94 protein-coding genes, 1 pseudogene and 1 riboswitch are annotated in these 113,707 nt (G+C 66.7%); of the genes and pseudogenes, 49 read left to right on the top strand and 46 right to left on the bottom strand.

Translation table 11 applies throughout. The features are described 5' to 3' along the window. Positions 1 to 55 precede the first annotated feature (55 nt). The gene (dinB, locus tag QPK32_RS10800) at positions 56 to 1,132 is read left to right on the top strand and encodes a DNA polymerase IV (RefSeq protein ID WP_290412816.1); all 1,077 of its coding nucleotides are present in this window, start codon (positions 56 to 58) and stop codon (positions 1,130 to 1,132) included. An 89-nt stretch (positions 1,133 to 1,221) separates the two neighbouring features. Next, on the top strand, positions 1,222 to 2,118 hold the full coding sequence (locus QPK32_RS10795) for a recombination-associated protein RdgC (protein ID WP_290412815.1): 897 nt from the start codon (positions 1,222 to 1,224) through the stop codon (positions 2,116 to 2,118). A gap of 198 nt (positions 2,119 to 2,316) precedes the next feature. Here QPK32_RS10795 and QPK32_RS10790 read toward each other — a convergent pair whose 3' ends face one another. Beyond that, positions 2,317 to 3,945, bottom strand: coding sequence for a catalase (locus QPK32_RS10790; RefSeq protein ID WP_290412814.1), 1,629 nt, complete (start codon positions 3,943 to 3,945; stop codon positions 2,317 to 2,319). Between the two features lie 90 nt (positions 3,946 to 4,035). Continuing rightward, a complete protein-coding gene (locus QPK32_RS10785) occupies positions 4,036 to 4,521 on the bottom strand; it encodes an asparaginase domain-containing protein (RefSeq protein ID WP_290412813.1) in 486 nt (161 codons plus the stop codon). A gap of 149 nt (positions 4,522 to 4,670) precedes the next feature. Here QPK32_RS10785 and QPK32_RS10780 point away from each other — a divergent pair, with 149 nt between their 5' ends. Continuing rightward, positions 4,671 to 5,429: an L-asparaginase gene (locus QPK32_RS10780; RefSeq protein ID WP_290412812.1), complete on the top strand. Its 759-nt coding sequence runs from the start codon at positions 4,671 to 4,673 to the stop codon at positions 5,427 to 5,429. Between the two features lie 114 nt (positions 5,430 to 5,543). Here QPK32_RS10780 and QPK32_RS10775 read toward each other — a convergent pair whose 3' ends face one another. Continuing rightward, the gene (locus QPK32_RS10775) at positions 5,544 to 6,533 is read right to left on the bottom strand and encodes a D-2-hydroxyacid dehydrogenase family protein (protein ID WP_290412811.1); all 990 of its coding nucleotides are present in this window, start codon (positions 6,531 to 6,533) and stop codon (positions 5,544 to 5,546) included. Positions 6,534 to 6,877: 344 nt separating this feature from the next. On the opposite strand from QPK32_RS10775, the gene QPK32_RS10770 reads away from it, so the two are divergent. From QPK32_RS10770 to QPK32_RS10760, 3 genes are all read left to right on the top strand, one after another. Beyond that, on the top strand, positions 6,878 to 8,743 hold the full coding sequence (locus tag QPK32_RS10770) for a phosphoenolpyruvate carboxykinase (GTP) (protein WP_290412810.1): 1,866 nt from the start codon (positions 6,878 to 6,880) through the stop codon (positions 8,741 to 8,743). A gap of 181 nt (positions 8,744 to 8,924) precedes the next feature. Continuing rightward, positions 8,925 to 10,877: a phosphatase PAP2 family protein gene (locus QPK32_RS10765; RefSeq protein WP_290412809.1), complete on the top strand. Its 1,953-nt coding sequence runs from the start codon at positions 8,925 to 8,927 to the stop codon at positions 10,875 to 10,877. A 186-nt stretch (positions 10,878 to 11,063) separates the two neighbouring features. After that, positions 11,064 to 12,650: a beta-xylosidase gene (locus QPK32_RS10760; RefSeq protein ID WP_290412808.1), complete on the top strand. Its 1,587-nt coding sequence runs from the start codon at positions 11,064 to 11,066 to the stop codon at positions 12,648 to 12,650. Positions 12,651 to 12,819: 169 nt separating this feature from the next. Here the strand turns inward: QPK32_RS10760 and uvrA are convergent, their stop codons facing one another. After that, positions 12,820 to 15,669, bottom strand: a complete 2,850-nt coding sequence (gene uvrA, locus QPK32_RS10755; RefSeq protein ID WP_290412807.1) for an excinuclease ABC subunit UvrA — start codon at positions 15,667 to 15,669, stop codon at positions 12,820 to 12,822. Positions 15,670 to 15,982: 313 nt separating this feature from the next. Between uvrA and QPK32_RS10750 the strand changes: the two genes are divergently transcribed. Beyond that, on the top strand, positions 15,983 to 16,726 hold the full coding sequence (locus QPK32_RS10750) for an acetyltransferase (protein WP_290412806.1): 744 nt from the start codon (positions 15,983 to 15,985) through the stop codon (positions 16,724 to 16,726). Positions 16,727 to 16,929: 203 nt separating this feature from the next. After that, the gene (gene ssb / locus QPK32_RS10745; RefSeq protein ID WP_290412805.1) at positions 16,930 to 17,427 is read left to right on the top strand and encodes a single-stranded DNA-binding protein; all 498 of its coding nucleotides are present in this window, start codon (positions 16,930 to 16,932) and stop codon (positions 17,425 to 17,427) included. Positions 17,428 to 17,491: 64 nt separating this feature from the next. Here ssb and QPK32_RS10740 read toward each other — a convergent pair whose 3' ends face one another. Together QPK32_RS10740 and QPK32_RS10735 are read right to left on the bottom strand one after the other, a co-directional pair. Further along, entirely contained in the window at positions 17,492 to 18,022 is a 531-nt protein-coding gene (locus QPK32_RS10740; protein ID WP_290412804.1) for a DUF1993 domain-containing protein, read from the bottom strand. 120 nt (positions 18,023 to 18,142) lie between these two features. Continuing rightward, positions 18,143 to 18,718: a Dps family protein gene (locus QPK32_RS10735; RefSeq protein ID WP_290412803.1), complete on the bottom strand. Its 576-nt coding sequence runs from the start codon at positions 18,716 to 18,718 to the stop codon at positions 18,143 to 18,145. A gap of 228 nt (positions 18,719 to 18,946) precedes the next feature. Next, a riboswitch (cobalamin riboswitch) is annotated at positions 18,947 to 19,157 on the top strand. 121 nt (positions 19,158 to 19,278) lie between these two features. Here QPK32_RS10735 and QPK32_RS10730 point away from each other — a divergent pair. The 15 genes from QPK32_RS10730 to QPK32_RS10660 all read left to right on the top strand — a co-directional run bounded on the left by QPK32_RS10730 (position 19,279) and on the right by QPK32_RS10660 (position 34,517). After that, positions 19,279 to 19,959, top strand: a complete 681-nt coding sequence (locus QPK32_RS10730; RefSeq protein ID WP_290412802.1) for an energy-coupling factor ABC transporter permease — start codon at positions 19,279 to 19,281, stop codon at positions 19,957 to 19,959. Further along, positions 19,956 to 20,309 carry an energy-coupling factor ABC transporter substrate-binding protein gene (locus tag QPK32_RS10725; protein ID WP_290412801.1) on the top strand — a complete coding sequence of 118 codons (354 nt, stop codon included), beginning with the start codon at positions 19,956 to 19,958 and terminating at the stop codon, positions 20,307 to 20,309. The genes QPK32_RS10730 and QPK32_RS10725 overlap by 4 nt, the downstream gene beginning before the upstream one ends. After that, positions 20,299 to 21,033 (top strand): cobalt ECF transporter T component CbiQ, encoded by a 735-nt coding sequence (gene cbiQ / locus QPK32_RS10720; protein ID WP_290412800.1) that lies wholly within the window; start codon positions 20,299 to 20,301, stop codon positions 21,031 to 21,033. Before QPK32_RS10725 ends, cbiQ begins: the two co-directional genes overlap by 11 nt. Then, the gene (locus tag QPK32_RS10715; protein ID WP_290412799.1) at positions 21,030 to 21,869 is read left to right on the top strand and encodes an ABC transporter ATP-binding protein; all 840 of its coding nucleotides are present in this window, start codon (positions 21,030 to 21,032) and stop codon (positions 21,867 to 21,869) included. The genes cbiQ and QPK32_RS10715 overlap by 4 nt, the downstream gene beginning before the upstream one ends. Then, complete coding sequence (gene cobM, locus QPK32_RS10710; protein ID WP_290412798.1) at positions 21,866 to 22,657, top strand: precorrin-4 C(11)-methyltransferase; 792 nt, start codon at positions 21,866 to 21,868, stop codon at positions 22,655 to 22,657. Before QPK32_RS10715 ends, cobM begins: the two co-directional genes overlap by 4 nt. Continuing rightward, complete coding sequence (locus QPK32_RS10705) at positions 22,654 to 23,682, top strand: sirohydrochlorin chelatase (protein ID WP_290412797.1); 1,029 nt, start codon at positions 22,654 to 22,656, stop codon at positions 23,680 to 23,682. The genes cobM and QPK32_RS10705 overlap by 4 nt, the downstream gene beginning before the upstream one ends. Continuing rightward, positions 23,679 to 24,362 carry a precorrin-8X methylmutase gene (locus QPK32_RS10700; RefSeq protein ID WP_290412796.1) on the top strand — a complete coding sequence of 228 codons (684 nt, stop codon included), beginning with the start codon at positions 23,679 to 23,681 and terminating at the stop codon, positions 24,360 to 24,362. Before QPK32_RS10705 ends, QPK32_RS10700 begins: the two co-directional genes overlap by 4 nt. Continuing rightward, complete coding sequence (locus QPK32_RS10695) at positions 24,359 to 25,564, top strand: cobalt-precorrin-5B (C(1))-methyltransferase (RefSeq protein ID WP_290412795.1); 1,206 nt, start codon at positions 24,359 to 24,361, stop codon at positions 25,562 to 25,564. Before QPK32_RS10700 ends, QPK32_RS10695 begins: the two co-directional genes overlap by 4 nt. Positions 25,565 to 25,566: 2 nt before the next feature. Beyond that, on the top strand, positions 25,567 to 26,883 hold the full coding sequence (gene cbiE, locus QPK32_RS10690) for a precorrin-6y C5,15-methyltransferase (decarboxylating) subunit CbiE (protein ID WP_290412794.1): 1,317 nt from the start codon (positions 25,567 to 25,569) through the stop codon (positions 26,881 to 26,883). Then, positions 26,880 to 27,671, top strand: coding sequence for a precorrin-2 C(20)-methyltransferase (cobI, locus tag QPK32_RS10685; RefSeq protein ID WP_290412793.1), 792 nt, complete (start codon positions 26,880 to 26,882; stop codon positions 27,669 to 27,671). Before cbiE ends, cobI begins: the two co-directional genes overlap by 4 nt. Position 27,672: 1 nt before the next feature. Beyond that, positions 27,673 to 28,431 (top strand): cobalamin biosynthesis central domain-containing protein, encoded by a 759-nt coding sequence (locus QPK32_RS10680; protein WP_290412792.1) that lies wholly within the window; start codon positions 27,673 to 27,675, stop codon positions 28,429 to 28,431. Beyond that, positions 28,428 to 28,832 carry a cobalamin biosynthesis protein gene (locus tag QPK32_RS10675; protein ID WP_290412791.1) on the top strand — a complete coding sequence of 135 codons (405 nt, stop codon included), beginning with the start codon at positions 28,428 to 28,430 and terminating at the stop codon, positions 28,830 to 28,832. Before QPK32_RS10680 ends, QPK32_RS10675 begins: the two co-directional genes overlap by 4 nt. Beyond that, entirely contained in the window at positions 28,829 to 29,830 is a 1,002-nt protein-coding gene (gene cobJ, locus QPK32_RS10670) for a precorrin-3B C(17)-methyltransferase (RefSeq protein ID WP_290412790.1), read from the top strand. The genes QPK32_RS10675 and cobJ overlap by 4 nt, the downstream gene beginning before the upstream one ends. After that, a complete protein-coding gene (locus QPK32_RS10665) occupies positions 29,827 to 30,189 on the top strand; it encodes a ferredoxin (RefSeq protein ID WP_290412789.1) in 363 nt (120 codons plus the stop codon). Before cobJ ends, QPK32_RS10665 begins: the two co-directional genes overlap by 4 nt. Positions 30,190 to 30,320: 131 nt before the next feature. Further along, positions 30,321 to 34,517, top strand: a complete 4,197-nt coding sequence (locus QPK32_RS10660; protein WP_290412788.1) for an ATP-binding protein — start codon at positions 30,321 to 30,323, stop codon at positions 34,515 to 34,517. Between the two features lie 130 nt (positions 34,518 to 34,647). On the opposite strand, the gene QPK32_RS10655 is transcribed toward QPK32_RS10660, so the two are convergent. The 6 genes from QPK32_RS10655 to QPK32_RS10630 form a co-directional block, all read right to left on the bottom strand. Next, complete coding sequence (locus QPK32_RS10655) at positions 34,648 to 35,460, bottom strand: ThuA domain-containing protein (RefSeq protein WP_290412787.1); 813 nt, start codon at positions 35,458 to 35,460, stop codon at positions 34,648 to 34,650. A 29-nt stretch (positions 35,461 to 35,489) separates the two neighbouring features. Continuing rightward, complete coding sequence (locus tag QPK32_RS10650; protein WP_290412786.1) at positions 35,490 to 36,374, bottom strand: alpha/beta hydrolase; 885 nt, start codon at positions 36,372 to 36,374, stop codon at positions 35,490 to 35,492. 2 nt (positions 36,375 to 36,376) lie between these two features. Next, a complete protein-coding gene (locus tag QPK32_RS10645; RefSeq protein ID WP_290412785.1) occupies positions 36,377 to 39,394 on the bottom strand; it encodes a glycosyl hydrolase family 28-related protein in 3,018 nt (1,005 codons plus the stop codon). A gap of 21 nt (positions 39,395 to 39,415) precedes the next feature. Next, positions 39,416 to 40,726, bottom strand: a complete 1,311-nt coding sequence (locus QPK32_RS10640) for a gluconate:H+ symporter (protein ID WP_290412784.1) — start codon at positions 40,724 to 40,726, stop codon at positions 39,416 to 39,418. Between the two features lie 13 nt (positions 40,727 to 40,739). Next, positions 40,740 to 43,817: a TonB-dependent receptor domain-containing protein gene (locus QPK32_RS10635; protein WP_290412783.1), complete on the bottom strand. Its 3,078-nt coding sequence runs from the start codon at positions 43,815 to 43,817 to the stop codon at positions 40,740 to 40,742. Between the two features lie 78 nt (positions 43,818 to 43,895). Continuing rightward, positions 43,896 to 44,438 (bottom strand): gluconokinase, encoded by a 543-nt coding sequence (locus QPK32_RS10630; protein WP_290412782.1) that lies wholly within the window; start codon positions 44,436 to 44,438, stop codon positions 43,896 to 43,898. Positions 44,439 to 45,161: 723 nt separating this feature from the next. On the opposite strand from QPK32_RS10630, the gene QPK32_RS10625 reads away from it, so the two are divergent. From QPK32_RS10625 to QPK32_RS10610, 4 genes are all read left to right on the top strand, one after another. After that, on the top strand, positions 45,162 to 46,328 hold the full coding sequence (locus QPK32_RS10625) for an MFS transporter (RefSeq protein ID WP_290412781.1): 1,167 nt from the start codon (positions 45,162 to 45,164) through the stop codon (positions 46,326 to 46,328). Positions 46,329 to 46,576: 248 nt separating this feature from the next. Continuing rightward, a complete protein-coding gene (locus tag QPK32_RS10620; protein WP_290412780.1) occupies positions 46,577 to 47,281 on the top strand; it encodes a DUF4254 domain-containing protein in 705 nt (234 codons plus the stop codon). Continuing rightward, on the top strand, positions 47,278 to 48,120 hold the full coding sequence (locus QPK32_RS10615; RefSeq protein WP_290412779.1) for a glycosyltransferase family A protein: 843 nt from the start codon (positions 47,278 to 47,280) through the stop codon (positions 48,118 to 48,120). The genes QPK32_RS10620 and QPK32_RS10615 overlap by 4 nt, the downstream gene beginning before the upstream one ends. Positions 48,121 to 48,124: 4 nt before the next feature. Then, positions 48,125 to 49,243 carry a glycosyltransferase family 9 protein gene (locus tag QPK32_RS10610; protein ID WP_290412778.1) on the top strand — a complete coding sequence of 373 codons (1,119 nt, stop codon included), beginning with the start codon at positions 48,125 to 48,127 and terminating at the stop codon, positions 49,241 to 49,243. A 5-nt stretch (positions 49,244 to 49,248) separates the two neighbouring features. Here QPK32_RS10610 and QPK32_RS10605 read toward each other — a convergent pair whose 3' ends face one another. Next, positions 49,249 to 50,301, bottom strand: a complete 1,053-nt coding sequence (locus QPK32_RS10605; RefSeq protein WP_290412777.1) for a glycosyltransferase family 9 protein — start codon at positions 50,299 to 50,301, stop codon at positions 49,249 to 49,251. Positions 50,302 to 50,532: 231 nt separating this feature from the next. Between QPK32_RS10605 and nudC the strand changes: the two genes are divergently transcribed. After that, positions 50,533 to 51,354 carry an NAD(+) diphosphatase gene (gene nudC, locus QPK32_RS10600; RefSeq protein WP_290412776.1) on the top strand — a complete coding sequence of 274 codons (822 nt, stop codon included), beginning with the start codon at positions 50,533 to 50,535 and terminating at the stop codon, positions 51,352 to 51,354. Between the two features lie 32 nt (positions 51,355 to 51,386). Here nudC and QPK32_RS10595 read toward each other — a convergent pair whose 3' ends face one another. Then, the gene (locus QPK32_RS10595) at positions 51,387 to 52,268 is read right to left on the bottom strand and encodes a hypothetical protein (protein ID WP_290412775.1); all 882 of its coding nucleotides are present in this window, start codon (positions 52,266 to 52,268) and stop codon (positions 51,387 to 51,389) included. A 143-nt stretch (positions 52,269 to 52,411) separates the two neighbouring features. Here QPK32_RS10595 and folE point away from each other — a divergent pair, with 143 nt between their 5' ends. Together folE and QPK32_RS10585 are read left to right on the top strand one after the other, a co-directional pair. Beyond that, the gene (gene folE, locus QPK32_RS10590; protein ID WP_290412774.1) at positions 52,412 to 52,996 is read left to right on the top strand and encodes a GTP cyclohydrolase I FolE; all 585 of its coding nucleotides are present in this window, start codon (positions 52,412 to 52,414) and stop codon (positions 52,994 to 52,996) included. Positions 52,997 to 53,164: 168 nt separating this feature from the next. Further along, positions 53,165 to 53,440, top strand: a pseudogene (locus tag QPK32_RS10585) (transposase); the annotation flags it as partial. Positions 53,441 to 53,503: 63 nt separating this feature from the next. On the opposite strand, the gene QPK32_RS10580 reads toward QPK32_RS10585, so the two are convergent. Continuing rightward, positions 53,504 to 53,926: a hypothetical protein gene (locus QPK32_RS10580; RefSeq protein WP_290412773.1), complete on the bottom strand. Its 423-nt coding sequence runs from the start codon at positions 53,924 to 53,926 to the stop codon at positions 53,504 to 53,506. Between the two features lie 152 nt (positions 53,927 to 54,078). Between QPK32_RS10580 and QPK32_RS10575 the strand changes: the two genes are divergently transcribed. Genes QPK32_RS10575 through QPK32_RS10565 form a run of 3 tightly spaced genes read left to right on the top strand, consistent with a single transcriptional unit; the run spans position 54,079 to position 57,938 of the window. Beyond that, a complete protein-coding gene (locus QPK32_RS10575; protein WP_374046729.1) occupies positions 54,079 to 54,693 on the top strand; it encodes a (2Fe-2S)-binding protein in 615 nt (204 codons plus the stop codon). Between the two features lie 9 nt (positions 54,694 to 54,702). Continuing rightward, entirely contained in the window at positions 54,703 to 55,722 is a 1,020-nt protein-coding gene (locus QPK32_RS10570) for a xanthine dehydrogenase family protein subunit M (RefSeq protein ID WP_290412771.1), read from the top strand. Further along, a complete protein-coding gene (locus tag QPK32_RS10565; protein WP_290412770.1) occupies positions 55,719 to 57,938 on the top strand; it encodes a xanthine dehydrogenase family protein molybdopterin-binding subunit in 2,220 nt (739 codons plus the stop codon). Before QPK32_RS10570 ends, QPK32_RS10565 begins: the two co-directional genes overlap by 4 nt. A 181-nt stretch (positions 57,939 to 58,119) precedes the next feature. On the opposite strand, the gene QPK32_RS10560 is transcribed toward QPK32_RS10565, so the two are convergent. From QPK32_RS10560 to QPK32_RS10520, 9 genes are all read right to left on the bottom strand, one after another. Beyond that, the gene (locus QPK32_RS10560; RefSeq protein WP_290412769.1) at positions 58,120 to 59,649 is read right to left on the bottom strand and encodes an efflux transporter outer membrane subunit; all 1,530 of its coding nucleotides are present in this window, start codon (positions 59,647 to 59,649) and stop codon (positions 58,120 to 58,122) included. Positions 59,650 to 59,728: 79 nt separating this feature from the next. Then, positions 59,729 to 60,718 carry an HlyD family secretion protein gene (locus QPK32_RS10555; protein WP_290412768.1) on the bottom strand — a complete coding sequence of 330 codons (990 nt, stop codon included), beginning with the start codon at positions 60,716 to 60,718 and terminating at the stop codon, positions 59,729 to 59,731. 1 nt (position 60,719) lies between these two features. Next, positions 60,720 to 60,926, bottom strand: a complete 207-nt coding sequence (locus QPK32_RS10550; protein WP_290412767.1) for a DUF1656 domain-containing protein — start codon at positions 60,924 to 60,926, stop codon at positions 60,720 to 60,722. A gap of 14 nt (positions 60,927 to 60,940) precedes the next feature. Beyond that, positions 60,941 to 62,995, bottom strand: a complete 2,055-nt coding sequence (locus QPK32_RS10545; protein ID WP_374046728.1) for an FUSC family protein — start codon at positions 62,993 to 62,995, stop codon at positions 60,941 to 60,943. Further along, positions 62,992 to 63,477: a MarR family winged helix-turn-helix transcriptional regulator gene (locus tag QPK32_RS10540; protein WP_290412765.1), complete on the bottom strand. Its 486-nt coding sequence runs from the start codon at positions 63,475 to 63,477 to the stop codon at positions 62,992 to 62,994. The genes QPK32_RS10545 and QPK32_RS10540 overlap by 4 nt, the downstream gene beginning before the upstream one ends. A 107-nt stretch (positions 63,478 to 63,584) precedes the next feature. Further along, on the bottom strand, positions 63,585 to 64,211 hold the full coding sequence (locus tag QPK32_RS10535) for an HAD hydrolase-like protein (RefSeq protein WP_290412764.1): 627 nt from the start codon (positions 64,209 to 64,211) through the stop codon (positions 63,585 to 63,587). Positions 64,212 to 64,345: 134 nt separating this feature from the next. Continuing rightward, positions 64,346 to 65,491 (bottom strand): glycerophosphodiester phosphodiesterase family protein, encoded by a 1,146-nt coding sequence (locus tag QPK32_RS10530; RefSeq protein WP_290412763.1) that lies wholly within the window; start codon positions 65,489 to 65,491, stop codon positions 64,346 to 64,348. Next, a complete protein-coding gene (locus QPK32_RS10525) occupies positions 65,491 to 67,914 on the bottom strand; it encodes a TonB-dependent receptor (RefSeq protein WP_290412762.1) in 2,424 nt (807 codons plus the stop codon). The genes QPK32_RS10530 and QPK32_RS10525 overlap by 1 nt, the downstream gene beginning before the upstream one ends. Before the next feature lie 117 nt (positions 67,915 to 68,031). Beyond that, entirely contained in the window at positions 68,032 to 69,477 is a 1,446-nt protein-coding gene (locus tag QPK32_RS10520; RefSeq protein WP_290412761.1) for a dihydrolipoyl dehydrogenase, read from the bottom strand. A gap of 335 nt (positions 69,478 to 69,812) precedes the next feature. On the opposite strand from QPK32_RS10520, the gene QPK32_RS10515 reads away from it, so the two are divergent. The 4 genes from QPK32_RS10515 to QPK32_RS10500 all read left to right on the top strand — a co-directional run bounded on the left by QPK32_RS10515 (position 69,813) and on the right by QPK32_RS10500 (position 73,907). Beyond that, a complete protein-coding gene (locus QPK32_RS10515) occupies positions 69,813 to 70,562 on the top strand; it encodes a PEP-CTERM sorting domain-containing protein (protein ID WP_290412760.1) in 750 nt (249 codons plus the stop codon). 172 nt (positions 70,563 to 70,734) lie between these two features. Continuing rightward, positions 70,735 to 71,952, top strand: coding sequence for a PHA-depolymerase-like protein (locus QPK32_RS10510; protein ID WP_290412759.1), 1,218 nt, complete (start codon positions 70,735 to 70,737; stop codon positions 71,950 to 71,952). Positions 71,953 to 72,172: 220 nt separating this feature from the next. Continuing rightward, on the top strand, positions 72,173 to 72,559 hold the full coding sequence (locus tag QPK32_RS10505; RefSeq protein WP_290412758.1) for a hypothetical protein: 387 nt from the start codon (positions 72,173 to 72,175) through the stop codon (positions 72,557 to 72,559). A gap of 214 nt (positions 72,560 to 72,773) precedes the next feature. Continuing rightward, positions 72,774 to 73,907: an acyltransferase gene (locus QPK32_RS10500; protein WP_290412757.1), complete on the top strand. Its 1,134-nt coding sequence runs from the start codon at positions 72,774 to 72,776 to the stop codon at positions 73,905 to 73,907. Between the two features lie 430 nt (positions 73,908 to 74,337). On the opposite strand, the gene QPK32_RS10495 is transcribed toward QPK32_RS10500, so the two are convergent. Genes QPK32_RS10495 through QPK32_RS10480 form a run of 4 tightly spaced genes read right to left on the bottom strand, consistent with a single transcriptional unit; the run spans position 74,338 to position 81,020 of the window. Continuing rightward, complete coding sequence (locus QPK32_RS10495) at positions 74,338 to 75,525, bottom strand: DUF3322 domain-containing protein (RefSeq protein ID WP_290412756.1); 1,188 nt, start codon at positions 75,523 to 75,525, stop codon at positions 74,338 to 74,340. Further along, the gene (locus QPK32_RS10490; protein WP_290412755.1) at positions 75,509 to 78,871 is read right to left on the bottom strand and encodes an SbcC/MukB-like Walker B domain-containing protein; all 3,363 of its coding nucleotides are present in this window, start codon (positions 78,869 to 78,871) and stop codon (positions 75,509 to 75,511) included. The genes QPK32_RS10495 and QPK32_RS10490 overlap by 17 nt, the downstream gene beginning before the upstream one ends. Beyond that, the gene (locus QPK32_RS10485; protein ID WP_374046727.1) at positions 78,868 to 79,572 is read right to left on the bottom strand and encodes a DUF4194 domain-containing protein; all 705 of its coding nucleotides are present in this window, start codon (positions 79,570 to 79,572) and stop codon (positions 78,868 to 78,870) included. The genes QPK32_RS10490 and QPK32_RS10485 overlap by 4 nt, the downstream gene beginning before the upstream one ends. Further along, entirely contained in the window at positions 79,569 to 81,020 is a 1,452-nt protein-coding gene (locus QPK32_RS10480) for a DUF3375 domain-containing protein (RefSeq protein WP_290412754.1), read from the bottom strand. The genes QPK32_RS10485 and QPK32_RS10480 overlap by 4 nt, the downstream gene beginning before the upstream one ends. A gap of 105 nt (positions 81,021 to 81,125) precedes the next feature. Between QPK32_RS10480 and QPK32_RS10475 the strand changes: the two genes are divergently transcribed. Continuing rightward, the gene (locus QPK32_RS10475) at positions 81,126 to 84,332 is read left to right on the top strand and encodes a DUF3427 domain-containing protein (protein ID WP_290412753.1); all 3,207 of its coding nucleotides are present in this window, start codon (positions 81,126 to 81,128) and stop codon (positions 84,330 to 84,332) included. Between the two features lie 85 nt (positions 84,333 to 84,417). Here QPK32_RS10475 and gyrB read toward each other — a convergent pair whose 3' ends face one another. The 3 genes from gyrB to dnaA all read right to left on the bottom strand — a co-directional run bounded on the left by gyrB (position 84,418) and on the right by dnaA (position 89,950). Continuing rightward, a complete protein-coding gene (gyrB, locus tag QPK32_RS10470) occupies positions 84,418 to 86,922 on the bottom strand; it encodes a DNA topoisomerase (ATP-hydrolyzing) subunit B (protein ID WP_290412752.1) in 2,505 nt (834 codons plus the stop codon). 246 nt (positions 86,923 to 87,168) lie between these two features. Further along, positions 87,169 to 88,275: a DNA polymerase III subunit beta gene (dnaN, locus tag QPK32_RS10465; RefSeq protein WP_290412751.1), complete on the bottom strand. Its 1,107-nt coding sequence runs from the start codon at positions 88,273 to 88,275 to the stop codon at positions 87,169 to 87,171. Between the two features lie 238 nt (positions 88,276 to 88,513). Further along, the gene (gene dnaA, locus QPK32_RS10460; RefSeq protein WP_290412750.1) at positions 88,514 to 89,950 is read right to left on the bottom strand and encodes a chromosomal replication initiator protein DnaA; all 1,437 of its coding nucleotides are present in this window, start codon (positions 89,948 to 89,950) and stop codon (positions 88,514 to 88,516) included. A gap of 332 nt (positions 89,951 to 90,282) precedes the next feature. Here dnaA and rpmH point away from each other — a divergent pair, with 332 nt between their 5' ends. The 5 genes from rpmH (at position 90,283) to mnmE (ending at position 94,370) form a co-directional block, all read left to right on the top strand. Continuing rightward, a complete protein-coding gene (gene rpmH / locus QPK32_RS10455; RefSeq protein ID WP_040378179.1) occupies positions 90,283 to 90,417 on the top strand; it encodes a 50S ribosomal protein L34 in 135 nt (44 codons plus the stop codon). A gap of 34 nt (positions 90,418 to 90,451) precedes the next feature. Further along, positions 90,452 to 90,883: a ribonuclease P protein component gene (gene rnpA / locus QPK32_RS10450; protein WP_290412749.1), complete on the top strand. Its 432-nt coding sequence runs from the start codon at positions 90,452 to 90,454 to the stop codon at positions 90,881 to 90,883. Continuing rightward, positions 90,880 to 91,137, top strand: a complete 258-nt coding sequence (gene yidD, locus QPK32_RS10445; RefSeq protein ID WP_290412748.1) for a membrane protein insertion efficiency factor YidD — start codon at positions 90,880 to 90,882, stop codon at positions 91,135 to 91,137. Before rnpA ends, yidD begins: the two co-directional genes overlap by 4 nt. A 9-nt stretch (positions 91,138 to 91,146) precedes the next feature. After that, complete coding sequence (yidC, locus tag QPK32_RS10440; protein WP_290412747.1) at positions 91,147 to 92,805, top strand: membrane protein insertase YidC; 1,659 nt, start codon at positions 91,147 to 91,149, stop codon at positions 92,803 to 92,805. 185 nt (positions 92,806 to 92,990) lie between these two features. Further along, on the top strand, positions 92,991 to 94,370 hold the full coding sequence (gene mnmE / locus QPK32_RS10435; protein ID WP_290412746.1) for a tRNA uridine-5-carboxymethylaminomethyl(34) synthesis GTPase MnmE: 1,380 nt from the start codon (positions 92,991 to 92,993) through the stop codon (positions 94,368 to 94,370). A gap of 33 nt (positions 94,371 to 94,403) precedes the next feature. Here mnmE and QPK32_RS10430 read toward each other — a convergent pair whose 3' ends face one another. After that, positions 94,404 to 94,850, bottom strand: coding sequence for a hypothetical protein (locus tag QPK32_RS10430; protein WP_290412745.1), 447 nt, complete (start codon positions 94,848 to 94,850; stop codon positions 94,404 to 94,406). 90 nt (positions 94,851 to 94,940) lie between these two features. Between QPK32_RS10430 and QPK32_RS10425 the strand changes: the two genes are divergently transcribed. Both QPK32_RS10425 and QPK32_RS10420 read left to right on the top strand, forming a co-directional pair. After that, a complete protein-coding gene (locus tag QPK32_RS10425) occupies positions 94,941 to 95,633 on the top strand; it encodes a hypothetical protein (RefSeq protein ID WP_290412744.1) in 693 nt (230 codons plus the stop codon). Then, entirely contained in the window at positions 95,630 to 97,834 is a 2,205-nt protein-coding gene (locus QPK32_RS10420) for a hypothetical protein (RefSeq protein ID WP_290412743.1), read from the top strand. The genes QPK32_RS10425 and QPK32_RS10420 overlap by 4 nt, the downstream gene beginning before the upstream one ends. A gap of 9 nt (positions 97,835 to 97,843) precedes the next feature. Here QPK32_RS10420 and QPK32_RS10415 read toward each other — a convergent pair whose 3' ends face one another. Then, the gene (locus QPK32_RS10415; protein WP_290412742.1) at positions 97,844 to 98,758 is read right to left on the bottom strand and encodes a LysR family transcriptional regulator; all 915 of its coding nucleotides are present in this window, start codon (positions 98,756 to 98,758) and stop codon (positions 97,844 to 97,846) included. A 102-nt stretch (positions 98,759 to 98,860) separates the two neighbouring features. On the opposite strand from QPK32_RS10415, the gene QPK32_RS10410 reads away from it, so the two are divergent. The 3 genes from QPK32_RS10410 to QPK32_RS10400 all read left to right on the top strand — a co-directional run bounded on the left by QPK32_RS10410 (position 98,861) and on the right by QPK32_RS10400 (position 100,734). Further along, positions 98,861 to 99,616, top strand: a complete 756-nt coding sequence (locus QPK32_RS10410; protein ID WP_290412741.1) for an SDR family NAD(P)-dependent oxidoreductase — start codon at positions 98,861 to 98,863, stop codon at positions 99,614 to 99,616. A 47-nt stretch (positions 99,617 to 99,663) separates the two neighbouring features. Next, complete coding sequence (locus QPK32_RS10405) at positions 99,664 to 100,242, top strand: DUF1439 domain-containing protein (protein ID WP_290412740.1); 579 nt, start codon at positions 99,664 to 99,666, stop codon at positions 100,240 to 100,242. A gap of 306 nt (positions 100,243 to 100,548) precedes the next feature. After that, complete coding sequence (locus tag QPK32_RS10400) at positions 100,549 to 100,734, top strand: hypothetical protein (RefSeq protein ID WP_290412739.1); 186 nt, start codon at positions 100,549 to 100,551, stop codon at positions 100,732 to 100,734. 46 nt (positions 100,735 to 100,780) lie between these two features. Here QPK32_RS10400 and QPK32_RS10395 read toward each other — a convergent pair whose 3' ends face one another. Both QPK32_RS10395 and QPK32_RS10390 read right to left on the bottom strand, forming a co-directional pair. Then, positions 100,781 to 101,437 carry an Hpt domain-containing protein gene (locus QPK32_RS10395; protein ID WP_290412738.1) on the bottom strand — a complete coding sequence of 219 codons (657 nt, stop codon included), beginning with the start codon at positions 101,435 to 101,437 and terminating at the stop codon, positions 100,781 to 100,783. A gap of 9 nt (positions 101,438 to 101,446) precedes the next feature. Next, complete coding sequence (locus QPK32_RS10390) at positions 101,447 to 102,427, bottom strand: CAP domain-containing protein (RefSeq protein WP_290412737.1); 981 nt, start codon at positions 102,425 to 102,427, stop codon at positions 101,447 to 101,449. A 138-nt stretch (positions 102,428 to 102,565) separates the two neighbouring features. Between QPK32_RS10390 and pssA the strand changes: the two genes are divergently transcribed. Next, a complete protein-coding gene (pssA, locus tag QPK32_RS10385; RefSeq protein ID WP_290412736.1) occupies positions 102,566 to 103,357 on the top strand; it encodes a CDP-diacylglycerol--serine O-phosphatidyltransferase in 792 nt (263 codons plus the stop codon). 122 nt (positions 103,358 to 103,479) lie between these two features. On the opposite strand, the gene QPK32_RS10380 is transcribed toward pssA, so the two are convergent. From QPK32_RS10380 to QPK32_RS10330, 11 genes are all read right to left on the bottom strand, one after another. Beyond that, positions 103,480 to 103,788, bottom strand: coding sequence for a metal-sensitive transcriptional regulator (locus QPK32_RS10380; protein ID WP_290412735.1), 309 nt, complete (start codon positions 103,786 to 103,788; stop codon positions 103,480 to 103,482). 13 nt (positions 103,789 to 103,801) lie between these two features. Continuing rightward, positions 103,802 to 104,731 (bottom strand): aldo/keto reductase family oxidoreductase, encoded by a 930-nt coding sequence (locus tag QPK32_RS10375; protein ID WP_290412734.1) that lies wholly within the window; start codon positions 104,729 to 104,731, stop codon positions 103,802 to 103,804. Positions 104,732 to 104,892: 161 nt separating this feature from the next. Then, positions 104,893 to 106,041, bottom strand: a complete 1,149-nt coding sequence (locus tag QPK32_RS10370) for a D-alanyl-D-alanine carboxypeptidase family protein (protein WP_290412733.1) — start codon at positions 106,039 to 106,041, stop codon at positions 104,893 to 104,895. A gap of 101 nt (positions 106,042 to 106,142) precedes the next feature. Further along, complete coding sequence (locus QPK32_RS10365) at positions 106,143 to 106,775, bottom strand: alpha/beta hydrolase (RefSeq protein WP_290412732.1); 633 nt, start codon at positions 106,773 to 106,775, stop codon at positions 106,143 to 106,145. A gap of 1 nt (position 106,776) precedes the next feature. Then, the gene (locus QPK32_RS10360; protein ID WP_290412731.1) at positions 106,777 to 107,103 is read right to left on the bottom strand and encodes a ferredoxin; all 327 of its coding nucleotides are present in this window, start codon (positions 107,101 to 107,103) and stop codon (positions 106,777 to 106,779) included. Positions 107,104 to 107,199: 96 nt separating this feature from the next. Continuing rightward, positions 107,200 to 108,330 carry a VanZ family protein gene (locus tag QPK32_RS10355; protein WP_290412730.1) on the bottom strand — a complete coding sequence of 377 codons (1,131 nt, stop codon included), beginning with the start codon at positions 108,328 to 108,330 and terminating at the stop codon, positions 107,200 to 107,202. Next, entirely contained in the window at positions 108,327 to 108,971 is a 645-nt protein-coding gene (locus QPK32_RS10350) for an ABC-type transport auxiliary lipoprotein family protein (RefSeq protein WP_290412729.1), read from the bottom strand. The genes QPK32_RS10355 and QPK32_RS10350 overlap by 4 nt, the downstream gene beginning before the upstream one ends. Positions 108,972 to 108,979: 8 nt before the next feature. Continuing rightward, a complete protein-coding gene (locus QPK32_RS10345; RefSeq protein ID WP_290412728.1) occupies positions 108,980 to 109,927 on the bottom strand; it encodes an MlaD family protein in 948 nt (315 codons plus the stop codon). Position 109,928: 1 nt separating this feature from the next. Continuing rightward, entirely contained in the window at positions 109,929 to 110,786 is an 858-nt protein-coding gene (locus QPK32_RS10340; protein ID WP_290412727.1) for an ABC transporter ATP-binding protein, read from the bottom strand. Then, positions 110,786 to 111,916 (bottom strand): ABC transporter permease, encoded by a 1,131-nt coding sequence (locus QPK32_RS10335; RefSeq protein WP_290412726.1) that lies wholly within the window; start codon positions 111,914 to 111,916, stop codon positions 110,786 to 110,788. Before QPK32_RS10335 ends, QPK32_RS10340 begins: the two co-directional genes overlap by 1 nt. 77 nt (positions 111,917 to 111,993) lie before the next feature. Then, positions 111,994 to 113,484: a B12-binding domain-containing radical SAM protein gene (locus QPK32_RS10330; RefSeq protein WP_290412725.1), complete on the bottom strand. Its 1,491-nt coding sequence runs from the start codon at positions 113,482 to 113,484 to the stop codon at positions 111,994 to 111,996. Positions 113,485 to 113,707: the final 223 nt, after the last annotated feature.

The raw sequence follows: 113,707 nt of genomic DNA, 5'->3' as shown, positions 1-113,707 counted from the left end.
GGGAGATACTGTATGCAATAACAGTAGTCGTCCCGGCGCCGGGGCGAGCGCCAGAGTGAACGCCCCTGTCCGCAAGATCATCCACTGCGATTGCGATTGTTTCTACGCATCCGTCGAGATGCGCGACGACCCGTCGTTGCGCGGCCGGCCGCTGGCCGTCGGCGGCCGGCCGGACCAGCGCGGCGTCATCGCCACCTGCAACTACGAGGCGCGCCGCTTCGGCATCCATTCGGCGATGGCCACCGCCACCGCCGTCAAGCTGTGCCCGGACCTCCTGCTGATCCCGCCGAACATGGAGAAGTACCGGACCGCCTCGCGCCAGATCATGGAGATCTACCGCGACTACACGGAACTCGTCGAGCCGCTGTCGCTGGACGAGGCCTACCTCGACGTCACCAACTCTCCCCACTGCAAGGGCAGCGCGACGCTGATCGCCCAGGAAATCCGCCGCCGCATCCACGAGACCGTCGGCATCACGGCCTCGGCCGGGGTGGCGCCGAACAAGTTCGTGGCCAAGATCGCCAGCGACTGGAACAAGCCGGACGGGCTGTTCCTCGTGCGGCCCGACGAGGTGGATGCCTTCGTGGCCGCGCTGCCCGTGAAGAAGCTGTTCGGCGTGGGCAAGGTCACGGCGGCCAAGCTGAACCGCCTGGGCGCCCAGACCTGCGGCGACCTGCGCGACTGGAGCATGGACAAGCTGCAGCAGCATTTCGGGTCGTTCGGTGCGCGCCTGTACAGCCTGTGCCGCGGCATCGACGAACGCGACGTGAATCCGGTGCGCGAACGCAAATCGATCAGCACCGAGGAAACCTATACGCCGGACGTGCCGGACCTGCCGGCCTGCCTGGCGCTGCTGCCCGAATTGATGGAGCACCTGGCGGGACGCATCAAGCGCAACGGTGCCGAAAAATTCATCAACAAGCTGTTCGTCAAGATCAAGTTTTCCGACTTCCAGCAGACCACGGTCGAATGCGTCGGCCATGCGCCGAACCTGGAGACCTACCGCCACCTGATGGAGACGGGGTGGCAGCGCGCCAGCCGTCCCGTGCGCCTGCTGGGCGTGGGCGTGCGCCTGGCGGACAGCGAACAGGTCGAACAATTGCGCCTGTTTGACGAACTCGCAACACACTGAAAAACCCTTCCCGGCGATATGAAAATTGCTGCTAAGCAGCGTGTAGAATGTCGTTCCTTTGAAATACCGAGATAACTGAGAGCAACCTTATGTGGTTCAAGAACCTGCAGATTTACCGTCTCCCCCAGAACTGGGCGTACACCCCCGAACAGATGGAAGAAGCGCTGCAATCGCAGGCGTTCACGCCGGCCAGCAGCAATGAATTGCTGCGCCAGGGCTGGGATTCGCCGCGCGGCAACGGCAAGCTGGTCCACGTGGTCAACAAGCAGATGCTGATGATGCTGGGCACGGAAAAGAAGCTGCTGCCGAGCTCGGTGATCAACCAGGTCGCCAAGGCCAAGGCCGCCGAACTGGAAGAACAGCAAGGTTTCCCGCCGGGTAAGAAGGCGATGAAGGAATTGAAGGAACGCGTGGCCGACGAACTGCTGCCGCGCGCCTTCTCGATCCGCAGCAACGTCTGGACCTGGATCGACCCGGTCAACGGCTGGCTGATCGTCGATGCCGCCAGCCCGAACAAGGCCGACGACGTCATCAAGCTGCTGCTGAAGGCCGTCGACAAGCTGCCGCTGGAATCGCTGCGCGTGCAGAGCTCGCCGGTGGCCGTCATGACGGGCTGGCTGGAATCGGACGAGGCGCCGTACAACTTCACCATCGACCAGGACACCGAGCTGCGCGCCACCGGCGAGAGCAAGGCCGCCGTGCGCTACGTAAAGCACTCGCTGGATCCGGAAGACATCCGCCGCCACATCGCCGCCGGCAAGCAGTGCACGCGCTTGGCGCTGACCTGGAACAGCCGTATCTCGCTGGTGCTGACCGAGCAACTGGCCGTCAAGGGCATCAAGCCGCTCGACGTGATCAAGGAAAACGAGACTATCACCTACAGCGACGACGAGCGCTTCGACAACGACATCATGCTGATGACGGGCGAGCTGGCCAAGATGCTTGCGGACCTGGTGGAGGCGCTGGGCGGCGAAGCCAAGGCGTAATCAGGCGTAGGGTGGACGGCTGCGCCGTCCACGCGTTCAAACCGCGTTTGCGTTGACGCGCATGTCAGCCACGCTTGCGCCGGGGCTGATGTGCGTTGAACGCGTGGGCGGGAGACCCGTCCACCCTACGTGGCGACGACGGTGTTACGAAAACGGCCCGGATGATTGTCCGGGCCGTTTTCATTTCACGCTACGCCATCACTTCGCCGCGACTTCCTCGGTCGTCGACGGCTCCTTCACGCCGCCCGCGCCATCTCCCGCTTCCGCCTGGCCGCTCGTGTAGGTCGATCCCTGGCGGTTCTCGTGCGGGGCCGGCTTGCCCGGCAGCGGGGGCAGGGCCTTCGCCTTGTCCAGGTCGATGCCGGCAACTTCGGCCACGCGGCGGCCGTAGTCCTCGTCGCAGTGCCACAGGTGCCAGACCATGCGCAGCTGGATCACTTCCGGGCATTTCTTGAGGTCGCCGCCGACGTTGGCGACGAGGTCGTCGCGCTCCCAGTCGGCGAAGCTGCGGTAGCGGTCGCCGGCCTGCTTGTAGTCGGCCGCCGTGCTCGTCGTCTGGTAGCGGCCCAGGTGGCCCTGCACGTACTGGTGGTAATCCTTCTTCGGCTGCGGTGCTTCCTGCAGGCCGCCGATCAGGCTCGGTTCGTAGTTCAGGTGCTTGTTTTCGCCGCCATCGTCGACGTAATAGGCCATCTGGGCGTCGCGCTGGTTGGTGCGGGCGCGGGCCTGCTCCTGCGGCGCATTGATCGGCAATTGCAGGTAGTTGGGACCGACGCGGTAGCGCTGCGTGTCCGAGTAGGACAGCGTGCGGCCCTGCAGCATCTTGTCGTCCGAGAAGTCGATGCCGTCGACCAGCACGCCGGTGCCGAAGGCCGACTGCTCGGTCTCGGCGAACACATTGTCCGGGTTCTTGTTCAGCACCATGCGGCCCAGGGGCAGCAGCGGGAACCGGTCTTCCGGCCAGCGCTTGGTATCGTCCAGCGGGTCGAAGTCGAGTTCCGGATGCTCGCCGTCGGCCATGATCTGCACGCAGAATTCCCACTCCGGGAAGTCGCCGCGCTCGATGGCGTCGTACAGGTCGCGCGTGGCGTGGCTGGTGTCCCGGCCCTGGATCTCGGCGGCCTGGCCGGCCGTGAGGTTGCGCACGCCCTGCCTGGGCTGCCAGTGGAATTTCACCAGGTGGGCGACGCCCTGGTCGTTCACCAGTTTATAGGTGTTGACGCCCGAGCCTTCCATCTCGCGGTAGTTGGCCGGGATGCCCCACGGGCTCTTGACCCAGGTGACCATGTGCAGCGATTCCGGGTGGTTCGCGATGAAATCGTAGAAGCGCCACGGTTCCTGCTGGTTGGTGACGGGGTCCGGCTTGAAGGCGTGGATCATGTCCGGGAACTTGATGGCGTCGCGGATGAAGAACACCTTCAGGTTGTTGCCGACGAGGTCCCAGTTGCCCTCCACGGTCTTCAGCTTGACGGCGAAGCCGCGCGGGTCGCGTGCCGTCTCGGGAGACTCCTTGGCGCCGATCACGGTCGAGAAACGGACGAACACGGGCGTCTGCACGCCGGTCTCGTTCAGGACGCGGGCGCGCGTGTACTTGCTGGCCGGTTCGTTGCCGATCTTGCCGTAGGCCTCGAAATAGCCGTGGGCGCCGGTGCCGCGCGCATGCACCACGCGTTCGGGGATGCGTTCGCGGTCGAAGTGGGTGATCTTTTCGATGAACTGGTAGTTCTCGAGGGTTGCCGGGCCGCGTTCGCCGACCGAGCGCAAGGACTGGTTGTCGCGCACGGGGTGGCCCTGGCGGGTGGTCAACGTGGGTCGCTGCTCATCCATCGTTCTTCCTCCTGCAAATGTGGGGGGAGAACCATTATAGGAAGCGGCTGGAACGCGCAGCGCCCGCCAGCCCTCAGGCAACTTGCATTGTCAGAGCGCCTGGAACACGCCCGCCGCCCGGTTCTTGGTGACGTTGTCCCAGCTGAACACCTTGCCGTTCATCGCCACGTAGACGCCGGCCGGCAGCGTCTGGGCCACGCCGCAGGCGAAGCCGAAGTTGAACAGCGCGTCCGAGTTGGCGATCTCGTAGGGGATCATGGCGCCCGTGAACACGATGGTCTTGTCGGTGGCGACCGTGCCCAGCACCTCGGCCGTTTCGCGCATGGTGTCGGTGCCGTGCACGATCACGATGGCCTTCTCGCTGGCGGCCTGGCAGGCGGCCAGCACCTTCTGGCGGTCGGCGTCCTGCATGTCGAGCGAGTCGAGCAGGGACACCACTTCCAGCGCGACGGGAATGGTCATGCGCGTACGCGCGATGACTTCCGGCAGGTGGCTGTCGGCAAAGCCCAGAACGCCGTTCAGTTCGTTGTAGTGTTTGTCGAAAGTGCCGCCGGTGGCGATGATCCGCAGAGTCATGATGTTTTGAAAACTCGGTAAAAAAAGGTGGGTAATGATAGCTGCAAACGGTAGTGTATCCACATGTGACTGCGCTAGAATCTTCAGGATCGGATGAGTACACTGATCCCTTTGTTTGATCTCTTTCCGGGCCCGAGCCCGCTTCCTCAATGAAACCCGTCGCACCTGGAACCGTGATCTTCCACCGCCATCGCGGCTATGGCGTCATCACCCACGTCAACCTCCTGACCGGGTGGATTTCCGCGCGCTTCGGCAACGAGTCGCGCACGCTCGACCTCAACCTGTCGACCGATGAAGTCCAGCATGCGGACGGCGAGCCCATCCTGTTCCGCCGCTCGCCGCCGGACCGCATGCCGCACGCGCGCCTGATGGCCATGGTGCGCGCGCTGCACCAGGCCGGCTACGAAAAGCTGTATCTGCACGCATGGCCCAAGCCCTCGGGCCTGCACTGGCGCTGGCACCTGTTCGCCGGCCAGCGCGACTGGATGCAGCGGCCCTGGCGCGAAGGCTGGTACGGCTCGGGCGCCGACTACAACAACAATCCCGTGATGGGCTGGGGCGATGCGCCCGGCGCCACCACCGACGAACTCGTGCACGCGCTGGCCAAGTTCGACCCCGAGGGCCTGGCCCGCGCGCTCGGCCGCGACGAAGACCACACGGCGTGGTTCGCCGGCGTGTGCGATGCGCTGCTGCCGGGCTATATGTATTCCTTCGACATGGCACCCGCTCCCCAGGGCGGCGGCCTGGTCGAGATGCCGCCGGTGCCGGTGGTGCCCGTGCGCGCCGGCCTGCCCGCCTATGCCGGACCTGTCATCGAATGGCCGCCGGGCTGGCCGGGGCTGTGGCTGCGCAAGCACGCGATGCCGGCGCAGAAACCGAATTTCACGGGCGAGCCGGAGTTGCGTTAGGGGTCAGAGCCCGGTGTTGCTTTTCAAGGGGCTCTGACCCCGGTGTTGACCCGGCGTTGAACGGAGCCGTAGGGTGGACGGGTCTCCCGTCCACGCGTCCAACCGGCATGCGCATCACCCCTTCAACGCTTCCGGATTCAGGATATTGCTCGGATTCCCATTCGCGAAATCCACGATGTTCTCGAACGCCTTGCCGAAGTACATCTCGTAGCTGTCCTTCTCCACATACCCCAGGTGCGGCGTCGCCAGCACCGTCGGAATCTTCAACAGCGGCGCATCCTCCGCCAGCGGTTCGCTGGTGAACACGTCCAGCGCCGCGTATCCCGGGCGGCCCTTGCGCAGCGCCGCTTCCAGCGCCCCGTCTTCCACCAGTTCCGCGCGGCTGGTGTTCACCAACAGCGCGTCGCGCTTCATCCGTCCCAGGTCCTCGCCCGTGACGATGCCGCGCGTGGCATCGTTCAGGCGCAGGTGCAGGCTCAGCACGTCGGCCTGTTCGAAGAACGCCTCGCGCGAAGGTGCCGCCTGGTTGCCGTCGGCCACGGCCGCCGCGCGGCTGGCGTCGCTGCCCCACACCATCACCTGCATGCCGAAGGCGCGGCCGTAGCCGGCCACCATGCGGCCGATCTTGCCGTAGCCCCAGATGCCCAGCGCGCGCCCCTTCAGCGTACGGCCCAGGCCGTTGAGCTCCGGATTGATGGAGGCCGTCTGCCACAGGCCGTCCTTGAGGTTGTTGGCGTAGGGGACGATCTTGCGGCTGGCCGCCATGACCAGCGCCCAGGCCAGCTCGGCGGGCGCGACCGGCGAGCCGGTGCCTTCCGCGATGGCGATGCCGTGTTCGGTCGCGGCCGCCACGTCCACGTGGCCGGAGACCTTGCCCGTCTGCGAGATCAGCTTCAGGTTCGGCAGTTTCGCCAGCAGCGCGCGCGGGAAGGCGGTGCGCTCGCGGATCAGCACGAGGGCGTCGAACGGGGCCAGCCGGATCGCCAGCTGGCCCAGCCCGCGGGTGGAGTGGTGGAAGATCTTGACCTCGTGGCCGTCCAGCAGATGGAAGCAATCGAGGCCGCGGACGGCGTCCTGGTAATCGTCGAGGATGGCAATTTTCATGAAAATAGAGTGTTTTGCGGGTAAGAACGTAATGAAATGACAGGATTTAAACTCAAGAAATTAACCTACTACATTACTCAACCAAAATTCCTACATTTTTGTTGTTGAAGCATTTGAAACGCATTTGTGCGGGTGTAGAATCGACCAGACATAAAAACCCGCGATGTCTGAATGACATCATTCAAGGGCATTCATGCGTTCCCTCAGCCCCATCGATTGCACCGCAACGCAGGTGCCCGGGCTGGCGACAAGACCGCCGTAGCGCCAGACCACCAGGCCATCATGACGACGATCCTGCCGAGACGGGACAAGACAGAGATTTCTATTGGCATGGAGGTAGACCTATGAACCAGCCCGTGATGGGCGGCGCCGCCGCACTGAACGTCCCAGCTTACATCAAGCACGATCGGCTCATCCATTGGGTGGCGGAAATCGCCGCCCTGACCAAGCCCGACGCCATTTACTGGTGCGACGGCTCGCAGGAAGAATACGACCGCCTGTGCGCGCAGATGGTCGAGGCCGGCACGATGAAGCGGCTCAATCCCGAAAAGCGCCCGAACTCCTACCTGGCCTGCTCCGATCCGAGCGACGTGGCGCGCGTCGAGGACCGCACCTTCATCTGCTCGAGCACGAAGGAACAGGCCGGCCCCACCAACAACTGGGTGGACCCGGCCGAGATGCGCCAGACCCTGCACGGCCTGTTCGACGGCTGCATGGCCGGCCGCACCCTGTACGTGGTGCCGTTCTCGATGGGCCCGCTGGGCTCGCCGATCGCCCACATCGGCGTCGAGCTGTCCGACTCTCCCTACGTGGCCGTCAACATGCGCATCATGACGCGCATGGGCCGCGCCGTGTACGACGTGCTGGGCACGGACGGCGAATTCGTGCCCTGCGTGCACAGCGTCGGCATGCCCCTGCAGGCCGGCCAGCAGGACGTGCGCTGGCCCTGCAACGCCACCAAGTACATCGTGCACTACCCGGAAACCCGCGAGATCTGGTCGTTCGGCTCGGGCTACGGCGGCAATGCGCTGCTGGGCAAGAAGTGCTTCGCGCTGCGCATCGCCTCGAACATGGGCTACCAGGACGCGCAGCAGGGCGGCACGGGCTGGCTGGCCGAGCACATGCTGATCCTGGGCGTGGAGTCGCCCCGGGGCGACAAGCAATACGTGGCGGCCGCGTTCCCGTCGGCCTGCGGCAAGACCAATTTCGCCATGCTGATCCCGCCCGCCGGCTTCGAAGGCTGGAAGGTCACGACCATCGGCGACGACATCGCCTGGATCAAGCCGGGCCCGGACGGCCGCCTGGTCGCCATCAACCCGGAAGCGGGCTATTTCGGCGTCGCCCCGGGCACCAACGACAAGACCAACCCCAACTGCATGGCCTCGCTGCGCGAGAACGTCATCTTCACCAACGTCGCGCTGACGGACGACGGCGACGTCTGGTGGGAAGGCATGACGAAGGAGCCGCCGGCCCACCTGATCGACTGGCAGGGCAAGGACTGGACGCCGGCCTCCGGCACCAAGGCCGCGCACCCGAATGCGCGCTTCACCGTCGCCGCCACCCAGAACCCCGTGATCGACCCGGCCTGGGACGATCCGGTCGGCGTGCCGATCTCCGCCTTCATCTTCGGCGGCCGCCGCTCGACCACCGTGCCGCTCGTGACCGAGGCGCGCGACTGGACCGAAGGCGTCTACATGGCCGCCACGATGGGCTCGGAAACGACGGCTGCCGCCGCCGGCCAGATGGGCGTCGTGCGCCGCGATCCGTACGCGATGCTGCCCTTCATCGGCTACAACATGAGCGACTACTTCCAGCACTGGCTGGACCTGGGCCGCAAGGTGGCGGCCAACAACCCGCAGGCGCTGCCGAAGATCTTCTGCGTCAACTGGTTCCGCACCGACGACGCCGGCAACTTCGTCTGGCCGGGCTACGGCGACAATATGCGCGTGCTGAAATGGATCCTGGACCGCACCCAGGGCCAGGGCGGCGGCGTCGAGCACATGTTCGGCACCACCCCGTCGTACGGCGACCTGAACTGGACCGGTGCCGACTTCAGCAGCGAGCAGTTCGCCACGATCACCTCGATCGACAAGGACGCCTGGCGCGAAGAGCTCAAATTGCACGCCGAGCTGTTCGACAAGCTGGCCTACCGCCTGCCGCAGGAACTGGTGGCCACCAGGCAGAAGCTGGAACAGCGCCTGGGCGTGTAAGAAAGCAAGAAAGGACCAGGGGAGAACCGTGGGGAGACGACGGCTGCGGCATGGACCGCAGCCGCATTGATGAAGAGGGACAGGCGCATGCCTGTCCCTTTTTTCATGGCGCCATGTCATCGGCTCGTCATGTGGCGAAAGAATAATGCGCGGCTTTACCATCCATTCTTCGGAGCCCGCAATGCCGCGTACGTCCCCTCATGCCCGCACCCTCGTCTCGATCGCCGTCCTGGCCATGCTGGCCGCCTGCGGCGGCAGCGACGATGTCACGGACATCTCGCCCGTCACCACCGCGCCGGCGGCGCCGGCCGATCCGGGCTTCGTCGAGAACGTGCCGGTACCGAGCGTCGCAGCCTTCGTCGACACGGTGGCCACCAACCAGCGCGGCGACGCCCGCTATGCCACCCTGGCCACCAATGCCGGCGTGCGCGTGCTGGGCGGCATGCTCTCCATCTGGAAACCGCTGACCGAGATCGTCGACGCCGGCGTCACGGCGCCCGCCGTCGACGGCTTCCCGGCCGTGGTCGCATCGAGCTGGACCGGCGTGCCGAACGACGGCACCAATGGCGGCACGGTCGTCAACGCCGCCGTGCACAACGCGAACATCGACTACGTCGTCAAGGCCACCGCCAACCGCACGCCGGAGCAGGCCCGCCTGGCCTACCTGGACGACCGCCGCAACAAGGGCTACAGCGTGACCGAAGGCATGGGCCCGCTGACGGGCGCCTGGCGCACCGCCTCGCGCGCGACCACCACGATCAACGACGTGCCGGCCGACGCCACCACCGTCAAGTATGACGACGGCGGCAACAACAACGGCGTCGGCGGCGATGCCAACGCCGAGTTCGGCAAGGTCGTCGACCTGATCAACTCGATGGGCAACAACGGCTCGACGGAGCCGGCCAAGCGCTTCTACAAGTACGCGCGCCCGTACCGCTGGAGCACGGCCGTGAAGGTGGTGCCGCAACTGGAACCGGCCAAGAGCACCACGCCGACGACCGACGGCGGCTTCACCAGCGGCCACTCGGCCGAAGCGGTCCGCAATGGCGTCGCCATGGCCTACGTGCTGCCGGAGCGCTACCAGCAACTGGTCGGCCGCGGCCTGGAGCTGGGCGAGAGCCGCATCCTGGCCGGCATGCACTCGCCGCTGGACGTGATCAGCGGCCGCGTGCAGGCGCAGGCCGTGGCCGCCGCCAACCTGCTCGCCGCGAGCAGCGCGACCCGCGCCGCCGCGGTGACCCAGGCGCATGACACACTCATGAAGCTGACCAACACCACGGCCGCTACCTTCCCGGCCTACGCCGTGTCCGGCACCGCCGCCAACGACCGCTTCGCCGACTACGCGACCAGCAAGGCCAACTATATCCGCCGCATGACCTTCGGCCTGCCGCAGATCGGCGCCACCAACGTGCCGGCGGCCGTGCCGAAGGGGGCCGAAGTGCTGCTCGAGACGCGCCTGCCGTACCTGAGCGACGCCCAGCGCCGCGCGGTGCTCAAGAGCACGGCGATCGCGTCCGGCTATCCGGTGCTGGACGATCCGGAAGGCTGGGGCCGCCTGAACCTGTTCGCCGCGGCCGATGGCTACGGCGCCTTCAACGGCAACGTCGTCGTGACGATGGATGCGGCGCGCGGCGGCTTCTATGCGATGGACGCCTGGCGCAACGACATCTCCGGCAGCGGCAAGCTGACGCTCAAGGGCAGCGGCCGCCTGGCCCTGTACGGCAAGAACAGCTTCACGGGCGGCACGCAGATCGACGGCGGCACGCTGGAAGCGGATGCCGAGGGCGCGCTGGGTAGCGGCGACGTCTACGTCGGCAGCGCCGGCACGCTGGCCAGCAAGGCCAAGGGCCAACTGGCCATCGGCGGCAACTATGCCCAGCTCGACAAGGGCACGCTGGACATCACGCTCGGTTCGGCCAGCGCCGGCCCCGTGACGGTGAAGGGCACGGCCACCATCGTGGGCGGCACGCTGCGCCTGCGCTTCGCCGACGGCTTCAAGCCGGCCGCAGGCACCACCTACCGCGTGCTGACGGCCGGCGCGCGCAAGGGCGTGTTCACGAGCGTCGTGGCCGACGGCTACAAGGCGACCGCGGTCTACGCCAACGACGGCGTGAGCGTGCGCATCGACGGCTGATCCGCTCCGGCTTCGCCTCACGCAAGGACAGCGCAAGCTGTCCTTTTTTCATTGGCGATCGATGCCGCCGGAGGAGGCGGCCTTTCGTTTTACTAAAGTCTCGTTATCCATTATCCTTTGCAACTGGATGAGTGTTAGCGCAAACATTCCATCCGCCGTCATCGACGCCTACAAAGGACAATAATCATGAGACACCGTCGTACACTGCTCGGCAGCGCCGTGGCACTGGTTTTTGCCGCCTCCTTTTCCCTGCCCGCCGCAGCCGCATCCGCATCGTCCAGCACACGCCACATCGCCGTCGACCTGAACGCGCCGACCACGCCGCGCGACCGCTTCGCCGACCTGTCCGTCGGGTCCGACTATCCGGGCACCCTGATCCGCGACGACAGCCTGGCGCAACTGAAGATCGCCCGCGACGAGCTGGGCTTCCGCTACATCCGCTTCCACGCGATCTTCCACGACGTGCTGGGCACCTATAAGGTCGTGGACGGCAAGCCGGTCTACGACTGGACGAAGATCGACTACCTGTACGACAAGCTGCTGGGCATGGGCATCAAGCCCTTCGTCGAGCTGGGCTTCACGCCGGACGCGATGAAGACCTCGGACCAGACCATTTTCTACTGGAAGGGCAATAGCTCGCATCCCAAGCATGCGCAGTGGGGGCCGCTGGTCGATGCGTTCGTGCGCCACCTGCAGCAGCGCTACGGCAAGGAAGAAGTGCGCAGCTGGTTCTTCGAAGTCTGGAACGAGCCGAACTTGGACGGCTTCTGGGAAAAAGCCGACCAGAAGGCTTACTTCGACCTGTACGACTTGACCGCCAGGACCATCAAGGCGATCGACCCGCAACTGCGCGTGGGCGGCCCGGCCACCGCGGGCGCGGCCTGGGTGCCGGAATTCCTGGCGCACACGCAGCAGAGCGGCGCGGCCGTCGACTTCATCGCCACGCACACCTACGGCGTGGACGGCGGCTTCCTCGACGAGAGCGGCAAGGAAGACACCAAGCTGTCGCCGAACCCGGACGCCATCGTCGCCGACGTGCGCAAGGTCCGCAAGGAGATCGAGGCCTCCTACCTGCCCAAGCTGCCGCTGTACTTCACGGAGTGGAGCACCAGCTACAACCCGCGCGACGTCGTGCACGACTCCTACATCAGCGCCGCCTACATCCTGAGCAAGCTGAAGGCGACCGAGGGCATCGTGCAGGGCATGAGCTACTGGACCTATACGGACCTGTTCGAGGAGCCGGGCCCGCCGACGGCGCCGTTCGAAGGCGGCTTCGGCCTGATGAACCCGCAGGGCATCCGCAAACCCGCCTGGTTCGCCTACAAGTACCTGAACCAGCTGGGCGACCAGGAAATCCGGACGGCGGACAAGCAGGCCTGGGCCGCGCGCGACAAGGACGGCAACGTGCAGCTGCTGGCCTGGGACTTCCAGACCCCGGACCAGAGCAGGACGACCAACCGCAATTTCTACACGGTCGTCCAGCCGACCCGCGCTGCGGCACCCTTGAAAATCGACCTGAAGGGACTGAAGCCGGGCAGCTACACGATGCAGGTCTACCGCACGGGCTTCAAGGCCAACGATGCGCCGACGGCGTATATCGAGATGGGGCGGCCGAAGGCATTGGATGCGTCGCAACTGGCGAAGCTGCAGGGGCTTACACAGGACAAGCCGGAGACGCGCCAGGTCAAGGTGGGCAAGGATGGCACGGCCAGCGTGGACGTGAAGATGCGGGTGAACGATGCGGTGCTGGTGAAGATCGGCCCGGCACGTTGATTCACCGTCGTCCCTGCGAAGGCAGGGACCCAAGCACTGTATGCAGGCCTGCGGCGCCGAATCTGCACTGCGCACGTTCAGCTTGGGTCCCTGCCTTCGCAGGGACGACGTGGTGTGTGTTGACGCATAAAAAAGGGCCGCTGATTCAGCGGCCCTTTGCCTTGCTACCTTACTGCTTGAGCAGCGGCTTCAGATACTTGCCCGTCACGCTCGCCTTGTTGTCCGCCACTTCCTCCGGCGTGCCGTGCGCGACGATCGTGCCGCCGCCCGCGCCGCCTTCCGGACCCAGGTCGACGATCCAGTCCGCCGTCTTGATGACGTCCAGGTTGTGTTCGATGATGACGAGCGTGTTGCCCTGGTCGCGCAGGCGGTGGATCACCTTCAGCAGCAGGTCGATGTCGGCGAAGTGCAGGCCGGTGGTCGGCTCGTCGAGGATGTACAGCGTGCGGCCCGTGTCGCGCTTGGACAGTTCCAGCGACAGCTTGACGCGCTGCGCCTCGCCGCCCGACAGCGTTGTCGCGCTCTGGCCCAGCTTGATGTAGCCCAGGCCCACGTCCAGCAGCGTGTGCAGCTTGCGTGCGATGACCGGCACGGGCTTGAAGAACTCGTGCGCATCCTCGACCGTCATGTCCAGCACTTCGGTGATGTTCTTGCCCTTGTACTGCACTTCCAGCGTCTCGCGGTTGTAGCGCTTGCCGTGGCAGACGTCGCACGGCACGTACACGTCCGGCAGGAAGTGCATCTCGACCTTGACCACGCCGTCGCCCTGGCAGGCCTCGCAGCGGCCGCCCTTGACGTTGAACGAGAACCGTCCCGCGCTGTAGCCGCGTTCCTTCGCCGTCGGCACCGTCGCGAACAGGTCGCGGATCGGGGTGAACACGCCCGTGTACGTCGCCGGGTTCGAGCGCGGGGTGCGGCCGATCGGCGCCTGGTCGACGGAGATCACCTTGTCGAAGTGCTCCAGGCCGTGGATGGCGTCGTGCGGCGCCGGGTCGGTCTGCGAGCCGTACAGGTGGCGCGACAGGGCCGGGTACAGCGTGTCGTTCACCAGCGTCGATTTGCCGGAGCCGGACACGCCGGTCACGCAGGTGAGCAAGCCCACCGGCAGTTCCAGCGACACGTTCTTGAGGTTGTTCCCGGTGGCGCCCGTGATCACCAGCTGGCGATCCGGGTCGGCCTGGGTACGCTTCTTCGGCACCTCGATCTTCTTGCGGCCGCTCAGGTACTGCGCGGTCAGCGAGTTCTTGTTCTTCAGGATGTCCTTCAGCGAACCCTCGGCAATGACGGCGCCGCCGTGCACGCCTGCGCCCGGACCCATGTCGACGATGTAGTCGGCGGTGCGGATCGCGTCCTCGTCGTGCTCGACCACCAGCACGCTGTTGCCGATGTCGCGCAGGTGCTTCAGCGTGGCGATCAGGCGGTCGTTGTCGCGCTGGTGCAGGCCGATCGACGGCTCGTCCAGAACGTACATCACGCCCGTGAGGCCGGAACCGATCTGCGAGGCCAGGCGGATGCGCTGCGCCTCGCCGCCCGACAGGGTGTCGGCGCTGCGGTCCAGCGACAGGTAGTCCAGGCCCACGTCGTTCAGGAATTTCAGGCGCGCGACGATTTCCTTGATCACGCGGTCGGCGATGTCCTTCTTCGCGCCCGTCAGCTCCAGCTTGTCGAAGTAGCTCAGGCAGTCGCGCAGCGGCGTCTTTGCCACTTCATAGATGGCGCGCTGCTGCTCGCCATTGCCGATCTTGACGTAGCGCGCTTCGGTGCGCAGGCGCGCGCCGCCGCAGGTCGGGCATTCCTTCTCGTTGATGAACTTCGCCAGCTCTTCCTTGACCGCCATCGAGTCGGTCTCGCGGTAGCGGCGCTGCAGGTTGTTCACCACGCCTTCGAAGGTGTGCTCGCGGATCACGGTGCGGCCACGCTCGTTGACGTAGGCGAACGGCACGGCGGTCTTGCCTGAACCGAACAGCACGACGTCCTGGGCCTGCTTGTTCAGCTGCTCGAACGGCTTGTCCAGGTCGAAACCGTAGTGATCGGCCAGGCTGGTGAGCATCTGGTAGTAGAACTGGTTGCGGCGGTCCCAGCCCTTCACGGCGCCGGATGCCAGCGACAGGTTCGGGAACGCGACGATGCGCTTCGGATCGAAGAACTCGATGTGGCCCAGGCCATCGCATTCCTGGCAGGCGCCCATCGGATTGTTGAAGGAGAACAGGCGCGGCTCCAGCTCCTGCAGCGAATAGCCGCAGACGTTGCAGGCGAACTTGTTCGAGAAGATATGCTCCTTTTCCGTATCCATCTCGTAGGCGACGGCGCGGCCGTCGGCCAGGCGCAGCGCGGTCTCGAAGCTCTCGGCCAGGCGCTGCTTGATCTCGTCGTTGACCTTGACGCGGTCGATCACGACGTCGATCGTGTGCTTTTCCGTCTTCTTCAGCTTCGGCAGCTCGTCGACGTCGTAGATCTTGGCCGCGCCGGTGCCGCTCTGGATGCGGAAGCGCACGAAGCCCTGCGCCTGCATGCCGGCGAACAAATCGCTGTGCTCGCCCTTGCGGTTGGCGACGACGGGCGCCAGGATCATCAGCTTGGTCCCTTCCGGCATGGCCAGCACGGCATCGACCATCTGCGACACGGTCTGCGCGGCCAGCGGCTCGTGCGAGTGGTCCGGGCAGTACGGCGTGCCCACGCGGGCATACAGCAGGCGCAGGTAGTCGTGGATCTCGGTGACGGTGCCGACGGTCGAGCGCGGGTTGTGCGAGGTCGCCTTCTGTTCGATGGAAATGGCGGGCGACAGGCCCTCGATCATGTCGACGTCCGGCTTCTCCATCAACTGCAGGAACTGGCGCGCATAGGCCGACAGCGACTCGACGTAGCGGCGCTGGCCTTCGGCATACAGGGTATCGAAGGCAAGCGAAGACTTGCCGGAACCCGACAAGCCGGTGATCACGATCAGCTTGTTGCGGGGCAGGTCGAGACTGATGTTCTTGAGGTTGTGCGTGCGGGCGCCGCGGATACGGATTTCTTCCATTAGTTTTCTTTGCTGGCTTTCGAATCGAATGGTTGCGGGCCGGCGCACGATGTCGACGGTGGGCGGCCGGACGGGGAACTCGCTAGTGTACCTGTTTTTATTTACAGTGGTATGGCGCCGGCGAAGAAAGCATGCGGACGTTAATACCTTGAAATGACGACTTGAAAACGGCTGTCGCGCCAGGAACACGCGCGTGTTCCGTATGTGTGCCGGGCGGGCGCCAATTCAATGACAAACCCATCAGAAATACGAAATAAATTTCGTCCCCCACCGTATAATTCCACAAAGAAACTCCTAAACTCCTGGCGCCATCATGCAGATCCATACCGAAGACGATTTCTCGGGCGTCGTCCCCGATCACCCCTGGGCCGAACAATTCACCGTGCTGGGCTATCGCGAAGGCGGCATCAGCTGCATTCCGCACGGACTGTTTCGCGACTGGCTCGACCGGGAGCCGGAATTCGGCCACTTCTACATGGGACGCTGCTCGGGATTCGGCGTGGGCTCCCAGGTCAAATACGATTCCAATCAGCAGGGCCTGAGTATCGGCCGCTTCGTCGCCGGCGGTTCGCGCCTGCGTTTCGTGCTCAACGGCCAGCACGAGACCAGGACGATCTCGACCTATATGTTCTCGGTAGCGGGCATGGGCTTGCACAATCCACCGCCGCCGCAGTATGGGGACACGGTAGTGAAGAACGACGTATGGATCGGTGACGAGGCGATGATGCTGGGCGGCAGCGTCGTCGAGAACGGTTGCGTGATCGGCGCGCGCACCGTCGTGCCGCCGAACTTCCGCACCGAAGCCTATGGCATCTACGTCGGTTCCCCCGCACGCCTGGTGCGCTTCCGCTTCAGCGAGAAGGTGCGTGCCGCGTTGCTCGACCTGGCGTGGTGGGAAATGCCGCTGGACTGGATCCAGGCCAACAACGTGGCCTTCCTGCAAGACATGACGACCGACGAGGCGCAGGCGCTGGACATCATCGCAGGCCTGGCGGCCAGCCGCAAAGCCTACGAGGCCTTGCCGCTCGCTACAAGCGGTACGGCCCCGAAAACTTGATATGGATCTCTTCCAATCCAGGCACTTCGACCCCATTTTCGTAGTCTGAACGGATGTCGATATCCCGGATGTCCGCCAGATTTTTGCAACACCAAAATTTTGCCTGTGGCACGAACGAGCAGGCATAATAGCGGACGCACATCAACAGTTTCCCTGGCGCTTAGTCAGTGTGCAGAGCCAGGGATCTACATAGGAGTTTCACCATGGCATCAGTCAACAAGGTCATCATCGTCGGCAACCTCGGCCGCGATCCGGAAATCCGCTACATGCCGAGCGGCGACGCCATCGCCAACATCGCCGTGGCCACGTCCTACCGCTCGAAGGACCGCAACACCGGCGAACAGAAAGAGCTGACCGAGTGGCACCGTATTTCCTTCTTCGGCCGCCTGGCCGAGATCGTCGGCCAGTACCTCAAGAAGGGTTCCTCGGTCTACGTGGAAGGCCGCCTGCAGACCCGCAAGTACACGGACAAGGACGGCATCGAGCGTTACGCGACGGACATCATCGCCGAGAACATGCAGATGCTGGGCGGCCGCCAGGGCATGGGTGGCGGCGACATGGACATGGGCGGCGGCATGGACGGTGGCTACGAAGCCCCGCGCCAGGCACCGCAGCGCCAGGCCCCGCCGCCTCCGGCAGCCCGCCCGCAGCCGAAACCGGCACCGAACTTCTCGGACATGGACGACGATATTCCGTTCTAAACGCACCGAGAGAAGGTTTCGGCAAGGCCCAGTGCATCATCGATGCACTGGGCTTTTTTCTTGCCTATGATCCGTCCTTACCTGCTTCGCCGGCCTGCCGGGCAAACGAAAACCCCGGCGGATACCGATGATAGCCATCGAAATCCGCCTTCCCGACGGGCACGCCCGCCTGGCGCGCGATCGCATACACCATCGAATAATGGAAAAAGAAGTTCGGTACCGCATACATCAGGTAATAGTCCCAGCCGGACAAGTCCAGCTCGGCGAAGCCCGCCGTCGTGTGCACGTTCAGCGCATCGATCCGGTCGAAGTCGGCATCCGGAATCTCCGCCAGATAGCGCACCGTCGCAGCCAGCTCGGACAGCACGGCCGGCAGCGTCAGTTCGCCTTCGGCAAAGGAAACGATCTCGCGTCCGGCCAGCGGACAACTGGCGCGCAAGGTAAAACCGATCGCGGTCCTGGCCTGCTGCAGCAAGGGCGCCATGTCCGGATGCAGGCGCCTGCCGGCGACATCGGCGTCGAAGGCCGCAACGCGCTGCAGGAGTTCGTGCAATCTGTCGAGGTAATGAAGAAAAAGCCGGGTGGGCGCGATCATGAGATGGGTTTCCGATGGCATGCCGTTTTGGCAATGCCACTATAGTGTAACTCGCTGCCGTCCAACAGCAAAAAGCCCCGCGTCTTGCGATCGCGGGGCTTTTTTTATCCGTTGGTCGGCTTACGCGTCGGACGCGCTCGCCGCGCCTGCATCGCCGCCCAGGTCCGAGAAGCGGGTCAGGTGCTGGATGATGAACCAGCTCTGCAGCTCGTTGGTGCGCACGATCTCGCTGACGATCAGGTCGTTGGTGCCGTCGTCGCCGGCTTCGTCGGCGGCGCGGGCCAGCGGGCGGGCGTCGAGCAGGATGGTTTCATGGGCATCGGCCAGGCGGTCCAGCTGGGCACGTGCCGTTTCGCGGCCGCGCGGGGCGCGGGCGATCGACGATTCGCTGGCGATGTCGCCGGGCAGGGCGAAGGTGACGCCGCCCAGGGTCTGGATGCGCTCGGCGATCGAATCCATCACGGTGACTTGCTCTTCGTAGTGCTTGTCGAAGAGCAGGTGCAGTTCGTAGAAGGTGGCGCCGGAGGTCTGCCAGTGCGCCTTCTTGTAGGCGTCGCGCAGGGCCATGGTGTGGGCCAGCAGGCGGTTCAGGGCGCGCACGCTCTGCGAGCGGGTCTGGGCGTCCAGGCCGATGCGCACCGGGGCCAGTGCGCCGAATTCTTGCACGACGTTATCGTCGGAGGATTTGTCAGTCATGTCGGTCTCGCTTCAGGATGGGTGAATATCGCCACATGCAATGCATGGATACATTCCGGGCCACCAGCTTGCCAGGAAGCTTACGAATTTACACTGATCCAAAGATCAGCGGCGCCGCCTCGACATCGGTGGCCGGCAGCGAGGGAAAAACGGGTTTCGGACGTGTTCCAGATCGATGCCGGCCGGCCACAAGCGGTCACAGCAATACTGGCATGCCCTTCCTGCTCAGTGTAATATCACCGTTTGGGTGCGCCATGTCCGCTTGGGGATGGCGTTAAACGGGAAACCGGTGACACCGCCTCGCGCGGCCATTCCGGTGCAGCCCCCGCTGCTGTAAGCCTGACGACTCCGTCGATATGCCACTGCGATTGCCATCGCGGGAAGGGATGGGGAAGGATGAAGGCGAGCCAGAATACCGGCCCAAAGAATCGTTAAGCACCATTCCCCGGGGTGTCGGGAAGCCGCTGTCGACCTGCTGCTGCCTCCGTGCATCCAGCCCCGTCGGCCGTCCTTTTCCCCCGTCATGGTGTCCACATCGACCATTCGACGGGAGGTTTCGAATGCATATCATGGAAGGTTTCCTGCCGCCGGCGCACGCGCTCGGCTGGGCAGCCGTTTCCGTCCCCTTTCTGGCCGTCGGCCTGCGCAGCATGGGGCGCGACCTGCAGGCGCATCCCGAGCGGCGCATGCTGCTGGGCGTGGCCGCCGCATTCGCCTTCCTGCTGTCCGCCTTGAAGCTGCCGTCGGTGACGGGCAGCTGCTCGCATCCCACCGGCGTCGGACTCGGCGCATTGCTGTTCGGTCCCGCCGCGATGGTGCCGGTGGGCTTCGTCGTGCTGCTGTTCCAGGCGCTGCTGCTGGCCCACGGCGGCCTGACCACGCTCGGCGCCAACGTGTTCTCGATGGCCATCGTCGGCCCCTTCGTGTCCTACGGCGTATTCCGCGCGGCGGCTACCCTGGGCCTGTCGCGCAGCGTCGCCGTGTTCCTCGCCGCCTGCCTGGGCGACCTGGCGACCTATGTGACGACCTCGGTGCAGCTGGCCTGGGCCTTCCCTGACCCGGTCGGCGGCATCCACGCGTCCTTCCTCAAGTTCGCCGGCATCTTCGCGCTGACCCAGGTGCCGATCGCCATCAGCGAAGGCTTGCTGACGGTGCTGGTGGTGAACGCGATGGCGCGCTTCAACGCCCATGAGCTGCGCGCGCTGCCCGTGATGGCGCTGCGCGGGAGGAAGGAAGCATGAAGGCGCGCACCGGATTGACCTGGCTGGCCATCGTGCTGCTGACGGTGCTGCCGCTGTGGTTCGCCGCCGCGCCGCCGGCCGAACCGGGGGCGGAGGCGCCGTCCGTCTTCGGCGGCGCCGACGAGCGCGCCCAGCAAGCCATCGGTACCATCGCGCCGCACTACAAGCCCTGGTTTTCTCCCGTGTTCGAGCCGGCCAGCGGCGAGATCGCCTCGCTGCTGTTCGCGCTGCAGGCGGCCGTGGGCGCCGGCGTGATCGGCTTCTGGCTCGGCATGTCGGTGGCGCGCGAACGTGCGCGCCGTGCCGGGGCGCCTCAGCAAGAACCAGTACAGGAACCACGTGCTGATTGAGACGGCCGCCTATGCCAGCCGCTGGCGCACCGTTGCGCCGGCGGCCAAGGCGCTGTTCGCGCTGGCCGGCATGATGGCCGCCTGGATCGCGCGCGGCCCCGCCATGCTCGCGCTGCTCGCCGCCGTGCTGGTGCTGGCGGCGCTGCTCGGCGCGCGCGTGCTGCCGCGCACCTATCTCGCGGTGGCCATGCCGCCGCTCGGCTTCCTGCTGCTGTCCTGCCTGACGATGCTGGTGGGGCCCGATGCGCAAGGCCATTGGGGCTGGAACGGCGCCATGCTGCCGGCCGTCGCGCACACGGCGCTGCGGTCGCTGGCCTTGCTGGCGGCGCTGCTGGGCCTCGTCCTCACCACGCCGCTGCCGGACCTGCTGGCGCTGCTGCGCCGCCTGCGCACGCCCGAGCTGCTGCTCGACCTGATGGCGCTGTGCTACCGCATGCTGTTCGTGCTGCGCCAGGCCTGGGACGAGGGCGTGACCGCGCAGGGCGCGCGCCTGGGCTACCGCGGCTGGCGCCACGCCTGGCGCTCGACCGGGCTGCTGGCCGGCCAGATGGCCGTGCAGGTCTGGCAGCGTGCCGCCGCCTTGCAGATGGCGGCGGAAGCGCGCGGCTATCAAGGCACCCTGCGCTTCCTGCCGGCCGTGTATCCGGACGCGCGCCGCCACACGGTTGTCGCGGCGCTGGCGGGCGCCTCGCTGATCGCGTTGGCATTGGGGGATCGTCTGTGACCCCGCTCCTGGCATTGGAGTCCGTCGACCACGTCTACCCGGACGGCAGCGCCGGCCTGCGCGGCTGCAGCCTGGCGCTGGGCCGCGGCCGCCGTCATGCGCTGCTGGGTGCGAACGGCGCCGGCAAGACCACCGTGCTGCAGCACCTGAACGGCTTGCTGCGCCCGAGCGCCGGCCTGCTGCGCTGGGACGGCGTGCCGTTCGACTACGGCCGCGCGGGCCTGGCCGAGCTGCGCCGCCGCGTGGGCCTCGTATTCCAGAATCCGGACCGCCAGCTGTTCTCGGCCCGGGTCGACGAGGACGTCTCGTTCGGCCCGCTGAACCTGGGCCTGGATGCCGGTACCGTGCGCGCGCGCGTGGCCGCGGCCCTCGACGCCGTCGGCCTGCGCGACCATGCGCAGCGGGCCGTGCACCACTTGAGTTTCGGCCAGAAGAAGCGCGTCTGCATCGCCGGCGTGCTGGCGATGGAACCTGAAGTGCTGCTGCTGGACGAACCGATGGCCGGCCTGGACGCTCCCATGCAGCTGGAACTGGCCGCCTTGCTGGACCGCCTGGCGGCGCAGGGCGTCACCGTGCTGCTGTCCACCCACGACGTCGATTTCGCCTACCGCTGGGCCGACGACATCCACGTGATGGCCGAAGGCCGCTGCATCGCTTCCGGTCCGGCGCAGGCCATGGCGGCGCGCGCCGACGTGCTGGCCGCGGCCGGGCAGCGCATGCCGCAGGCGCTGGCGCTGCATGCGGCGCTGGTGGCGCGCGGCGTGCTGCCGGCCGGGCCCGCGCCGCGCAGCGTCGACGCGCTGCTCGACCACCTATCAGGAGAACTCCCCGCATGACACAAGCATCGTTCGGCAAGATCTGGTTCGTGGGCGCCGGTCCCGGCGACCCGGAACTCATCACCGTCAAGGGCCAGAAGCTGCTGTCCCGCGCCGGCGCCGTGCTGTTTGCCGGCTCGCTGGTCGACCGCGCGGCCACGCTGTACGCGCCGCCCGGCGCCGCCATCCGCGATTCCAAGGACATGACGCTGGAAGAGATGACCGCGTGGCTGATCGACCAGGCCGGCCGCCACGAGACCGTCGTGCGCCTGCAGACGGGCGACCCGGCCTTGTACGGCGCGCTGATCGAGATGGCGCGCCCGCTCGCGGAAGCCGGCATCGACTGGGCCGTGGTGCCGGGTGTGTCGTCGGCCATGGCCTCGATGGCCGCCGCCGGCGAATCGATGACGCTCCCGGAAGTGACGCAGACCGTGATCCTCACGCGCGTCGAAGGGCGCACGCCGATGCCGGAAGGCGAGGACCTGGCCAGCCTGGCCGCCCACCGCACCACGCTGTGCATCTTCTTGTCGATCACGCTCATGTACAAGGTCGAGGCGGCGCTGCGCGCGGCCGGCTGGCCGGACGATGCGCCGATGCTGGTCGTGCACAAGGCCAGCTGGCCGGGCGAGGAAAAAATCATCCGCGGCACGCTGGCCGACATCAAGGGGCGCTGCCGCGACGCCGGCGTCGCCAGCCAGGCGATGATCGTCGCCAGCCCCACGCTGGGCGCCCTGCACTGGGAAACCCTGGTGCGCTCCAAGCTCTACGACCCCACATTCACCCATCGTTTCAGAAAGGCGAGCGCATGAACATCATGATGCAAGCAGCCCCCGTCCCTACGGGTGACACCATCCTCGTCGTCGGCCACGGCTCGCGCGAGGATTCCGGCAACCAGGAGATCCGCGACTTCGTCGCCCAGTGGCGCGCGCTGCGTCCCGACTGGCGCATCGAGCTGTGCTTCATCGAGTTCGCGCCGCCAGAGCTGAACGCCGCGCTGCTGGCCGCCGCCCGTTCCTCGCGCCGCGTGCTCGTGGTGCCCCTGATCCTGAACGCGGCCGGCCACGTCAAGATGGAGATCCCGGAAGCCGTCGAAGGTGCGCGCGCCGCCTGTCCGCAAGCGGAGATCCTGCTGGCGCCGCACCTGACCGCCTGCGATCCCATCCTGGCGATCCTGAAGCGCCGCCTGCGCAAGGCCATGGGCGCGCTGGACATGCCGGACCCCACCACCACCGGCGTCGTGGTGCTGGGCCGCGGCTCGTCCGACCGCGGCGCCAACGGCGAAATGGCGAAGATGGCGCGCTGGCTGCTGGAAGAGGGCGACCACGAGCTGGTCGATCTCGCCTTCACGGGCATCACCTGGCCGCGCCTGGAGAAGGTCGTGCAGCGCCACGTGCTGCTGGGCATGCGCCAGATCGTCGTGCTGCCCTACTACCTGTACACGGGCACGCTGATGCAGCGCATCCACCGCCAGGTCGAGCACCTGCGCGGCCAGTATCCGCAGGTGCGCTTCGCCTGCAGCGAGCACTTCGGCTTCGAGAAGGAGATCTTCGCGCTGATGGACCAGCGCGTGGAAGACCTGCGCGAAGGCGTGCCGGACAGCCGCCTGCCATGCGATGGCTGCAGCTACCGCGAAATCGCGCACGACCTGGGCCACGGCCACTCGCATGCGCACACGCACGGCCACGGCCATGCGCACGGTCCGGAGCACGGCCACGGCCACGAGCACCACCATCACGAGCACGGCCACGAGCATCACCATCCGCATGGGCATGAGCACGCGCACGGCCACGACCACGACCACGACCACGCGAAAGCCGAGGGCCAGCCCGTATGAGCACCGTGAACACCGTCACCGAGCAGCTCACCCGCGCCGGCCAGGCGATCGAGCACGACAGCTTCGCGATCATCGATGCCGAAGTAGGCGAGCATGCCTACGACGCGCTCCAGTGGCCGATCGTGCGGCGCATGATCCACGCGAACGCGGACTTCGACTTCAACGGCCTGACGGCCTTCCACCCCGATGCCGTCGAGGCGGGCGTGCGCGCCATGCTGGCCGGCGGCGGCACGCCGGTCGTGGCCGACGTCGAGATGATCTGCTCGGGCCTGTCGCAGCCGCGCCTGGCGCACTTCGGCATGAAGACCTACCAGTTCATCAGCGATGCCGACGTGATCGAGACGGCCAAGGCGGAGGACACCACGCGCGCCGTGCAGGCCATGCGCAAGGCGCACCGCCTGGGACTGCTGGACGGCGCCATCGTCGGCATCGGCAATGCGCCCACGGCGCTGATCGAGCTGGTGCGCCTGGTGCGCGAGGAGGGCGTGCGGCCCGCGCTGGTGGTCGGCATGCCGGTCGGCTTCGTGTCGGCGGCCGAGTCGAAGGACTTGATGGCCGAGGTGGACGAGGTGCCGTGGATCGTGATCCGCGGCCGCAAGGGCGGCTCGACGCTGGTGGTGGCGGCGCTGCATGCGCTGCTGGCGCTGGCGGAAGCGCGCCAGAAGGCGGCGCAGCCATGAAGGAGAAGGCGGCTGCCGAACGGGGCACCCGCACCGGTTTCACCACCGGCGCCTGCGCCGCCGCGGCCGCGCGCGCGGCGGTGCTGGGGCTGGCCGGCGGGCAGGTGCCGGACGAGATCGAAAGCCTGCTGCCCAACGGCAGCCGGGTGCGCTTCGCCGTGCACGACGGCCGCAGCGACGACGGCCGCGCCCATGCGATGGTCGTGAAATTCGCCGGCGACGATCCGGACTGCACCGATGGCGCCCACCTGACGGTCGATTTGCGCCTGCTGCCGGGCCAGGCCGGCACCGTGGCCTATGTCGCCGGCGACGGCGTCGGCACGGTGACGATGCCGGGCCTGGGCCTGGAGGTGGGCGGGCCGGCCATCAATCCGGTCCCGCGCCGCAATATCGCCGACAACCTGCGCGAAGCCGCGCCCGACCTGCTGGCCCGGCACGGCATCGAAGTGACCATCAGCGTGCCGGACGGCCAGGTGATGGCGAAGAAGACGACCAATGCGCGCCTGGGCATCCTGGGCGGCATCAGCATCCTCGGCACCACGGGCATCGTCAAGCCGTATTCCACGGCGGCCTGGCGCGCCAGCGTCGTGCAGGGCGTGCAGGTGGCGGCGACCACCGGCCACGACGTCGTCGCGCTGACGACGGGCGGCAGGACCGAGACCTTCGCCATCGCCACGCTGCGCGCCGAGCGTCCGGAGCTGCCGTCCGCCTGCTTCGTGCAGATGGGCGACTTCCTGCGTTATGCGCTGGACGAGGCGGTGGCGCAGGGCATCGGCCTCGTCGTGCTGGCCGTCATGGTGGGCAAGCTGACCAAGATCGCCCAGGGCGAGACGATCACGCACGCGAACCGCAGCGAGGTCGATACGGACCTGGTGGCGGAGATCGGCCGCCGCATCGGCGCTTCCGCCGAGGATTGCGCAGCCATGGCCGCCGCCGAGACGGCGCGCTTCGGCGCGGAGCTGATGGTCGAGCGCGGCCTGGGGGAGAGCTTCCATCGAGAGTTGGCGCAGGCCGCCATCGACACGCTGACGGCGCCCGATCGCTACGGCCGCGCCTTCCAGCTGCGCGTACTGGTGACCGACTTCAGCGGCAACCAAGTGGCCGACGTGTGGTCGGCGCCCGCGCTGCCCGGCGAGCGGCCGGCCGGCGCGCGCCGCATCGGCATCGACCACATCGTCGACACAGAACCCACACCGGACTGACCATGGATACCAGCATCAAAGACCCCAATCCCTGCCGCGTGATCGGCGTCCTCGACGACGGCGTCGCCAGCTTGAGCGCCACCGCGCTGGCCCACCTGCGCAGCGCCGACGTGGTGATCGGCGGCGCGCGCACGCTGGCGCTGTTCGAGCACGAATTCAAGGCCGACGCCGTTCGCCACGACCTCACGGGCCAGCTGAAGGCCGTGCCGGACTGGGTGCGCGCCGCGCGCGCCGACCACCTGTCCTGCGTGGTGCTGGCAACCGGCGACCCGCTGTGCCACGGCATCGCGCCGTACCTGGCCCAGCACCTGTGCGTGCAGGCGCTCGACATCCTGCCCAACCTGTCGACGCTGCAGCTGGCCTGCGCCCGCATCGGCCTCGCGTGGCAGGATGCACGGATCGTCTCGGTGCACGCGCGCGACGCCGGCGAGTGGGCGCGCGGCAGCCTGCCGTCGCACGGCCTGTATGCGCTGGCGCAGGCGGTGCGCGCCAACGCGCGCCTGCTGGTGCTCACCAGCCCGGACAACAGCCCGGACCGCATCGCGCGCCTGTTGGTGGCGGAAGGCCTCGGTGACGATTTCCACATGGCCGTGGCGGAAAACCTGCTGCAGCCGGAAGAACGCGTGCTGGCGGAACTGAGCCCGCACGACGCGGCCGGCATGCGCTTCGCGTCGTTGAACGTCGTGCTGCTGTGGCGCACGGCCGCCGCGCCGCGCCCCGTGCGCTTCGGCCTGGCGGATGCGGAATTCGCGCAGCGCCAGCCCGAGAAGGGCTTGATCACGAAGCAGGAAGTGCGCGCCGTCAGCCTGGCGCGCCTGCAGCTGCGGGCGGACAGCGTCGTCTGGGACATCGGCGCCGGTTCCGGCTCCGTCGGCCTGGAAGCGGCGCGCCTGTGCTCCCAGGGCCACGTGTATGCCATCGAGAAGAACGAGGCGGATCACGCGATCGCGGGGCAGAACCACGCGGCCTTCGGGGTCTCCAACTACAGCCTGTTCCACGGCAAGGCGCCGGAAGGACTCGACACCTGGCCCGACCCGGACGCCGTCTTCATCGGCGGCTCGGGCGGGGAACTGGCTGGCCTGATCGCCGGCATCCTGCGTCGCATGCGCCAGGGGGGCTCCCTCGTGATGAACTTCGTCACATTGGAAAACCTGGCCACGGCTACGGCGACGCTGCAGTCGCTGGAAGGAGAGGGTATTTCGTGGGACGTGCTTCAGCTGCAGGCGGCGCGCAGCAAGCCGATCCTGCACATGCACCGCATGGCGGCCGAGAACCCCGTCTGGATCGTCTGCGCCCGCCGTACGGAGGCGTCGGCATGAGCGGCACCCTGTGGGGCATCTCGCTGGGCCCCGGCGACCCCGGCCTGATCACGCGCGCGGCCTGGGATGCCCTGCAGCGCCGCGACACCGTCTGGGTCTACCCGGCGCGCAGCGGCAAGACGCCCAGCTATGCGTTCGACATCGTGCAGCGCGCCGGGCTGGCGCCGCCGGAGGAGCACGCGCTGCTGCTGTTCCCCATGACGCACGACGGCGAGAAGCTGGCGCGCGCCTGGCTCAAGGCGGCCGAGACGGTGCTGCCCTGGCTGCGCGCGGGACGCGACGTGCTGTTCCTCGTCGAGGGCGACGCCAGCACCTATGCCACCTTCGGCCACCTGGCGCGTACCGTGCGCGCGCTCGACGACACGGTGGCGGTAAAAATCGTCGCCGGCGTGAACGCCTTCACGGCCGCCTGCGCCGCCGTCGAGGTGCCGTTCTCCGAGCAGGACGACACGGTGGCCATCGTGCCGGCCGCGTATGGCGTGAGCGCCGTCGACCGCCTGCTGCCCGATTTCGACATGCTGGTGCTGATGAAGGTGAAGCCGATCCTGGACGAACTGATCGACTGGATGGAGCGGCGCGACCTGCTGGCCGGCGCCCACTTCATCGAACGCGTGGGCGCGCCGGACGAGCGGCGCTTTTCGGCCGGCGAGATCCTGGCGCTGCGCGGCACCAAGGTCAGCTACCTGTCCCTGCTGATCGTCAAGCATCCCCACCGCATCCGCGGCGAACGCATCAAGGGCTGCCTCAGGAAGAGCGGCCCGCAACCCCTATCGATGGAGACTGAATAAGATGGATGGAACAAGCAACCCCGCCACGCCGCGCCTCTGCCTGGTGGCGATCACCAAGCATGGTGCCGCCCAGGCCGCGCGCCTGGCCGCCGACCTGCCGGACGCCGATATCTGCACCTCGGCCAAGTTCGCGGCCGCCTTCGCCGGCCTGGCCAACCCCGTGCGCGCCTATGACGGCGCGCTGCGCGACGAAATCGGCCCCCTGTTCGAACGCTACGACCAGATCGTGTTCTTCGTCTCGCTGGGCGCCGTCGTGCGCCTGATCGCGCCGCACCTGCGCAGCAAGGACGAGGACCCGGGCGTGATCGTCGTGGACGATGCCGGCCAGTACGTGATCCCAGTGCTGTCGGGCCACGTGGGCGGCGCCAACGAGTGGAGCGAGCGCGTGGCCGACCTGCTGGGCGCCGCGCCCGTGCTGACCACCGCGTCCGACGTGGGCCGCACGATCCCCGTCGACATCCTGGGACGCCACCTGGGCTGGCGCGTGGAAGCGCCCAAGATCAACATCACGCGCGTGTCTGCCCACGTGGTCAACGGCGAACCCATCGCCTTCGTGCAGGAAGCGGGAAGCCCCGACTGGTGGACCCGCCCGACGCCGCTGCCCGACACCATCCATCGCTTCGCGCGCTTCGACGAGGTGCCGCTGGACCGTTACGCCGCCGTGTTGTGGGTCACGCATGCCGACGTGCCGCAGGAGCGCTGGGATGCGCTGAAGGAGCGCCTGGTCGTGTACCGCCCGCCGCAGGACGCCGCCGCATGACCATGTTCACCGTCGGCCTGGGCTGCGACCGCGGCGTCCTGCTGGACACGGTGCGCGACGCCGTGCTGGCCGCGCTGGCCGCCGCGGGCGCACGCCCGGACCAGGTCGCGGCCGCCGCCAGCATCGCCCTGAAGCGCGACGAAGCCGCGTTCCTGGCGCTGGCGCGGGAGCAGGGCTGGCCCCTGCATTTTTACGAAGCGCACGAACTGGCGGCCGTGCCGGTGCCGAATCCGTCCGAGACGGTGCGGCGCTACACGGGCACGCCGTCCGTCAGCGAAGCGGCGGCGCTGCTGGCCGCCGGGCCGGATGCGCCCATGAGCGCGCTGGTCGTCGAAAAACACAAACACCGGGGCGCCGATGGCCGCAATGCCACCGTCTCGATCGCAAGGAAAACCCTATGAACGAAGAATTCGCTACGCCGGCCCCCACGGCCGGCAAGATCATGCTGGTGGGGATCGGCCCCGGCAGCGTGGACCACATGACGCAGCGCGCCCGCGCCGCCATCGCCGAAGCGGACGTCGTGATCGGCTACGTCACCTACATCAAGCTGGTGGCCGACCTCATCGAGGGCAAGGAGATCATCCGCAAGTCGATGACGGAAGAACTGGACCGCGCCGTGAGCGCGCTGGAGGCGGCCAGGGCCGGCAAGAAGGTGGCCCTGATCTCCTCGGGCGACGCCGGCGTCTACGGCATGGCCGGCCCGACCTACGAGGTGCTGTTCCAGTCCGGCTGGACGCCGGACGACCCGGTCCAGGTCGAAATCGTTCCCGGCGCCTCGGCGCTGAACAGCTGCGCCGCGCTGGTCGGCGCGCCGCTCACGCACGACTTTTGTGCGATCTCGCTGTCCGACCTGCTCACGCCCTGGCCGACCATCGCGCGCCGGCTGGATGCCGTGGCGATGGCCGACTTCGTCGTCGCCCTGTACAACCCCAAGAGCGGGCGCCGTACGCGCCAGATCGTCGAGGCCCAGCGCCTGTTCCTGCGCCACCGCCGTCCCGATACGCCCGTCGCCATCGTCAAGAGCGCCTACCGCCGCCGCGAGAACATCGTGTTTACGACATTGGATTCGATGGCCGACGCCGACATCGGCATGCTCAGCACCGTCCTGATCGGCAACAGCAATACCTTCGTCAAGCATGGCCTGATGGTCACGCCGCGCGGCTACGCCAACAAGTACGACATGGAGGGCGGCACGACGCGCGACGGCGAACGCGCCGGCCGTTCGCTGTCGACGGGCCTGCTGGGCTGGCTCGATGCGCTGCGCGCGGAATACGATGCCGGCGACGACATCGCCGTGCTGGCGGCGCGCTACCGCCTGCCGGCCGACTACATCCAGGCCACGCTGGACGAGCCGTGGGAAGAGGAGGCGGCCGCCGCCACCGAGGAGAATGAAGGATGAGCGACAACGACATGGACAGGACGAAGGAAGTCGTCAAGCCGAAGATCGGCAGCTACCGTCGCCACCTGCTGGTGTGCACGGGACCGCGCTGCAGCGCCGACGGCGCATCGCAGGCCCTGTTCGACAGCCTGGGCGACAAGTTCAAGGCGGCGGGCCTGAACGCGGGCGACCTGCGCGTCAAGCGCAGCCGCGTGAGCTGCTTCGCCGCGTGCAAGGGCGGTCCGATCGTGTGCGTGCAGCCGGACGGCACCTGGTACTACAACGTCACGCCGGAGAACATGGACCGCATCATCGACGACCACCTGTGCCATGGCAAGCGCGTCGAGGACCTGGTGTTCCACCAAGCCGGCGAGGACTGACACCATGTGGTAAGTACGCCAATGGGTGTGGCGTGTTCGCCAATGGATGGGTTGCGGGCACGTAACTGCCGTACAATATCGTGGCGTTCGTCATCAATGAGCGCCTCCACGTCCCGTCACCCATTGCACCCATGTCCCCTCCATACTCGCCCTCCGCTCCGAACGACGACCTGAGCTGGCTCGCCGGCGGCGGCGAGATGGGCGCCCTGATCCGCGCGATGGACTGGTCCACGACGCCGCTCGGGCCGCCCGCCACCTGGCCGCAAAGCCTGCGCACCTCGGTCAGCCTGTGCCTGTCGTCGACCTTCCCGATCCTCATCGCATGGGGGCCGGACGACATCCAGATCTACAACGACGCCTACCGCCCGATCTGCGGCGACCTGCACCCGGCATCGATGGGGGCGCCGTTCAAGGAGGTGTGGGCCAGCGCGCTGCCGGTGGTGGGCGACAAGTTCGAGCGCGCCCACCAGGGCGAAGGCACGTACATCCGCGACCAGCGCATGTTCCTCGACCGCTACGGCTACCTCGAGGAAGCGTTCATGACCTTCTCGTTCTCGCCGATCCGCGCCGAGTCGGGCGAGGTGGGCGGCATCTTCCATCCGATCTCGGAGGCGACGGCGGCGGTGCTGAGCGCGCGCCGCAACCAGTGCCTGCGCGACCTGAGCGCCGCGATCTCCGATGCGCGCGCGATCGGCGACATCGGGCGCGACATCGAAGCGCAGTACCAGAACATGGCGCTCGACCTGCCGTTCGTGCTGCTGTACCAGATCGATCCGGACAGCGGCAAGCTGCTGCTGCGCGCCGGCGCGGGCATGGACGCGCACGCGCACATGGCCCCGCCCGTGGCGGAACTGGACGACGCGCTGTGGCCGTTCGCGCGCACGAAACGCGAACGCAGCGCCCAGCAAGCCGACGGCCTGGCAGCGCGCCTCGGCGACGTCAAGTGCGGGCCCTACGATGCGCCGCCGGACAAGGCGATCGTCCTGCCGATCACGGCGCCGGGCCAGCCGGAGCTGTACGGTTTCGTGGTGGCGGGCGTGAGCGCCGCGCGCGCCCTCGATGCCGAGTACCTGAATTTCTACGAGCTGCTGGGCGCGGCCATCAACACGGCGGTCGGCAACGTGGTCGCCTACGAAAAGGAGCAGCGCCGCGCCGAGGAGCTGGCCCAGATCGACCGCGCCAAGACCGCCTTCTTCTCCAACGTCTCGCACGAATTCCGCACGCCGCTGACGCTGATCCTGGGACCGCTCGACGATGCCCTGGCCGACCGCGAGGAAGCACTGCCGCCCATCCAGCGGCGCCGCATCGACGTCACCCACCGCAACGCGCTGCGCCTGTTGAAGCTGGTGAACTCGCTGCTGGACTTTTCGCGCATCGAGGCGGGCCGCGTGCAGGCCAACTACGAGCCGCTCGACCTGGCGCGCCTGACGGGCGACCTGGCCAGCGTGTTCGAGTCGGCGATGGACAAGGGCGGCCTGGATTACCGCCTCGACCTGCAGGACCTGGGCGAGCCGGTCTACGTCGACCGCGACATGTGGGAAAAGATCGTCTTCAACCTGCTGTCGAACGCCTTCAAGTTCACGCTGCACGGCGGCGTCTCGGTCAGCCTGGCGCGCCACGGGGACATGGCGCGGCTGTCGGTGCGCGATACCGGCAGCGGCATCCCGGAGGCGGAGCTGCCGCGCGTGTTCGAGCGTTTCCACCGCATCGAAGGCACGCCCGGCCGCACCTTCGAGGGTACCGGCATCGGCCTGGCGCTGATCCAGGAGCTGGTGCGCCTGCACGGCGGCGCGATCGCCGTCGACAGCGTGCTGGGCGAGGGCACGCGGTTCGTCGTCGACATCCCGTTCGGCCACGGCCACCTGCCGGAAGAGCGCATCGTGCATGCGCAGGACACGCGCAACCAGGCATCGGACCAGGAAGGAGGCCGCATGGGCGCCGCCTTCGTCGAGGAAGCATTGCGCTGGCTGCCGGACGAAACGGCGCCGGCGCAGCGGCGAGACGATGACACCGCGCCGGCGCGCGCCGGGGCGACCTCCGGCACGCTGCCGCGCATCCTGATCGCGGACGACAACAACGACATGCGCGCCTACCTGAAGTCGCTGCTCGATCCGCATGCGCAGGTGTCCGTGTGCGCCGACGGCGAGGCCGCGTTCGCGCTGCTGCAGGCCGATCCAGAGCACTTGCCGGACCTGTTGCTGAGCGACGTGATGATGCCCAGGCTGGACGGTTTCGGCCTGATCGCCCGGATCCGCGCCAGCGAATCGCTGCGCCACCTGCCCGTGATGCTGCTGTCGGCGCGCGCCGGAGAGGAAGCCAAGGTCGAGGGCCTGCAGGCGGGCGCCGACGACTACCTGGTCAAGCCGTTCGCCGCCAGCGAGCTGCTGGCGCGCGTGCAGCGCCAGCTGGAACTGGCGGCCGAGCGCCGCCTGCAGCGCGATGAGCTGACGCTGCGCGAATCGTATTTCCACTCGATCATCGACGTCGCGCCCGTCATACTGTGGACCACGGACGTCGACGGCCGGTGCACCTACCTGAGCAAGCGCTGGTACGACTACACGGGCCGCACGCCGGAGCAGGACCTGGGCCTGGGCTGGCTGGACAACGTCCATCCCGACGACATGGACCGCGCACGCGACACCTTCCTCGACGCGAACGCGCGGCACGCCCCGTTCTCGCTCGACTACCGCCTGCGCCGCCACGACGGCAAGTATCGCTGGTTCATCGATGCGGGCATGCCGCGCTTCGATGACGACGGCGCGCCGGCCGGCTACGTGGGCACCGTGGTCGACATCCACACGCGCACCACGCTGCAGCAGCGCCTGGAGCAGGTGGCGCGCGCCGGCGACATCGGCGTCTGGTATGCCGATGCGCCGTTCGACAAGTACCGCCTGAACCCGCAGATGCAGGCCCACCTGGGCCTGGAAGGGCGGCGCGATGTGGCGCCGGGAGACCTGCTGGGCGCCGTCGACGAGGCCGACCGCGAGCGCCTGGCGTCCTGCATCGAGGCCGCCACCCTGCGCGGCACGGCGCTCGACCTGGAATTCCGGAGCGGCGACGGCCGGCGCTGGCTGCGCGCGATCGGCTGGTGCGACATGAGCGCGGGCAGCCTGCCGGTGCGCTTCGACGGCGTCACCTTCGACATCAGCACGCACAAGCACGCCGAGCAGGAATTGCGCCGCCTGGCCGGCGAGCTGACCGAGAAGAACCGCATGCAGAGCGATTTCCTGTTCACGCTGGCGCACGAGCTGCGCAATCCGCTGGCGCCGATCCGCACCGGCCTGGAACTGCTGCGCATCCGGGCCGGCAACGGCGCCGTCCCCGGGTCGGGAGAGGTGCACGCGATGATGCGGCGCCAGGTGGACCACATGGTGCGCCTGGTCGACGACCTGCTCGACATGGCGCGCCTGTCCGAGGGCAAGGTCGAGCTGCGGCGCGCGCCGGTGGAACTGCAGCAGGTGGTCGCCGACGCGCTCGAGATCAGCATGCCCCTGGTCGAGGGAGGCGGCCACCGGCTGGCGCTGGACCTGCCCCAGCAAGCCGTCGTGCTGCACGTCGACCGCCACCGCGTCGCCCAGATCCTGAGCAACCTGGTCAACAACGCGGCCAAGTACACGCCCAAGGGCGGCCGCATCGACGTCGCCGCGCGGGTGGACGGGAACGAGGTCGCGCTGTCGGTGCGCGACAACGGCATCGGCATCGGCCCCGACATGCTGCCCCACGTGTTCGACATGTATGCGCAGGCGAACAACACGCACAGCATGGCCCAGGGCGGGCTGGGCGTCGGCCTGAACCTGGTCCGGCGCCTCGTGGAGCTGCATGGCGGCCGCGTGGGCGCCGAGAGCGGCGGCCCCGGGCAGGGCAGCCGCTTCACGGTGTTCCTGCCGCTGGACCTGTCCGCGCCCGTGGAGACGCCGGAAGCCGTCGCCGCCGAGGCTGCCCGCGACGCCGCGGCGCTGCGCGTGCTGGTGGTGGACGACAACGTGGACGCGGCCCAGACGCTGGGCGCGCTGCTGGAGATGAGCGGCCATGCCGTGCGCGTGGTGCACGACGGCGCCGCCGCGCTGGCCGAGGCGCCGCGCTTCCGCCCGCACGCCGTGTTCCTCGACATCGGCCTGCCGGACCGCAGCGGCTTCGACGTGGCGCCGGAGCTGCGCCGGGCCGAGGGCATGGAGACGGTCACGCTGGTGGCCCTGACGGGATGGGGCGCCGAGCAGGACCGCCAGCGCTCGCGCGAGGCCGGCTTCGACGCCCACCTCACCAAGCCGGCCGACTTCGACAGCGTCGACAGCCTGTTGCGCGAGACGGCGGCGCGGCGGGCCGATTAGGGACTGAGTCTCTTGTCGATGGAAAGACCGTCGCCCCTGCGAAGGCAGGGGCCCAATGTTTGCACGCCGGCTGCGCACGCGAAATTAGGCCCCTGCCTTCGCAGGGGCGACGTAGTGGTGCGGCCAGTTCCTACCGGCTGGCGGCCTGGCCCTTGCCCGTCGCAGCCCACCAGATCCCGCCCATCAGGTGGTTCAGGTACTGCGGATCGCGGTACATCTCGCCGTTGTGGCCCAGCGTGGTGACGAACACGCGGCCTTTCTCGACTTCGTGGTACCAGGCCACCGGGTGGTCCTTGCCCATGCCCTTGGATACCTGTCCTGGCCAGATCTTCTCGGGATCGTAGGTGCGCTCGTCCACGTTCAGCACCGGGTGGATCGCGATCTTGTAGGGGTTGGTGGTGACGTACCACTCGTCGCTCCACATCCAGCGCTGCGGGATGCCGTAGGCGGCGGGGAAACCAGGGTCGACGACGTCGACGGCGGCCGTCTGCAGCATCGGGTGGTTGGTGAACGAGCGGCCCACCAGTTTTTCGTACCAGACCCAGTTGTTCGGCGGCGTGATCGCGGCGCGGTGCACGACGACGGCATTGCCGCCTTCGCGCATGTACTGCTCGAACTTCGCGCGCTGGGCCGGGTTCAGCTCTTCGCCCGGCGTATTCAGGAACACCACCGCCGCATACTGCTTCAGGTCGCCCTCGAACATCTCGGGCTTGTTGGTGTAGGTGAGCTGGAACGCGTGCAGCTTGGCCAGGTGCTCCAGGCTGTCGCGCGCCACGGGAATGTACTCGTAGTGGTATTTGTTCGGAATGGCCAGCACCAGCACCTTGTACTGGATGTCGGTCCCGGCACCCGGCGCCAGCGTGAGCGTCGCGGCCGGGGCAGCGAGGGGTGCCAGCGCGAGGGTGGTGGCCAGCGCGGCGGCCGGCGTCATTGCGCGTTTCATGCGGTACTCATCTCCTATGGGCGAAAGGGTCAAGGCGCGGGCACGCTGGCGCCGCGCGCGATCAGCCAGCCGCCATCCGCCAGCCAGTCGGCCAGGCGGTCGGGCCAGTGCTGCAGCGAGACGCGCTCGCCGCGCTGCCCCATATTGAAGGCATGGTCGGTGTCGGCGTACAGGTGCAGTTCCGCCGACACGCCCGATGCGACCAGCTGCTGGTACAGCTTGAGGGCCGGCGGCATGCAGCAGCTGTCCTTCGAACCGGCCACGATGAAGGCCGGCGGCGCCTTGTCCGCGGCCTTGGCCGGCGATCCCAGCGGGCCAGGATACACGAGCACCTGGAAGTCCGGCCGCGCACTGAGCTTGTCGATGGCATCGCGCGCGGGGGCGGGCGCGCTCTCCGGATTGTCCGCCACCAGCGACACCAGCTCGCCGCCGGCCGAGAAACCCATCACGCCCACGCGCTGCGGGTCGACGCCATACTCGGCCGCATGGGCGCGGACCCAGCGCACGGCGCGGCGCAGGTCGGCCGCCGCGTCGCGCTCGATGTCGTAGCCGGACCCGCCATCGCGCGCCAGCCGGTACTTCAGCACGAAGGCCGAGACGCCGATCCGGTTCAGGGTCTTGGCCGCCACCATGCCTTCGTTCTGGAACACGAGCATGCGGTGGCCGCCACCCGGCACGATGACGACGGCGGCGCCGTTGGCATGGCGCGGGTCGGCGCGCGACACGGTGAGGGACGGGTCGTGGATGTTGCTGAAGTAGACGCCGTCGGCGACTTTTTCCGCTTCGCCGTGGCGCTTCTCGGCGCCGGGCGCGCCGTCCGGCCACAACTGGAACGCTGGTGGCGCCGCCTGCTGCTGGGCGATGGAAGCGCCGCAGGCCAGCGCCAGCAGCAGGGGGAGGAGGGCACGTTTCATGGTCAGATCCGCGTCGAGTACAGGCTGTGGTGCGTGAGGATGAACAGCGTGCGCTTGTCCGCGCCGCCGAAGATCAGCTGCAGCGGACGCTCCGGCACGTCGATGCGGCCGACCGGCTGCTTCGGATCCTGGCCGTAGACGAACACCTGGCCGTTGGCGACGTAGACCTTGCCGTCCGGTCCCACGGCCGCGCTCTCGCCGCCGCGGTCGGCGACCATCCTCAGGTCCGTGATGGCGCCGCCCGCGCCCAGCAGGCCGCTGAAGGTGCGGTTCTCCGAGCCGTTCGTGAACACGACGCGCTCGCCCACGCGGCCATAGGTGAAGCCGTGGGTGTCGAGCGTGTCCGACCAGCGGTAGCCCATGTGGTCCGTCGGACCCTGGCGCAGCACGCGGTACGCCGGCAACGCCAGGCTGCCGTCCGGCGACACGTATTCCTGCGCCTTGGGCTTGGCGACGTCGCGCGCGAACATCTCGGCCAGCGTCGTGAATTCATAGGTCTTCGGATCGAGCTGGTCCTGGAATTCACCGTTCTGCCAGAAGTTCACGGGAATCGCCACCTGCGTGTCGGCGCGTTGCGCGACGGGCGTGGGCTTGATCATCGCGAGCTGGCTGCGCGGCGCGTCCGGCTTGAAGGTGTAGACGCCCGCTTCCTTGCCGTAGTGCGACAGCACCATCACGTTGCCGCTCTTGTCGATGGCGAGGTTGATCGGGTCGAGCGGGGCGTCGCGCACGATCGCCAGGCCGCCCGCCTGGTCCCAGCGGTAGATGCGCTTGAAATGGCGGTCGACGAAGTACAGGCGGCCCTGGGCGTCGACGGCGGCGCCGGCGATCGAATAGAAATCGCCTTCCAGCTTGTCGACCTTGCCCTGGGCGGCGGGTGCGCTGGCCTGCTTGCCCGTGTAGTCGAGCACCGCGAACTCGCGCTCGCGCACCTGGATCTTGTGGGTGGCGTCCGTGATCGCGTTCTCGTACGGGTACTTCGAGGCGCGCAGATAGGTGGCGCAGCCGTTGTCGTCGCAGGTGGCGAAGCCGCTTTCGCCGTTCACGTGCACGTTGCGGAAGCGGATGTCGCTCGAGTTCTCGATGCGCACGGCCGTCGGCGCCGGCTTGATCGAGCGCGTGACGCGGTAGCCGTGGTAGTTGGCGATCAGGATGTTCTTCGAATTGCGGATGTCGAAGGACACGGAATCCATGCCGTCGCGGACTTCCTCTTCCGTCTGCGGCGCCAGGAATTCCCAGTTCTGCACGTCGTCCAGCACGATCTCGTTGCGGATGTGGTGCTCGGCCGACAGCTCGTACACATAGCCCGGCGTCTTCGTGTTCGACACGTAGAAGCCGGCCTGCGCGTAGCCGCTCGGCGACCAGATGCCGGAGAAGGTGCCGCCGCCGTTGTCCGTCACCCAGATGCTCGGGTACTGGCGGTCCCACCACGCGGTCGTGTCCCAGTTGCCGTTCTTCTGGTACGGGTCGGCGCGCGAGCCGTCGTACAGGCGGGTGCCGTGGCCGCCCTGGATGCGCACGTCGTCCACCAGCGAACGTTCTCCGGCGCGCCACAGCAGGGCCACGGCGCGGTTGTTGACTTCCCCGGTGGCCAGGCCGATGCCGGAGACGATGGCGTCGCCGCCGCGCGCGCTCTCGAGCAGCGCCTTGGGTCCGTCGACGCCCTGGAAGGCGGGCGAGCCGTTCGGCAGCACGAGCTGGGTCAGGCCCGGATGCAGGGCGACGATCACGGTGTCCGGCTTCATGCGGATCGTGTCGTTGACGAGGTAGAAGCCGAGCGGCAGGTAGACGGTGCGCTTGCTGTCGATGGCCTTCTGGATCGCGGCCGTGTCGTCCGTCTTGCCGTCGCCTTTCGCGCCGAAGCTGCGCACATTGGCCCAGTCCTTCGTCGGCGGCAATGCGCGCAGGGCAGGGGCGGGCGCCTTCGCATCCTTCAGCGCCGCCGTCTTGTAGTTGGTGTCGAAGCGTCCCGGCGTACCGAGCTGGTCGAGCTTCATGCCGTAGTTGAATTCCGTGACTTCGTAGTTGCGGCCGGCCCCGGCCAGCGTCTTGCCGCTGTCGCGGAAACGCGCGAAGGTCGGCACGTTGCGCGCGCTGGCGCGCTCGAAGCCGACCTGGGTGTAGACGTTGTCCTCGTTGCTGATGACGACGGCGGCCTTCGACACGTTCTCGAAGCGCACGCCCTTGCCCCACAACCAGTCGCCGTAGCCGCGGTCGATGTCGATGCCGACGGGGGTGTTGCGGATGTCCGTGTTCACCAGCGTCAGGCCCGCTTCGTGCTCGCGGATGGCGGCGTCGCGCTGGCCCTCGAAGCTGGCATCGACGAGCGTGAATTGCCAGGCCGGCGAGGTCTTTTCGCTCAGGATGCCGTAGCGGCCGCCGTGGAATTTCAGGTCGTAGGCGATGTTGCCGACCTGGTAGACGCCGGCCAGGCCGGAACCGATGTGGAAGTCGATGTGCGACAGGTTCGAGTGCTGGGCCGTGTGCATGCGCACGGCGGCGGCGGCCGGGTTGCCGTCGCCGATCTCGAAGTCGACGTTCGACAGCGCCGAATAGAAGGTGGAAGAATTGGCGTCGCGCACCGGCTTGTTCTGCGGGTCGAACGGGACGGCGCTGGGCACCGGCATCGGCACCTTGCCGACCGTGTACTGGTCGCCGCCCGTGAAGATCACCATGTTCGCCACGCCCTGCTGGAATCCCGGCGTGTTCGGCGCCAGCACGAACACGGGACGGGTCGGTCCCACTCCGTACAGGCGCACGGCCAGCGGGATCAGGAGGCTCTTCGTGATGCGGTAGCGGCCCGAGGGCAGGAACACGATGCCGCCCTGGCCCTTGTCGGCCGCGGCGTCGAGGGCCTGCTGGATCGCGGCCGTGTCGTCGGCCTTGCCGTCGCCGCGAGCGCCCTTGACGACGACGGCATGCGGGTCGTCCGGCATGGTCTGGTAACTGGAAACGGAAGCGGCATGCGCCGGCAGCGCCAGCGCCATGGCGAGCGCCAGTGCGGTAAGTCGGTAATTCATGGTGTGTCCCCTCTCTCTTTTTTATCGAACGAACAGCGACAGCAACAGCACGAACAGCAGGCCGAACACGCCGACCAGGGTTTCCATCAGCGACCAGGAGCGGAAGGTGTCCTTCAGCGACAGGCCAAAATATTCCTTGAACATCCAGAAGCCGGAATCGTTGACGTGGCTGCACATCAGGCTCCCGGCGCCCACGGCCAGCACCATCAGGTTCGGGTCGCAACCGGAGCTCTGCACGAGCGGGCCGACGACGCCGGCCGCCGTCACGCCGGCCACCGTGGCGGAGCCGAGGCAGATGCGGATCAGGGTCGCCACCGACCAGCCGAGCAGCAGCGGCGGCACCGGCAGCGTGGCCAGCTGCGCGCCCAGTTCGGCGCTGACGCCGGAATCGATCAGCACCTGCTTCAGGGCGCCGGCGCCGGCGATGATGAGCAGGATCGGCGCGATCTCGCGCAGCGCTTCCTGGGCCCCCTGCATCACCTGCGCCAGCGTGCGCCCCTGGGCCAGGCCCAGCGTCCAGATCGCGACGAAGTAGGAGACCAGCATCACGACCAACGGGTTGGAAAAGAAGGCGAGCGGCTCCGCCAGGTCCGGCCGGACCAGCGTGACCAGCGTGAGCGCGGCCAGCAGCACGACCGGCAGCAGCGCGGTGGCGAAGCAGTTGAAGGTGCCAGGTGGCGTCGTCTCCACCGGCTGGGCGTTGCGGAACATGGGCGCCGGTTCGGCGCGGATGTTCTTCAGGCTCATGGCGAACACGGGGCCGGCGATGATGAGCGTCGGGATCGCGACGGCCAGGCCGTACAGCAGCGTCTTGCCCATGTCCGCATGCACGGCCACGACCAGCGCCGTGGCGGACGGATGCGGCGGCAGGAAGCCGTGCGCGATCGACAGCCCGGCCAGCAGCGGCATGCCCAGCGCCACGGCCGGGCGGCCCGACTGCTGGACCAGCGAAAAGATCAGCGGCACCATCAGCACGAAGCCGACGTTGTAGTACAGCGGCAGGCCCACGACGAAGCCGGTGACGGTCATCGCCACCGGAATCCGGGCCGACCCTGTCGTCCCGATCAGGGACGCGGCGATCTGGCGGGCGGCGCCGCTATCGGCGATCAGCTTGCCGAACACGGCGCCCAGGCAGATCACGACGACCAGCGACCCGAGCAAGTCGCCGATGCCCTTCTCGATGGCGCCCGGGATCTTCGCCGCCGGCATGCCCAGCAGCAGGGCGGCGACCAGCGCCGCCAGCACGAATGCCAGCAGCGGCTGCACCTTGCCCCAGGCGATCAGCACGGTGAGCAGGCCGACGGCCAGCAGCACCGACAGGATGTTCCACACGGTCCCGCCCCGGTCAGTAGTTGTAGCGCAGGCCGACGCGATAGGTGCGGCCGACCACGTCGTACAGGGCCGGGTTGATCGCGAAGCTCGGATTGGCCTGCGGCGCCGGTTCCGGATCGCGGTCCGTCAGGTTGTCGACCTTGAAGTACAGCATGAGCTGCTTCGAGATGTTCCAGCTGCCGCCGAAGTCGAGGTAGGTCGCGCCCTTCATCTGGTTGTCGTAGATGGTCGGGTGGATCAGCGTCGAGGTCGGGCAGTTGGTCTGGCACTCGATGAACTCGTTGCTGTACACGCCGTCGCTGAACCAGCGCTCCGTCAGGGTCAGGCTCAGCTTGTCGTTCAGCAGGCCGTCCCAGGTCTGCGAGGCGAGCACCTTCCACTTCGGCGTATTGCCCAGGTTGACGCCCGCGCCTTCGCTCGGGATCGTGCCGACCACGCCGGAATCCGTGATGAAGTGCAGGTTGCGGGTGGCCAGCGCGCGGAACGTGAAGCGGCCCGGCAGCTTGAAGGCGTCGAGGTTCTTGCGGTACGCCGTTTCGATGTCGAAGCCCTTCGCATGCAGCGACGCCAGGTTGAAGTTCTGCACCGTGACGTAGTTGTTGCCCGGGCTGTTCAAGACCATCGCCGAGCAGATCTCCTGGTTGCCGGCCGCGCACAGGTCGACTTCCTGCTGGATCGTCAGCGTGGAGATCACGTCCTTGACCTTGATGTCGAAGTAGTCGAGCGAGACCGAGAAGCCCGGCGCCCAGCTCGGCTGGCTCAGCACGATGCCGAAGGAGTTGTTACGCGCGGTCTCGGGGCGCAGGTTGGTGTTGCCCACCGTACGCTGCTGGACGCTGATCGCGTTGCCCTGGTACTGCACTTGGTTGTTGACGACGACGGGCGCCGCGAACAGTTCGGACAGGTTCGGCGCGCGCACGTCCTTCGAGGTCACGGCGCGCAGGCGCAGCCCGTCGACCGGGGTCTTCCAGGTGGCGCCCAGCTTCCAGGTGCCGTTGCTGCCGGCCGTGCTGTACTTGGTCTGGCGGTCGGCCACGTTGATGTTGGCCTCGCCCCAGCGCTCCGACTTCAGCACCGGCACGTTGAATTCCACGTAGGCTTCGCGCACGTTATACGAGCCGCCGCCGTTGTGATAGTTGCCGGCGTACCAGTTGTTGCCGATGGTGCTGTTGAGCGTCGGGTCGGCCGGGTAGCCCGGCAGCGACAGCGAGTCGGGCGACACGCCGGCGCCGTACGGGTCGCCCTTGACCGTGTACTTCTCGCGGCGGTACTCGGCGCCCGTCGCCATCGAGATCGGACCGGCCCAGCCGTCGAAGATCTCGCCGTTGACGTTGAAGCTGGCCACGTCCTGGCTTTGCTCGGTGCGCTGGATCGGGCCCGCTTCCGGCGCGATGTAGCGCCAGGCGGCCGGGTCGACGGGGTTGTTGCCGATGATGTTGAACGGCAGGCAGCCGTTGGCGCGCGCCGTCGCGTTGCGGCAGGCGATGGTGCCGTCGGCCAGGCGCACGGCATCGATCGCATTGTTGTAGCGCGTGTTGAGCGTGATGTCGTGGACGTTGATGTTGGTGGTGTTCTCGCCGTGTTCGACGTAGGCGTCGTAGTTCCATTCGCGGCCGAACAGATTGAACTTGCCGTCGGCGCCGACCACGAAGCGGCGCTGGGTACGCGTCGGGTGGACGTTGATGTTCGACGGGAAGATCGCGTTCGCCGTGCCGTACTGGAAGCTGGTGATGTTGTTGGCAGCGCAGGCCGCCGCGATCGACGCCGGCAGGAACGGGTTGTCGCACTGGATCGTCAGGTTGGCCTGCTTGGCCGCGCCCGGGTTCGGGGTGAAGTGCGAGGCCACCTGCGCCCAGTTGGCGGTGAAGTAGATCTCGTTGTCCGGGTCGAGGTCCCACGACAGGCGCGTGTAGGCGACCTGGCGCTTGAAGTTCATGGCCAGGTTGGTGCCGGAACCGACGCTGCCCGTCAGGTCGCCGCCGACGCAGAACGGGTTGACGCAGTTGCTGACCTGGCCGTTCCCGAGCGGCACGCCGTTCGAGCCGTACTGGAACTGGTAGGGCGCGCCGCCGGCGCCGAACGCGGTACCCTGCAGCGGGCCGCTCGTGATCAGGCCGTATTTCGAATACTGGTATTGCTGGGCGTGGTCGATGACGCGGTATTCCGGGCGGCCGTCGTTCGTCTGCGACAGGGGACGGCGCTCGTAGACGGTATTGCGGTACCAGTCGCGGCCACCGGCGCCGACTTCGCCGAAGCCCGGCGCGTCGATGCCGTTCTCCTTCGAGAATTCGCCGCTGACGGTCACGTGCAGGCGGTCGTTCATGAACGCCTTGCCCCACGCGGCCTGCACGGTGCCGCTCTTGTCGTCGTTGTACTTGGTCTGGCCGCCCTCGACGTTGGCCTTGAAGCCTTCGAACTTTTTATCCGTGATGAAGTTGACGACGCCGCCGACGGCGTCGGAGCCGTAGGATGCCGAGGCGCCGCCGGTAACGACGTCGACGCGCTTGACGAGCAGCTGCGGGAACTGGCTGACGTCGGTGACGCCGGTGACGTTGGCGCCGACCACGCGCTGGCCGTCCAGCAGGGTCAGGGTACGGATCGGTCCCAGGCCGCGCAGCGACAGCGAGGACAGGCCCTGGATGCCGCTCGAGGTGCTGTTGGTGCTGGTGGTGCGACCCGTGCTGCCCTGCAGGGCCGGCAGTTCCACCAGCGTGTTGAACAGGTTCGGTTTCGCCGCCTTTTCCAGGTCGGCGCTGGACAGGCTCGTCGTCGGTGTCGGCTGCGAGAAACCGCGCGCGGCGATGCGCGAGCCGGAGATGCGCACGACGTTGGTGTTCGCAGCGGCGCCGGCGACGGGGGCCGGCGGCATGGTCTGTACCGCAGGAGTTTGCTGGTCGTCGGGCGCCGGCGGGGTGGCCTGCGCTGCAGTATCGACGGGTGCCGGGGCCGGCGTGGCCTGTGCCGTGTCGGCTTGCGCGGCAGCCGGCTGGGCCGCCTGCTGCGCCGCCTGCTCCGCATGGGCCGCGCCCAGCATGCAGCAGGCGCTGGCGACGGCGAGGTTGATCAGGGTTCTTGCTTGTGGTGTACGCATGTCTGTCTCCGTGCTTTTTTATGTGGCCGGCGTGCCTCCTCGGACGGTGGGAGGCTGCGCCAATGGATGCGAACTAGTTCAATCCGTCCTTTCCGTGTCGGCGCCGATGCGGGCCACGAGCAGCTCTGGCGCCAGCGTGATGTCGAGGGTCATGCCGTCCTCGCCCGCCTGCAGCGGTTCGAGGTCGCGCAACTGGCTGTCCAGCAGCGACGGCGGCATGTAGTGGCCGGGGCGGGACTGCATGCGCTGTTCGATCAGCGCGCGCGGTCCCTGCAGGTGGACGAAGCGCAGGTCGGGGTCGGCCTGGCGCAGCAGGTCGCGGTAGCGGCGCTTGAGCGCCGAACACGACACCACGATGCCGGCGCCGCGCTCGCGCGCGCCGCGGATCTGGTCGGCCAGGGCCTGCAGCCAGCCGGCACGGTCGGCATCGTCGAGGGGAATGCCGGACGACATCTTGGCGACGTTGGCGTCCGGATGGAATGCGTCGCCTTCGATGAAGGGAACGTCCTTGGCGTGGGCGAGGGCGGCACCGATGGTGCTCTTGCCGCATCCGCTCACACCCATGATCACCCAGCGGCCTGTCGAGGCCGGCAGGGTGGGCGAATCGCTTGCTGGTGGCATGGCTTGTCTCCGTTGGGCTACCGTTAGCGCTATCATTTTTTTTGACAAGTCTTTAGCAGCAAAAAAAGTTTGTAAAGCACGATTCATGCTGCACAGCAGTACGGCCAGCCACTCGTGCGCCCCAAAACGGCCATCGACGACCGTATCGCCAGAGTGACAAGGTTGATAGCGCTATCAATTGTGCGCGGCGGAATCGATTGGAATTGATGTGGTGTTTACAACACAAGTCGCGTGCCCCGTGCCGCGAGGGTGGAAGAGAGGTTGAAGCGTGCTCTTCCATACGCCCCGGCGAGCATGTTCATACCCGGGCTCAAGCTTGTCTTACGCATCATGAAAGGTGACTTAAGGTAATAATTTTGTGACAAATGGAGTTGTCGATGTAACCTTTATGCGCTTGTCGAATAACCGGTATCACGCTTCTTTGTCGGCGAAATCGCTCGCAAAAACAGGCTTATTGCTGAGAAAAATGTGAGAATGCGCGAGATTTTGCGTGCTTTGTCGGCGGCGTGCAACGCTTTCGTACCCGGTTACAAACAGTAGGAATTTTTTTCCGCGTGGAAAACCAAAAATTTCTCCAGACGCGTAGAATTGCTCCCCATCAGATGCCCAACGCCAACCACTCCTGCGGTTGGCGTTGTGCTTTCAGACCCTGTTAGCAAGCAGTCACCAGGCCGCATGACGCGGCGGGTGCCGAACAACAAACACTTAAAAACGCCAGCCATCATGCAAAACCCTGTGCCCGCCACCAGCACTGTTTCGCGCAATCCCGCCATTGCGCTCGTCCAGCCGCACGCGCTGCCCATCCTGTTCACGCTGTTCGGCGTGATCATGGGCTCGTGGGCCGGCCGCATCCCGGCCATGGCCGAACGCGTCCACGTCTCGCACTCGGCCCTGTCGATGGTGCTGCTGTGCGGCGGCCTCGGCGCCGTGCTGTCCTACCCGATCTCCTCGCGCATGATGGGCTCGCTCGGCGCGCGCAAGACCCTGCTGTTCTCGGGCCTGGCCCTGCTGTGCGTGCTGATCGCGATCGGCGTCGCCCCGACCGTGCCCCTGTTGATGATGGCCGTGCTGAGCCTGGGCATCACCGCCAGCACCTTCGACGTCGCCATCAACTCGGCCGCCACCAGCCGCGAAACCCGCACCGGCAAGTCGGAACTGTCGAAGCTGCATGGCCTCGGCTGCGCCGGCGGCCTGGCCGGCGCAACGCTGGGCAGCCTGATGGCCAGCCTGCACATCGTGCCGGGCACCCACTTCCTGATGCTGGCGGGTCCCCTGGCCGCGCTGCTGTATTTCGCCTACACCATGCTCGACGCGGACGATGCGCCGGCCACCGTCGAGAAAAAGTCGTTCTCGCTGCCGCGCGGTCCGCTGCTGTTCCTGGGCCTGATCGGTTTCCTCGGCTCGATGGCCGAAGGCAGCATCGCCGACTGGAGCGGCGTGTTCCTGAAAGAGCACTTCGGCGCGTCGGACGGCCTGGCGCCGCTGGCCCTGTCGGCCTTCTCGGTGATGATGCTGCTGGCCCGCCTGGTCGGCGACAAGCTGAAGGCACGCTACGGCGCCCGTCCCCTGGTCACCAGCGGCGCGATGCTGGGTGCGGCCGGTCTGATGTTCGCCGTGCTGTCGCCGAACGCCTATTTCGCCCTGTTCGGCTTCGCCGTCGCCGGTCTCGGCCTGGCGCTGGTGTTCCCGTTCGTGTTCAGCGCCGCCGGCGCGCAAGGCCCGGCGGCACTGGCCGGCGTCGCGACCATGGCCTATAGCGGCAGCCTGATGGGTCCCCCGGTACTGGGCGCCATCGCCCAGGGCCTGGGCATGCAGATCGCCATCGCCTACGTCGGCGGCCTGGCGGCGCTGATCGCCTTCGTGGCCAGCCGTTCGCAGATGCTCAAGTAATTCCTGTTTTCCTGTTTCGAAGGGCGGTCGCCGCAAGGCACCGCCCTTTTTTCATGCCTGTTGCCGGCCATCGGCGGCACCGTACCGCGCCGCGTGCCTGGCAGCCATCGACGCCGCGTGACGGGACCCGGCGGCCCGTTGGCCGCACTGCCTTTGCGCTGTGCCAAGCGGACCTGTTGCGAGGCGAACTCCAGCAGGTAGCGTGCACTCCAAATGAAGTCATCGTCCGTTCCCGGATCGGAGTCTTCATGCAAAGCGCTATCGACGCGGCATCCGTTGCCTGGTTCCACGACCGCCAGCTGCGCCAGCGCGACTGGCCGGTGCTGTCGCGGGCGTCCGCGCCGCCTGCGGGGACTGCGCCCTGCAATGCCTGGGAATGGATCGATGCCAACCACCGCTACAACGGCCTGCTCTGGAACGAGGAAGACCGCGCGCGCCGGCTCGACGTGCCGCCGTCCGAAATCGCCGCCGGCAAGCGCCTGATCGACCGCTACAACCAGAAGCGCAACGACGCCGTCGAGCGCATCGACGAAGCCTTGCTGGCGGACCTGGCCGCGGGGCTGCCCGATGGCGCGCCGCGGCCCGGCGCGCGCCTGTCCAGCGAAACGGCGGGCGCCATGATCGACCGCCTGTCGATCCTGGCGCTCAAGATCCACCACATGCGCATCCACGCGCTGCGCCTGGACGCCGGCGAGGAGCACGTGCGCGCCTGCAGCGCCAAGCTCGAGCGCCTGCAGGTGCAGCGCCAGGACCTGATGGCCTGCCTCGACACCCTGCTGGCCGAGGCGCGCAGCGGACAGGCCTATTTCAAGGTCTACCGCCAGTTCAAGATGTACAACGATCCTGCCCTCAATCCCTATCTCAACGGACAGGCACAGAAGCCGGAACCACAGGAGCAGAAGCGGCAGCAAGCGGAAGCCCAAGCGCAAGCGCCGGGGAGGGCGGCGCCGTGAGCGCTGCGGCCGAGCTCGTCGACGTGCTGGTGCCGACCCGCAACCGGCCCGCGGCGCTGGCCGTCACGCTGGCCACGCTGGGCAGCCAGGACTGGCCGCAGCTGCGCATCGTCATCGCCGACCAGTCCGACGAGGACGCCTGCGCCCAGGGCGAGGTGAGCGCCGTGCTGCGCTGGCTGCGTGCCACGGGCCGCGCCGTGGAACCCTTCCGCCGCCTGCCGGTGCGCGGCATGGCCGAGCAGCGCGCCTTTTTGCTGGACCAGGTGCGCACCCGCTATTGCCTGTTCGTCGACGACGACGTCATCCTCGACCCCGACCTCCTCACGCGGCTGCTCGCCGTCATCCGCGCGGAGCGTTGCGGCTTCGTCGGCAGTGCCCTGCACGGCCTGAGCTACCTCGGCCGGCAGCGCCCCGCCCAGGAAGCGATCGCCTTCTGGGACGGTCCGGTCACGCCGGAGACGGTGCGGCCCGGCAGCGCGGCCTGGGAGCGCCACCACCTGCACAGCGCGGCGAACCTGTTCCACGTCCAGGCGCGGCTGGGAGCGCACCGCGCCAGCACGCGACGCTACAAGGTCGCCTGGGTCGGCGGCTGCGTCCTGTTCGACACGGCCATGCTGCGCGCCGCCGGCGGGTTCGACTTCTGGCGCCAGCTGCCGTCCCGGCATTGCGGCGAGGACGTGCTGGCCCAGCAGCGCGTGATGGCGCGCTACGGCGGCTGCGCCATTTTTCCTTCCGGCGCCTATCACATGGAATTGCCGACCACGGTGCCGGAACGGGCCGTCGATGCGCCGTACGTGCTGCCGCTGGCGCCGCCGGAGGATGCCGGCATGCCGGGATAGCGCCATGCGGCAGCGCGCGCAGGGAGCGCAGGGAGCGCAGTGCATGCAGTGGCCGCCGCTGGCCGGCGTGCGCCGGATCGCCGTGCTGCGGCCGAACGCGGTCGGCGATTTCGTGTTCGCCCTGCCGGCCCTGCACGCGTTGAAGCAAGCCTATCCCGATGCATGCCTGACCCTGGTCGGCAAGGAATGGCACCGCGACTTCCTCGCCGGCAGGCCGGGACCGGTGGACGATGTCGCCGTGATGCCGCCCGTCCCCGGCGTCGGTGCGGCGCCGGGGACGGGCGGCGACGGCGAGGCCATCGAGGACTTTATCGCGCGCATGCGGGAACAGTCGTTGGACGTGGCCCTGCAGATGTTCGGCGGCGGACGCCATTCGAACGCCTTCCTGCAGCGCTTCGGGGCGCGCCTGAGCGTGGGCGCCCGCGCCCGCGACGCGCCGCCGCTTGACCGCTGGCTGCCGTATCGCGAACCTGTCCCGCGCCGGCTGGCATTGCTGGAAATCGCCGGGCTGGCGGGCGCGCCGCCAACCTTGCCGCCCGTGCCGGAACTGGCGCTCGTCGATGCCGACCGCGCCGAGGCCGCCGCGGCATTGCCGCCCGTCCCCGGCGAGCGCCTGGCCGTGCTGCAGCCCGGCGCCAGCGATCCGCGCCGGCGCTGGCCCGCCCACCGCTTCGCGGCGCTGGGCGACCGGCTGGCGCGGCAGGGCCTGCGTGTCGCCATCAACGGCGCGCCCGCGGAGGCGGCGCTGGTGGCCGAGGTGGCGGGGCGCATGCGCCATCCGGCCGTGCCGCTCGCCGGCCGCCTCGGCCTGGGCGGCTTGTGCGGCCTGCTGGCGCGTGCCCGCCTGCTGGTATCGAACGACACGGGCCCGCTGCACCTGGCGCTGGCACTCGGCGTGCCCAGCGTCGGCATCTTCTGGCTCACGAACCTGGTCGAAGGCATGCCCTTGCGGCCGTCGCTGCTGCATGCGGCGCTGTCGGCGCGCACCCGCTGCCCCGTATGCGGGCAGGACAACGTGGCGCTGCGCTGCCCGCACGACGCCAGCTTCGTCGCCGACGTGGGCCTGGACGAGGTGGCGGTGCTGGCCGGCCGGGCGCTGGACGAGACGGGACAGGCGCCTTGAGTGCGTCACCAGTACGGCCACATGCCCACGCTGCGCTGGCGGCTGGGCGCCGTGTCGGACAGGAGCGCGCGCGCATGCTGCAGCACGACCTTGGCCCGTTCGGCGCCCGGATCCCAGATGCAGCGGTGGGCCATGCGGTCGAGTGGCGCCCAGCGGGCGATGTCCGCCTTGCTGAACACGACCACGCTCTTGAGCTTGAGGCCGGACGCGATGTGGGATACGCCCGTGTCGTTGCACAGCAGCAGGCGAGCGTCGCGCAGCAGCACGGCCATGGCGCCGATCGAGATCGGGGCGGCGGCGTCGATGGGCGTGTGGTGCATGTGGGCGGCCACCTCGGCGGTGAGGTCGCGCTCCGCGGCCGAGCCGGTCAGCACGACCTGCAGGCCGAATTCGGCCGCCAGGCGGTCGCCGACCTCGGCGAAGCGGCTCGGTGGCCAGCATTTGTCGCGCGTACGCGCGCCCGGGTGGATGCACAGGTAGTCGCCCGGTTCGAGGCCCTGGCCGATGCCGCTGGCCTGCAGCTCTTCCTCGTCCTGGCGGGACAGCGGGAACTCGAGGTGGGTGCCGGCGGGCGTGGCGCCGAGCTGCGTCATCAGGGATTGCAGGCGTTCCGGTTCGGCGCCGATCTCCGGATAGGGGAACAGGACGAGGCTGTCGCGGTTGACCGCCGGGCCCCGGCAGAAGCCCGCCATGGCCTGGGCGCCGAAGGCGGTGACGATGTCGTTGCTGATGTCGCCGTTGCCGTGCAGCTGGATCGCCAGCGCGAAGCGGCGCGCGCACAGCCGGTTGTAGAAGCGGGCCAGCGTGTCCTGCCGCGCCGGCTGCTCGGGCAGCAAAGGGTGGCCGGGGAAGGGGATGAATTCGTCGACATAGGCGGCAAAGCGGTCGGCGAACTGCTGCGCCCAGGGCAGGCCGACCAGCGCGATATGGGCGCGCGGCAGGGCGGCGCGCAAGCTGCGCAGGGCCGGCACGGTGCACAGCATGTCGCCCAGGTGCAGCGCCCGGAACACGACGACCGAGGGGGGATCGAGACGTTGCAGCAGCGGTCGGCGCGACATGGCTCCTCCTGTGACGATCGACTGCGGACATGGGCCGGCAGGGGGCGGCTCAGGCATCTGTGGCCTGTTTGCAGCAAGCACGAGCGGAGCGTCGGTCATCGTGGTCTCCCGTTGGGCTGCGGTCCAGTATTGGAGTGCGCTCTACCGCATTAGTTCGGGATGGCGATGGCCTGAACGGTCCGCGGAAAGGCGGTATGATCGGTGATCGGTTTTTGCCACGGATTGATGCCCATGCTCCAGACGCCCGCCTCGTTCACGCCCCTGCTGGTCGCGCAGGAAAGCGCCGACCCGCTCTCCTTCCTCTTCCACGCCGGCCGCCTGCTGGTGCGCGACGCCGATCTCGCCCTGCCGGACCACGAGGTCGTGCGCAGCCTGCGGCTCGATCCGCAGCGCCTGCAGCCGGTCGGCCTGCTCGGCGGACGCTATGCCCAGGCCGGCTGGATCGACGACGAGGCGCAGGCCCCCGCCGGCTACGGCTGGCGCGGCCTGCGTTCGCTGTTCGGCGAACTGGACGAGGCCCTCGTCGCCGTGGCCGGACGCGCCTTCCAGATCGCCGAATGGGCGCGCACCCACCGCTTTTGCGGCGTGTGCGGCAGCGGCACTGCGCTGGCCGCGGGCGAACGCAGCTTCAAGTGCACGAACTGCGGCCACGCGGCGTATCCGCGCATTTCCCCGGCCATGATGGTATTGGTGCGCAAGGGAGATTCCTTCCTGCTGGCCCAGCACGCGCAATACACGGTCAAGCGCTTCGTGCCGCTGGCCGGCTTCGTGGAGGCGGGGGAATCGATCGAGGAAACGGTGCACCGCGAAGTGTTCGAGGAAGTGGGCTTGCGCGTGCACAATCTGCGCTACTTCGGCAGCCAGTCCTGGCCCTTCCCCCATTCGCTGATGATCGCCTTCACGGCCGACTACCTGGACGGCGAGGTCCGCACCGACCCCAACGAAATCGTCGAGGCGCGCTGGTTCGGGCCCGGCGACGAATGGCCGGAGCGGGTGCCGCAGATGTCGATCTCGAGCATGCTGGTCGACGCCCATCGTCCGCCCGGCCGCTGAACCTCGCGGCCGCGCCGTCATGGGCGCGCGCCTCAGCGCGGCGCCGTGGTGGCCGAGGCGGCGATCCTGCCTTCCACGCGCAGCGCCAGCGGCAGGTCGTCCGGCCTGGCGCCGGTGCCGCGCATGCGCACCACGCGCTGCATCAGGTCGAACCAGAACGGCGCGCCGAACATGGCGGTCGACGCGGTGATCAGCCAGCCGGCCGCCTGCAGGGCGAAGTCCAGTCCGAGCCTGGGCGGGAAGCTGGTCCAGCCGATCGGCAGGGCCATCATGGCATCCAGGGCGGCGGCATTCAGTTCGTCCGGAATGTCGCCCAGGTGGGCGGCCAGCGTCGGCTGCTGCCACAGCGTGCGGAACAGGTGGATGCTGTCGATGTTGAACAGGATCGCCACCAGCAGCGCCAGCAGCAGCGAGATCAGGAGCTGGCTGCGCTTGTAGGCGCCGGACATGCGCGCCATCGCATTGTCGAACCACCCGGCCAGCATGTCCTGGAACTGCTGCAGGTCGCGCGCGCGGCCGTACAGGCCCTGCATGACCTTGCGCACCTGCGGGTCGGGGATGGCGTCGATCGCGCCGGCCAGCTGGACGAAGTCGCCGGGCGCCTGCCACAGGCTGTCGACCAGGGCGATCGCGAAGTGGGCCGGCTCGATGTACGAGGGCTTGGCGGGCAGCGCGCGTTCCTCGCGCAGGCTGCCGTCCGCATGCGGATTGACGAGCGGATGCGCATACACGGCGCGCGCCAGGCCGTCGAAGCCGGGATCGTTGAGCATGGTCTTGATGCCCGCGAGCAGGGTGTTGGCGCGCAGGCGGAATGCCGCCGCCAGCGCTTCCTGCAGGGTGGTGACGATCAGGCCGAGCGTGCCGTAGCAAAACGTCAGGCCGATCGCGACTTCCACGACAGTGCTGCCCATCATGCTGTTCTCCCGGATTGATGGATATCGACCATGCTGGCGCGTCCTGCCAACGCACGTGTCCGGTTTGCGCAAACAGTGCGCGCTCGCGCGTGATTTGGTGTGTTTTCTATATACTTCGGGCAATCGACACTGCCAGGTTGATCATGTCCAGCCACGACCACAAGCACGACCGCGACCCCTTCACCGAGCGCGACTGGCGCCGCCTGCTCACCAGCCTCGGCGAGGACCCCGACCGGCCCGGCCTGCACGAGACGCCGGCGCGGGTGGCCAAGGCCTGGAAGCACTGGACGTCCGGCTACGACCAGGACCCGGTCGAGATCCTCAAGGCCTTCGAGGACGGCGCCGAGGAATACAACGAACTGATCGTGGTGCGCGGCATTCCCGTCTACAGCCACTGCGAGCACCACCTTGCCCCCTTCTTCGGCAAGGCCACGGTCGGCTATCTGCCGAACGGCAAGATCGTCGGCCTGTCCAAGCTGACTCGCCTGGTCGACGTGTTTTCGAAGCGCCTGCAGGTGCAGGAACGCCTGACGGTACAGATCGCCAATACCCTGATGGAAGTGCTGGAACCGAAGGCCGTCGGCGTCGTCATCAAGTGCCGCCACATGTGCATGGAAAGCCGCGGCATCCGCACGCCCGGCGAGGAAACGATCACCTCGGCCCTGCTGGGGGAATTGCAGCCGAACCTGGCATTGCGGACCGAATTCCTGTCACTGGCCCGCGACTGAGCGCCGCCGCCGCGCGCACCACAATGGCGCGCCATGATCGCCGACACGCTGCTATTGTGTATTGACGGAGATCCGGTAGTCAGCCGTCGAGCGGAAGCACACCCATCAATATTTGTCCGGGAACCTGTTCCGAATCGTGCGTCTCCAAGTCACTTTGAGGCGAATACCATGGCCAGGCCAGAATTCCCAAGCGACGTACCGCGAGAACAGTTCGAGGGCGTGCGCGGCATGCTGGAAGCGGCGCGGCGCAAGACCCGGCCGCGCAAGCACGACTTGTACGATGTGTTCTGCGCCGTCCTGTACTTCCTGCAGACCGGCAATGCGTGGCGCAGCATGCCGCCCGAATTTCCGCCCTGGCGCACCGTGCACGAGTATTTCACGCAATGGACCATGCTGCGCGAAGGCGACCGCACGCTGCTCGAACAGGCGCTCGAACAACTGGGCCGGACGGCCGAGATCGGACGCTTGCGCCAGCTGACCGGGCAGCGCTAGCCGCTCGCCAGCAGCTCATTGGGCAGCCGTTGCCGCGCCCTCGGCGGGCTCGAACACGAGGCGTTTCTTTTCGTCCAGGTGGAACACGCCGATCGGTTGCGCCTGCACGTCCGCCGACGGTTCCGGCAGCTGGGAGCAGCCGCGCGTCTCGACCTGCCACATCTCGTCGCCCGAGCGCAGCAGGAAGGATTCCTCGCCGGTGGAAAACAATTCGATATTCAGGTCGTCCAGTGCGGCCTTGCCGAAGTCGAACTGGCGCTGGCAATCGGGAAGCCGCGCCGCGATCAGGCGTACGCTCGCCTGTTTGCTCCAGAAATAGTTCTGCGAGACAGCCACGGTGAGGGCGTGATCGCTGCCGTCGATGACGTAGCTGGCCGAGTCGTTGACGCAACCGGCCAGCAGCAACAGCGGGGTCAGCAGAAGTAAGGGGGCACGCATGGGCAATCCTGTAGACGATGCTCGTATGCATCACCCTGCGAGTATAGAACCCCTCAGCCCGTCGCTGCAACGCCGCATGCCACGATTCGCGCCAAGCCGTTGATTTCTTGAAGGAATTACATCCTGCCGCGCTCCGCCATTTCCCGAATTCGATGATCATGTCCGGACTGCCCCCCCGCAACGGAGATGATGCAATGCCAGACGACGAACACAGCCTGCTTGAACGGCGCCCCGATGCCGCGCCCCATGTGCCACCGCAGCCCTTGGTGCTGCGGATCAATGGCACGGAACATAATTTGACGATCGAGCCGCGCGTCACGCTGCTGGACGCGCTGCGCGAAGTGCTGCACCTGACGGGCACCAAGAAGGGCTGCGACCGCGGCCAGTGCGGCGCCTGCACGGTGCTGGTCGACGGCCAGCGCATCAACGCCTGCCTGACGCTGGCCGTCATGCACGACGGCCGCGAGATCACCACGGTGGAAGGGCTTGCCCAGGACGGCGCGCCGCATCCGATGCAGCAGGCTTTCATGGATTGCGACGGCTTCCAGTGCGGCTACTGCACGCCGGGCCAGGTGTGTTCGGCCGTGGCGCTGCTGGACGAAGTAAAGGCGCGCCAGGCCAGCATGCTGACCGACGGCGACGAGCTCGCGCCCGGCGCCCTGTCCGAAGACGAGATCCGCGAGCGCATGAGTGGCAACCTGTGCCGCTGCGGCGCCTATCCCAACATCGTCAAGGCCATCCATAGCGTGGTTTTGCGCCAGGCCTGAGGAGACACCATGCAATCGCTTTCCTACGACCGCGCGCGCGACGTCGACCATGCGATCGAGCTGGCGCGCCAGCCCGGCGCCAAGTTCATCGGCGGGGGCACGAACCTGCTGGACCTGTACAAGAGCGGCATCGAACGGCCGCTGCGCCTCGTCGACGTCAGCCGCCTGGCCCTGTCGGCCATCGAGGAACTGCCGGACGGCGGCCTCTCCATCGGCGCCATGGCCAGCAATACGGCGGCCGCCAACCACCCGCTGGTGCGGCGGCGCTACCGGCTGCTGTCCGAAGCGCTGCTCAACGGCGCCTCGACCCAGCTGCGCAACATGGCCACCGTCGGCGGCAACCTGCTGCAGCGCACGCGCTGCTATTACTTCACCGACCCCGCCTTCAAGCGCTGCAACAAGCGCGAACCGGGCTCGGGCTGCGACGCCATCGACGGCCACCAGCGCATCCACGCGATCCTGGGCGCGAGCGAGCACTGCATCGCCACCAACCCGTCGGACATGAGCGTGGCGCTGGCGGCGCTCGATGCCGTCGTCCACCTGCAGGGCCCGGACGGCGCGCGCCAGGTCTCGATCCACGACTTCCACCGCCTGCCGGAAGACCGTCCCCAGGACGATACCGTGATCCAGCCGGGTGAACTGATCGTGGCGGTGCAGCTGCCGCCGTCGCCGTTCGCCCGGCATTCGCACTACCTGAAGGTGCGCGACCGCGCCAGCTATGCGTTCGCGCTGGTGTCGGTGGCGGCGGCCGTCGACCTCGACGGCGACACGGTGCGCGACGCGCGCATCGTGCTGGGCGGCGTGGCCCATAAACCGTGGCGCGCCGTCGAGGCCGAGAACCTGCTGCGCGGCCAGGCGCTGGACGCGCTCGACGACGCGGCGCTGGCGCGCATCGGCGAGGCGGCCGTCGCCGGCGCCCGGCCATATCCGCACAACGCATTCAAGGTGGCGCTGGCGCCGCGCGCGGTGGCGCGGGCCTTGGGTATTGCAACCGGGATCGCAACCGGCATGAAGGGAGGCATGGCATGACGACGATCGGCACCCCCATCAACCGCGTCGACGCCTGGGCCAAGGTCAGCGGCGCCGCCCTGTACTCGGCCGAGCATCCCGTCGAGGGCCTCGTGCACGCCGTGCTCGTCACGAGCACGATTCCCGCAGGCCGCGTGCTGCGCATCGACGACAGCGCCGCGCGCGAGGTGCCCGGCGTGCTGCTGGTGATGACGCCGCAGAACGCCCCGCGCCTGCCGCAAGAGACCAAGGACGGCAAGATCCAGCCGCCGATCGGCCGCCGCCTGACGCTCCTGCAGGAAGACGAGGTCTATTACAACAACCAGCCGATCGCCGTCGTCGTGGCCGATACGTATGAACGGGCGCGCGAGGCGGGGGCACGCCTCGTCGTCGAGTACGAGCGGAAACCCGCCGTGCTGGATTTCGAGCAGGCGAAGCAGTCGACCTATCCGCCCGAAAAAGTGCTGACGGAGGACGCCGACACGCAACGCGGCGACGTCGACACGGGCATGCAGGCGGCCGGCACGCGCCTGGACGCCACCTACACGACGCCCGTCGAGAACCATAACCCGCTGGAGACGCACGCGACGATCGCCCAGTGGGATGGCGACCGCCTCACGCTGCACGACTCGACCCAGTACATGAAGGGCGTGCAGCGCATCGTCTCCAGCATCTTCGGCATCCCGCCGGAAAACGTCACGGCGATCTGCCCCTACGTGGGCGGCGGCTTCGGTTCGAAGGGCTCCGTGTGGTCGCACGTGGTGCTGGCGGCGATGGCGGCGAAGCAGGTCGGCCGTCCCGTCAAGCTGTCGCTGGACCGCAACCAGATGTTCGGCCCCGTCGGCCAGCGTCCCGTTACCGACCAGCGCATGCAGCTGGGCGCCATGGACGACGGCAGGTTGATGGCATCGCGCCACGACACGGTCGCCTACACGTCGGTGCTGGAAAACTGGATCGAGCCCTGCGGCCTGGTCACGCGCATGATGTACGAAAGCCCGAACCAGGCGACCACGCACCGCCTGGCGCGCATGAACCTGGGCACGCCGACCTTCATGCGCGCGCCGGGCGAGGCATCCGGTTCGTTCGCGCTGGAGTCGGCGATGGACGAGCTGGCGCATGAACTGCACATGGATCCGCTCGAGCTGCGCCTCAAGAATTACACGGAGCGCGATCCCGGCAAGGAACTGCCGTGGTCCAGCAAGTCGCTGCGCCAGTGCTACGAGATCGGCGCCGAGCGCTTCGGCTGGCGCGACCGCGATCCGCAGCCGCGCTCGATGCGGCGCGACGGCAAGCTGGTGGGCTGGGGCATGGCGACGGCCACCTACCCGACCAACCGCTCGCCGGCCGAGTGCTCGGCCACGCTGCACCCGGACGGCAGTGCGCTGTTCCGCTCCGGGACGCAGGACCTGGGCACGGGCACCTATACCGTGATGACCCAGGTCGCGGCCGATGCCCTGGGCATGCCCGTCGAGCGCGTGCGCTTCGAGCTGGGCAACTCGCAGATGCCGGAAGCCCCCGTGTCCGGCGGCTCGACGACGGTGGCCAGCGTGGCGCCGGCGGTGCAGGCGGCCGGCCATGCGCTGCGCCTGAAGCTGATCGGCATCGCGGCCGCCGACGAGGCCTCGCCCCTGTTCGGGGCCACGCCCGACCAGGTCGGCGTCGATGGCGGCGCCGACGGCGCGGAGCTGTACCTGATCGGGGACACGGCGCGGCGCGAGCGCATGGCCGACATCGTGGCGCGCCACGGCGCACCGGTGGAGGTCACGGCCAAGGCGGAGCCGGGCGACGAAAAGCAGAAGTACTCGATGCATGCGTTCGGCGCCGTGTTCGTCGAGGTGGAGGTGGACGAGGACCTGGGCGAGATCCGCGTGCCGCGCGTCGTCGGCGCCTACGGGGTCGGCAAGCTGATGAACGAAAAGACGGGCTACAGCCAGCTGATGGGCGGCATCGTCTGGGGCATCAGCCTGGCGCTGTTCGAGGAAACGCTGATCGACGGCAGGGAGGGGCGCGCCGTGAACGGCAACCTGGCCGAGTACCACGTGCCGACCAATGCCGACGTGCGCGACATCGACGTGCAGATCGTCGACGAGGACGACCCGCACGTGAACCCGCTGGGCGCGAAGGGCATCGGCGAGATCGGCATCACGGGGGTGGGCGCGGCGATCGCGAACGCGGTGTTCCACGCGACCGGGAAGCGGGTGAGGGACTTGCCGATTACGCTCGACAAGGTGCTGTAGATAGTTTGCCGTCGTTCCCGCGCAGGCGGGAATCCATGCTGAGCCACCGAAGTCGGTATGTCGGAAATACCGAGGTGTCTCCCATGTACTGAATTCTGTGCTTCAGTATGGGGTAAAACAGTCCACTGGACTGTTTTACCCTGCGCGGGAAGTCGTTTCCGGCAATGCCGGGAACGACGGTTCAATGTGCTGGCTTATTGTTGTGCTGCGCCTGCGCCACGTGTTCTTCCTTCCCCTCCTGCTTGCCCTCATGCCCCTCGCCATGCGCCTGGTGCGTGTTCTCCCACCCGCCGCCCAGCGCCAGGAACAGCTGCACCTGGTCCATCGCCAGCTGCGCGTCCGATGCCGCCAGCACGTTTTCCGAGTTGGCCAGCGTGCGGTCCGCGTCCAGCGCCGACAGGAAGTCGGTGCGACCGAACTGGTACAGCTTGGCGGTCTGGCGCGCGGCCAGGGCGCTCTGGTCGCGGGCGGCGCGCAGGGCGGCGTTGCGGTCCAGTTCGCGGGCGTAGACGGTCAGCGCGCTTTCCGTCTCGCGCAGCGCGTTCAGCACCACCGAGTCGAAGCGGGCCAAGGCGCCGGCCGTGTTGGCCTCGGCCTGGGCGATGTGCGAGCGCGCCGAGCTGGTCGACGGCAGGCTCCACGAGATCAGCGGGCCCAGGCTGAATTTCCAGGTATTGGCATCGCCGAAGTCCTTCATGAAACCCACGCCGCCGAACGAGGCGCCGAGGCTGATGTTCGGGTACAGCTCGGCCGTGGCCACGCCGATGCGCGCTGTGGCGCCGGCCAGCAGGCGCTCGGCCTGGCGCACGTCCGGACGGCGGCGCAGCAGGGCGGCGCCGTCGCCGACGGGCACGGCGCTGGCCACGCGCGGCGGCGTCGCGCACTGCGCCACCTCGGCCGGGAACTGGCTCGGCACTTCGCCGGTCAGCACGGCCAGGCGGTACAGGGCCGTGCGGCGGCGCGCTTCCAGCGGCGGCAGGTTGGCGCGCAGCTGGTCGAGCTGGGCCTGGGCGCGGCTGTTGTCGATGGCGATGCCGCGGCCGCGCTGCACGCGTTCAAGGGTCAGCTTGACGAAGCGCTGCTGCAGGTCCACCGACTCCTGCGCCACCTTCAGCTGGTAGCCGGCCGAGCAGGCGTCGGCATAGGCGCGCGTGGTGTCGGCGGCGACCATCACGTGGGCCAGGTCGGCGGCGGCCTGCGCGGCTTCCTGGTCCGCTTCGGCCGCTTCGACGGCGCGGCGGATGCGGCCCCACATGTCGGCCTGGTACGAGATCTTGATGTCGCCGTCGTACAGGCCCCCGCGCGGAATCTGCTCGGGCACGCCGATCGAGGCGCCGGCGATGCGGCCGTAGATGGGCGCGACGCCCATCTCGACTTCGGGACGCTTCTTTTCCTCGACTTCCTCGAGCACGCCGTGCGCGCGCTGCAGGTTGGCGGCGGCCACGCGCAGGTCGGCGTTGGCCGCGAAGGCCTTGGCCACCAGCTTGTCGAGCAGCGGATCCTGGTACAGGCGCCACCAGTCGGCCGGCAGCGGTTCGGACGAATAGGACTTCTCGGCCGCGCCCATGAACGGCGCCTTGGCGGCGTCGCGCTGGACGACGGCTTCCTTCGGCACGTGGTAGTCGGGGCCGACCGTGGTGCAGGCGGCCACCGCCGCGGCAAGGGCGGTGAGCGTCAGGACTTTCTGGGCGGTGGAACGGATGCGGTTCATGATGGTTGCTCGGTGTGGTCGCGTGGCGCCCGTCGGGCGCGTGGTGGGCACGTGGTGCCCAACCTGCGACGTGTCGTTATCAATGCGTGGTAGCGGTGGCGACGCTGGCGACGGCGGCCGGCTTGGCAGCGGCCGGCGCGGCCGGCGCGGCCGGCGCCGCGGGAGCAGGAGCAGGAGCGGCCGCAGGCGCGGCGGCCGAACCGGCCAGCACCTTGACGGTGGCGGTCTGGCCGGCGACGAGGCGCACGTTGGCCGGCACCGGATCGAGGGCGATGCGCACGGGGATGCGCTGGGCCAGACGCACCCAGTTGAAGGTCGGGTTCACGTTCGGCAGCATGTTGGCGCCGGTGCTGCGGTCGCGGTCGGCGATGCCTTCGGCAAAGCTCTCCACGCGGCCCTTGATCGGCTGGCGGGTACCCATCAGGGTGACGTCGACGCGGTCGCCGAGCTGGATGCCGGGCAGCTTGGTCTCTTCGAAGTAGCCTTCGACGTAGAACGAGCCGCTGTCGACCACCGCCATCACCGGATGCGACGCGGTGGCGTAGGCGCCTTCCCGCAGGTCGAGGTTCGTCACGGTGCCGCCGACGGCGGAGACGACGCGGGTGCGCTCCAAATTCAGTTTCGCCGTGTCGCGGTTGACGATGGCCTGGGCCAGCGCGGCGCGCGCCTGGTCGCTGCGGGTCTGGCCCTGTTCGCGGGTTTCCTGCGACACCAGGTCGTCCAGCTGGGTGTTACGCTTGTTCTCGCGCAGCGCCTGGGCCAGCGCCGCCTCGGCCGCCGTCACCTGGGCTTCGCTCTGGCGCAGGGCCAGTTCGAAGCGGGCGCGGTCGATGTCGAACAGCGGTGCGCCGGCTTCGACGCGCTGGTTGTCGTGCACGTACACCTTGGTCACCTGCCCGGTCACGTCCGGCGCCACCTGCACCACATAGGCCTTGACGCGGCCGTCGCGGGTCCACGGTTCGACCTCGTAGTGGCGCCACAGCTGCCAACCTGCATAGACCGCGCCGGCGGCCACCAGCACAGTGATACCCACCCGGCCGATCGCCGGAAGAAAATTTTTCGTAGCCATGTCAGGACCAGTTGCGTGTGAAATAGGTCAGCGCGCCGAGCACGATGACGAACAATGAAAAATCGAACAGGGCCGGGTGCCAGACCAGCCGGTAGAAACCGGTTTTGGCCAGGACCAGGTTGAACAGGCGCGATACCACCAGCGCCGCCAGCGTGAGCAGCAGGAGCGGAGGAAGGTAGAGGCCATAGATGCTGACTTCGCCGATCATCGGATCTCCTTGGGTCAGATTGCGGACATGGCGGCAGGCTGGTACGGCGCCGCCTTCGGGAACAGGTCGCGGCGCATGCCCGTGAGGGCCGCGAGCGCCTCGCGCTGGAATGCGTCGCGGGTGCCGTCGCAGATCGCGCGCAGGGCATTGTCGAGCGCGTCGAGCAGGCGCGTCTCGCCTTCCTCGTCGACGGACGGCATGTGCGCGAAGTGGCGCGACAGCTGCGTCATCAGGGGGCCGAGGGCCGCCTCGCCGCGTCCCAGCTGGGCGCGCACGTTCTGCAGCAGCGTCATGTTCAGGCCGATGCGCAGGTCGCGCAGCGCGTCGCGCGCCTGCAGGTCCTGCAGCGATTCGGGATTGGCGCGCGCCGCCTGCGCCAGGCGCGGCGCCAGCTGGCCGACGCGGTCGATCATGCGCGCCGAGAATTCCGGCAGCGTGGTCTTCTCGCCGCCGCCCAGGCGCGCCAGCTCGTTCCAGCCGGCCTTGAGCAGGCGGCGCGCGGTCCAGGCGGCGCCCACGCTGCGCACCACGCGGGTCGTGACGGCGGCCATGGTCAGGCCGAACACTTGCGACAGCATGCTGTTGGTGAAGGTCACCATGTCGGCGTTGTGGGTGTCGATCATGGCCAGCGTGCCGCAAATGCCGAACAGGAAGGGCATGGCGCGCCCGAAGGTGGCCGGCCGCGCCAGCAGCACGCCCAGCACCAGGAACATCGGCGCGCACACCAGCACCAGCATCTCGAAACCGTGGATCGCGGGCAGCAGCACCAGCAGGTACACAGCCGACGCCGGGATCGAATAGATGGTCCAGGCCAGGAAGCTCTTGATGAACGGGACCGGGTCGTCCTGGGTCGAGAAGAAGCAGCACAGCACGGCGCACATCATCGGCGCGGTGGCGCCGCCCGGCCAGCCGGTCAGGATCCAGAAGGCGCAGCAGATCAGCACCGCGACGATGGCCGCGAACGCCGACAGCGCGGCCATGCCGTAGTCCAGGTGCAGCGCGCTGACGGGAATGCCGGCCTGGTGGCGCACTTCGCGCGGCAGGCGGCCGTGCACGCCGGCGTCGATGCGCTGGCGCAGCGTGCGGGTCTCGACCAGCAGGTCGACCAGCCGGCGCAGGCGCGCCGCCAGGTTCAGTTCGACCAGGCCGCTCCAGCTCAGGGCGCGCGAGACCGGCGGCGCCAGCTCGTCGATGCGCTCGTGCAGGCGCGCGCCGTCGGCCGCGATGTCGTGGCTCTTCGGGGTGTCGGTCAGGGCGACGACGTCCTTGAGCAGCGCATCCCAGTGTGCCGACACGGCGTAGGCGCCCATGTCGCGCAGGGCCGCCAGGCGGTCTTCGATGCCCGAGACGACCGGCACGAACTGCGCCAGGCGCGCCTGCAGCGCATTGACGGCGTTGCCGGTCCAGCGCAGGTGCGAGGTGTCGAAAGGAAGGTGGGTGCTCATCAGGCGCAGCTCGGTGATGTCGCCGGCCAGCTTGCGGCGGTCGGCGGGGCTGCGCGCGTCGCCGGCCGGGTTGAGCGCATCGTGGATCCAGAGCTGCGCGTCGCGCACCGCGCCGTCCAGGCGCGCCAGCAGCACGGGCGCGAACGGCTGCGGCAGCACCAGGCTGTGCACCAGGGTCGCGCAGGTGATGCCCAGCACGATCTCCTCGACGCGGGCGAGGGCGATGTCGAAGATCGCGCCCGGCTCGTTCACGGCCGGGAAGGCGATCAGGCCGGCCGTGTACCCGGCCAGCATCAGCAGGTACGAGCGCGGCGTGCGGTCCAGCAGCGACACGAACAGGCAGCCGCCGATCCACAACGCCAGGGCCAGCGACAGCAGCTCGGGCGAATTGGAGAGCTGGGGCACGAGGAAGGTGACGGCGATGCCGCCCAGGACCGTGCCGCCCGCGCGGTACAGGCCCTTGGAACGGGTCGGACCGGCGAACGGGGCGGACACGATGTAGGCGGTCATCATCGCCCAGAACGGTCGCGGCAGGCCGATGCGCATCGATATGTATACCGAGAGCATCGCTGCCGCGAATGACTTCACGGAGAAGAGTATCTCCGAGCGCGACACGAGCTTCATGCCGGCTTGCTGTCGTTTGCCTGTGACTGCGCCTGGTCCTGCAGGGCGGCGATGGCGGCCGGCAGGCCGGTCAGCACGCGCACGCAGCCTTCCACGTCGGCCGGATCGAAGGCGCCGAACAGGGTACGGCGGAACGGGGTCAGCGCCTGGTCCATCAGGGCGGCCGTCTTCAGGCCTTCTTCCGTCAGGCGCAGGATTTTGGCGCGGCGGTCCTGCGGGTCGTCATGGCGCTCGACCAGCTTCGACTCGATCAGCTGGTCGACGATGCGCACCAGCGACGATGCTTCCAGGCTCAGCGTGTCGGCCAGCACGCCGGGACGCACGCCGCTCTCGCCGAAACGGCTGATCACCAGCACGGGCAGGCCGGTCGCCTGCGACAGGCCGAAGTCGGAAGCCACCTTGTCGGCGGCGGCACGGTAGGCGCGGGCGCTGTTGGACAGCGCGGCCGTCAGGCTGCTGAGGGTCTGGTCGGTGAGCGGCATGGGAACTTTGCTATGTAAATATTCGCTTGGGCACTGTTTATATGCGAAAGTTTAGCATGCGAAGTAATTGCGCTCAAGCGAGCCCGCGGGGAGAAATGTAAAAGTTATTACAAGGCAATCCTGTGCAGGTCGGCCGGCGCGGCGAATTCGGTGACGCAGGCATGCCCGCGCAGGGCCTCGATGGCGGCGTAGCCCCAGTGCACGGCCCCGAAGCCGACGCCGGCCTTTTCGGCGGCATCGGCATCCGTGCCCTGGTCGCCGACATAGATGGCGTCCGTGGCGGCGATCCCGCAGTCCTTCAGGACGGCGCGGATGCGGCTGGCCTTGCCGAAGACCGACATGCCGCATTCGAAGCGCTCGACCAGCCCCGCCAGCTCGGGGCCCAGCACGGTGCGCACGTTGTGTTCGGAATTGGACGAGACCACGGCCAGGCGTACGCCTTTCCCGTGCAGGTGGCGCAGCGCGTCGGCGATGCCGTCGAACAGGGGAATGCCGTCGGCGCCGTCCTTCATCATCGCGATGAAGCTCCTGGACGCCAGCGGCAGCTTCCAGGCTGGCATGCCGACATGGTCCATCATCTGGCGCGTGCCCAGGTGGCGCAGGTGGGCGGAGTTGGCGATGTCGATGCGCTTGAAACCGTGGCGGTCGGCGATCGTGTTGAAGACGCTGAGGAAGAAGGGAAAGGAGTCGGCCAGCGTGCCGTCGAAGTCGAAGATGGCGAGGCGGTAGGTCATTGGCGAGGCCTGGTCATTGAACACGTCGTCCCTGCGCAGGCAGGGACCCCAAGTTTTCATGCATAGCGATAATGCCTGCAAAATTGGGTCCTCGCCTGCGCAGGGACGACGTATTGTAAGCCGGTCGACCTGGATCAGCCGTCGATCGCCTTGCGCGCCAGCGCCGTGTCGTCCGAGAACAGGCCGTCGATGCCGGTCTCGAGATAGCGGCGGATCTCGGCGACCGAACCCGCCTCGTTGCGGGCGTTCGGGCCGGCGTCGTTGCGGAAGTCGGCCGCCAGGAAGGCGTTCTCGGGACGGAAGGTCCAGACGACGACCGGCAGGCCCGCCTTGTGCGCATCCGCCACCAGCGAGGTCGGGGCCAGCAGGCGTTCGTCCTTGCCGACCGGGATGACGGCGCGGGTGATCGGCGCCACCACGTCGGCGTACTGCGCCATGTCGCGCAGGCCGCGCGCGGACACCATCTCGCCGTAGGTGAGCGAGCCGCCCGCGACGGCCACGTCGGCCGGACGCAGCTTGTCGTACTGGCCGCCCGCCACCACCAGCTGGGCCAGGCGGACATTGGTGCCGTCGGCCTTGCCGATCGCGCGGCGCAATGCCTTCAGGTTGGCCGTCTCGAACGACTGCACGGTGACGGGCGCGCGCCGCGTGTACTCGTGCGCCTTCAGCGTCGCCACGAAGCGTTCTTCCAGGGGCAGGCTGGCGCTGGCGAACCAGGTCGAGTGCTTCAGTTCCGGGATGATGCCGATGGTGCGTCCGCGCGCGGCCGCCTCGGCGGCGACGAAGTCGATGACTTCCTCGAAGGTCACCAGCTGGAACTGGCCGTGGTAGCCGGTGCCGCGCAGCTTCGGCAGGCGCTCGACGGCGCGCAGCGTCTTCAGTTCGGCCAGCGTGAAGTCGGACACGAACCAGCCGTCATGCGCTTCGCCGTCGATGATCTTGCGGTTCTTGCGCGATGCGAATTCGGAGCGCCGGGCGACGTCCGTCGTGTCCGTGATCGCGTTCTCGTGGCGCGCCAGCAGGATGCCGTCCTTCGTACACACCAGGTCCGGCTCGACGAAGTCGGCGCCGTCCTCGATGGCCTTGGCATAGGACGCCAGCGTGTGCTCGGGGCGCAGGGCGCTGGCGCCGCGGTGGGCGTACAGCGTGGCCTTGGCCTTCGGATCCAGGCGGGATGCCTGGACCTGGGCCAGGCCCGGCAGCGCGGCCAGCGCGGCGCCGGCGGCGGCGCCCTGCAGCAAGCGCCGGCGAGAGAGCGCCGGCAGGATGATGGTACGCATCAGATGTCCGCTTTCAAGGTCAGGAAGCCCATGCGCGGCGGGATCGGGTAGGTGGCGTAGCTGCCGCTCGGCTGGCCCACGACCGGCTGCAGCACGCCTTCGCGGTCCAGCAGGTTCGTCACGCCGACCGACCAGCGCAGGTTCTTCAGGAAGGTATTCCCGACCGGCAGCTTACCATTGACGCTCAAGCCCATCAGGAAGTAGCTCGAGACTTCCAGGTCGTTGGTATAGGTGGCGTAGCGCTTGCCGACGTAGTCGCCGGTCAGCTGCACCTCGAGGTCGGCGCCCGGCTTGAGGGTGGCGACGAACTTGTTCATCCACTCCGGCGAGTTGGGCACGGACTTGTCGGCGGTGCGGATCAGCGTGGTGCCGGACAGGTAGTTGTCCTGGTACTTCGAGCGGTTGTACGAGATCGCGTCGTAGAACGAGAACAGGCGGCCGAAGTGGAAGGTGCCGGCCAGGTCGACGCCGTCGGTCTTGACGTCGCCCACGTTCGACAGGATCGTGGTGCCGCCGGCGAACGAGGTGATGATCGGGTTCGAGCTGACGGCCAGCTGGCGGTCGTGGAAGTCCACGTGGTAGACCGAGACCTGGCCGTCGAAGGCGGTCAGCGGACCCAGGTCCAGCTTGCGCGAATCGCGCAGGCCCAGTTCGTAGGTCAGCGAGGTTTCCGGTTTCGCCGTGGCCTTAAAGTAGTCGAAGGCGGCCTGCGAGGACAGGCTCCACGGCGAGTTGCCGCCGCCGCCGTAGGTCACAAACTGGCGCATGTTCTTCTGCACGTTGGCGAACAGCTGGCTCGAGGCCGAGACGTCCCAGCGCGCGCCGATCTGCGGCAGGAACCATTTTTTCGTGTCGATCTTCCCTTCCGGCAGGCCCTTGGAGCCGTTGCCGATCGATTCCGGTTTTTGGTTCACGGGGAACAGGCCCTCGGCGAACTGCAGGCTCGACTTGAAGCCGCCCTGCACGGTGAAGTCCGGACGCAGCTTCCACTCGTCCTGCAGCGAGAACTGCACGACCTTGTTGTCGATGTCGCTGCCGTACTGGGTGATGATCGGGTTCGACGGACGCTCGTACGGGCTGCTCGGGTTGTTCACGTCCAGCGCGTACCAGCGGCGGTAGGCGCCGGAGTTGTTGTGCTCGAACCAGAGGCTGGCCTGGACGCGGTGCGCGCCCAGGTCCCAGCGCAGGTTCGACAGCCAGCCCTGGCGGTTGATCTTGTACTCGGTGGTGCGGGTTGCGTAGCCCGAATTGCCGAACACGGTCTTGAGGTCCTGGTTCGGCAGGTAGACCTTGAACAGTGCCGGCAGGCCCGCCTGGTTGATGGGACCGGCGACGACGCCGACGCCGTCGTTGTGGTGGAAATAGTACTGGTTCGACCAGGTAAGGTTGTCGGTCAGCCAGGCCTCGTACTTCACGTAGGCCAGCTTGTCGGTGCGCTGGGCGTCGCTGTAGTAGTTGCGGAAATTGGCGCCCACGGAAGCCGGCGGCGCGCCGTTCTTGTCCAGGTAGGCCAGGGCGGCGGCGAAGTCCGGGTACAGGAAGGGGCGGGTGTACGGCGATGCCAGGCCGGCCTGGTGCAGCGTCGAGTCCTCGTTCGGCTCCGTCTTGTCGGACCAGTCGACGAACACGGTCAGCTTGCCGCTGTCGCCCTCGTGCACGAACTTGCCGTTGAACTGGTCGTTGCTCTGGCGGCCGTCGAAGTCCCAGGCCTTGGCTTCATGGTGCAGGCCGGAGATGTAGAAGCTGTTGCCGCCGGCCAGCTTGCCCGAATCGTAGCGCACGAAGGTGCGCGACGTGTTGTGGCTGCCGAGGGTCTGCTGGACGTTGATGTTGGCGTTGACGGACGGGTCGCTCGAATAGGTCTCGATGGTGCCGCCCAGGTTGCTGGTGGACGCGGTGGCGAGGTCGCCGGCGCCCGTGGCCAGCACGACGCTGCGGACGTTCTCGCTGGTGACGGCGCGCTGCGGCGCCAGGCCGTTGTAGTTGCCGTACTGCTGGTCGCCGAGCGGCACGCCGTCCATCGTGTAGCCGAGCTGCTGGCCGTTGAAGCCGTGCACGAACAGCGACAGGTTCTGCTCGTTGTTGCCCCACGGGTCGGCGGTCTGGAAGCTCACGCCGGGCAGCGCCTGCAGTGCCTTGAGCGGGTTCACGCCCGGCAGCACCTTCTGGATCTCGACGCCGGACAGGGCGACCGAGGAACGCGTCTTGCGGGTCGAGATCTCCACGGTGGCGATGCTGCCGGCCGGCGTGGTGTCCTGGATCGCCGCCGGTGCGGCTGCAGCGGCCGCATCGGCCGCCGGCGCGGCAGTGGCGGCATTGTCCTCGGCATGGGCCAGCGAGGCGCACAGCGCGGCGGCGGCGATGGCGATCAGGGACGGACGCAGGGAAAAGCGGGGCGTTACAACGGTCTGGTTCTGGTTCATCGGGAAGCTGGAGGGGGCGGTTGAAAGTGGACCGCAGATTAGCTTTCCTAAATGACCATGTTGTTACTTGTTCATGAACGTTTGATGACAGTTGTAACGCTGCGTCAGTACGCCGGGCTACACGACAGGCGCCGCCACGCAATCGAGGCAGTCCGCCAGCGGCGGCTGCGGCAGCGCGAGCTTCTCCTTCAGCGCGCGCAGCGCCGTGCGCAGGCCCTCTTCGACGACCGGGTGGTAGAACGGGCTGTCGAGCATCTGCTGCACCGTCAGGCCGTGCTGCGCGGACCAGGACAGCAGGTGGCCGATGTGTTCCGCGTCCGGCCCGATCATCTCGGCGCCCAGGAAGCGCCCCGTGCCGCGCTCGCCGTACACCTGCACCTGCCCCAGGTTGCGGCCCATGACGCGGCTGCGGCCCTGGTCGTCGAAGCTGGCGCCGCCGGAGGCGAAGTCCGCCCCGCGCTGCAGCAGCTGCGCATGGCTCTCGCCCGCGATGGCGATCTGCGGATCGCTGAACACCACCGTCAGCGGCGTGCGACGCGGACGCACGATGGTGTCCGGATAGCGGCCCGCGTTGTCGCCCGCGATGCGGCCCTCGTCGGCCGCTTCGTGCAGCAGCGCCTGTTCGTCGGCGGCATCGCCCGCGATGAAGATGTGCGACTTGCCGATGCGGCGCGTATGGCGGTCCGCATGCGGAATGCCGAAGGCGTCCACCTCGATGCCGGCGCGCTGCAGGTCCAGGCCCTTCACGTTCGGCGTGCGGCCGGTGGCGGCCAGCAGGAAGTCGAATTCCTCTTCGTGGCGGGTGCCGTCCTCGAGCCAGCGCAGCCTGACGCGGTCGCCGTCGCGCACCGGTTCGATCCGCTCCACGTCCAGCGACGTCGCGACCGTGGACTCGACGATGGCGCGCGCCTTGGCGGCGACGACCGGGTCGGTGAGCGGGCCCACGCGGCTGCTCCTCCCGAACAGGCGCACCCGCACGCCCAGGCGCGCCAGCGCCATCGACAGTTCCAGGCCGATCACGCCCGGCCCGGCCACGGCCACCGACTCCGGCAGGTCGTCCCAGGCAAACACGTCGTCGTTGACGATCAGCCGCTCGCCGAGCGCCTCGCGCCAGCCGGCCGGCACGGCGGGGCTGGACCCGGTGGCAATGACGATGCGTCCGGCCGTCACCACCGTGTGGCCGCCCACTTCCAGTTCGTGCGGCGACAGGAAGCGCGCATGGCCCACCAGGCGGTGTTCGTCCGGCCAGCCTTGCACCGCGTCGACCACGAAGCCGACGAAGCGGTCGCGTTCTCCGCGCACGCGGCGCATCACGGCCTGGCCGTCGATGGCGGCGGGCGCCGCGAGCACGCCGAAGCGGTGGGCGCCGTCGACGGCGTGGGCGGCATCGGCCGCCGCGATCAGGAGCTTGCTGGGCATGCAGCCGACGCGCGCGCAGGTGGTGCCGTAGTGGCCGGATTCGATCACGACCACCTTGTCCGTGTGGGCGCGCGCGGCGCGGTAGGCGCTCATGCCGGCGCTGCCGGCGCCGATGATGGCTACGTCGACTGTCAGGTGTTTCATCTGTGTCTTTCAAGAGAATGGCGACGTCTTCAGTATGTGGTCGCCAGGCGACACATGCCATGCTTTTGAGCTGCACCAATTTGCTCATCCGTCTCGACTTTTGCACCCGCGCCGTGCGCCGGCGCATCGGCCGCGGTGCATCCGCGCACTGCCGACGACCGTGCGCGACAAATGGCGACATTTCATCCGGGTTCGGTGACAAATGGATGGAACACCGTTGCATATGCACGTTTGACATCGGATGGGCACGCTCGCAGCATGGGCTTGCCGGATGCGTCGTTTCGCAGGACGCGAGCGCGGCGCCGGCGTCCATTCACCCATACTACGAGGAATCCATGAACAAGAAAGCACTCGCTGGGGTAGTACTTGCCTGCCTGTCCGTTGCATCGGCCGCATCGGCCACGACAACGGACTTTTCGAAGGGAGACGAGGGCTGGTACGCAGGACCTGCCTACGACGGCAACGAAGGCAACTGGATCGATACATCGCTCGGCAACGGCGCCCCCGCGCTGCACACGCGCTACTACGAAACCTTCGGCCTGAATTGGCTCAACAGCAGCAACGGCGCATTCGTGGGCGACTACACGAAGCATGGCGCGGTCACGCTGGGCATCGACGTGCTGGCCAATTCGATCCAGTACCAGGGCCGCGAAGTGAGCCGCAACCTGGTCGTCGAGCTGCGCGACTACGACAACGCCTATGGCGGCATGCCGTACACGAGCGTCTGGTACAACCTCGGTGAAATCAGCGCCGCGAACGAGGGCTGGAAGCACTATGCCGTGACCATCGGCGACACGGCCTCGTCGATGCTGCCGAGCGGCTGGGGCGGCTACGGCGGCACCGAACTCGAGCCGGGCCTGCCGCCGGGCCGCACCTTCGCCGACGTGCTGGCCGGCGTCGACGAGATCGCGTTCACGACCTTCGAACCGGGCTACGTCTATGGCTGGACCGCCTACGACGTCGCCGTCGACAACATCTCGGTCAGCCCGGTGCCGGAGCCGGCCAACGTCGCGATGCTGGCCGGCGGCCTGGGCCTGTTCGGCCTGATGGGACGCCGCCGCAAAGCGAAAGGCGGCAAGGCATAACGGTCGTCGCCCCTGCGCAGGCAGGGGCCCAATTTCGCACAGCGATGTGATCGTGCACGCACATCGCTGCCGCTTGATTGCGCTGGCTGCTCAATTATTCTGATCTCCGTCAACTCTTAATAGTTGACTTCGTCTTCACGAAAGACGAACACAACAACCATACGGAGACAATATGCGCATCCAGCATCGTGCGGCCGCCCGCCTGGCGGCCGCCATCCTCGGCCTATCCCTGGCCACCGGCGCATCCGCCGCCGTCATCGCCCTCCCGAAGTACAACGTCAGCGTGGACGACGTGTCCGTGTCCGGCTTTTCGTCCGGCGGCCACATGGCGGCGCAGATGCATTTCGCCTATTCGAAGACGATCAGGAAGGGCGCCGGCGTCATTGCCGGCGGCCCGGTCTACTGCTCGCAGGGCAATGTGGCGATCTCGGTCGGCCCCTGCATGGCGAACACGGGGACGCGCAACCTGCCGTACCTGCTGTCCGTGGTGAACACGTGGTCGGGCAACGGCTACATCGACCCGACCGCCAACATGGCCGGATCGAAGGTCTACCTGCTGTCCGGCACCATCGACTCGACGGTGCGCCAGCCCGTGATGGACGACCTCAGGACGATGTATGCCAATTACCTACCGGCGGCGAACATCCGCTACAAGAGCGACCTCGCGGCCGAGCACGCGGTCCCGACCGATTTTTCCGGCAACGGCTGCGCCGTCAACGGCAACCCCTACGTCAACAACTGCAACTTCGACACGGCCGGCGAGATCCTGAAGTGGCTGTACGGGACGCTGAACGCGAAGAACCCGGGCGCGCTGACCGGCAGCTTCGTCAACTTCGACCAGGCCGCGTTCTGGGGCAATTTCAACCCGACGGCGCACGGCATGGCGAACAGCGGCTACGCCTACGTCCCGGCGGCCTGCGCGAGCGGCCAGTCCTGCCGCCTGCACGTGGCCTTCCACGGCTGCCTGCAGGCCGCCTCGACGGTCGGCGCCGCGTTCTACCAGAACGCCGGCTACAACCGCTGGGCCGATACGAATCGGATCGTCGTCCTGTACCCGCAGGCGGCGGCCACGGCGACGAACCCCGGCGGCTGCTGGGATTGGTGGGGCCATGACGACGTCAATTTCCCCGCCAAGAGCGGCGGCCAGATGGTGGCGATCAAGACGATGATCGACCGCGTCGTGAGCGGCAACGCGGCGGCGCCGTTCACCTGCAGCCACTGGTATGCCAGCAACGTCGCCCACGTGGCGGCGGGGCGCGCCTACCTCGGCGCGGGCAACCAGGTCTATGCGAGCAATTCGAACCAGTATCTGGGGTATTACCTGGTGACGGCGTACACCGACGTCAGGCAAACGGCGGCGGGGTATTACGCGTACGGGAGCTGTGCGTGAGCACTTGCCGAGGTCGTTGACGCAACGCAGGGCGTTCGCGGCCGGTTTGGGCGATTACTTGAGTTTGTCGCCGCCTCCTCGGCAGGAGGCGGTTCAATCTGACATGGAGACAAGCACATGGCAGGAACGCTCATCCGTATTTTCTTTTCTCATCCGCTGGTCAAGACCATTCTCTTCAATGATGTCACGCTCCATCCGGGGCTGAAGGCGTGGTCGGGGCATGACAACCATTTTCATGTCGCCATCAAAGCGGGGCGAAATGAAGAAATATTTTTTTCTGGCCGGGATCATGTTCTGTGTGTTGGCCTATGCAACTGAAAATTGGACGTGGCAGTACAAGCCCCTGGCAGCTACCTATTCGATCTATTCCGGGGAGCTAGGCGAGCGCCAGCCGCCGACAAAAAACGAGAGAAAGTTGGCGATAGCGATCAAGGGGGTGCCGCAAAAGAGATTTTCGATTCACTATATCCTGACTCCAAGGATGCGACATGTACGTCCGAAGATGGCGAGCGGCTACGTAGAAAAGGCGAAGTCTGGTGCTCTTATCGGCCAAGTGATGGCTATAAATGTTTCGTCGGTTTTGACCTGCGTACCGGCAAAAGCATAGGAGGCGGTATCTGCTGAGGGATGGCATGCAGGAGGGGATCTCCAAGGTTTGGTGAAATTGACGCATAAAGACAGCGTAAAGATAGAAGTTACAAGATGTAACGCGCGGCCCCAGCCTGGCTGGGTCCGTTATCATGCGACCTGCTCGTCAATTAATGACAACATTGGTCGTCCGCTATTGCCGAGCTGCTTTTTGAACAGCCGGCAGGACAACCATGAAACCCACAGGAGCATCCGGACCGACGGCAACGGTCCCCGCACAATTTGGCCTGATTAACCTCTTGAAGGCAGGCGCCGCCCAGCTGATCGTGCTGCATCACCTGGCGTTCTACGGCCCGATGACCGACGTCGCGCGGCCCCTCCTGCCCGGCACGGTCGACTGGCTCGATGCCTACGGCCGCATCGCCGTGCAGGTCTTCCTCGTCATCGGCGGCTTCCTCGCCGCGAAATCCCTGTCTCCCCACGGCCAGCCCGGCATCGCGCATCCGCTCGCGACGATCTGGCGCCGCTACCTGAAGCTGGCGCCGGCCTTCGTCGTCGCGATGCTGATCGCGATCGCCGCGTCCGCGCTGGCGCGCACATGGATGGACCACGAGTCGATCTCGGCGCCGGCCAGCCTGGCGCAGCTGGTCGCGCACATGCTGCTGCTGCACGACGTGCTGGGCTACGAGGCGCTGTCGGCCGGCGCCTGGTACGTGGCGATCGACTTCCAGCTGTACGCCTCGCTCACGCTGCTGCTGTGGGTATCGGGCCTGCTGGCCGGCGAGCGCAAGTCGTCCTGGCTGATGCCGCTGGTGGTGCTGGCCGCCACCGCCGTCTCGCTGTTCTATTTCAACCGCGACGCCGGCTGGGATGCGTGGGCGCCGTACTTCCTGGGCAGCTACGGCCTGGGTGTGCTGGCCTGGTGGGCCAGCGATCCGCGCCGCGGCGCGGGCGCGACGAGCCTGCTGCTGCTGGCCACGGTCGGTCCGACCCTGCTGGCGCTGACGATCGACTTCCGCATCCGCATCGCGGTGGCGGCCATCGTCATGTGCGTGCTGTTCCTGTTCGGCCGCACCAGGCTGCAGGCCGGCGCCAAACCTGGCTGGTCGGTCGTGAACTATGTCGCCAAGATCTCGTATTCGATCTTCCTCGTGCACTTCCCCGTATGCCTGGTCGTGAACGCGGCGTTCACGCGCTTTGCGCCGGACGAGGCGCACTGGCAGTTGGCCGGCGTCGTCGTGGCCTGGGCGGCCAGCGTGGCGGCGGGCGCGGCGTTCTGCCGCTGGGTCGAGGCGCCGCTGGGTCGCCGGCTGGCGGCCCTGCTGGGGCCCGTCCGGCCGCGGGCGGTGCCGGCGAAGGCAACCTGAGCGCGCCGTGACGACAAGCCAGCCGCGAGCTGGCTTTTTTTGTCATTTTCGGCCGCGTAGGCCCATTGTCGCATTGTGCGGCTGTCTAAAGCTGCCCAATATGAGAGCAATGTCAACCGATTGCGAGGTCATCCATGGAGGCCGGAAGCAAGAGCGCATAGTGGCGACATCGCGTGAAAGTCGACTTGCTGCTGCGCAGGTGCAACTAGACAGCCGCCAAGCAATTTATCTAGCGGATAGAGACGGCGGGGGACATCAAGGCTGGGGCCGGCAAGCTGCCAGGGTTGCTGGCCGGGGCAACCCATTGAATGCCTGACAGTACACGGCGGATACCACTTAATTCACCATCTGTTCCAAGACACGATGCCGTCGCGGCAACGTGTCCTTCGTCAACTCCTGTACATGGCCTGCAACCAGTACAGTACTTGAGTTAATTGGTCGAGCGCAGGTGCGCGGGCGTCAGCGCATTGACGAGTTCAGGCCACGCGTGGCGCCATTCAATACGTTCCTGTTCCAGCCTCACAGCTTGTCCAAATGTATTGAGCTTGAGCGCCCGGTAGATAGCCAATTCTTGAGGGTGTAAATATGGTAGGTCCTGCCCCGCATGCTGGCTTGCCTCATGCGTCCAGAATGTTCGATGGGACAACAAGGTACATTCGTCCATCAGAAGCGAACGCAGGGTGGGGAGGCATGATCGCACCTGATTCAGGATCGCGAGGCCATGCGTATCGATATCCCCCCAATAGAGGCAGTCCGCATTGCGCACCCAGGGAAGCTGGGCAAGCACAGTGGCACCATAGCCTAGCGCCATGAATGCTACCGTCCCCGGAATGTCGTCTAAAGCGAGACCCGTTTGCAGGTTCTCGATAATGAGAACCTTTGCGGGCTGGATATCCAATTGCGCCAGGTCGTCCACGGCCGTGGCAAGATCGCCAATGCCGCCGGTACGAGCGCGCAGTGTGGGATCGAGAATACGCATACGGACCAGCAGGGGTGGCCGGCGCAAGCCGCACAGTGTATGGAAATCCGAAGTGTCGCCAGGGCGGCCCGTAATGCAGCAGAAGAGTTCAGCCAGCACGGCCTTGCGTGATTCGATCCATTTCGTGTCCAGCCCGGGAATGGGAAGCTGGCGCAGGTACAGCCCCGAATCTGGATGCCGCTCCAGCCAAGCCAGTGTGGCGACGAGGCATTCGAAGTCGGCTTGTGAATAATCGGCAAGTACCCCGAACAGCCGGCCGATCCGCTGCACCAGCATCGGCCAGCGCTCGCCCAGCAGGGCCAGGCGCTGGTTTGCACGGTCCCAGCGTTCGAGCTCTCCCAGCCAGGCAGCGACCTGGCGTGGTCCTTCGAGACGTAACATTTGCGGCAGGCGCTGTGTGCCAAGCATGCGCCAGCGCCGCTCCGTCCATGCCAGCTCGCCTTCTCCTTGCCATGACCGCCAGGCAGCGATCCAGGCCCCCATAGCGTCCAGACGGGCCGTTGCAGCCTGTTCGGTTGGTATGCCAAGTGGAATGTCCAAAGGCCATTCCGTCGTCGTGCCATGGTCGCTCAGCCAGTCGCGATGACGATTGTCGAAACGACGTTGCAGCAGTTCGCGCACCTCACTTGGCAGTTTCAAGCGTGGCTCCCGCATGCATTTGTTCCGCCAGCTTCAGACGTTGGCGTTCGTCGTCATATTCGATCAGTAGGACGCTCGATGCCTTCCGCTCGCGAATGTCAACGAAACAGGCGCCACCGATGAAAGGCTCGAGCGTCATCACGGACTTGAGCGGCGTGGCGACGATCATCTGGAAGCCAAAGTTGGCAAAGATGTTCATGGCGAGCGCTGTGAATTCATTGTCGGCCTTGTCGAACGCTTCATCCAGCACGACTGGCGCGTAGCGGGGAATACCGGTATCGCTGCCACCCAATTGATAACGCAAGGCCGCTGCCAGTACCGTCGTGGCCAGCTTTTGTCGCTGGCCTCCGGACAGGCCGGCGCCACTCTGGTGGACTTGCACTTCCTGGCCGTCTTCATCGAATTCCTGGCCGATGAATTCCACATGCTGGCGCACATCAAGTACGTTCTCGCGCCAACGACGATGTTCCGGCTCCTGGCTGGCGAGGCGGCTGACCAGGCGTCTCAGCTCGATGAATCGGGTCTCCGCAATTTCCCTATCCTCGATCCAGGCGTGGCTGAGTGCGGCAGCGACATCCTGCTTGAACTGGCGTACGTCGGGAAGCTGTCGGTCCTTGGGTTGGATATGGAGGTAAGTCTTTTGCTGCTCGCTACTGTTGAACGGCACCTGGCGCAGGCTGTCATTGACCAGGTCCATGCGCGCCAGGATCGCCTTGCGAGCATCGTTCAGGTAAGTGGAAAGAGCAGCCAGGTTCTGGTGGCTCTGGTTCTGCAGCAGGTCGAAGAAACGCTGCTCGTGCGCAGGCAAGCCATCGGCCTCGAGACGGACGAGCTTGCGGAAGAAATCTGGCGCGGCCGACAGGCGCGCATCCAGACCGTCGGCATCGGCGCGCCAGGTATTGATGAACGTGGCGAACTGTGCTTCCACGAATTTTTCGCCATCTGCTAATTCCCTGTCGATGGCCCGGATATCGTCATGCAGCGCTTTGCCGACGGTACGGTCGGCATTGTCCACGTCCTTGAGGCGCACCGGGGTGCCCAGCGCTGCGTATCGTTGGTCCAGGCCCGACTGCTGGTGAGGCGTCAATGGCACGATGGCGGGATCGGCGCGCAGTGTTGCCAAACTATCTTCCTGCTGGCCGCACAGCTTCTGGTGCGAGCGCTGTTCCACGACGTTGTTTTCCAGGTCGCTGCGTGCCTGGCGAACGAGCTCCTCCTGCTGCCGCAGGCGTTCGTCGATACGCTGCAAGTCCGTGTTGCCATCGCGTAGCGCGGCGAGCTGGCGCTGAATAGCGGCAATGCGCTCTGCCAATGGCAGGACGTCGATTTCCTGCCATTGCAGATTGATCAGGGTTTGGCACTGCATCAAGCGCTCGGCTTGCTCCTGGCGCTGCCGGCGCAAGCTGTTCAATTGAGCGTCGAGTTGCTCCGCACGCTCTCTCAATTGTCCTGCTTCCTGCTCATAGATAGCAAGTTTTTCCCGGTTGTCGAAGCCTAGCACCCAGTACTGGCGCATGTTCACGCCCTTGCTGTCATTTTTCTCGTGGCGCGACCGACTATGCTTGACCTGTCCTTCGCGCGTCAGCGCGCGCTCTTGCGCCGCGCGGAACGCGCGCAGCGAATCGACGCAGTCGTAGTCGAAGCCGCGACGCAACTCCCCCCGTAGCCACTCCGAGAAATGGTCTTCCTTGACCTTCAGTTTCAGTACCAGGGATTGCGATTGCAGCGGGCGCGATGGTTGTTCGCTACGTACGGTGCGGAAGTAGACCAGCTTGCGTCCCAGGTCGGTCTCGTTGACGTAGCTGGAGACGGCGGCATAGTGCTGTTCCTGCACCAGGATCGATAGCGCAAACCCTCGCAGCACGCGTTCGATGGCGCCGCGCCAAGCGGCCTCTTCTTGTTTGACCTCGACCAGTTCTCCGACGAAGGGCAAAGCGGTCTCTGCCACGCCAACGGCTTCGGCAAGCTGGCGACGCAGTTCCAGCATGGGTGCCGGGATATTGGATGGCTGGCGACGCAACGAGGCAACTTCGTGGTCGATGTCGATACGACGCTTGCGGACATCGGTCGCTTCGCGATCCAGCGCCAGGAGCGGATCATGCTGGATATCCTGGCCTTGCCATAGTTCGATTTCCTGGCGCGCCTGCCCGAGCAGTTCTGCAAATCCTTGGGGCGTCGCGCGCAATTCCCAGCCGAGCGACTTGCAGGCATTGACCGCCTGTGTGCGCTTGCGCATGCGTTCGTCACGTTGCGTCTCCAGCGTCTGCATCTCGCTCTGGAAGAATTCGATCTGCTCGCCCCCGGCTTCGCGACGCTGGCGCTCCAGGTCGCGCAGGGCCGCGTTACGGTTTTCCAGGACATTCTGGTGACGTTGTACATTACCGGCCAGGCCTTCCAGCTCGACTTTGAGCGTGTCGATGTGCTCGGACAGCAGTCCCATGCGCAGTCGCTCGCGATAGCTGTGCATACCGGCTTCCAGCTCGCGCAGGCCATTGCGCTGTAGCGTCAGCGATTCCATGTGCTGGAACCGGCTGCGAGCAGGTGCCAGCACCTGCACCTGCTCGCGTGCCGTGACGACAGCCTGGTGTGCGGCGTTCAGCTCGCCGAATTCATTGACGAGCCGGTCGGCGACGTCGAAGGTTTCCGGTTTGTCCAGCATGAAGTCGCGCAGGAAGGCATTCAGGTCGCCCACGTTCTTGGCCGACTGCGTCTTGTGCAGCAGCCGCAGGGCCATCTCGCTTTCGATCCCGAGCAGGCGGCAAAAACGCTCGCAATACGGGCGGAATTCGTCGCGTGCGAACGCGTCCGGCAACGCTTGCTTGAGCTTGCGGACATCGAAGTTGTTGCTGCCAAAATCCTGTAGTTCGCGCAGGTCGAAAGGGCGCTCCAGCACCAGGAAATAGGATTTCACGTCACGGTTCGTATTGGCGTTGCCGCGCACCCAGAACAGCTGGACCAATGCCACATGCTGCCCCTGGCCGTTCTCGTATTGCAGTGCCAGCGCCGACCATGTCGTGCCTGAGCGCAGATAGCGTACGGCGGACTCGCCCGATGCGGAGTCGGTCTGCGCCGTCCACGCACCGCGCACATAACCGATGACGTTGCGGTCGCGGCCGGCGCGGGAGGCTTCACGCGCTGCGGCATTGAAGTCGATCCAGCGTGGCGGTACGAGCAGGGCCGACAGCGCATCGAGCAAAGTCGATTTTCCGGCACCCGAGCGTCCGACGATCAGGAACCCGCGCTTGCTGACAGGGATGTCGTGCAAATCGCTGAACGTGCCCCAGTTGAATACCTGGAGCCGAGTCATGCGGAATTGTTCGTCCGCGCTCAGCGTTGATATGTTCACGATGTCTCATCCTCGTTGTCGTCCAAGGGCTGGCGTGACAATTCAGGCGTTTCGCCTGCCGCCATGCGGTCATACAAGGTGGTGAGCGTGATGATTTCTTCCGCCGAGAACAGCAGCTTGAGTGTCGGTGCGATTTCAAAGCGCTCATCGCTGGCACGTAGTTTTTGCAGGATGTTGTGTTTCTTGATCTTCTCGATGGATGCGTTGACACGCTTGGTGAAGCCGGCGCGGTCCGTGCTGGTGGAGCGTTCGTAAGGCATCAGGTTTTCCGTGATCTCCTCGCGCGAGATCACGGCGCGCTCGCCGTGCGAATCGGCTTGTGTCAGCCGTTGGCGCAGGAAGAGCAGCAGAACCGAATCGATGAAGGTCAGCTGGGCTCGCCGCAAGAGGATTGGAATGTCGAGTTCTTCCGCTGCGACCTGGCTGGTAAAGGCGACTTGCAGGTCACGATCCAGTACCAGCTCGAGGAACAGCTCCGACAGGCGTCGCCGGATTACCTGTTCGTCGCGCAGCAGGACGGTCCATAGCTTGGCATGGCGCCGGCCTTCCAACGAAGGTCCGGACAGTAGTTGCACAAGCACGCGTCGGGTATCGAGGGGGAGCTCTCCGCTGTCGTTGACGAACAGTGCGCCGGCCGGAAGATCTTCTCCAGCGGCGGCAGGTACCTGCTCGTCATCCTGTGCGAAGTTGGACGGTCTCAAGTTTGCTTCTCCCTCAAAAAGTAGATGAGCGGTATGCTTGCCTTGCGCGCAACACCGTCGCCCCCGATCCAGGCGACGGTTTCGTACTGCTCGGCCACGATACCGTGGCGTGCACCCAGGGCCAGCAAGCCGAGTACGCTGCCAAGACCCTGGCTTGCAGGGAATTCCAGCAGGATATCGCCGATCGATGCCTGCGACCGCAGTGCCAGCACGTTGCGCAGGTTTTCTTCAAGGGTACGGAAATCGATCTCCGATTGGGACACGAGTTCCCCGATCATCGACAGATCGATGGGCGTAGCTTCGCCTTCCGCCATCTGGTCGGGCAGGGCCTGCAAGGCGGGATCGTGCAATACCCATTGCGACAGCGATGCCAGCCTGCTGCTGGTAAGCGGCAGTGTGTATTGCAGGGCTTCGGTGGCCTTGATCTCGTCCTTGAGGGCAAGCGCGGCACGCTGGGCCTTGCGCAGCAGTTGATTCAGCCGGCGCTGCTCCATGAACTCCCGGCTCTGGACGAAGTGTTTCAGGCTGCGCGCGAACGACTGCAGTACGTCATGCACCATGCTACCCTGGTCGAGCAGGGTGCGGGTAAGGCGCAGCAGGAAGCGGCGCTCTTCGGCATCGAGTGCAGCTACGTAGTTACGCGACATCAACTGGTCGAGCGCATCGTCGAGCGAAGCGGATTGGACGGGATCGGTCAGCAGCCGCCAGAACGCGGAAAATGTGCGGCCCGCCTCGCTTTCCCCGATCACGTCGATGCCGGCGAACATCGCATCGAGCACTTCTCCACGGCTGCCGTCATTGTCCATGATGCGTTCGCGCAGCTCCCGGTTCAACTGCTCGAACTGGTCACGAACGCGCCGGAAATCGCTGGCCAGGTTGTCCGCGAGGGCGATGATCTCGCGGGTTCGTTCCAGGGCAGCGGTCTCCGGCAGCACCTGGAATGTACCGTGCTCGATATCCGCGATCTCGCGTTCGATGCGCGCCTGTTCGACGCGCAGGCGGGCGACACGTCGGCTTTTGTCTGCGTCGGTATCGTCGGCCAGTTTGGTCAACGCCCCGATGACCAGGCTCAGGCGGCTTTCGGTCGCCGCATTATGTGGTCTGACCAAGCCCGCGACATAGCGGATGGCGTCGACAGTGGACGTGGCGAGCTCGTATTCTTCCTCTTGCGAACCCGGAGGGAAACGCCGCTCGAGATAGCCGTCCGCCAGCCAACGCGCCACATACAGTTGCGCAGTTTGTGGCCAGTCCTCGCCGCGGTTGCGCAGTTGTTCGAGGTCGCGTTCGATACGTTCGTGCAGGATCGAGGCGGGCAGGCTGCGCTCGTTGTCGTACAGGTGGGTCTGCAGCAGTGCCAGCACCGTCGGTCCCGTGTCGGCGGCCAGCAGGCGCCAGAGGGGCTGGTTGCGCAACTGGCGGTAGGTGGCGAGGGATTTATCGGCTTTCATCGCGCGAATGGATAAGTAGTGATAATTGTATCGCAGCCATCACGGCTGTTTATCCTGCGGCATTCTTCCCGCGATATACTGGATTTTTTGTCACCCCGACAGGCAATGCCGCGATCCCTGCAAGATGGTCTCTATGACCAGCTTCTTACCGATGACCTGGTCGATGAATTGGACCGGCATTACGAGGCAAATCATTACACCCTCAAAGCGCTCGACGAGGCAGATACCGCGCGCCGTCTGGCAGAAGCACTTGCGGACCAATTGGCCGAGGTGCTTTGGGAAATACGGCCGGAAGCCAGTGGCGATAACGAGGCATCGGGCAAGGCGATTCGACTGCAGCAGCAACTGGAACTGGTCAACACCTTGCTCGTCGATTTGCGCCAGCGTCTCGCCGAGCGATATCCAGCCCAATACGCAGAATCGAACATCCGTTTGTTGACGGCGCCGCCAAGAAGTCTTGCCGCAATTCACCGTCACCGTACTGCCCCGCAGTTGCCCGATACCGGGGTGAGATCTCCCTGGCTGTTCACGGCATCAAAAGCATCCCCGGCATTATTGAACGAGCTGCGCCATGAATTGGCCAGTAGCGACAGGGTCGATATCCTGATGAGCTTCATTACCGTGTCCGGGATCCGCAAGATTCGTGATGTCTTGCAGAGCATGACGGCACGCGATGGGACAGGAAAATCACGGACCCGGATGCGGGTACTGACCACCACCTATATCGGTGCCACGGAAGCCCAGGCCGTCGACGAGCTGGCGCGGCTGCCGAATTGCGAAGTACGAATTTCACTGGATGGCCGGCGTACGCGCTTGCATGCCAAGGCATGGATCTTCGAGCGGGACAGCGGTTTTGGGACAGCCTACGTCGGCAGCGCCAACCTGACCCAGGCTGCCCTGGCCGGCGGCCTGGAATGGACGGTGAAGTTTGCCGAACGTGGCCAGGGTGCCATGTTCCAGCAGGCGCAGGCCCATTTCGAGACGCTATGGCATGACACCGAATTCGTGGCCTACGATCCGGCACAGCCGGCGCATCGCGCCGCCTTGGAGAAGGCGATCGCCGATGAAAAAGGGGGCGGGGCGCCCTCCGCCCAACCTGCCAATGTGCTCAGCTTCTTCGACCTCAGCCCGAAGAATTACCAGTTGGCGATGCTCGAGCAATTGCAGGCCGAGCGCGAGCATGGACGCATGCGGAACCTGGTCGTCGCGGCCACCGGAACGGGCAAGACCGTCGTGGCGGCGTTTGATTACCAGAGACTGTGCCGGCAATACGGTGGCCGTCCGCGCCTGCTGTTCATCGCGCACCGGATCGAGATCCTGCAGCAGGCCTTGCGCACGTACCGCGAAGTGTTGCGCGATCCGGGCTTCGGTCAGTTGCTGAGTGGCCAGCACCGCATGGACAACCCGGATCATCTGTTCGCCACCATCGACAGCGTGCGCAGCAATGACTTGCTGACACGGTACGGCGCCGATTACTGGCATGGGGTCGTGTTCGACGAATGCCATCGCATGGCCGCAGCCAGTTTCGATGAGGTTGCGCGCCGCATCGACAGCACCATCCTGCTGGGCTTGACCGCGACGCCCGAGCGCAGCGATGGCCGGTCGATCATGACCTACTTCGACAGCAGGCCGGACGGCAGCCCGGCGGTGGAACTGCGTTTCTGGCATGCGCTCGACCTGCAATTGCTGGCGCCCTTCGAATACTTCGCCTGTGACGACCGCACCGACTTCCGCCATGTGCCCTGGCGCCAGCCGGGCGAAGCGGCATCGCTCGACAAGCTCCTTACTGGCGACATGATGCGCGCCAGGATGATCGTCGACGAGTGGCGCCGGTTGAGTGCCGACCCGCGCAAAAGCCGGGCGATCGCGTTCTGCGTGAGCGTGGCGCATGCGCGCTTCATGACAGCGCAATTCAACGAGGCGGGCTTGCCGGCCCTGTGCATCACGGGCGAATCGTCACCTGCGGAACGCGAGGCCGCGCCACGGGCGCTGGCGAGTGGTGACATATGCGTCCTGGTGACGGTCGACCTGTTCAACGAAGGCGTCGATATTCCCATCGTCGACACGCTGTTGTTGCTGCGCCCGACGCAGAGCCCCGTGCTGTTCCAGCAGCAGATCGGCCGTGGACTGCGCCTGTCGAGCGGCAAGGAAAGCTGTCTCATCCTCGACTTCATCGGCCAGCATTCCGCGGATTTCCGTTTCGATCACCTGTTCGGTGCGATTACCGGCATGAACCGGCGCCAGTTGATCGATGCCGTCGAACACGGCTTCAGCCAACTACCGGCCGGCTGCCACATCCAGTTGCAGAAGCAGGGACGCGACCAGATCCTGAACAACCTGCGCAAGCTCACCCAGCAGAACTGGCGCCGCATGACGGTCGAATTGCTGACGTATGCGAGCATGCAAGGACGGCGTGACATCGACCTGGCACGCTTCCTCCATGACCAGGCGCTGGATATCAACGATGTCTATCGCAGCACGGGGCAGAGCGGCTGGACGGCCCTGCGTCGTGCGGCCGGGCTGATCGTCAGCGAGGCCGGACCGGAAGAGGACTATTTTGGTCGGCGTTTTACCGCGCTGCTGCACACCGATGATCCGGCGCAGATCGCCCTGATGACGAAGGTAGGAGCCGCGCGCACGATGGCACTGCCGCTGGACGACATCGAGACTGTGCGCCTGCAGATGCTTGCCTACCAGATTGATGGCGCTATCGGCCGTGTCGGCAGTGGTCATGCATTCCTGCAGCGCTTGCACGCGCAGCCGGCGGTCGCTGGCGAACTGGCGGAATTGGCGCAGGTCCTTGAGGGAAATGCCCTGCCGCATGCCGTTCCCTTGGTGGGCCTGGAATGGACGCCATTGTGCCTGCATGCCCACTATCGACTGAACGAAATCCTGACCGCAGTCGGATTCCAGACGGCGCACAAGCGTCCGTTCTTCAATACGGGCGTACTACGCCTGCTCGAACGGAAGGTCGAACTCATGTTCGTGACGCTGGACAAACGCAGTGGCTTCCATGAGACGATCGCCTACCACGACTATGCCTTGAGCCACGATCTGTTCCACTGGCAATCGCAGAACAGCGCGGCACCCACGACGGGTAGCGGGCGGCGCTATCTCGACAGTGTGGGCGACGCGGCCAACGGTTGGACATTTCAATTGTTTGTGCGGACGGACCCGGACAGCGCGTATCTTGCTTGCGGCCCCGTGACCTTCCAGCACAGCCATGGCGAACGGCCGATGAACATCACCTGGAAGCTGGCGCAGCCATTGCCGGCTGCGGCATTCGCCAGCTTCAGTGTGCTGCGGTCGTAATCATTGGCGAAGCGATGGCAAACCAAACAAAAGATGCATAAAAAACGGCCTTCCGAAGAAGGCCGTTCTTGTGTCCGCAGGTGACTTATACGTCGATATTCCCCGCCTGCAGCGCATTCGTCTCGATGAAGTTCCTGCGCGGCTCGACCTCGTCGCCCATCAGCGTGGTGAAGATCTGGTCCGCGGCGATGGCGTCCTCGATCTGTACTTTCAACAGGCGGCGCACGGTCGGGTCCATCGTGGTTTCCCACAGCTGTTCCGGATTCATCTCGCCCAGACCCTTGTAACGCTGCTTGGACACGCCGCGCTCGGCTTCCTCGCGCAGCCATTCCATGGCTTGCTGGAAGTCTCGCACCAGCGATTCCTTCATCTTGTCGCCTTCGCCGCGGCGGATGATGGCGCCTTCGCCCATCAGGCCCTGGAAGGTGTCGGCCGATTCCTTCAGCGTGGCGTAGTCGGCGCCGGCGACGAAGTCGGCGTCGATCGAGGTTACCTGCACGTTGCCGTGGCGGATGCGCTCGATGCGCAGGCTGTGCTTGTCCGACAGTTCGTCGGAGCGCACGCCCACCTTCACGCTCGGGTCCTTGATGGCGTCGGCCATGGCCTGGGCCGATTGCTCGGCGGCGGCCTGGCTCGACAGGTCCAGCGTCACGCCCGTCATGATGGCGGACAGGGCGGCGCGGTCGATCACGCGCGTCAGGCGCATCATGATGGCGTTGGCCTTGTTGTACTTGTCGACCAGGTTGCCCAGCTCCTCGCCGGACACGGGTTCGGCGCCTTCCTTCGGCAGCAGGGCGGCGCCGTTCAGGGCCACGCGCATCATGTAGCTCGCTTCCTCGACGTCGTCCTTCAGGTAGCGCTCGTCGCGGCCGGCCTTCACCTTGTACAGCGGCGGCTGGGCGATGTAGACGTGGCCGCGCTCGACCAGCTGCGGCATCTGGCGGTAGAACAGCGTCAGCAGCAGGGTACGGATGTGGGCGCCGTCGACGTCCGCGTCGGTCATGATGATGATGCGGTGGTAGCGCAGCTTGTCTACGTTGAACTCGTCCGGGCCGATCGAGGTGCCCAGCGTCGCGATCAGCGTGGTGATCTGCTCGGACGACAGCATCTTCTCGAAGCGCGCCTTTTCCACGTTCAGCACCTTGCCGCGCAGCGGCAGGATGGCCTGGAATTTGCGGTCGCGGCCCTGCTTGGCGGAGCCGCCTGCCGAGTCACCCTCGACGATGTACAGCTCGGCCAGCGCCGGGTCGCGTTCCTGGCAGTCGGCCAGTTTGGACGACAAGCCCAGCCCGTCCATCACGCCCTTGCGGCGGGTCAGGTCGCGGGCCTTGCGGGCCGCTTCGCGCGCGCGCGCCGCTTCCACGATCTTGCCGCAGATGATCTTGGCGTCGTTCGGCTTTTCCATCAGGAAGTCGGTGAGCGTCTTGGCCACGATTTCCTCGACCGGGCCGCGCACTTCGGACGACACCAGCTTGTCCTTCGTCTGCGACGAGAACTTCGGTTCCGGCACTTTCACGGACAGCACGCAGGTCAGGCCTTCGCGCATGTCGTCGCCAGAGATCTCGACCTTGGCCTTCTTCGCCAGTTCGTTCTCGTCGATGTACTTGTTGATCACGCGGGTCATCGCCGCGCGCAGGCCTGTCAGGTGGGTGCCGCCGTCGCGCTGCGGGATGTTGTTGGTGAAGCAGAGTACCTGTTCGTTGTAGGCGTCGTTCCACTGCATCGACACGTCCACCGAGATGTTCGTGCCGTTTTCCGACACGCGCTCGCCCGTCGCCTGGAACACGGTCGGGTGCAGCACGGTCTTGGCCTTGTTGATGTACTCGACGAAGCCGCGGGTGCCGCCTTCGAAGGCGAAGATTTCTTCCTTGCCCGTGCGCTGGTCGGTCAGCTTGATGTTGACGCCGTTGTTCAGGAACGAGAGTTCGCGGATGCGCTTGCTCAGGATCTCGTAGTGGAACTCGACGGTCGTGAAGATTTCCTCGTCGGCCCAGAAGTGCACTTCGGTGCCGCGCTTGTCGGTGTCGCCGAGGATCTTCATCGGGGACACTTCGACGCCGTCGACGACTTCGATGATGCGGTCCAGCGGCACGCCGCGCGAGAATTCCAGCTGGTGCACCTTGCCGTTCTGGCGCACGGTCACGCGCAGCAGCTTCGACAGCGCGTTCACGCACGAGACGCCGACGCCGTGCAGGCCGCCGGACACTTTATAGGCGTTCTGGTTGAACTTGCCGCCGGCGTGCAGTTCCGTCAGGGCGATCTCGGTGGCCGAGCGCTTCGGCTCGTGCTTGTCGTCCATCTTGATGCCGGTCGGGATGCCGCGGCCGTTGTCGGTGATCGAGATGGAATTGTCGGAGTGGATCGCGACGTGGATTTCGGAGCAGTAGCCGGCCAGCGCCTCGTCGATCGAGTTGTCCAGCACCTCGAACACCAGGTGGTGCAAGCCGGTGCCGTCCGAGGTGTCGCCGATGTACATGCCCGGGCGCTTGCGCACGGCCTCCAGGCCTTCCAGGATCTGAATCGACGAGGCGCCGTATTCGTCCGCCTTGTTGGCGGAAGTTTCCACTACTGCTTGCGTGTTCTCGGACATGACTGCTTTCTCAAATAACGTGTAAATCAGACGGCGCAGCGTGGGTGCGCTGCGGTCTTGTCGTCGGGTGGAGGGATGCTTGCGGTGCTGGTGTTGGCCAGCTCAGCTTGGGTCCCTGCCTGCGCAGGGACGACGGATCAAACGGTAGCGGCATGAAAAGGATCGCCGGCCTTCAAACCGTCGTCCCTGCGAAGGCAGGGACCAACTCTCCCTGCACAGGACGAATATATGGGCGATTTGCCCTAATTAAATACGCATCGGCATGACGACATACTTGAAGTCGCCATTGTCCGGAATCGACATCAGCGCCGACGAGTTCGAGTCGCCCAGCGCGATGTTCACCTGGTCGCACTTCAGGTTGTTCAGCACGTCCAGCAGGTAGGTTACGTTGAAACCGATGTCGATGGCGTCGCCGCCGTAGTCGATTTCCAGTTCTTCCACCGCTTCTTCCTGGTCCGCGTTGGTCGAGCTGATCTTCATCGAACCCGGGGCGATCAGGCAGCGCACGCCCTTGAACTTGTCGCTGGTCATGATCGCGGCGCGCTGCAGCGAACGCAGCAGTTCTTCGCGGCCGATGGTGAAATCGTTCTTGTAGCCCTTCGGGATCACGCGGGTATAGTCCGGGAATTTACCTTCGACCAGCTTCGAGACCAGCTCGATGTCGGCGAAGGTCAGCTTCACCTGCGAGGCGGCGATGTCCAGGCGGACCGTGTCGTCGCTTTCTTCCAGCAGGCGCTGCAGTTCCAGGATGGTCTTGCGCGGGATGATGACTTCCTGGCGCTCGAATTGCTGGTCGGTTTCCACCTGCGCGAAGGCCAGGCGGTGGCCGTCGGTCGCCACGGCGATCACGTTGCTGCCGTCCAGCACCAGCAGCAGGCCGTTCAGGTAGTAGCGGATGTCCTGCTGGGCCATCGCGAAGTGCACCATGTTGAACAGGTGCTTCAGCGTCTTTTGCGGCAGGGTGACGGTGGCGTTGTAGGTGTCGGCCACGGAGACGGTCGGGAATTCCTCGGCCGCCAGCGTCTGCAGGGCGAAGCGCGACTTGCCGCTCTGGACCGTTAGGCGCTTGTTCAGCAGGGTCATGGTGACGTCGCCCGATTCAGGCAGCGCGCGCAGGATGTCCAGCAGCTTGCGCGCGGCGACGGTCGTGCCCGTCACTTCCGCGCCGGAACCGATGTTCGCCAGGGTCGTGATCTGCACCTCGGTGTCGGTCGACAGGAACGAGACGCTTTCGCCGTCCTTGCGGATGAGGATATTGGCCAGAATCGGCATGGTATGCCGACGCTCGACAATACCACTCACGATCTGCAGTGGCCGGAGAAGCGTGTCTCGGGTAGTTTTGACCAGTTGCATAAATATCCTCGGTAGTATTTATAGGTGAAAATGTTGTTTGCGCAATATTTTGCCAGAAGTCATTAATGGGTACGTCGAAAAACCGTCGCGAGCGGCAATGGTGGTCGAGAAGCGCAGCTGTACGATAGTACAGCGAGCATCGCAGACCGCCAGTGCAACGCGCAGCAGGTTTTGCGAAGTGCCCTACGGAAAAACCCCTTTCCCAACCGTGGAGCAGAATGGTCTTCCCGCTCCGATTTCAGCCCTTCAGCGTCTGTTCCAGCACGTGCAGCTCGTGGTTGCACTCGGCATTCTTGGCACGGTCCTGCGCGATCTTGCGGACGGCGTGGAGCACGGTCGTGTGGTCGCGGCCGCCGAACAGCTCGCCGATTTCCGGCAGGCTCTTCTGCGTGAGTTCCTTCGCCAAATACATGGCGATCTGGCGCGGGCGGGCGATGTTCGCCGGGCGGCGCTTCGAATACATGTCGGCGACCTTGATGTTGAAGAAGTCGGCGACGGTCTTCTGGATGTTTTCCACGGAAATCTGGCGGTTCTGCACCGACAATAAATCCTTCAGCGCTTCCTTCACCACGTCGATGGTGATGTCCTTGCCGTGGAAACGCGAGTAGGCCAGGATCTTGCGCAGCGCGCCTTCCAGTTCGCGCACGTTCGAGCGCAGGTGCTTGGCCACGAAGAAGGCCACGTCGTCGTTCAGCACCACGCCTTCCGATTCCGCCTTCTTCATCAGGATCGCCACGCGCATTTCCAGTTCCGGCGGTTCGATCGCGACCGTCAGGCCCGAGTCAAAGCGCGAGATCAGGCGGTCGTCCATGCCCGTGATCTCTTTCGGATAGGTATCCGACGTGATGATGATCTGCTTCTTGGCCGCGATCAGCGCCTCGAACGCATAGAAGAACTCTTCCTGCGTGCGGCTCTTGCCGCCGAAGAACTGGATATCGTCGATCAGCAGCATGTCCAGCGAGTGGTAGTAATGCTTGAAGTCGTCGAAGCCCTTGCGCTGGTAGGCGGTCACCACGTCGCGCACATACTGCTCGGCGTGGATGTAGCGGATGCGCGCGCCCGGCTGGTCGGCCATGACCTGGTTGCCGATCGCATGGATCAGGTGGGTCTTACCGAGGCCGACGCCGCCGTAGAAGAACAGCGGGTTGTACGACACGCCCGGGTTGTTGGCCACCTGGATCGCGGCGGCGCGCGCCAGCTGGTTGGCCTTACCGGTCACGAAGTTCTCGAACGTCAGGTCCGGGTTCACGCGGCTTTGTTCGCGGCGCGGATTGTTGGCGATGACGTTGTCCGGGGTGACGACCGGTGTTTCCGGCACGGTCTTGTCGGCGGCGGCATTGATGCCCAGCGCGCCGCTGCCGTTGAAGCCGCCCGGCGAGGGCATCGACGGGGCAGGGGCTGGCGCGGCGGCGACCGGCTTGCGGGCCGCCGTCAATTTCGGGTCGAGCACGAACTGCACGTCGACCGGGCGCTCCCAGTATTGGGACGCCAGTTCCGTGATACGGCTGGCGAATTGCGTCTTGACCCAGTCGAGCTTGAACCGGTTGGGCGCGGCAACGCGCAGCTTGCCGTCCTCGTAATCCAGGGCGACCAGCGGTTTGATCCACGCGGTAAATTGCTGCGGCGTCAGCTCGAGTTCCAATTGCTTGGAACAGGTCTGCCAGAAGTTATCCATACATCGACTAAGTTAAGCGTAACACTCTATTTTACCTGTGTTCTCGAAAGTTATCCACAGGCGCGACACGATTTTTCCACTGTAATTTCAACAGCCTGGCGCGCGGCCTTGCTGTGTTGGCACAACGGCTTCCTTGACAGTCCAGCGTGGAATAGGGTCTAATTCAGGGTTCCCCGCCCGCACGCAGTATCAAATCGATATCACGCGCATGGGCGACAAGCTCTGCTGTGGCGTGACGCTGGCTTAACAACTGCGAAATGTCATTGGCGTAACGCTGCCTCGAAGCGAGCGCAGCCCGATTTGCATTCTAATTTGCTTTAAGCGAGACCACCATGAAACGTACTTACCAACCTTCCGTCGTCCGTCGCAAGCGCACGCACGGCTTCCGCGCACGCATGGCTACCCGTGGCGGCCGCCAAGTCCTGAACGCTCGCCGCGCCAAGGGCCGCAAGCGCCTGGCTGTCTAAGCCGGCAAAGCCGCTTGTCGATCGCGGTCAGCCCATGACTGGCGAAGGTTCGCACGACTTCGCGCGCGTTCGGCGTATCGTAAAAACGGATGAGTTTTCATCCGTTTTTCGTTTGCGCCCTGCGCAAAAAACCGCGCATTTCGTGCTCTACACCCGACCGAATGCCCTGCCTCATGCGCGGCTGGGCGTCGTCGCGGCCAAACGTTTCGCACCGCGCGCGGTCACGCGCAACACCATCAAGCGCATCACGCGCGAACTGTTCCGCACCACGCCGCTGCCCGGCCTGGACTGCATCGTGCGCCTGGCGCGCCCGGTCAACAGCAAGGCCGGTCCGGCCACCAATACGGCCCTGAAGACCTTGCTGCATGCCGAGCTGGGACGCCTGTTCGCGTCGCAGCTGCCGCGCGCGCGCAAGCCGGCGGCGGCTCCGGCAGCGCCTTCACCAGACCAACCGGGACAATCATGAACCGGCTGCTCGTCTGGCTGTTGCGCGGTTACCAGTTGATGGTGTCTCCGATGCTCGGACAGAACTGCCGTTTCTATCCGACCTGCTCGAATTACGCGGTCGAAGCCGTCCAACTCCATGGCGCCGCACGCGGCAGCTGGCTGGCCCTGCGCCGCGTCTGCCGTTGCCATCCATGGAACGACGGCGGCGTCGACCTGGTGCCTCGTCCTGGGGAGCAATCCCCGCCAACCGCTTGCGGTTGCAAGCATTCCTGAATAAGACCAATGGAAATCAATAAACGTACCATCCTGTGGATCGTGTTCGCCGTCTCGCTGGTCGTCCTGTGGAACGACTGGATGGTGGCCAACGGCAAGCAGTCGATGTTCTCGGCAGCGCCTCCGGCGAAAGTCGCCACCGCCCCGACCCCGGCCAAGGTCAACGACCTGCCGTCCGCCGCGACGGCGCCGTCGACGGTGCCGGGCCAGGCCCCGGGCGCGGCCGCGCCGGGCGCCCCGGTCCAGACCCAGATCGTCACCGTCACCACCGACGTCTACAAGGTCGACATCGACACCGCCGGCGGCGTGATCCGCCGCCTCGAGCTGCTGCAATACCGCGACAAGATCGACCCGACGAAGAACCAGCTGCTGTTCCAGCAGAACGGCCCGCGCGTCTACCTGGCCCAGACCGGCCTGACCGGCGCCAGCGCGGCCGGCGTGCTGCCGAACCACAACACCCCGTTCACCGTCCGTCCGGGCGCGCGTACGCTGGACAACAACAACCAGGTGCAGGTGGTGCTGGACGCGGAGCAGGGCGGCGTGCGCCTGACCAAGACCTTCACGTTCAAGCGCAACGACTACGTGATCGACGTGCGCCATGACGTCACCAACCTGACCCAGGCGCCGGTCGCGCCGTCGCTGTACCTGCAGCTGCAGCACGACGGCAGCAAGCCGGAAGGCGACAGCTTCTTCAACAGCAGCTACACGGGCCCGACCCTGTGGACCTCGCAGAACCACTACGAGAAGCTGACCTTCGAGAAGATCGCCAAGGGCAGCGCCGAGCACACGACCAAGGCCACCGACGGCTGGATCGCGATCTCGCAGCACTTCTTCGTCTCGGCTTTCATCGCCCCGGACAAGGTCCAGCGCGACATCTACACCAAGAGCCTGGGCAACAACCTGTTCGCCATCGGCGAGACCCTGCCGCTGGGCACCGTCGCGCCGGGCGCCACCGTGTCCAACGCGACCCGCCTGTATTCGGGCCCGCAAGTGCAGAAGATCCTGGAAGGCGTGACCCCGGGCCTGGACCTGGTGCGCGACTATGGCTGGGCCGCGATCATCGCCAAGCCGATTTTCTGGACCATGGACCACCTGCACCAGCTGACCGGTAACTGGGGCTGGACCATCATCGCCCTGACCATCCTGATCAAACTGCTGTTCTTCCCGCTGTCCGCGGCCGGCTACCGCAGCATGGCCAAGATGCGCACCGTGACGCCGAAGATGCAGGCGATCCGCGAACGCTTCAAGAACGATCCGGTCAAGATGCAGCAGGCCACGATGGAGCTGTACAAGTCCGAGAAGATCAACCCGCTGGGCGGCTGCCTGCCGATCCTGGTCCAGATGCCGGTGTTCCTGGCCCTGTACTGGGTGCTGCTGGCCTCCGTCGAAATGCGCGGCGCCCCGTGGGTGCTGTGGATCCACGACCTGACCGCGCCGGACCCGTACTTCATCCTGCCGATCCTGTACGCGATCTCGATGTTCGTGACCCAGAAGCTGAACCCGCAGCCGGCCGACCCGATGCAGGCCAAGATGATGCTGTTCATGCCGCTGGCGTTCTCGGTCGTGTTCCTGTTCTTCCCGTCCGGCCTGGTGCTGTACTGGGTGGTCAACAACCTGATCTCGATGGCGCAGCAGTACGTCATCACCAAGAAGTACGCGCCCAAGTAAGACGGTGTTGCGTTGCTGAAGAAGCCCGTGCTTGCACGGGCTTTTTTTATTGAGAGATACAGCAAAACATCGTCGCCCCTGCGAAGGCAGGGGCCTAATGTTGCGTGCAGCACGACGGCGCCAGCAGAAATTGGGTCCCCGCCTGCGCGGGGACGACGGTGATCGGAATCCACTACAATCCCCTCATGAAACTCGACACCTCCCCCATCGCCGCCATCGCCACCGCCCCCGGCCGCGGCGGCATCGGCGTCGTGCGCGCTTCCGGCAAGGCGCTCGCCCCCCTGGTCGACGCCCTGTTCCCGGGCACGCAGCTCGCGCCACGCCACGCCACCTACCTCCCGTTCAAGTCCGCCGACGGCACCATCCTCGACGAAGGCCTGGCCCTGTACTTCAAGGGCCCGCATTCCTACACGGGCGAGGACGTGCTGGAACTGCAGGGCCACGGCGGCCCGGTCGTGTTGCGCATGCTGCTGGCGCGCGTGCTGGAAGCGGGCGCGGACCTCGGCCTGCGCCTCGCGGAACCGGGCGAATTCACACGCCGCGCCTTCCTGAACGACAAGCTCGACCTGGCCCAGGCCGAAGCCGTCGCCGACCTGATCGACGCCTCGACGGAAGCGGCCGCGAAATCCGCCTCGCAATCGCTGTCCGGCGCGTTCTCGAAGGTCGTGCACGACCTGGTTGATAAAACCATCAACCTGCGCATGCTGGTCGAGGCGACGCTCGACTTCCCGGAAGAGGAAATCGACTTCCTGGAAAAATCGAACGCGCGCGGCCAGTTGAAGGGCATCGTGGAGGCGCTGGACGCCGTGTTCCGCCAGGCCGCCCAGGGCGCGCTGCTGCGCGAGGGCCTGAACGTCGTACTGGTGGGCCAGCCGAACGTGGGCAAATCCTCGCTCTTGAACGCGCTGGCCGGATCGGACGTCGCCATCGTCACGCCGATCGCCGGCACCACGCGCGACAAGGTCAGCGAGACGATCCAGGTCGAAGGCATCCCGCTGAACATCATCGACACGGCCGGCATCCGCGCCATCGACGAGGGCATCGACGTGGTCGAGCGCATCGGCATCGAGCGCACCTGGGGCGAGGTCGGCAAGGCCGACGTGATCCTGCACCTGCTCGACGCCAACCTCGGCCCGGCCAAGGCCGACGAGGAGATCGTCGCCGCCTTCCCGGAAGGCGTGCCCGTCGTGCGCATCTGGAACAAGATCGATCTATCGGGCCACAAGCCCAGCGTCGACCAGAGCGCGGACGCGACCCACATCTATTTGTCGGCGCACGAGAAGATCGGCATCGAGCTGCTGCGCGCGGAGCTGCTGCGCATCGCCGGCTGGCAGCAGACGGGCGAGTCGCTGTACCTGGCGCGCGAACGCCACCTGGTGGCGCTGCGCGCGGCGCGCGCCCACCTGCACCTGGCGGAACTGCACGCGGCCCAGGACGACCAGTCGCTCGACCTGTTCGCCGAGGAGCTCAGGCTGGCGCAGGACCAGCTGTCCAGCATTACGGGGCAGTTCACGCCGGATGATTTGCTGGGGGTGATCTTCAGCAGGTTCTGTATCGGCAAGTGAGCAGCCTGAGTAAGCGCTGACTAAGCGCCCTCACTAAGCGCCTCCTCGGGAACCGGGGCGGCGCCGGCGTTCTTGCGAGCGTGGCGGCTTTTTCGGTTTCGTCATCCATTCGAGCAGGCGAACCATGCCGTCGAGCATGCCGTTCAACAGGTAGAGCGACGCGGGCAGCATGATCGGCAGGAGCCAGCGCATGGTACCGAGCCGCGGATTGTTGTCGACGAACATGGCCAGCGCGAGCAGCAGCATCAATCCGGCGCACAAGTGGATGAATACCCGGCCTGGAGCGGCATCACGCCCGGCACGCCGCAGCAGTGCGCAGAGGATGTCGCGCACGCCAAACAGTAGGAACAGTATCCCCAGCAACACGCATCCCACGCCGATGTTCATCAGCATGCCCTGGCCATGGGACACCCCGACAATGACGGACCCCACCAGCAGCGCACCCAGGCCCCACGCCAATTGTTTCAATTCGCCGCGCATATGTCCTTTCAAGGAAGATGCAAGAATAGTATTGCATTCCGGTTTCGTTGCAATGATGTGTGAGGATCGAACGCTGCCGAACTTGCTACCATGGCGGACCGTAACGCCAGTACCACCACGACCTTGCCCGCCACGCTTATTCCCCCTTCCGACGCCATCGCCTGGCTATGGAAGGACGCTCCCCTCCCTGCTTTCTCGCGCGCGACGGTCGCCGTCGTCGACCGCCACGTCTGGCTGGCCGGCGACAAGGTGCTGGTGCGCCCCGGGGCGCGGCCGCGCGGCCTGCCACCGGGCACGCGCGTGATTCCCGTCGTGCACGTCGAGATCGACCAGCTGCATCCGCCCGCGGGCTTGCGCGCCGCGCGTCCCGCGATCTTGGCGGCGCTGGACGGGGCCGCGCGCGCGTCGACGTCCGGATGGGTGCAGCTGGACCTGGAAGCGCGGCCGTCGCAGCGCGAGGACTACCGCGCGCTGGTGGCCCAGATCCGCGCCAGGCTCCCGCGCGACATGCGGTTCAGCGTCACGGCGCTCGCGTGGTGGTGCCGCGCGCCGGCCTGGCTCGACGGGTTGGCGGCCGACGAGGTAGTGCCGATGTTTTTCCGCATGGGACGGGACAATGCGCCGCTGCGCGCCATCGTGGCGGAGCGCCCGGGCGTGCTGCATCCGCTGTGCCGCGCCGGCAGCGCCGGCTTTTCGCGCCAGGAAGCGTTCGCGCCCGCCGTGGCGGCACGCTACCGGCGCACGTATTGGTTCGACGAACGAAGATGGAAGGATTCACGATGAAACGCATGATTGCTGCTGCAGCAGCCCTGTCGTGTGCCGGCGCGGTGCTGGCCAGCGGCGACTACAATCCCGCCTACACGATGTTCAAGGCCTACACGAAGCCGGACATTCCGCTGGCGCGCTTCCAGGCCGGGGAGCTGGGCGTGCTGCAGCCGGGCATGCGCCGGGTCTACCTGTACACGGCCTGGCGCGCCATCATGCTGGGGCCGGAGATCGCCCGCCGGCCCGGCACGGCGCAGGGCCTGGCGCGCGCCGACGGCAGCGCCTTCGGGAACGGCTGGAGCGATGGCGGGGGCGATGGCAGCGCTGACAGTGCCGCCGGCCGGGGGAATGACGACTTCGCCCTGCGCACCGCCGCCGTGCTGGGTCTGAAGGCCGACGACTGGGCGGCGCGCAACAAGATCGACGCCTGCCCGGCCCCCGCGCGCGCGTTCGTGCGCGCGACGTTCGCGGCGCTGGCGGCACGACCCGACGCGACCAAGGCGCGCGTGGACGGCTGGGTGCGCGCGCAATACCAGGTGAGCGAAGCCTGCCAGCAGGCCGAGGATGCGCGCTATGCGTGGCGCGAGGACAAGCAGCCCGAGATCGTGCCGCCGCAGCCGCTGCCCGCGGCGGAACCGGCGTATTGGCGCATGCTGCGCGACTACCAGCGTGCCGCCTGGCAGTTCCAGGGTGGGCATTATGCCGAGAGCACGGCGCTGTTCGAACGCATCGGTGCGACGAAGGGCCATCCGATGCAGCCGCTGGGCGCCTACCTGGCGCTGCGCTCCGAAGTACGGCGCGTCGTCGCCGCCGCCAAGGACCAGCCGCCCGGGCAGCGCGAACGCCAGGCGCGCGCGCTCGAGCAACGCGGCGAGGCCATCGTGGGCGATGCCGGGCTCGCGGCCATGCACGAGCCAACGCGTGCGCTGCTGCGCGCGATGCGCGCCGCGCTCACGCCGGAAAGCCGCCTCGAGGAACTGGCCCGCTACCTGGACGATCCGCGCAACGACCCGTACGCGCTCGACCGCTTGGGCGACTGGTCGGTGCTCATGGACGGCAAGCACGCGGACCAGCGCGCCGCCCATGCGTATGCCGACTGGATCGAGACCGTGCAGGCGTGCGGGGCACAGCAAGCCTGCGATGCCCAGGCCGCGCACGCGCTGGAGCGCTGGCAGCATGCGCCGCGGGCCCAGCGCGGCCCCTGGCTGGTGGCGGCGCTGATGCTGTCCACGGCCATGACGCCGGAACTGGAAAAGGCGGCGCTGGCAGTGGGCGCCGACGACCCGGCCTGGGTCACCGTGCGCTACCACCTGGCGCGCCTGTACCGCCTGCAGGACAAGCGCGACCAGGCAAGGACTGTCGCCGACGGCGTTCTGCAGCGCACGCTGACGCCGGCCACGCGCAACCTGTTGCGCGAGGAACGCTTCGCCGCTGCCACGTCCGTGCGCGACGCGGCCGGCTACCTGCTGCGCACGAACGTCGACTACTACGTGCCGGAAGGCGAAAGCCCGAAAGAGAACATGCTCAACGACGATGGCCTGGCCTGGATCAACCGCAACCTGGCGCTGGCCGACCTGGTCGAACTGGCGCGCGTGGAAGCGCTGCCCGCGCCGCTGCGCGCGCGCATCGCCGGCGCCGCCTGGATCCGCGCCGGCCTGCTCGACCGCCAGGAGGAGGGCCGGCAGGCCGCGGCGCTGCTGGCGGGCCTGGTGCCGGCCGCCGCGTCGGCCACGCAGCGCTACGCGCAGGCGCCGTCGCCCGCCGAACGCCGCCACGCCGTGCTGGTGGCGGGGGCCGCCTTCGGCCTGGCCGCCGACGCGAGCATGGACAGCCCCAAGGTCGAGCGTGTGGCGGCGGACGAAGCGACCGCGTCGATGTGGTGTTCGTTCAAGCCTGAACAGCCGCTCGGGGAGCCGCGCTTCGTGTGGCGCCTGCCGCCGCCGCCGGCGGCCGGCGATGCCGGCGCCGCGCGTGCGGAGCTGGCGCGCCTGGCGCCTGTGAAGACGGCCACCGGCACGCTGGGCGACGACGTGCTGGCCTGGGCCGACAGCCATCCGAAGGATCCGGAGCTGCCCTGGCTGCTGCACGTGGTGGTCCAATCGACGCGCGGCGGCTGCCTCGACGACGATGCCAAGACGCTGTCGCGCAAGGCGTTCAACCTGCTGCACAAGCGCTATCCGAAGAGCGAGTGGGCGAAGAAGACGCCGTACTTCTACTGAGCTACTGAGCTACTGAGCGGCCTGCGCCTCCAGCCACGGCGCCAGCAGCCCCGCCACCCAGTCCATGAACGCGACCGCCCGCGCCGGCACGTGGCGCCGGCTCGGGTAGACGAAGGAGACGGGCATCGGCGCGGGGCGGAAGTCCGGCATCACCTCGACCAGCAGGCCGGCCTGCAGCTGGTCGCGCACCCCGGCTTCCGGGATCTGGGCGAGGCCCAGTCCTTCCCGGCATGCCGCGGCATAGGCGGCCGTGCCGTTCACCGTCAGCACGGCGCCCACCGGCACCAGCTGCGTGGCGTGGCCGTCGAACCATTCCCAGCCGGGGCTGCTGCCGGCGAGCTGCGCGTCGTAGTGCACGATGCGGTGGAGAGGCAGGTCGTCCAGCGTTCGCGGCGTGCCGTGGCGCGCCAGGTAGGCCGGGGAAGCGCAATTGATCATGCGGTAGCTGCCCAGCGGCCGCGCCACCAGGCTGGAATCGGCCAGCAGCCCGGCACGCAGCACGCAGTCGTAGCCTTCGCGGACGATGTCGACGCGGCGGTCGGCCGTGCCCAGGTCCACCTGCAGCCGCGGGTGGCGGGCCAGGAATTCGCCCAGGCGCGGCAGCACGACGCTGATGGCCATGCCCACCGACATGTCGACGCGCAGCCGTCCCGCGAGGCTGTCCGCGCCCTGGCGGAACATGGTGCGCATGTCCTCGAACTCGCCCAGCAGCGCGCGGCTGCGGGCATAGAAGGCTTCGCCTTCCTGCGTCATCTGCACGCGGCGCGTGGTCCGCTGCAGCAGGCGCACCCCCAGGTCCTGCTCCAGCCGGCGCACGGCCGCCGACACCGTCGCATTCGGCAAGCCGAGCTGGCGCGCGGCGCCGCTGAAGCTGTCCAGCTCCGCCACTTTCAGGAATACCTGGATGTTGTCGAGTTCGTCCATGGGCTGATTATGAGCGATTCCTGCAAGGTGCATGCAGTAATGGCCGGTTTATTGTCGAAATCCTGAAAAATATACTGGGCTTCCTCAACCAAGGAGTCCATCATGAGCAATCGCATCGCACTCATCACCGGCGGCAGCCGCGGCCTGGGCCGCAGCATGGCCCTGCACCTGGCGCGCGCCGGCACCGACATCGTGTTCACCTACCACGGCAACGAAGAGGCCGCCAGGCAGACGGCCGGCGAGATCGAGGCGCTGGGCCGCCGCGCCGCCGTGCTGCAGCTGGACGTGGCCGACAGCCGCGGCTTCGCCCCCTTTGCCGGCAAGGTCCGCGAGGTGCTGGCCGGCTGGCAGAGCGAGCGCTTCGACATCCTCGTCAACAATGCGGGGACGAGCCTGCACGTCCCGCTGGCGGAGGTGACGGAAGCACAGTTCGACGCCACCGTCGCCGTGCACTTCAAGGCGCCCGTGTTCCTGACCCAGGCGCTGGCGCCGCTGCTGAACGACGGCGGCCGCATCCTGAACATCTCCAGCGGCCTGGCGCGCTTCACCTATCCCGGCTCCGCAGTGTACGGCGCGGCCAAGGGGGCGGTGGAAGTGCTGACGCGCTACCAGGCGGCCGAGCTGGCGGCGCGCGGCATCCGCGTGAACGTGCTGGCGCCGGGCGCCATCGCGACGGATTTCAGCGGCGGCATGGTGCGCGACAATCCGGAGGTCAACCGCCGCGTGGCGTCGCTCACGGCGCTGGGCCGCGTCGGCCTGCCGGACGATATCGGCGCCGCCGCCGCCGCGCTGCTGGCCCCCGACAATGGCTGGATCACGGGCCAGCGTATCGAAGCCTCCGGCGGCGCGATGCTCTGAACACGGATGTGCTAGGCTTGCCCCGACATCGACAGCATGGAGGCGGCATGAAGGGGGCAAGCAAGGAGTTCACGCGACGGGATTTCGGGAAGGCGGCGGGCGCACTGGCGGTCGCCGGCCTGCTGGCCTCCTGCGCCAGCATCGTCGGTCCGCGCCGCGTGGAACTGTCGCAATCGCGCCTGCAGGCCGGGCTGGAGCGGCGCTTCCCGCTGAACAATCGCCTGCTCGAACTGTTCGACGTGCGCCTCACGCATCCGCGCGTGACGATCCAGCCGGAGACCGACCGCGTCGCCCTGACGCTCGACGTGTCGGTGGCGCCGCCCTTCGTGCGCCAGTCGTGGAACGGCACGCTGGCGGTGTCCGGCCACCTGGTGCTGGACGCACCGCGCAACGCCGTGTTCATGCAGGACACCCATGTCGACCGCTTCGAGATCGCCAACATGGAAGGCGGCCGCGCACGCGACCTGGAACGCGCGGCCGACCTGCTCGTGAACCAGCTGGTGCGCGACCTGCCCGTGTATTCCTTCCGTCCCGAAGACTTGCGCTATGCCGGCGTGCAGTTCGTCCCGACCCGCCTGGAGACGGCGCCCGGCGCCTTGTTCGTCACCCTCGAACCGGTACGCTGACCCTTCGGCAGGGGCAGCGTCGCAAATCCGACACGGTGCCGCCCACACGATTGAATGGTCCAGCCCCCCATTGTTATTACTGCTATTATTTCCGGCAGTCGGACGTCCCATTTCGGTTGGCGCGGATGGTTTTAGCGAGTATCGTGGGCTTGCTTCGCAACGGAGCATGCAATGCGCAATCGGTGTTGCGCTTTCTCATGCACACGGTGTTCCACTAAAGTAATCTCAGCGCTACTGACGTGCGGCTGACGTGCGACTAAGGGGGGAATCTTGGAAACGACACAGGAAAGTTTTTCGGACCAGAGCGTGCCCGAGCCGCTCGTCGTCGCGTCGGTCGCCACCGCATCGGCGGCAGCTGCCGTTCCGGCGCGCATGAGCTTGCCACCGAAAGGAGCGTGCTGGTATTGCGACAAGCCGCTCGACAGCGTGCGCCGTTTCTGCGGTAAAAGTTGCGCCACTGCCTTCGACGAAGAAGCGGAATACACCCGCTGATCCTTGCCCGCTTGCGCTTTCGCCGCGCGGCCCGCGCACCGATCGTTCAGCGCGCGGTCTGGTAGCGGCGCAGCAGGTCCAGCGCGCCGTCGAAGTCGAAGCACTCGACCGCTTCCGCCACCTCGAGATAGGCCTGGGATCCCAGGCGCGCCGTCAGCGCCGCTCCGTCCTCGCGCACCAGGTCGACCGCATCGCCATTGCCCTCGTCGAGCAGGGCCATCAACCGTTCCAGTGCATGTTCCTGGGCTGCCGGCGCGGGCGCGGGCAGCGCATCGGGCAACCCGGCGCGCAAACCAGCGGCCAAGCCGGCGCCCAGGCTGCGCCGTTCCGGCAGGGCGCCGGCGAGCGCATCGAGCTCGGCCAGTACACGGTCGAGTTCGGCATGCAGCAGCGCCAGGCCGGGATACGGGTCGCCGCCGGCGCGCAGCAGCTGCTCCAGGTCCTGCGCCTGGCGCCTGAGCGGCACCGCCTCGATCATGCCGGCCGCGCCCTTCAGCGTATGGGCGCGGCGTTGCGCCAGCGCCAGGTCGCCGACCTCCAGCGCTGCGCGGATGCTGTCTGCGGCCTGGCGGTATTCGTTGCGGAAACGCCCGAGCACGCGGCCGAACAGGGCGGCGTCGCCCATCAGGCGGGCGATGCCGCCGGCGTGGTCGACGGCGGGGAGGGCGGGATCGACGGCTGGCTGTCCTGGAGATGTAGTCATGTAGACAGTTTACTTGGTCGTGAACGACCAGGTACGACTGACTGCAGTACCGTCGATGGCCCCGATGAAGGTGACGTCGTAGGTGGTGCGCGGGGCCAGCGGCGCCAGCGGGACGATGGCGGCCGCCGAGTCCGTGGTCGTGTTCGCGTCCTGGCCCTTGACCAGCAGGCGCGTCGACAGGTTGCCCGTGGCGCCGCGCGCGCGCATGGTGAAGCTCTGGACCGTCAGCTTGCGCGTCAGGTTCGTGTGCACGCTGACGGGATAGCCGACTTCGTTGATGTCCGGTACCGGATCCGGCTCTTCGTAGTCGCTGAAGAAGTTCGGCGGCACCTGGGTCTGGCCGTTGACGGGCCACACGGCGAGCGTGCCCGCCGCCAGGCCTGGGCCGAAGCCGTTGTTGGCCGCGAAGTCGGCGGTGAAGTAGCTGTAGCCGGCCGACGTGGTGGCCGCGCCCGCGCCGGCTTCCTTGAACACGGGCTCGAAGATCACGAAGCGGTGGTAGATCGCCGTGATCAATTCCTCCGCCATGTAAAAGCCGGTGCCCTTGTTGGCGGCCGAAATCACTTCGCCGATCGCATTCGATCCCCGGATCACGTAGTTCGATGCCGCCATGCGGTCCTGCAGGGACACGCCCGTGAAGCCCTGGCGGCCCGCCGTCTGGTCGTGCGTCACCACGTTGTTGATGCGCTGGTAATCGGAGTGGCCCTGTGCCGCGTTGTCGATCTGGCTATTGCGGGTGAGCGTGGACATGCCTACCTGCGCGCGGCGGTAGTTGATCCAGTTCAGGCCATCGGTGGCGATATTGTTGGTGACGGCAGGCGCGGACGCATCCTGGCCGGAGAACCCCGTATTCGTCGCCGGCGTGCTGGTACCGCTGACGCCGCCGGCACTGCCGGTGACGTCGTTGTCGTCGCTGCCGCCGCAGGCAACCAGCGCCCAGGCGGCGATGCAGGCGGCCGCGATGCTTTTCGCGCGATGCAATCTGCTCATCATCTCACTCCAATTCGTACATACTCCGTCAAAGAGCTCCCATTCTAGGGCAAATCAGGGAACGGCGGCGGCCGTCCGGTCAAATGCTGTGCGCACGTAAGTCCATGTAAAATAAGCCATTATTTCGTCTTGTCGAGCATGCATTTGAACCCTACCCGCCAGCAGCGCTTCGCCCGCGCCAAGTTCGCCCTGCCCAGTTTCGTGACCCTGCTGTCGATCGCCTGCGGTTTCGGCAGCATCGTGATCTCGGTCGACAACGCACCCGTGGGCGACCCGGCCGACTACCGCCTGGCGGCGATCCTGCTGGTGCTGGCCGGCGTGTTCGATGCGCTCGACGGCCTGGTGGCGCGCGCCACCAATACGCAGTCCGCGTTCGGCGTGCAGCTCGATTCGATCGCCGACGTGATGAACTTCGGTTGCGCCCCCGGCTTGCTGCTGTACTGCTACGGCTTCGCGCAGATGGGCGCCGCGCATCCGACCCTGGTGCGCATGGGCGGCCTGGCCTGCTTCGTGTTCGTCGCCTGCGGCGCGCTGCGCCTGGCACGCTTTAACGTCATGGTGGGCAAGACGGATCCGCGTTATTTCACGGGCATGCCCATCACGGCGGGCGCCGCCTGCGTGGCCTCGGTGGTGGTGGCCTGGCCCGACCCGGTAGTGAGCATGACGGAGGCCTTCCTGGTGATGCTGCTGATGGTGGCGGTGGGCGCGCTGATGGTGTCGACGATCCGCTTCCCCAGCTCCAAGCAGCCGAAATCGACGGCCACCTTCGTCGTGCTGGGCGTGGGCGTGGTATTGCTGGCGCTGCTGCAGACGCGCTTCTTCGCGTTGTTCTTCGTGTTCTACATCGGCGCGACGCTGCTGCTCAACATCGCCTGGCAGGGCGGCTGGACGAAGATTCCGCCGCCGAAGGTCTATGAGGACGAGGAGTGATGGTAGGGTGGACGGCTTTGCCATCCACGCGTTCCGCATGCGCCGGCTGAACGCGTGGACAGCGGAGCTGTCCACCCTACGTTCATCGCGAATTCAAACGACGCGTTAAACGAATTGACGCATTAAACGAATTTGTCGAGCAGCGCGGCGAGATGCTGCGCGCTCTGCTTCGCTTCCTCGACGTCGTTCGCCTGGTCCGTATGGGTGACGATGCTGCCTGCCAGCAGCTGCACGAAGGAGCGGTCCAGCGCCTTCCGCGCCGCCGCCATCTGCTGGGCGACCGCGTCGACGTCGCCCGGCGCGTCGGCCAGCGCCACCAGTTTCTGGATGCCGCGCAGCTGCCCCTCGACGCGCGCCAGGCGGTTCAGCAAATCCTTCTTCTGCTGCGCCGTCAGGGCGCGTCCCTCGACGACCTTGAGCGAGTCGGGCATGGCGGCGCGGCCCTTATGCGACTTCGTGGCCGCGCGCCGCGCGCAGGATGGCGAACCAGTCCGTGCGCGAGAGCTGGAACGTGGTGCCGGCCACCGCCACGGCGATCGCCTCGATGCGGCCGCTGCCCGTCAGCGGGAGCGGGCGCGAAGGCAGCTGCATGATCCAGGCGAAGACCACGCTGGCGAACGGTTTCTGCAGGCGGTCGGCGATCTCCTTGATGACGAGGCGCAGGCGCTCGACGTTGGCGTCGTTGGCGCTGAACAGGCGTCCGCCCGCCAGCGGCGACCAGATCATCGGCGCGATGCCCAGGTCCTGCAGGCCGTCGAAGGTCTCGTCGAACATCGGCGCCACGTGCAGCGGCGAGAATTCGACCTGGTTCGTGGCCAGGGGGATGCGGCGGTTGAGCGACTCGAACTGGTGGCGGCTGAAGTTCGACACGCCGACGTGCCGCACCTTGCCCGACTGCTGCAGGTGCGCGAACGCCTCGGCGATCTCGTCGAAGTCCATCAGCGGATCCGGACGGTGGATCAGCAGCAGGTCGAGGCGGTCGGTGTGCAGCTGGCGCAGCGATTCCTCGGCCGACGCCACGATGTGCGCACGGGTCGTGTCGTAGTGCTGGATGGCGTGGTCCGGACGCTTGTTCGACAACAGCTTGATGCCGCACTTGCTGACGATCTCGATGCGCTCGCGCAGCGAAGGCTGGGCGCGCAGCGCCTCGCCGAACAGGCCTTCGACGCCGTAGTTGCCGTAGATGTCAGCGTGGTCGAACGAGGTCACGCCCAGGTCGATGCAGCGCTCGATGAAGGCGACGCGCTGCTCCACCGTCATGTTCCATTCGACCATGCGCCACATGCCGGCGACGATGCGGGACAGGGACAGGCCTCCCTCCTTGCGGGTCGTGATGCGCGGGCAGGACAGGTCGGCGGGCAGGGCGTGGGTCATGGGTGTGCTTTCAAAAGGGATGGCTAATTATAGCCAAAGCAACAGTATAAAAACGTCGTTCCCGCGCAGGCGGGAACCCATGCTGAAGTGAGCAGGGACGCTCGGCATGGGTTTCCGCCTGCGCGGGAACGACGGTGGTTGTGGTGATGTTGGAAGGTGAGTTACTTCATCCAGAGCCGCATCGAATCCCACGCACGTCCGAAGATGCTCGCTTCCTGCACCTCGTCCAGCGCCACGACGGGCAGCGCCAGCAGCGGCTTGCCGTCGACGACCATCTTCAGCGTGCCGACCTGGGCGCCGCGCGCCACCGGGGCGACCAGCGGATCCTTGCGTTCCAGGACCGGCTTCATCTTCTGCGCCACGCCCTTCGGCACGGTCACCAGCACGTCGTTCAGGAAGCCGATCTTGACGGTCGAGCTGGAGCCCTTCCAGATTTCCGGAGTGGCGATGGCCTGGCCCTTCGCGTACAGGCGCACGGTGTCGAAGTTCTGGTAGCCCCAGTTCAGCAGCTTCTGGCTTTCGGCCGTGCGCAGCGAATCGGAGGTGGCGCCGGACAGCACCGAGATCAGGCGGCGTTCGCCGGCCGGGCCGTTCGGGCGGTGGGCCGAGGCGATCATGCTGTAGCCCGAGGCTTCGGTGTGGCCCGTCTTCATGCCGTCCACGGTCGGGTCCAGCCACAGCAGGCGGTTGCGGTTCTGCTGCTTGATCTTGTTATAGGTGAATTCCTTGACCGAGTCGATCTTGTAGAACTCGGGGAAGTCCTTGATCACGTGCGAGGCCAGGATCGACAGGTCGCGCGCGGTCGAATAATTGTCCGGCGACGGCAGGCCGTGCGGGTTGGCGAACTTGGTGTTCTTCATGCCCATGCGCTGGGCTTCGCGGTTCATCAGGGTGACGAAGGTGCCTTCGTCGCCGGCCACGGCTTCGGCCAGCGCCACCGCGGCGTCGTTGCCCGACTGGACCATCAGGCCGTACAGCAGGTCGTTCACCTTGACCGGGGTGGCCGGGTCGATGAACATCTTCGAGCTGCTGCCGTCGACCTTCCAGGCGCGCACGGAGACGGTGACCATCTGGTCGAGGGTGAGCTTCTTGTCGCGGATCGCCTGGAAGGTGACGTAGGCCGTCATGACCTTGGTCAGCGATGCCGGTTCGATGCGCGCATCCGGATCCTGCGACGCGATGATCTGGCCGCTGGTGGCATCCAGCAGCAGCCAGGAGCGGGCGGCGATTTGCGGGGCCGGCACGGTCTGGGCGCTGGCGGCGGACATCAGGAGGACACTGGCGGCGACGGCCGCGATTAACTTTTTCATGGGAAGCAGAGGTCAGCAGTGGTGGTGGTGAAGCGCAGGCAATGCCGGCTACGACATTGCCCGAAGAAAAGACGGACCAATAGTATAGGCCGAGCGAGGGCCTAAATGTCACGTTTCCACAGCTGTGCGACAAGATTTTTAATGTGCACGAGCTTGCGGTGGAAGAAGTGGTCGGCGCCGGGGATCACGGTGACGGGGATGTCGAGCGGTCGCGCCCAGTCGAAGACCTGTTGCAGCGTGATCGTATCGTCAAGTTCGCCGTGGATCAGGATGGTGTCGGCGGGGACCTCCGGCATCGGCCATTTGCCGGCGGCCGTGCCCACCAGCGCCAGGCGCTCGGCCGGGCGTCCCTGGGCGATCAGGCGCTGCTGCAGCTGGGCCTGGACGAAGGTGCCGAACGAAAAGCCGGACAGGGCGACCGGCAGGCCGGGATATTCGGTCGTCATGTGGTCGAGCATGATCTCCATGTCGTCCGTTTCGCCGCGGCCCTCGTCGTAGACGCCTTCCGACTCGCCCACGCCGCGGAAGTTGAAGCGCGCCGTCACGTAGCCCAGGCCGACGAAGGCGCGCGCCAGCGTCTGCGCGACCTTGTTGTCCATGGTGCCGCCGTACAGCGGGTGCGGGTGCGCCACGAGGGCGATGCCGCGGGGCAGGCCTTCCTCGGGTTCGTCGAGCAGGCATTCCATCTTGCCGGCGTGGCCGGTCAGGTAAAACTTGTGCGAGTTCTTGTTCATGTCAGATCTTCAGTCGGTCGACGGTTTCGCCCTTGACGATGTGGCGGTCGATGATGTCGTCGATGTCCTCGTTGTCGACGTAGGTGTACCAGGTGCCCTGCGGGTAGATCACGACGACCGGCCCTTCCTCGCAGCGATCGAGGCAGCCGGCCTTGTTGATGCGGACCTTGCCCTGGCCGGACAGGCCCAGCTTCTTGATGCGTTCCTTGGCATGCTTCATGGCGTCCGCGGCGCAGTGCTTGCCGCAGCTGGGACGGGCGTCCTTGCCTTCGCGTTCGTTCGTGCAGAAGAACACATGGTGTTCGTAGAAGGGTTTATCGTCGTTCATGTTCTGTTCCCGGTGAATGCGGTACGCCTCTCATCATACGCGCTTGATCTTAAAACAGTCTTTAAGCGGAGGGTGGGTACCCCGTGCCATCGGACCTTAATTCCGGTTCAGCCGATGCGAAGGCAGCAGCAGAAACCACAGCGCGATGAAGGGCCAGGCCATGCCGAGGAACTGGGCGGCGCCGTTGAAATTCAGGAATTTACCCTGCTGCCAGGCCTGCAGCGTGGAGAGGAAGTAGGGATTGGCGGGGATCGTATTGACCACGATGAGCGACAGCACCAGCGTCACCACCGCCAGGCGCCGCTGCGCCACCTGGGGCGCGAATGCCAGGCCGGCCAGCATGATCAGGCCGATCAGGAAGCCGCCTTCGGCGCCGGGCGTGATCCAGGCCAGCGCATTGTCGGGCGAGAAGAACAGCGAGGTGGCCAGCGTCTTGACGAGCACGCCCACGGCCATCAGCGCCAGCATCAGCCACAGCTTCGGCGCGCCGCGCCGGGTCAGGCACAGCAGCGCGAGGCCGGCGCCGGCCATGCCGCAGGCGGTGATGATGGTCTCGGACAGCCAGTACTGCTCCACGGTCATGATGGTGTCGCCGCGCACCATGGTCACCAGGTCGATGTCGGTGTCGAGCCAGTCGGACAGCCATTCCGACAGCAGCGGCAGCACCTGGCCGTTGCCGAACAGGTAACCCTGGGGGTAGACCTGGGCCAGCGGCCACAGCGCCACCAGCACCAGGCCCTGGCTCGCGTGCGACGCGAACCAGCGGCGCCGCAGCCGGTACAGGCGGCTCTGGTCGAGCAGGCTGCGGGCGAAGCCGGCGCCGACGATGGCGCCGGCCAGGCAGCCGCCCGAATTGGTCAACAGGTCGAGGTTCGACGGCACCCGGCTGGGCAGGTAGTTCTGTACGAGTTCCATGGTGCCCGAGACGAGGATGCCGGCGATGCCCGCCACCAGCACCGCCCAGGCGCCGCGCACGGCCGGGTACAGCGACAGCACGATCAGGGCGCCGAGCGGCATGTAGCCGACGATGTTGACCATGACGTCGAAGCCGGTCCACCAGCGCTGCGGCTGCAGGTTCAGGAAGGTGAACGGCGACAGGCCGGTGCTGCGCCAGCCGGAAAACGGGAACCAGCTGGCGTAGACGATCAGGAGCAGGTAGGCCAGCAGCGTGGCGCGCGCCACCGGGGATGCGCGCGGGCGATGGGCCTCGTCGTGGGCCTCGGTCATCGGCGCGCGTTGGTCTCGGCGTTGGTGGCGGCGCCGAGGGTGCCGAGCCAGCCGACGATGTCGGCGGCGACCGCGTCGGTGCTGGCGGCCAGGGCGCGCGCGCCGCCGGCGGCATCGGCGCTGGCGGCAGGGGTGCTGCGCACGAAGCTGCGCTGGTCGACCAGCGTATGGCCCCGGAACACCGAGGCGCGCACGGCCACCCGGCCGCTGCTCTGGGTGGCGCTGGAGAAGTCGTGCATGAATTCGTCGACGTCGATGCGCAGCAGCGGGATGCCGAGCGAGGCGTCGGTTTCCGACAGCACCTTGGCGCCGGACTGGCCGATGCGCGTCTTGACGCGCTGGGTCATGAGCTGCAGCGGATTCGCGGTCCAGCGGCTGTTGGCATAGGTGCGCGCCTGCATCTGGTCGGCATAGCTCAGGCGATAGAACATGCGCTCGCTGTCCAGTGCGGACGAGCCGGTGACGTCGGTGACGACGATGGGTCCCAGCGCCGCGCTTGGAGCGCCATTCTGCGCGGCGGCGGTGGCCGGGCCGAAATCGAACTGGGTGGTCGGCTGTCCCTTCTGCGAGGCGCAACCGGCGAAGGCGATGGCGCAGGCGCCGGCGATCAGGGCACGGGTGAAGGTCGGATGCAGGGTCACGGGATTCCTCATTTGGTCGGGGGCACGAAGCCCGGTTCGCCGGGGCCCGGTTCCGGCGTCGGCGCGCCGAACAGGATGCTTTGCGGGCGGTCGCCCAGGCCGTTCACGGTGCGGCGCACGGCGCGCAGCGAGGTCTTGGCCTCGTCGGCCATCTCGACCACGTGCGGCAGCGTGTGCAGTTCGAGGTCGGACGTCACGCCGCCCAGCGAGTCGATGGCGGTAGCGGCCCGTTCGATGGGCCCGCCGGGCGCCTGCAGGCTGTCGGCCAGGCGGTTGTAGTTGTTGGCGGTGTTCTGGATGCTGTCGGCGGCGCCCTTCACCGAGCCCATGGTCTGGTCGAACTTCGCTTCCAGCGCGGGCAGGCGCGCCAGCGTCGGCTGCAACTGCTGCGGGATCGCGGCATAGGCTTCGGCGGCCTTGCCGATGTTGTCGATGGCGCCGGACAGCTTGTCCGTGTTCTCCTTGCTCAGCACGTCGTTGACGCGCTCGGTGATGCGTTCCGTCTTTTCCAGGATCGCCAGGCCGCGCTTTTCCAGCTGGTCCAGCAGGCCCGGACGCAGCGGGATGCGCTTGACGCTGCCGTTGTCGCTGTTCAGCAGCGGCGAGCCGGTACGCTCGTCGTCGAGCTGGATGAAGGCGATGCCGGTCACGCCCTGGTAGCCGAGCGTGGCGAAGGTGGTGGTGGTGACGGGCGCACCTTCGTCGATCGACAGCTTGATCAGGATCTGGCCCGTCACCTTCGGGTCGAACACGATGTCGTCCACGCGCCCGATCTCCAGGCCGCGGTAGCGCACCGTCGCCTGCGGGTTCAGGCCGGGAATGGTCTGGGTGGTGACGATCTCGTAGGGGTGGGTCTCGGTGCGGTCGCGGTTCAGCCACAGGCCCACCAGGACGGCGGCCACCAGCAGCGCGATCGTGAAGAAGCCCGTCATGAGGGCATGCGATCTGTTTTCCATGTCAGTCTTCCGATTCCTTTCGTGCATAGCGCTCTTCGAGCACTTCGAGCGCGCGCTGGCCGCGCGGGCCCAGGAAAAAGTGTTGGATGAACGGGTGCTGGACGGCCAGCACGTCGCAGGACGGCCCCACCGCGATCACGTGCTTCTCGGCCAGCACGGCGATGCGCGAGGACAGCGCGAACAGCGTGTCCAGGTCGTGCGTGACCATCACCACGGTCAGGCGCAATTCGCTGTGCAGGCTCTGGATCAGCGACACGAACGAGTCCGACAAGTCGGGATCGAGGCCGGCGGTGGGCTCGTCCAGGAACAGCAGTTGCGGCTCCAGGGCCAGCGCGCGCGCCAGGGCCGCGCGCTTGACCATGCCGCCCGACAGGTCCGACGGCATCTTGTTGGCGTCGCCCGGGCCCAGGCCCACCATGTCCATCTTGAGCAGCACGGCGTCGCGGATCACGTCCTCGGGCAGGGCGCGCAGCTCGCGCAGCGGCAGCGCGATGTTGTCGAACACGGTCAGGGCCGAATACAGCGCGCCTTCCTGGAACAGCATGCCCCAGTGGTTGCGCATGCGCTGCAGCTGCTCCGGGCTGGCGCTGCTGACGTCCTCGCCGAACACCTGCACGGTGCCGCTGGACGGGCGCTCCAGGCCCAGCATCTGGCGCAGCAGCACGGTCTTGCCGGTGCCGGAGCCGCCGACGATGGACAGGATCTCGCCGGCATAGATGTCCAGGTTCAGGTCCTGGTGCACGACGGTGCGGCCGAAACGGGTCCACAGCTTGCGGATCTGGACCACCGGCGGGCCCACGTCCTCGTCCGGGCGGCGGTTCAGGCGCTGGGGTTGCCGGTCCTTCTTCACGTCCGCCATCAGAAGCCCACTCCCGAGAAGACGATGGCGAACACGGCGTCGGCCAGGATCACCACCGTGATCGCCGTGACCACGGACGTCGTGGTGCCGCGGCCCAGGCTTTCCGTGTTCGGCTTGATGCGCAGGCCGAAGTGGCAGGAGACGAGCGCGATCAGCATGCCGAACGCCACGCCCTTGCCCAGGCCGATCCAGTAGTTCACGACCGGCACCGCCGACGGCAGCTTTTGCAGGAAGTAGCGCGCCGACAGGCCCAGCTCGACCTTGGCCGAGACCATGCCGCCGATCAGGGCCATGGCATCGGTCCACACGACGAGCAGGGGCATGGCCAGCGCCAGCGCCAGTACCTTCGGCAAGATGAGGCGGTAGCCGTGCGAGATGCCCATCACGAGCATGGCGTCGAGTTCCTCCGTCACCCGCATCACGCCCAGCTGCGCCGTGATCGAGGAGCCGGAACGGCCGGCGACGAGGATCGCCGCCAGCATCGGCCCCAGCTCGCGGATCACGCTCATGCCGAGGATGTTGACCAGGTAGATGTCGCCGCCGAACATGCGCAGCTGCTGCGCCGACAGGTAGGACAGCACCACGCCGATCAGGAAGCCCACCAGCGCCGTGATGCCCAGCGCCTGGAAGCCGGAGTGGTAGATATTGGCCGAGACTTCGCGCCACGGGCCCGTGAGCGGGTGGCGGATGAAGCGGCCGGCGTCCTGGATCACCTGGCCGATCAGCGTGATGAAACCCTTCAGGTGTTCGAAGAAGGTCAGCACGGCGCCGCCCAGGCGGATCACGCCCTGCATCGGGCTGGTGCGCGTGCGCGGCAGCGCGATGCTGCTGGCCTTTTCGATGCGCGCGAACAGCTCTTCCTGGCGCGGGTCGAGCGTCAGGTGCTGGGGGCGGCGCTTGCCCCAGGCATTCCAGAACATCTGGGCGCCGATGTGGTCGATGCTGGCGACTTCCGACAGGTCCCAGGTCGCGTTGCTGCCCTTGAGCGAGGCCAGCGTCTGGTTGACGCTCTTGAGGGCGCCGCGCTTGGTCAGCGCATGGACCTGCCATACGCCGCGCGCCACCACGGATTGCCCCGTGCCGGACCCTGGATGTTCGATGGTTAATGTTGGCGCATTTTCAATCCGCATTGCGGCAGTGTAAAAGAGAATCGTGGTGACCGCCACCGGCGCTACGGTAGCGTACCGGCGGCATGTTCATAAAGAGGTCAGGCGGCCAGATGGCGCACCTGGCGTTCGGGAGCGGCCGCTTGCTTTTCGCCCGCATGGGCGGCCGGCTTGTGCGTGCCGCCGGCGTAGTCGCTCGCGACCAGCGCGGCGGCCGCGTCGGGCGCCATCCCGCGTACCTGCAGCCACCCCTGCACCAGCTTGGCGAGGCGCTCGAGAGCGATGCGGTGGGTGGCGTCCGTCTTCGTGTAGATCCAGTCGGAGAAGGCCATGAAGTTGGCGAACGGGCTGTCGGCCAGCATCGCCCGCGTCGTATTGACGAAGCGGCCCGAGTTGGCCACCAGGTCCCAGTAGCGCGCGAAGCGCACCAGGCGCTGCATGGTCGTGAAGTCGATGCGGTCGGTGGCGAGCACGGTATAGGGAGGGTAGGGGTCGTACACCATCCCGTAGGCTTCCGTGTGGCGGATGATCGGCGTGCCGCGCAGGCGCTTCAGGATGCCGAACTGGATCTCGTGCGGCCCGAGCGAGACCAGGTGATCGAAGCCGCGCGCGAAGCTGTCGACGTCCTCGCCCGGCAGGCCGGCGATCAGGTCGACGTGCAGGTGGGCGTTCGACTGCTCCGTGAGCCAGCGGATATTGGCCGCGGCCTTGGCATTGTCCTGGCGCCGGCTGACGAGGGCCTGCACCTCGGGGTTGAAGCTCTGGATGCCGATCTCGAACTGCAGCGCGCCGGGCGGGAACTGGGCGATCGTCGCCTTCAGGGCTTCCGGCAGGTGGTCGGGCACCAGCTCGAAGTGGGCGTACACCGGTTCGTCCGGATGGGCCGCGATCTTGTCGAGGAAGAACTGCATGATGCGCTGGCTCGTCTTGACGTTCAGGTTGAACGTGCGGTCGACGAACTTGAACAGGCGCGCGCCGCGCCGGTACAGGTCTTCCATCTCGGCCAGGAAGGACTCCAGGCCGAAGGGCCAGGCGGTCTTGTCCAGCGAAGACAGGCAGAACTCGCACTTGAACGGGCAGCCGCGCGAGGCCTCCACGTAGATGGTGCGGTGGGCGATGTCCTCGTTACTATATAGAGCGTAGGGCAGGGCGATGTCGGCCATGGGCGGCTGCACGCCCGCATGGACCTTCATCAGCGGCTTCGGGCCATGCAGGATCTCGCCGCACAGCTTGGGGAAGGTGATGTCGCCCCAGCCGGTGACGACGTAGTCGGCGAAGCGCACGATCTCCTGGTCGTTCGTCTCGTGCGAGACTTCGGGGCCGCCCAGCACCACGACCACGTCCGGCGCCACCCGCTTGAGCATGGCGACGACCTTCGTGGTCTCCTCGACGTTCCATATATAGATGCCGAAGCCGACGATGCGCGGCGCCTTCGCCAGCAGGCGTTCGACCACGTCCGTTGTCTTGGCGCCGATGACGAATTCCATCAGCTGCGTTTGCTCCTGCAGCGCTCCCATATTGGCCAGCAGGTAGCGCAGCCCGAGCGAAGCGTGGGCATAGCGGGCATTGAGGGTGGAAAGCAGGATCGTCATGGCGTTACGGGAGATGGCAAAGGCCGGCAGGGAAAAATAGGCATTGTACGCCCTTGCGGGCTGCTTCCGGCCTTGGTATCATTCTTTCCCTCGTCGGAAACGACCGGTTGTTTCAAGCAGCCGCGACAGATTCGACGGGACCGCGACGCGCACGGCGCGACGCAAAATGAAGTTGACGAGTTAAGCGAAACACTGCATAATCTCACTTCTCTGCTGCTGACGA

It is taken from the genome of Massilia sp. YIM B02763, assembly GCF_030412015.1.
Taxonomy (GTDB): Bacteria; Pseudomonadota; Gammaproteobacteria; order Burkholderiales; family Burkholderiaceae_D; genus Telluria.
This window is presented reverse-complemented; position numbering and strand designations above follow the sequence as displayed.

What these genes read in the sequence shown, in the direction of transcription:
- rpmH (WP_040378179.1), top strand. Translation starts at nt 90,283, where the DNA reads ATGAAACGTACTTACCAACCTTCCGTCGTCCGTCGCAAGCGCACGCAC.
- QPK32_RS10425 (WP_290412744.1), top strand. Translation starts at nt 94,941, where the DNA reads ATGGCGGACCGTAACGCCAGTACCACCACGACCTTGCCCGCCACGCTT.
- QPK32_RS10695 (WP_290412795.1), top strand. Translation starts at nt 24,359, where the DNA reads ATGAAGGAGAAGGCGGCTGCCGAACGGGGCACCCGCACCGGTTTCACC.
- uvrA (WP_290412807.1), bottom strand. Translation starts at nt 15,669, where the DNA reads ATGGAAGAAATCCGTATCCGCGGCGCCCGCACGCACAACCTCAAGAAC.
- QPK32_RS10340 (WP_290412727.1), bottom strand. Translation starts at nt 110,786, where the DNA reads ATGGCGGACGTGAAGAAGGACCGGCAACCCCAGCGCCTGAACCGCCGC.
- nudC (WP_290412776.1), top strand. Translation starts at nt 50,533, where the DNA reads ATGCTCCAGACGCCCGCCTCGTTCACGCCCCTGCTGGTCGCGCAGGAA.
- QPK32_RS10335 (WP_290412726.1), bottom strand. Translation starts at nt 111,916, where the DNA reads ATGCGGATTGAAAATGCGCCAACATTAACCATCGAACATCCAGGGTCC.
- QPK32_RS10580 (WP_290412773.1), bottom strand. Translation starts at nt 53,926, where the DNA reads ATGCGTGCCCCCTTACTTCTGCTGACCCCGCTGTTGCTGCTGGCCGGT.
- QPK32_RS10665 (WP_290412789.1), top strand. Translation starts at nt 29,827, where the DNA reads ATGAGCGACAACGACATGGACAGGACGAAGGAAGTCGTCAAGCCGAAG.
- pssA (WP_290412736.1), top strand. Translation starts at nt 102,566, where the DNA reads ATGCATTTGAACCCTACCCGCCAGCAGCGCTTCGCCCGCGCCAAGTTC.
- QPK32_RS10405 (WP_290412740.1), top strand. Translation starts at nt 99,664, where the DNA reads ATGAAGGGGGCAAGCAAGGAGTTCACGCGACGGGATTTCGGGAAGGCG.
- QPK32_RS10610 (WP_290412778.1), top strand. Translation starts at nt 48,125, where the DNA reads ATGCGGCAGCGCGCGCAGGGAGCGCAGGGAGCGCAGTGCATGCAGTGG.
- QPK32_RS10740 (WP_290412804.1), bottom strand. Translation starts at nt 18,022, where the DNA reads ATGATCGCGCCCACCCGGCTTTTTCTTCATTACCTCGACAGATTGCAC.
- QPK32_RS10730 (WP_290412802.1), top strand. Translation starts at nt 19,279, where the DNA reads ATGCATATCATGGAAGGTTTCCTGCCGCCGGCGCACGCGCTCGGCTGG.
- QPK32_RS10680 (WP_290412792.1), top strand. Translation starts at nt 27,673, where the DNA reads ATGGATGGAACAAGCAACCCCGCCACGCCGCGCCTCTGCCTGGTGGCG.
- cobJ (WP_290412790.1), top strand. Translation starts at nt 28,829, where the DNA reads ATGAACGAAGAATTCGCTACGCCGGCCCCCACGGCCGGCAAGATCATG.
- QPK32_RS10785 (WP_290412813.1), bottom strand. Translation starts at nt 4,521, where the DNA reads ATGACTCTGCGGATCATCGCCACCGGCGGCACTTTCGACAAACACTAC.
- dnaA (WP_290412750.1), bottom strand. Translation starts at nt 89,950, where the DNA reads ATGGATAACTTCTGGCAGACCTGTTCCAAGCAATTGGAACTCGAGCTG.
- QPK32_RS10795 (WP_290412815.1), top strand. Translation starts at nt 1,222, where the DNA reads ATGTGGTTCAAGAACCTGCAGATTTACCGTCTCCCCCAGAACTGGGCG.
- QPK32_RS10565 (WP_290412770.1), top strand. Translation starts at nt 55,719, where the DNA reads ATGACGACGATCGGCACCCCCATCAACCGCGTCGACGCCTGGGCCAAG.
- QPK32_RS10380 (WP_290412735.1), bottom strand. Translation starts at nt 103,788, where the DNA reads ATGCCCGACTCGCTCAAGGTCGTCGAGGGACGCGCCCTGACGGCGCAG.
- QPK32_RS10605 (WP_290412777.1), bottom strand. Translation starts at nt 50,301, where the DNA reads ATGTCGCGCCGACCGCTGCTGCAACGTCTCGATCCCCCCTCGGTCGTC.
- QPK32_RS10650 (WP_290412786.1), bottom strand. Translation starts at nt 36,374, where the DNA reads ATGAAACGTGCCCTCCTCCCCCTGCTGCTGGCGCTGGCCTGCGGCGCT.
- QPK32_RS10655 (WP_290412787.1), bottom strand. Translation starts at nt 35,460, where the DNA reads ATGAAACGCGCAATGACGCCGGCCGCCGCGCTGGCCACCACCCTCGCG.
- QPK32_RS10630 (WP_290412782.1), bottom strand. Translation starts at nt 44,438, where the DNA reads ATGCCACCAGCAAGCGATTCGCCCACCCTGCCGGCCTCGACAGGCCGC.
- QPK32_RS10480 (WP_290412754.1), bottom strand. Translation starts at nt 81,020, where the DNA reads ATGAAAGCCGATAAATCCCTCGCCACCTACCGCCAGTTGCGCAACCAG.
- QPK32_RS10760 (WP_290412808.1), top strand. Translation starts at nt 11,064, where the DNA reads ATGAGACACCGTCGTACACTGCTCGGCAGCGCCGTGGCACTGGTTTTT.
- QPK32_RS10735 (WP_290412803.1), bottom strand. Translation starts at nt 18,718, where the DNA reads ATGACTGACAAATCCTCCGACGATAACGTCGTGCAAGAATTCGGCGCA.
- QPK32_RS10395 (WP_290412738.1), bottom strand. Translation starts at nt 101,437, where the DNA reads ATGACTACATCTCCAGGACAGCCAGCCGTCGATCCCGCCCTCCCCGCC.
- QPK32_RS10420 (WP_290412743.1), top strand. Translation starts at nt 95,630, where the DNA reads ATGAAACGCATGATTGCTGCTGCAGCAGCCCTGTCGTGTGCCGGCGCG.
- QPK32_RS10595 (WP_290412775.1), bottom strand. Translation starts at nt 52,268, where the DNA reads ATGATGGGCAGCACTGTCGTGGAAGTCGCGATCGGCCTGACGTTTTGC.
- QPK32_RS10375 (WP_290412734.1), bottom strand. Translation starts at nt 104,731, where the DNA reads ATGACCCACGCCCTGCCCGCCGACCTGTCCTGCCCGCGCATCACGACC.
- QPK32_RS10750 (WP_290412806.1), top strand. Translation starts at nt 15,983, where the DNA reads ATGCAGATCCATACCGAAGACGATTTCTCGGGCGTCGTCCCCGATCAC.
- QPK32_RS10790 (WP_290412814.1), bottom strand. Translation starts at nt 3,945, where the DNA reads ATGGATGAGCAGCGACCCACGTTGACCACCCGCCAGGGCCACCCCGTG.
- QPK32_RS10645 (WP_290412785.1), bottom strand. Translation starts at nt 39,394, where the DNA reads ATGAATTACCGACTTACCGCACTGGCGCTCGCCATGGCGCTGGCGCTG.
- QPK32_RS10620 (WP_290412780.1), top strand. Translation starts at nt 46,577, where the DNA reads ATGCAAAGCGCTATCGACGCGGCATCCGTTGCCTGGTTCCACGACCGC.
- QPK32_RS10500 (WP_290412757.1), top strand. Translation starts at nt 72,774, where the DNA reads ATGAAACCCACAGGAGCATCCGGACCGACGGCAACGGTCCCCGCACAA.
- QPK32_RS10415 (WP_290412742.1), bottom strand. Translation starts at nt 98,758, where the DNA reads ATGGACGAACTCGACAACATCCAGGTATTCCTGAAAGTGGCGGAGCTG.
- QPK32_RS10570 (WP_290412771.1), top strand. Translation starts at nt 54,703, where the DNA reads ATGCAATCGCTTTCCTACGACCGCGCGCGCGACGTCGACCATGCGATC.
- gyrB (WP_290412752.1), bottom strand. Translation starts at nt 86,922, where the DNA reads ATGTCCGAGAACACGCAAGCAGTAGTGGAAACTTCCGCCAACAAGGCG.
- QPK32_RS10510 (WP_290412759.1), top strand. Translation starts at nt 70,735, where the DNA reads ATGCGCATCCAGCATCGTGCGGCCGCCCGCCTGGCGGCCGCCATCCTC.
- rnpA (WP_290412749.1), top strand. Translation starts at nt 90,452, where the DNA reads ATGACTGGCGAAGGTTCGCACGACTTCGCGCGCGTTCGGCGTATCGTA.
- QPK32_RS10475 (WP_290412753.1), top strand. Translation starts at nt 81,126, where the DNA reads ATGCCGCGATCCCTGCAAGATGGTCTCTATGACCAGCTTCTTACCGAT.
- QPK32_RS10660 (WP_290412788.1), top strand. Translation starts at nt 30,321, where the DNA reads ATGTCCCCTCCATACTCGCCCTCCGCTCCGAACGACGACCTGAGCTGG.
- QPK32_RS10705 (WP_290412797.1), top strand. Translation starts at nt 22,654, where the DNA reads ATGAACATCATGATGCAAGCAGCCCCCGTCCCTACGGGTGACACCATC.
- QPK32_RS10345 (WP_290412728.1), bottom strand. Translation starts at nt 109,927, where the DNA reads ATGGAAAACAGATCGCATGCCCTCATGACGGGCTTCTTCACGATCGCG.
- QPK32_RS10390 (WP_290412737.1), bottom strand. Translation starts at nt 102,427, where the DNA reads ATGAGCAGATTGCATCGCGCGAAAAGCATCGCGGCCGCCTGCATCGCC.
- QPK32_RS10780 (WP_290412812.1), top strand. Translation starts at nt 4,671, where the DNA reads ATGAAACCCGTCGCACCTGGAACCGTGATCTTCCACCGCCATCGCGGC.
- QPK32_RS10505 (WP_290412758.1), top strand. Translation starts at nt 72,173, where the DNA reads ATGACAACCATTTTCATGTCGCCATCAAAGCGGGGCGAAATGAAGAAA.
- QPK32_RS10530 (WP_290412763.1), bottom strand. Translation starts at nt 65,491, where the DNA reads ATGCGTACCATCATCCTGCCGGCGCTCTCTCGCCGGCGCTTGCTGCAG.
- dnaN (WP_290412751.1), bottom strand. Translation starts at nt 88,275, where the DNA reads ATGCAACTGGTCAAAACTACCCGAGACACGCTTCTCCGGCCACTGCAG.
- mnmE (WP_290412746.1), top strand. Translation starts at nt 92,991, where the DNA reads ATGAAACTCGACACCTCCCCCATCGCCGCCATCGCCACCGCCCCCGGC.
- QPK32_RS10330 (WP_290412725.1), bottom strand. Translation starts at nt 113,484, where the DNA reads ATGACGATCCTGCTTTCCACCCTCAATGCCCGCTATGCCCACGCTTCG.
- yidC (WP_290412747.1), top strand. Translation starts at nt 91,147, where the DNA reads ATGGAAATCAATAAACGTACCATCCTGTGGATCGTGTTCGCCGTCTCG.
- QPK32_RS10370 (WP_290412733.1), bottom strand. Translation starts at nt 106,041, where the DNA reads ATGAAAAAGTTAATCGCGGCCGTCGCCGCCAGTGTCCTCCTGATGTCC.
- QPK32_RS10535 (WP_290412764.1), bottom strand. Translation starts at nt 64,211, where the DNA reads ATGACCTACCGCCTCGCCATCTTCGACTTCGACGGCACGCTGGCCGAC.
- QPK32_RS10410 (WP_290412741.1), top strand. Translation starts at nt 98,861, where the DNA reads ATGAGCAATCGCATCGCACTCATCACCGGCGGCAGCCGCGGCCTGGGC.
- cobI (WP_290412793.1), top strand. Translation starts at nt 26,880, where the DNA reads ATGAGCGGCACCCTGTGGGGCATCTCGCTGGGCCCCGGCGACCCCGGC.
- cbiE (WP_290412794.1), top strand. Translation starts at nt 25,567, where the DNA reads ATGGATACCAGCATCAAAGACCCCAATCCCTGCCGCGTGATCGGCGTC.
- QPK32_RS10575 (WP_374046729.1), top strand. Translation starts at nt 54,079, where the DNA reads ATGATCATGTCCGGACTGCCCCCCCGCAACGGAGATGATGCAATGCCA.
- QPK32_RS10625 (WP_290412781.1), top strand. Translation starts at nt 45,162, where the DNA reads ATGCAAAACCCTGTGCCCGCCACCAGCACTGTTTCGCGCAATCCCGCC.
- QPK32_RS10360 (WP_290412731.1), bottom strand. Translation starts at nt 107,103, where the DNA reads ATGAACGACGATAAACCCTTCTACGAACACCATGTGTTCTTCTGCACG.
- QPK32_RS10525 (WP_290412762.1), bottom strand. Translation starts at nt 67,914, where the DNA reads ATGAACCAGAACCAGACCGTTGTAACGCCCCGCTTTTCCCTGCGTCCG.
- QPK32_RS10515 (WP_290412760.1), top strand. Translation starts at nt 69,813, where the DNA reads ATGAACAAGAAAGCACTCGCTGGGGTAGTACTTGCCTGCCTGTCCGTT.
- QPK32_RS10675 (WP_290412791.1), top strand. Translation starts at nt 28,428, where the DNA reads ATGACCATGTTCACCGTCGGCCTGGGCTGCGACCGCGGCGTCCTGCTG.
- QPK32_RS10545 (WP_374046728.1), bottom strand. Translation starts at nt 62,995, where the DNA reads ATGAAGCTCGTGTCGCGCTCGGAGATACTCTTCTCCGTGAAGTCATTC.
- QPK32_RS10560 (WP_290412769.1), bottom strand. Translation starts at nt 59,649, where the DNA reads ATGAACCGCATCCGTTCCACCGCCCAGAAAGTCCTGACGCTCACCGCC.
- cobM (WP_290412798.1), top strand. Translation starts at nt 21,866, where the DNA reads ATGACACAAGCATCGTTCGGCAAGATCTGGTTCGTGGGCGCCGGTCCC.
- QPK32_RS10365 (WP_290412732.1), bottom strand. Translation starts at nt 106,775, where the DNA reads ATGAACAAGAACTCGCACAAGTTTTACCTGACCGGCCACGCCGGCAAG.
- QPK32_RS10520 (WP_290412761.1), bottom strand. Translation starts at nt 69,477, where the DNA reads ATGAAACACCTGACAGTCGACGTAGCCATCATCGGCGCCGGCAGCGCC.
- QPK32_RS10700 (WP_290412796.1), top strand. Translation starts at nt 23,679, where the DNA reads ATGAGCACCGTGAACACCGTCACCGAGCAGCTCACCCGCGCCGGCCAG.
- QPK32_RS10725 (WP_290412801.1), top strand. Translation starts at nt 19,956, where the DNA reads ATGAAGGCGCGCACCGGATTGACCTGGCTGGCCATCGTGCTGCTGACG.
- QPK32_RS10430 (WP_290412745.1), bottom strand. Translation starts at nt 94,850, where the DNA reads ATGCGCGGCGAATTGAAACAATTGGCGTGGGGCCTGGGTGCGCTGCTG.
- QPK32_RS10635 (WP_290412783.1), bottom strand. Translation starts at nt 43,817, where the DNA reads ATGCGTACACCACAAGCAAGAACCCTGATCAACCTCGCCGTCGCCAGC.
- folE (WP_290412774.1), top strand. Translation starts at nt 52,412, where the DNA reads ATGTCCAGCCACGACCACAAGCACGACCGCGACCCCTTCACCGAGCGC.
- QPK32_RS10555 (WP_290412768.1), bottom strand. Translation starts at nt 60,718, where the DNA reads ATGGCTACGAAAAATTTTCTTCCGGCGATCGGCCGGGTGGGTATCACT.
- yidD (WP_290412748.1), top strand. Translation starts at nt 90,880, where the DNA reads ATGAACCGGCTGCTCGTCTGGCTGTTGCGCGGTTACCAGTTGATGGTG.
- QPK32_RS10355 (WP_290412730.1), bottom strand. Translation starts at nt 108,330, where the DNA reads ATGACCGAGGCCCACGACGAGGCCCATCGCCCGCGCGCATCCCCGGTG.
- QPK32_RS10770 (WP_290412810.1), top strand. Translation starts at nt 6,878, where the DNA reads ATGAACCAGCCCGTGATGGGCGGCGCCGCCGCACTGAACGTCCCAGCT.
- QPK32_RS10550 (WP_290412767.1), bottom strand. Translation starts at nt 60,926, where the DNA reads ATGATCGGCGAAGTCAGCATCTATGGCCTCTACCTTCCTCCGCTCCTG.
- QPK32_RS10540 (WP_290412765.1), bottom strand. Translation starts at nt 63,477, where the DNA reads ATGCCGCTCACCGACCAGACCCTCAGCAGCCTGACGGCCGCGCTGTCC.
- QPK32_RS10775 (WP_290412811.1), bottom strand. Translation starts at nt 6,533, where the DNA reads ATGAAAATTGCCATCCTCGACGATTACCAGGACGCCGTCCGCGGCCTC.
- ssb (WP_290412805.1), top strand. Translation starts at nt 16,930, where the DNA reads ATGGCATCAGTCAACAAGGTCATCATCGTCGGCAACCTCGGCCGCGAT.
- QPK32_RS10765 (WP_290412809.1), top strand. Translation starts at nt 8,925, where the DNA reads ATGCCGCGTACGTCCCCTCATGCCCGCACCCTCGTCTCGATCGCCGTC.